At 63.3% G+C, this 113,860-nt stretch carries 103 protein-coding genes, 2 tRNA genes and 1 pseudogene (1 of these 106 running past the window's edge); 54 read left to right on the forward strand and 52 right to left on the reverse strand.

All coding sequences use genetic code 11. From position 1 onward, the window contains the following. Positions 1-228: pseudogene (locus KMZ29_RS03795) on the reverse strand (IS4 family transposase) (its annotated part extends 885 nt beyond the left edge of the window); the annotation flags it as partial. Positions 229-398: 170 nt separating this feature from the next. On the opposite strand from KMZ29_RS03795, the gene pdeM reads away from it, so the two are divergent. Next, complete coding sequence (pdeM, locus tag KMZ29_RS03800) at positions 399-1,094, forward strand: ligase-associated DNA damage response endonuclease PdeM (RefSeq protein ID WP_215622516.1); 696 nt, start codon at positions 399-401, stop codon at positions 1,092-1,094. Between the two features lie 103 nt (positions 1,095-1,197). Here the strand turns inward: pdeM and KMZ29_RS03805 are convergent, their stop codons facing one another. The 5 genes from KMZ29_RS03805 to KMZ29_RS03825 all read right to left on the reverse strand — a co-directional run bounded on the left by KMZ29_RS03805 (position 1,198) and on the right by KMZ29_RS03825 (position 9,638). Next, positions 1,198-2,340 carry an SGNH/GDSL hydrolase family protein gene (locus KMZ29_RS03805; RefSeq protein ID WP_215622517.1) on the reverse strand — a complete coding sequence of 381 codons (1,143 nt, stop codon included), beginning with the start codon at positions 2,338-2,340 and terminating at the stop codon, positions 1,198-1,200. A gap of 133 nt (positions 2,341-2,473) precedes the next feature. Continuing rightward, positions 2,474-4,954: a patatin-like protein gene (locus KMZ29_RS03810; RefSeq protein ID WP_215622518.1), complete on the reverse strand. Its 2,481-nt coding sequence runs from the start codon at positions 4,952-4,954 to the stop codon at positions 2,474-2,476. 331 nt (positions 4,955-5,285) lie between these two features. Further along, the gene (locus KMZ29_RS03815) at positions 5,286-7,106 is read right to left on the reverse strand and encodes a caspase family protein (protein WP_215622519.1); all 1,821 of its coding nucleotides are present in this window, start codon (positions 7,104-7,106) and stop codon (positions 5,286-5,288) included. 379 nt (positions 7,107-7,485) lie between these two features. Beyond that, complete coding sequence (locus KMZ29_RS03820) at positions 7,486-8,196, reverse strand: polysaccharide deacetylase family protein (protein ID WP_215622520.1); 711 nt, start codon at positions 8,194-8,196, stop codon at positions 7,486-7,488. A 254-nt stretch (positions 8,197-8,450) separates the two neighbouring features. Beyond that, on the reverse strand, positions 8,451-9,638 hold the full coding sequence (locus KMZ29_RS03825) for a helix-turn-helix domain-containing protein (protein ID WP_215622521.1): 1,188 nt from the start codon (positions 9,636-9,638) through the stop codon (positions 8,451-8,453). A 160-nt stretch (positions 9,639-9,798) separates the two neighbouring features. On the opposite strand from KMZ29_RS03825, the gene KMZ29_RS03830 reads away from it, so the two are divergent. Next, positions 9,799-11,385, forward strand: coding sequence for a tetratricopeptide repeat protein (locus tag KMZ29_RS03830; RefSeq protein WP_215622522.1), 1,587 nt, complete (start codon positions 9,799-9,801; stop codon positions 11,383-11,385). A gap of 1,122 nt (positions 11,386-12,507) precedes the next feature. Here KMZ29_RS03830 and KMZ29_RS03835 read toward each other — a convergent pair. The 5 genes from KMZ29_RS03835 to KMZ29_RS03855 all read right to left on the reverse strand — a co-directional run bounded on the left by KMZ29_RS03835 (position 12,508) and on the right by KMZ29_RS03855 (position 19,906). Then, a protein-coding gene (locus KMZ29_RS03835) for an IS630 family transposase (RefSeq protein ID WP_215622523.1) occupies positions 12,508-13,574 on the reverse strand; the annotation gives its coding sequence in 2 pieces (ribosomal slippage) (positions 12,508-13,079 and positions 13,079-13,574; 1,068 coding nt in all). A 243-nt stretch (positions 13,575-13,817) separates the two neighbouring features. After that, complete coding sequence (locus KMZ29_RS03840; RefSeq protein ID WP_215622524.1) at positions 13,818-14,609, reverse strand: TIGR02186 family protein; 792 nt, start codon at positions 14,607-14,609, stop codon at positions 13,818-13,820. Next, positions 14,606-15,532 carry a sulfite exporter TauE/SafE family protein gene (locus KMZ29_RS03845; RefSeq protein ID WP_215622525.1) on the reverse strand — a complete coding sequence of 309 codons (927 nt, stop codon included), beginning with the start codon at positions 15,530-15,532 and terminating at the stop codon, positions 14,606-14,608. The genes KMZ29_RS03840 and KMZ29_RS03845 overlap by 4 nt, the downstream gene beginning before the upstream one ends. Positions 15,533-15,724: 192 nt before the next feature. After that, a complete protein-coding gene (locus KMZ29_RS03850) occupies positions 15,725-19,042 on the reverse strand; it encodes a tetratricopeptide repeat protein (RefSeq protein ID WP_215622526.1) in 3,318 nt (1,105 codons plus the stop codon). 273 nt (positions 19,043-19,315) lie between these two features. Next, positions 19,316-19,906, reverse strand: a complete 591-nt coding sequence (locus KMZ29_RS03855) for a PadR family transcriptional regulator (RefSeq protein ID WP_215622527.1) — start codon at positions 19,904-19,906, stop codon at positions 19,316-19,318. Positions 19,907-20,107: 201 nt separating this feature from the next. Between KMZ29_RS03855 and KMZ29_RS03860 the strand changes: the two genes are divergently transcribed. From KMZ29_RS03860 to KMZ29_RS03875, 4 genes are all read left to right on the forward strand, one after another. Next, positions 20,108-20,494 (forward strand): nuclear transport factor 2 family protein, encoded by a 387-nt coding sequence (locus KMZ29_RS03860; RefSeq protein ID WP_215604752.1) that lies wholly within the window; start codon positions 20,108-20,110, stop codon positions 20,492-20,494. Positions 20,495-20,639: 145 nt separating this feature from the next. Then, positions 20,640-22,430 (forward strand): acyl-CoA dehydrogenase C-terminal domain-containing protein, encoded by a 1,791-nt coding sequence (locus KMZ29_RS03865; protein WP_215622528.1) that lies wholly within the window; start codon positions 20,640-20,642, stop codon positions 22,428-22,430. Positions 22,431-22,516: 86 nt separating this feature from the next. Further along, complete coding sequence (locus KMZ29_RS03870; RefSeq protein WP_215622529.1) at positions 22,517-23,725, forward strand: acetyl-CoA C-acetyltransferase; 1,209 nt, start codon at positions 22,517-22,519, stop codon at positions 23,723-23,725. A gap of 157 nt (positions 23,726-23,882) precedes the next feature. Beyond that, the gene (locus tag KMZ29_RS03875) at positions 23,883-26,105 is read left to right on the forward strand and encodes a 3-hydroxyacyl-CoA dehydrogenase NAD-binding domain-containing protein (RefSeq protein ID WP_215622530.1); all 2,223 of its coding nucleotides are present in this window, start codon (positions 23,883-23,885) and stop codon (positions 26,103-26,105) included. Positions 26,106-26,280: 175 nt separating this feature from the next. Here the strand turns inward: KMZ29_RS03875 and gstA are convergent, their stop codons facing one another. Further along, positions 26,281-26,895, reverse strand: coding sequence for a glutathione transferase GstA (gene gstA / locus KMZ29_RS03880; RefSeq protein ID WP_215622531.1), 615 nt, complete (start codon positions 26,893-26,895; stop codon positions 26,281-26,283). Positions 26,896-27,024: 129 nt separating this feature from the next. Here gstA and KMZ29_RS03885 point away from each other — a divergent pair, with 129 nt between their 5' ends. From KMZ29_RS03885 to KMZ29_RS03895, 3 genes are all read left to right on the forward strand, one after another. Continuing rightward, positions 27,025-27,513 carry a MarR family winged helix-turn-helix transcriptional regulator gene (locus KMZ29_RS03885; RefSeq protein ID WP_215614572.1) on the forward strand — a complete coding sequence of 163 codons (489 nt, stop codon included), beginning with the start codon at positions 27,025-27,027 and terminating at the stop codon, positions 27,511-27,513. Positions 27,514-27,609: 96 nt separating this feature from the next. Then, positions 27,610-28,980 carry a glutamate--cysteine ligase gene (locus KMZ29_RS03890; protein WP_215622532.1) on the forward strand — a complete coding sequence of 457 codons (1,371 nt, stop codon included), beginning with the start codon at positions 27,610-27,612 and terminating at the stop codon, positions 28,978-28,980. Between the two features lie 100 nt (positions 28,981-29,080). Further along, complete coding sequence (locus KMZ29_RS03895; protein ID WP_215622533.1) at positions 29,081-29,635, forward strand: PAN domain-containing protein; 555 nt, start codon at positions 29,081-29,083, stop codon at positions 29,633-29,635. A gap of 37 nt (positions 29,636-29,672) precedes the next feature. Here the strand turns inward: KMZ29_RS03895 and KMZ29_RS03900 are convergent, their stop codons facing one another. From KMZ29_RS03900 to tldD, 3 genes are all read right to left on the reverse strand, one after another. Further along, positions 29,673-30,245, reverse strand: a complete 573-nt coding sequence (locus tag KMZ29_RS03900; protein WP_215622534.1) for a nucleotidyltransferase family protein — start codon at positions 30,243-30,245, stop codon at positions 29,673-29,675. 129 nt (positions 30,246-30,374) lie between these two features. After that, the gene (gene lepB, locus KMZ29_RS03905; RefSeq protein WP_215622535.1) at positions 30,375-31,145 is read right to left on the reverse strand and encodes a signal peptidase I; all 771 of its coding nucleotides are present in this window, start codon (positions 31,143-31,145) and stop codon (positions 30,375-30,377) included. Further along, positions 31,145-32,569 carry a metalloprotease TldD gene (gene tldD / locus KMZ29_RS03910; RefSeq protein WP_215622536.1) on the reverse strand — a complete coding sequence of 475 codons (1,425 nt, stop codon included), beginning with the start codon at positions 32,567-32,569 and terminating at the stop codon, positions 31,145-31,147. Before tldD ends, lepB begins: the two co-directional genes overlap by 1 nt. Positions 32,570-32,863: 294 nt before the next feature. Between tldD and KMZ29_RS03915 the strand changes: the two genes are divergently transcribed. Next, positions 32,864-34,492, forward strand: a complete 1,629-nt coding sequence (locus KMZ29_RS03915) for a carboxylesterase/lipase family protein (RefSeq protein WP_249779820.1) — start codon at positions 32,864-32,866, stop codon at positions 34,490-34,492. Positions 34,493-34,501: 9 nt separating this feature from the next. Here the strand turns inward: KMZ29_RS03915 and KMZ29_RS03920 are convergent, their stop codons facing one another. After that, positions 34,502-35,062 carry an invasion associated locus B family protein gene (locus KMZ29_RS03920; RefSeq protein ID WP_215622537.1) on the reverse strand — a complete coding sequence of 187 codons (561 nt, stop codon included), beginning with the start codon at positions 35,060-35,062 and terminating at the stop codon, positions 34,502-34,504. Between the two features lie 442 nt (positions 35,063-35,504). On the opposite strand from KMZ29_RS03920, the gene coxB reads away from it, so the two are divergent. From coxB to KMZ29_RS03980, 12 genes are all read left to right on the forward strand, one after another. Further along, complete coding sequence (gene coxB / locus KMZ29_RS03925) at positions 35,505-36,344, forward strand: cytochrome c oxidase subunit II (RefSeq protein WP_215622538.1); 840 nt, start codon at positions 35,505-35,507, stop codon at positions 36,342-36,344. Between the two features lie 83 nt (positions 36,345-36,427). Continuing rightward, a complete protein-coding gene (gene ctaD, locus KMZ29_RS03930; protein WP_215622539.1) occupies positions 36,428-38,059 on the forward strand; it encodes a cytochrome c oxidase subunit I in 1,632 nt (543 codons plus the stop codon). Positions 38,060-38,116: 57 nt separating this feature from the next. Then, a complete protein-coding gene (locus tag KMZ29_RS03935; RefSeq protein WP_215622540.1) occupies positions 38,117-39,055 on the forward strand; it encodes a heme o synthase in 939 nt (312 codons plus the stop codon). A gap of 18 nt (positions 39,056-39,073) precedes the next feature. Further along, positions 39,074-39,238, forward strand: a complete 165-nt coding sequence (locus KMZ29_RS03940; RefSeq protein WP_215622541.1) for a cytochrome c oxidase system small membrane protein — start codon at positions 39,074-39,076, stop codon at positions 39,236-39,238. A gap of 23 nt (positions 39,239-39,261) precedes the next feature. Continuing rightward, the gene (locus tag KMZ29_RS03945) at positions 39,262-39,900 is read left to right on the forward strand and encodes a cytochrome c oxidase assembly protein (RefSeq protein WP_215624131.1); all 639 of its coding nucleotides are present in this window, start codon (positions 39,262-39,264) and stop codon (positions 39,898-39,900) included. Between the two features lie 92 nt (positions 39,901-39,992). Beyond that, positions 39,993-40,850, forward strand: coding sequence for a cytochrome c oxidase subunit 3 (locus KMZ29_RS03950; RefSeq protein ID WP_215622542.1), 858 nt, complete (start codon positions 39,993-39,995; stop codon positions 40,848-40,850). Positions 40,851-40,925: 75 nt separating this feature from the next. Next, positions 40,926-41,315 (forward strand): DUF983 domain-containing protein, encoded by a 390-nt coding sequence (locus KMZ29_RS03955; protein ID WP_215614586.1) that lies wholly within the window; start codon positions 40,926-40,928, stop codon positions 41,313-41,315. Then, the gene (locus tag KMZ29_RS03960) at positions 41,312-42,079 is read left to right on the forward strand and encodes an SURF1 family protein (protein WP_215622543.1); all 768 of its coding nucleotides are present in this window, start codon (positions 41,312-41,314) and stop codon (positions 42,077-42,079) included. Before KMZ29_RS03955 ends, KMZ29_RS03960 begins: the two co-directional genes overlap by 4 nt. Positions 42,080-42,344: 265 nt before the next feature. Then, positions 42,345-43,763 carry a threonine synthase gene (thrC, locus tag KMZ29_RS03965; protein WP_215622544.1) on the forward strand — a complete coding sequence of 473 codons (1,419 nt, stop codon included), beginning with the start codon at positions 42,345-42,347 and terminating at the stop codon, positions 43,761-43,763. After that, the gene (locus KMZ29_RS03970; RefSeq protein WP_215622545.1) at positions 43,760-45,049 is read left to right on the forward strand and encodes a M16 family metallopeptidase; all 1,290 of its coding nucleotides are present in this window, start codon (positions 43,760-43,762) and stop codon (positions 45,047-45,049) included. Before thrC ends, KMZ29_RS03970 begins: the two co-directional genes overlap by 4 nt. 53 nt (positions 45,050-45,102) lie before the next feature. Then, positions 45,103-45,690, forward strand: coding sequence for a GNAT family N-acetyltransferase (locus tag KMZ29_RS03975; protein ID WP_215622546.1), 588 nt, complete (start codon positions 45,103-45,105; stop codon positions 45,688-45,690). A 200-nt stretch (positions 45,691-45,890) separates the two neighbouring features. Beyond that, positions 45,891-46,559 carry a hypothetical protein gene (locus KMZ29_RS03980; protein ID WP_249779821.1) on the forward strand — a complete coding sequence of 223 codons (669 nt, stop codon included), beginning with the start codon at positions 45,891-45,893 and terminating at the stop codon, positions 46,557-46,559. 150 nt (positions 46,560-46,709) lie between these two features. On the opposite strand, the gene KMZ29_RS03985 is transcribed toward KMZ29_RS03980, so the two are convergent. From KMZ29_RS03985 to KMZ29_RS04005, 5 genes are all read right to left on the reverse strand, one after another. Further along, a complete protein-coding gene (locus KMZ29_RS03985; RefSeq protein WP_215622547.1) occupies positions 46,710-47,195 on the reverse strand; it encodes a F0F1 ATP synthase subunit B family protein in 486 nt (161 codons plus the stop codon). A 5-nt stretch (positions 47,196-47,200) separates the two neighbouring features. Further along, positions 47,201-47,758, reverse strand: coding sequence for a F0F1 ATP synthase subunit B family protein (locus KMZ29_RS03990; RefSeq protein ID WP_215622548.1), 558 nt, complete (start codon positions 47,756-47,758; stop codon positions 47,201-47,203). Positions 47,759-47,823: 65 nt separating this feature from the next. After that, positions 47,824-48,051: a F0F1 ATP synthase subunit C gene (locus KMZ29_RS03995; protein ID WP_009796340.1), complete on the reverse strand. Its 228-nt coding sequence runs from the start codon at positions 48,049-48,051 to the stop codon at positions 47,824-47,826. Between the two features lie 39 nt (positions 48,052-48,090). Then, entirely contained in the window at positions 48,091-48,837 is a 747-nt protein-coding gene (locus KMZ29_RS04000) for a F0F1 ATP synthase subunit A (protein WP_215622549.1), read from the reverse strand. A 76-nt stretch (positions 48,838-48,913) separates the two neighbouring features. Then, positions 48,914-49,291 carry an AtpZ/AtpI family protein gene (locus KMZ29_RS04005; protein WP_215622550.1) on the reverse strand — a complete coding sequence of 126 codons (378 nt, stop codon included), beginning with the start codon at positions 49,289-49,291 and terminating at the stop codon, positions 48,914-48,916. A gap of 266 nt (positions 49,292-49,557) precedes the next feature. Between KMZ29_RS04005 and KMZ29_RS04010 the strand changes: the two genes are divergently transcribed. The 3 genes from KMZ29_RS04010 to KMZ29_RS04020 are packed head-to-tail and all read left to right on the forward strand — an operon-like array spanning position 49,558 to position 51,292. After that, entirely contained in the window at positions 49,558-50,181 is a 624-nt protein-coding gene (locus KMZ29_RS04010; protein ID WP_215622551.1) for a 2-hydroxychromene-2-carboxylate isomerase, read from the forward strand. A 50-nt stretch (positions 50,182-50,231) separates the two neighbouring features. Then, a complete protein-coding gene (locus KMZ29_RS04015; protein ID WP_215622552.1) occupies positions 50,232-50,774 on the forward strand; it encodes a hypothetical protein in 543 nt (180 codons plus the stop codon). Positions 50,775-50,821: 47 nt separating this feature from the next. Continuing rightward, positions 50,822-51,292, forward strand: coding sequence for a secondary thiamine-phosphate synthase enzyme YjbQ (locus tag KMZ29_RS04020; RefSeq protein WP_215622553.1), 471 nt, complete (start codon positions 50,822-50,824; stop codon positions 51,290-51,292). A 90-nt stretch (positions 51,293-51,382) separates the two neighbouring features. On the opposite strand, the gene KMZ29_RS04025 is transcribed toward KMZ29_RS04020, so the two are convergent. The 6 genes from KMZ29_RS04025 to KMZ29_RS04050 form a co-directional block, all read right to left on the reverse strand. Next, a complete protein-coding gene (locus tag KMZ29_RS04025; protein ID WP_215622554.1) occupies positions 51,383-53,047 on the reverse strand; it encodes an MFS transporter in 1,665 nt (554 codons plus the stop codon). Positions 53,048-53,387: 340 nt separating this feature from the next. After that, on the reverse strand, positions 53,388-53,756 hold the full coding sequence (locus tag KMZ29_RS04030; RefSeq protein ID WP_215622555.1) for a hypothetical protein: 369 nt from the start codon (positions 53,754-53,756) through the stop codon (positions 53,388-53,390). A gap of 82 nt (positions 53,757-53,838) precedes the next feature. Next, entirely contained in the window at positions 53,839-54,162 is a 324-nt protein-coding gene (locus KMZ29_RS04035) for a hypothetical protein (RefSeq protein ID WP_215614600.1), read from the reverse strand. Further along, a complete protein-coding gene (locus KMZ29_RS04040; protein ID WP_215622556.1) occupies positions 54,159-54,479 on the reverse strand; it encodes a hypothetical protein in 321 nt (106 codons plus the stop codon). The genes KMZ29_RS04035 and KMZ29_RS04040 overlap by 4 nt, the downstream gene beginning before the upstream one ends. 169 nt (positions 54,480-54,648) lie before the next feature. Then, a complete protein-coding gene (locus KMZ29_RS04045; RefSeq protein WP_215622557.1) occupies positions 54,649-56,628 on the reverse strand; it encodes a sodium:solute symporter family protein in 1,980 nt (659 codons plus the stop codon). Between the two features lie 14 nt (positions 56,629-56,642). Continuing rightward, positions 56,643-56,921 carry a DUF4212 domain-containing protein gene (locus KMZ29_RS04050; RefSeq protein ID WP_215616185.1) on the reverse strand — a complete coding sequence of 93 codons (279 nt, stop codon included), beginning with the start codon at positions 56,919-56,921 and terminating at the stop codon, positions 56,643-56,645. Positions 56,922-57,217: 296 nt separating this feature from the next. Between KMZ29_RS04050 and KMZ29_RS04055 the strand changes: the two genes are divergently transcribed. The 3 genes from KMZ29_RS04055 (at position 57,218) to KMZ29_RS04065 (ending at position 60,898) form a co-directional block, all read left to right on the forward strand. Then, positions 57,218-57,841 carry a hypothetical protein gene (locus KMZ29_RS04055; RefSeq protein WP_215622558.1) on the forward strand — a complete coding sequence of 208 codons (624 nt, stop codon included), beginning with the start codon at positions 57,218-57,220 and terminating at the stop codon, positions 57,839-57,841. Positions 57,842-57,883: 42 nt separating this feature from the next. Next, entirely contained in the window at positions 57,884-60,016 is a 2,133-nt protein-coding gene (locus tag KMZ29_RS04060) for a DUF294 nucleotidyltransferase-like domain-containing protein (RefSeq protein WP_215622559.1), read from the forward strand. A gap of 204 nt (positions 60,017-60,220) precedes the next feature. Then, positions 60,221-60,898, forward strand: a complete 678-nt coding sequence (locus tag KMZ29_RS04065; RefSeq protein ID WP_215622560.1) for a response regulator — start codon at positions 60,221-60,223, stop codon at positions 60,896-60,898. A gap of 12 nt (positions 60,899-60,910) precedes the next feature. On the opposite strand, the gene KMZ29_RS04070 is transcribed toward KMZ29_RS04065, so the two are convergent. From KMZ29_RS04070 to KMZ29_RS26940, 10 genes are all read right to left on the reverse strand, one after another. Next, complete coding sequence (locus tag KMZ29_RS04070) at positions 60,911-64,420, reverse strand: PAS domain-containing hybrid sensor histidine kinase/response regulator (RefSeq protein WP_215622561.1); 3,510 nt, start codon at positions 64,418-64,420, stop codon at positions 60,911-60,913. A gap of 128 nt (positions 64,421-64,548) precedes the next feature. Then, positions 64,549-65,778, reverse strand: coding sequence for a 5-aminolevulinate synthase (gene hemA, locus KMZ29_RS04075; RefSeq protein WP_215622562.1), 1,230 nt, complete (start codon positions 65,776-65,778; stop codon positions 64,549-64,551). A gap of 192 nt (positions 65,779-65,970) precedes the next feature. After that, a complete protein-coding gene (locus KMZ29_RS04080) occupies positions 65,971-67,032 on the reverse strand; it encodes an MBL fold metallo-hydrolase (protein ID WP_215622563.1) in 1,062 nt (353 codons plus the stop codon). A 193-nt stretch (positions 67,033-67,225) separates the two neighbouring features. Beyond that, positions 67,226-69,373: a methyl-accepting chemotaxis protein gene (locus KMZ29_RS04085; RefSeq protein ID WP_215622564.1), complete on the reverse strand. Its 2,148-nt coding sequence runs from the start codon at positions 69,371-69,373 to the stop codon at positions 67,226-67,228. 178 nt (positions 69,374-69,551) lie between these two features. Continuing rightward, the gene (locus KMZ29_RS04090; RefSeq protein ID WP_215622565.1) at positions 69,552-70,271 is read right to left on the reverse strand and encodes an outer membrane protein; all 720 of its coding nucleotides are present in this window, start codon (positions 70,269-70,271) and stop codon (positions 69,552-69,554) included. 211 nt (positions 70,272-70,482) lie between these two features. Continuing rightward, on the reverse strand, positions 70,483-71,217 hold the full coding sequence (locus tag KMZ29_RS04095; protein WP_215622566.1) for an outer membrane protein: 735 nt from the start codon (positions 71,215-71,217) through the stop codon (positions 70,483-70,485). A 238-nt stretch (positions 71,218-71,455) separates the two neighbouring features. Then, on the reverse strand, positions 71,456-71,767 hold the full coding sequence (locus KMZ29_RS04100) for a hypothetical protein (protein WP_215622567.1): 312 nt from the start codon (positions 71,765-71,767) through the stop codon (positions 71,456-71,458). Positions 71,768-71,907: 140 nt separating this feature from the next. Further along, positions 71,908-72,255: a hypothetical protein gene (locus KMZ29_RS04105; protein WP_215622568.1), complete on the reverse strand. Its 348-nt coding sequence runs from the start codon at positions 72,253-72,255 to the stop codon at positions 71,908-71,910. A 121-nt stretch (positions 72,256-72,376) separates the two neighbouring features. Continuing rightward, positions 72,377-72,451 (reverse strand) — tRNA-Thr (locus KMZ29_RS04110). 119 nt (positions 72,452-72,570) lie between these two features. Continuing rightward, entirely contained in the window at positions 72,571-72,693 is a 123-nt protein-coding gene (locus KMZ29_RS26940) for a hypothetical protein (RefSeq protein WP_369810072.1), read from the reverse strand. 145 nt (positions 72,694-72,838) lie between these two features. Between KMZ29_RS26940 and KMZ29_RS04115 the strand changes: the two genes are divergently transcribed. From KMZ29_RS04115 to KMZ29_RS04160, 10 genes are all read left to right on the forward strand, one after another. Next, positions 72,839-73,033 carry a hypothetical protein gene (locus tag KMZ29_RS04115; RefSeq protein ID WP_215622569.1) on the forward strand — a complete coding sequence of 65 codons (195 nt, stop codon included), beginning with the start codon at positions 72,839-72,841 and terminating at the stop codon, positions 73,031-73,033. Positions 73,034-73,221: 188 nt separating this feature from the next. Beyond that, on the forward strand, positions 73,222-74,511 hold the full coding sequence (gene murA / locus KMZ29_RS04120) for a UDP-N-acetylglucosamine 1-carboxyvinyltransferase (RefSeq protein ID WP_215622570.1): 1,290 nt from the start codon (positions 73,222-73,224) through the stop codon (positions 74,509-74,511). A gap of 19 nt (positions 74,512-74,530) precedes the next feature. After that, complete coding sequence (locus KMZ29_RS04125) at positions 74,531-74,986, forward strand: DUF2948 family protein (protein ID WP_215622571.1); 456 nt, start codon at positions 74,531-74,533, stop codon at positions 74,984-74,986. A gap of 190 nt (positions 74,987-75,176) precedes the next feature. Further along, positions 75,177-76,217 (forward strand): IS110 family RNA-guided transposase, encoded by a 1,041-nt coding sequence (locus tag KMZ29_RS04130; protein ID WP_215621526.1) that lies wholly within the window; start codon positions 75,177-75,179, stop codon positions 76,215-76,217. 390 nt (positions 76,218-76,607) lie between these two features. Further along, positions 76,608-77,903: a histidinol dehydrogenase gene (gene hisD, locus KMZ29_RS04135; protein WP_215622572.1), complete on the forward strand. Its 1,296-nt coding sequence runs from the start codon at positions 76,608-76,610 to the stop codon at positions 77,901-77,903. Next, positions 77,900-78,394 carry a UPF0262 family protein gene (locus KMZ29_RS04140; protein WP_215622573.1) on the forward strand — a complete coding sequence of 165 codons (495 nt, stop codon included), beginning with the start codon at positions 77,900-77,902 and terminating at the stop codon, positions 78,392-78,394. The genes hisD and KMZ29_RS04140 overlap by 4 nt, the downstream gene beginning before the upstream one ends. A 70-nt stretch (positions 78,395-78,464) precedes the next feature. Then, positions 78,465-78,932, forward strand: coding sequence for an arsenate-mycothiol transferase ArsC (locus tag KMZ29_RS04145; protein WP_215622574.1), 468 nt, complete (start codon positions 78,465-78,467; stop codon positions 78,930-78,932). Positions 78,933-79,139: 207 nt separating this feature from the next. Then, on the forward strand, positions 79,140-79,763 hold the full coding sequence (locus tag KMZ29_RS04150; RefSeq protein ID WP_215622575.1) for a Maf-like protein: 624 nt from the start codon (positions 79,140-79,142) through the stop codon (positions 79,761-79,763). Then, positions 79,753-79,947, forward strand: coding sequence for a DNA gyrase inhibitor YacG (gene yacG, locus KMZ29_RS04155; RefSeq protein ID WP_215604811.1), 195 nt, complete (start codon positions 79,753-79,755; stop codon positions 79,945-79,947). The genes KMZ29_RS04150 and yacG overlap by 11 nt, the downstream gene beginning before the upstream one ends. A 253-nt stretch (positions 79,948-80,200) precedes the next feature. Beyond that, a tRNA-Phe gene (locus KMZ29_RS04160) sits at positions 80,201-80,276 on the forward strand. Between the two features lie 67 nt (positions 80,277-80,343). Here KMZ29_RS04160 and KMZ29_RS04165 read toward each other — a convergent pair. Continuing rightward, a complete protein-coding gene (locus tag KMZ29_RS04165; protein WP_215622576.1) occupies positions 80,344-81,489 on the reverse strand; it encodes a DUF2336 domain-containing protein in 1,146 nt (381 codons plus the stop codon). A gap of 544 nt (positions 81,490-82,033) precedes the next feature. On the opposite strand from KMZ29_RS04165, the gene KMZ29_RS04170 reads away from it, so the two are divergent. Then, on the forward strand, positions 82,034-82,462 hold the full coding sequence (locus KMZ29_RS04170; protein ID WP_215622577.1) for a Rieske (2Fe-2S) protein: 429 nt from the start codon (positions 82,034-82,036) through the stop codon (positions 82,460-82,462). A 113-nt stretch (positions 82,463-82,575) separates the two neighbouring features. Beyond that, entirely contained in the window at positions 82,576-83,115 is a 540-nt protein-coding gene (locus KMZ29_RS04175) for a hypothetical protein (protein WP_215622578.1), read from the forward strand. A gap of 198 nt (positions 83,116-83,313) precedes the next feature. On the opposite strand, the gene KMZ29_RS04180 is transcribed toward KMZ29_RS04175, so the two are convergent. The 6 genes from KMZ29_RS04180 to KMZ29_RS04205 form a co-directional block, all read right to left on the reverse strand. Further along, positions 83,314-85,347, reverse strand: coding sequence for a putative bifunctional diguanylate cyclase/phosphodiesterase (locus KMZ29_RS04180; protein ID WP_369810073.1), 2,034 nt, complete (start codon positions 85,345-85,347; stop codon positions 83,314-83,316). 589 nt (positions 85,348-85,936) lie between these two features. Beyond that, on the reverse strand, positions 85,937-86,680 hold the full coding sequence (locus KMZ29_RS04185; protein ID WP_215624133.1) for a CoA transferase: 744 nt from the start codon (positions 86,678-86,680) through the stop codon (positions 85,937-85,939). Between the two features lie 5 nt (positions 86,681-86,685). Continuing rightward, positions 86,686-87,498, reverse strand: coding sequence for a CoA transferase subunit A (locus KMZ29_RS04190; RefSeq protein WP_215622580.1), 813 nt, complete (start codon positions 87,496-87,498; stop codon positions 86,686-86,688). A 152-nt stretch (positions 87,499-87,650) separates the two neighbouring features. Next, positions 87,651-89,537 (reverse strand): TRAP transporter large permease, encoded by a 1,887-nt coding sequence (locus tag KMZ29_RS04195; protein WP_215622581.1) that lies wholly within the window; start codon positions 89,535-89,537, stop codon positions 87,651-87,653. Next, a complete protein-coding gene (locus KMZ29_RS04200) occupies positions 89,534-90,202 on the reverse strand; it encodes a TRAP transporter small permease subunit (RefSeq protein ID WP_215622582.1) in 669 nt (222 codons plus the stop codon). Before KMZ29_RS04200 ends, KMZ29_RS04195 begins: the two co-directional genes overlap by 4 nt. 112 nt (positions 90,203-90,314) lie before the next feature. Then, complete coding sequence (locus tag KMZ29_RS04205) at positions 90,315-91,451, reverse strand: TRAP transporter substrate-binding protein (RefSeq protein ID WP_215622583.1); 1,137 nt, start codon at positions 91,449-91,451, stop codon at positions 90,315-90,317. Between the two features lie 391 nt (positions 91,452-91,842). Here KMZ29_RS04205 and KMZ29_RS04210 point away from each other — a divergent pair, with 391 nt between their 5' ends. Continuing rightward, a complete protein-coding gene (locus KMZ29_RS04210) occupies positions 91,843-92,301 on the forward strand; it encodes a thioesterase family protein (protein ID WP_215622584.1) in 459 nt (152 codons plus the stop codon). Between the two features lie 123 nt (positions 92,302-92,424). On the opposite strand, the gene KMZ29_RS04215 is transcribed toward KMZ29_RS04210, so the two are convergent. The 4 genes from KMZ29_RS04215 to KMZ29_RS04230 form a co-directional block, all read right to left on the reverse strand. Then, complete coding sequence (locus KMZ29_RS04215; RefSeq protein WP_215622585.1) at positions 92,425-93,300, reverse strand: hypothetical protein; 876 nt, start codon at positions 93,298-93,300, stop codon at positions 92,425-92,427. 308 nt (positions 93,301-93,608) lie between these two features. Next, a complete protein-coding gene (locus KMZ29_RS04220; protein WP_215622586.1) occupies positions 93,609-94,697 on the reverse strand; it encodes a hypothetical protein in 1,089 nt (362 codons plus the stop codon). Between the two features lie 95 nt (positions 94,698-94,792). Continuing rightward, positions 94,793-95,815 carry an aldo/keto reductase gene (locus tag KMZ29_RS04225; protein ID WP_215622587.1) on the reverse strand — a complete coding sequence of 341 codons (1,023 nt, stop codon included), beginning with the start codon at positions 95,813-95,815 and terminating at the stop codon, positions 94,793-94,795. Positions 95,816-95,956: 141 nt separating this feature from the next. Continuing rightward, positions 95,957-96,382 (reverse strand): PaaI family thioesterase, encoded by a 426-nt coding sequence (locus tag KMZ29_RS04230; RefSeq protein ID WP_215622588.1) that lies wholly within the window; start codon positions 96,380-96,382, stop codon positions 95,957-95,959. 79 nt (positions 96,383-96,461) lie between these two features. Between KMZ29_RS04230 and KMZ29_RS04235 the strand changes: the two genes are divergently transcribed. The 3 genes from KMZ29_RS04235 (at position 96,462) to KMZ29_RS04245 (ending at position 99,581) form a co-directional block, all read left to right on the forward strand. Beyond that, on the forward strand, positions 96,462-97,091 hold the full coding sequence (locus KMZ29_RS04235; protein ID WP_215622589.1) for an NUDIX hydrolase: 630 nt from the start codon (positions 96,462-96,464) through the stop codon (positions 97,089-97,091). Positions 97,092-97,344: 253 nt separating this feature from the next. Continuing rightward, positions 97,345-98,322 (forward strand): Bug family tripartite tricarboxylate transporter substrate binding protein, encoded by a 978-nt coding sequence (locus KMZ29_RS04240; protein WP_215622590.1) that lies wholly within the window; start codon positions 97,345-97,347, stop codon positions 98,320-98,322. A 59-nt stretch (positions 98,323-98,381) separates the two neighbouring features. Next, positions 98,382-99,581, forward strand: coding sequence for a hypothetical protein (locus tag KMZ29_RS04245; RefSeq protein ID WP_215622591.1), 1,200 nt, complete (start codon positions 98,382-98,384; stop codon positions 99,579-99,581). 143 nt (positions 99,582-99,724) lie between these two features. Here KMZ29_RS04245 and KMZ29_RS04250 read toward each other — a convergent pair whose 3' ends face one another. Beyond that, entirely contained in the window at positions 99,725-100,048 is a 324-nt protein-coding gene (locus KMZ29_RS04250; protein ID WP_215622592.1) for a hypothetical protein, read from the reverse strand. Between the two features lie 201 nt (positions 100,049-100,249). Here KMZ29_RS04250 and KMZ29_RS04255 point away from each other — a divergent pair, with 201 nt between their 5' ends. After that, positions 100,250-100,729, forward strand: coding sequence for a hypothetical protein (locus KMZ29_RS04255; protein ID WP_215622593.1), 480 nt, complete (start codon positions 100,250-100,252; stop codon positions 100,727-100,729). Between the two features lie 165 nt (positions 100,730-100,894). On the opposite strand, the gene KMZ29_RS04260 is transcribed toward KMZ29_RS04255, so the two are convergent. Both KMZ29_RS04260 and KMZ29_RS04265 read right to left on the reverse strand, forming a co-directional pair. Continuing rightward, positions 100,895-101,869 carry a TAXI family TRAP transporter solute-binding subunit gene (locus tag KMZ29_RS04260; protein WP_215622594.1) on the reverse strand — a complete coding sequence of 325 codons (975 nt, stop codon included), beginning with the start codon at positions 101,867-101,869 and terminating at the stop codon, positions 100,895-100,897. A gap of 18 nt (positions 101,870-101,887) precedes the next feature. Further along, a complete protein-coding gene (locus tag KMZ29_RS04265) occupies positions 101,888-103,927 on the reverse strand; it encodes a TRAP transporter permease (RefSeq protein ID WP_215622595.1) in 2,040 nt (679 codons plus the stop codon). A 231-nt stretch (positions 103,928-104,158) separates the two neighbouring features. On the opposite strand from KMZ29_RS04265, the gene KMZ29_RS04270 reads away from it, so the two are divergent. The 4 genes from KMZ29_RS04270 (at position 104,159) to KMZ29_RS04285 (ending at position 108,689) form a co-directional block, all read left to right on the forward strand. Beyond that, entirely contained in the window at positions 104,159-105,106 is a 948-nt protein-coding gene (locus tag KMZ29_RS04270; protein ID WP_215622596.1) for a TAXI family TRAP transporter solute-binding subunit, read from the forward strand. Positions 105,107-105,304: 198 nt separating this feature from the next. Continuing rightward, positions 105,305-107,413 (forward strand): TRAP transporter permease, encoded by a 2,109-nt coding sequence (locus KMZ29_RS04275; protein ID WP_215622597.1) that lies wholly within the window; start codon positions 105,305-105,307, stop codon positions 107,411-107,413. Next, positions 107,374-107,784, forward strand: coding sequence for a DUF1850 domain-containing protein (locus KMZ29_RS04280; protein ID WP_215622598.1), 411 nt, complete (start codon positions 107,374-107,376; stop codon positions 107,782-107,784). Before KMZ29_RS04275 ends, KMZ29_RS04280 begins: the two co-directional genes overlap by 40 nt. Positions 107,785-107,885: 101 nt before the next feature. Continuing rightward, entirely contained in the window at positions 107,886-108,689 is an 804-nt protein-coding gene (locus KMZ29_RS04285) for an SDR family NAD(P)-dependent oxidoreductase (protein ID WP_215622599.1), read from the forward strand. 128 nt (positions 108,690-108,817) lie between these two features. On the opposite strand, the gene KMZ29_RS04290 is transcribed toward KMZ29_RS04285, so the two are convergent. Further along, positions 108,818-109,588 (reverse strand): hypothetical protein, encoded by a 771-nt coding sequence (locus tag KMZ29_RS04290; protein ID WP_215622600.1) that lies wholly within the window; start codon positions 109,586-109,588, stop codon positions 108,818-108,820. 183 nt (positions 109,589-109,771) lie between these two features. Here KMZ29_RS04290 and KMZ29_RS04295 point away from each other — a divergent pair, with 183 nt between their 5' ends. The 5 genes from KMZ29_RS04295 (at position 109,772) to KMZ29_RS04315 (ending at position 113,804) form a co-directional block, all read left to right on the forward strand. Then, on the forward strand, positions 109,772-110,548 hold the full coding sequence (locus tag KMZ29_RS04295) for a lysozyme inhibitor LprI family protein (protein ID WP_215622601.1): 777 nt from the start codon (positions 109,772-109,774) through the stop codon (positions 110,546-110,548). 176 nt (positions 110,549-110,724) lie between these two features. Continuing rightward, complete coding sequence (locus KMZ29_RS04300; RefSeq protein ID WP_215622602.1) at positions 110,725-112,638, forward strand: propionyl-CoA synthetase; 1,914 nt, start codon at positions 110,725-110,727, stop codon at positions 112,636-112,638. A 223-nt stretch (positions 112,639-112,861) separates the two neighbouring features. Next, positions 112,862-113,125, forward strand: a complete 264-nt coding sequence (locus KMZ29_RS04305) for a hypothetical protein (RefSeq protein WP_369810074.1) — start codon at positions 112,862-112,864, stop codon at positions 113,123-113,125. Between the two features lie 72 nt (positions 113,126-113,197). Then, positions 113,198-113,404 (forward strand): DUF6494 family protein, encoded by a 207-nt coding sequence (locus tag KMZ29_RS04310; RefSeq protein ID WP_215622604.1) that lies wholly within the window; start codon positions 113,198-113,200, stop codon positions 113,402-113,404. A gap of 181 nt (positions 113,405-113,585) precedes the next feature. After that, a complete protein-coding gene (locus tag KMZ29_RS04315; protein WP_215622605.1) occupies positions 113,586-113,804 on the forward strand; it encodes an alkylphosphonate utilization protein in 219 nt (72 codons plus the stop codon). Positions 113,805-113,860: the final 56 nt, after the last annotated feature.

Consider the following 113,860-nt stretch of genomic DNA (forward strand, 5'->3'; position numbering starts at 1 on the left):
GCAGCCGCCAAGGTGATAAAGCTTACCGGCGTGGCTTCTCAGGCCGGCTTCGATCTCCCGAAGGCCGCGCGCCCCGCAAAACTGTGCGTACAGCATTGCGATCAGATGCGGACGGCTCTTCGTCACCCGATCGTCCCAATCGGCATTGTGCCGGTCCACAAGACGATCAAACGTCGCCCACGGAATCTGCTTCAGAAGGCAGTGAAAAACGATATTCTGGTGCGGCACGGCGTTGATCCTCTTGCTGTTCAGATGATTCGCAACCAACTGAACCCAAGCAGAATCAATGCCGTGCACTTCATCAAGCAGAAAACGTGCCGGACAGCCGTGGGCTTGTCCCGGCCATCCACGTCTTGGCCTCACAAAGGAAGACGTGGATGCCCGGGACAAGCCCGGGCATGACGAGAACTGCCATCGATATTGTCAGTCGTTCTTCGGTCAGCATCGCCGGCGTGACCCTCGTCGCCGATCTCTCCGGCGCGCTGTTCTGGGAAGAGCAGGGCCTGCTCGTCGTCTCCGACCTGCATCTGGAAAAGGGCTCCAGTTTTGCAACACGCGGCGTGCTGCTGCCGCCCTACGACACCGCCGCGACGCTCGGCCGCCTCGCGGCCGTTATCGCGCGCCATGACCCGCGCATGGTGATTGCGCTCGGCGACAGTTTTCACGACCGCGACGCCCATGACCGGCTGTCCGCAGCCGACCGCGACGCTCTCACGGCAATGCAGGCGCGGCGCGACTGGATCTGGATATCAGGCAATCACGACCCGGCGCTGCCATCCGATCTCGGCGGCGTGGTCGCCCATGAAGTCGCGATCGGGCCGATCGCATTTCGCCACGAACCATCAGGCGCGTCGGGCGAAATCGCCGGCCATCTGCATCCCAAGGCGCGGGTGTCGGCGCGCGGCCGCTCGATGGAGCGGCGCTGTTTTGCCAGCGACGGCGAGCGCGCGGTGATGCCGGCTTTCGGCGCCTATACCGGCGGCCTGAGCATCCGCGACGCGGCGTTCGCGAGGATCTTCCAGAGCCTCGGCTTCATGGCGCATGTGCTCGGCGATAACAGGCTTCACACCATCGCCGCATCGCGCTGCTACTGAGAGAGCGAGCATGCAAGTGCTCGCGGCAAAGGGACGCAGGGCTTCATGCTGAGTTCATCGTATGGAATTTCCAGCTGGGTACTCGCCAGGGAGGATGGCGCGGTCAGTCCCTCGGGTTGACCATGGCCGAAGCCATAAACGCTGCGACCGCAGCGGAGTATTCTTCCAATCCCTTGAAATTGAAATGCATATCGCCGTTTTCCCAATAGAAGTCCTCCGGGTGCGATCCGAATCGCTGCTTCAATGTCGCGGTGGCATTGAAGAAAAGAAAGTCGTTGGCGACGCAAGTTTTTTGCACCGTAGAGCTGACGAGATCGTTCCACACGTGGCCCGCAGCGTCGGGTTTCAAGTGCCGAAGATGCGGGTGAGAGATGAATAGCACCCGGCTCCCGTCCTTGGTGTAATCCTTTAATACCTCAGCCAGCTCCTGCAGATTCTGCCTGAAACTCAAAAGCGCTTCTGAATATTTCTGTTCGAGGTCAGCACCTTGGTCCTGTGAATAGGAAAAGAGAGTGAGGTCCGATCGGTATTTCTCAATTGCCGATGGCAAGCGCACAAAGGTGAGCCAAAGCTTTGCCGCAAACCGCATCAGATACAATGGATGCTTGCGAGCTTCCATCAAGCCAATACTGCATTCGTGTCCAATGGGTGAAACCTTGACGCCGACATTCTGTCCGCGCTCATTGCGGACAATCAGCCGACGATATCGAGCGAAGTCGTCGTATAAATCGGTCTCGTCCACATCCACCACGATATAGTCGGGACGCACGATCGGCAGCAGCTTCTTCGCCTGCGGCACGAAGATAGCCGGGGAATATGAGGTGTATCCGGCATTGTAGGTCTTCAGGCAAACCCCGCGCTCTGTCTTGAAATATTTTGCAACCTGATACGGCAGGGTGTTCTTGTCGTCGAAGCCTTCCATGAATGAATCGCCAAGGAACAGAACCGAAATCGGATTTCGGCACCCCGCCAGCAGTGCCGCATCGTCGATGATCCTGATGCCGTTGGTGTCATAGGATCTCTTGTAGCTGAAGCCAGTCAGATCGCCGTAAATGCACAAGTTCTGGTTTTCCGGTTCCGGCTTGTGGTTCAGGACGTTGGATTCCCAATTCAGATTGATATTCGCCAATTCGAGATCGTACAGCGGACCGAAGTATTGCTGCATCCGCAAGCCGATCTCGAAAATGACGGCCCACGTGATGACCAGCAGCGCCGCCTTTCCGAGGAAGTGAAACCATTCCTTCATTGAATATCTCCAAAAATAACTCCGAGCGGCTCAACATAAGCTCGTTGCAGACTTTCGATTGGCGAACCTCTGTCCGTCAAAGGTGGTCCACCAAAGCTCCAAGCGTCGATAAAGAGCTCCGGCAAGGCATCGGTCATCTCGCAGCTTTGAATGTTTCAGGCTGCTCATCTGCGGTGAGCGCGGCCCGTAGCTCCGCAATCAATTTCTTGCAGGTGGGTAGATGGCGCTCCTCCACATCCAGAATCCGGAGAAATCCTCGTTTCTTCAATGCCGCTATCGCGGCTGGAGACTGCGATTCGGAACCGGCCGCCTCGGAAACGATATCGATAAGACGGTCAATGGCGTGCAAGCGGCCGAGCAGGTAGTCATTCTCGCGGTAGGCGCGCGACAAGAACGCGGCAGATTGACTGAACGCAGTACCCTTTAGCTGAAACGTCCCCAGTCTGTTGATACCGACGGCGTCCTGCGCACTGATACGGTCAATCCGGACCTCGTTGAATTCCCCCGCTTCCCGCCACGGCATCACGGGAAACGTCACAACGTCCCAGAACGGAAACCCGAGATGATTTACAAGCACCTCGTGCCTCGCAAGGGGAGGCCACCCCTCGGTTTCGGAAAGAAGAACGTCAATGTCCGACGTGCTGGCTTTGAGATCGATATCCGAGCCGAGGCGCTCGATGAGCACATCAATCCGATCCCTGTGTCGCGTGGCAAAGGACTGCGCATATTTGCCAATTTGTCCGACGTCAGTCGGAGACGGCCCTACCCGAAAGATGTCCTCGACCAGATTGCGGGTGGTTGCATTGACGGAGGTGGCAGCCTCTCTTTGCTCCAGTGCGTCTGCGCATTCGTAAAACTTGCGTTTCAAGCGGTCGACGCTGGCGGCCTCCAGACCCTCGAACTCTCCTGAACCGAGCATCTGGGAAAGGCGGTTTTGACCTTCGATCAGGAAACGAAGCCTGCGCTTTCGATAACCCACGTCAAACGCAAGTAAAAACGTGATCCACTTCGGGGTGTCAGGGCCTGCGACAGTTTCCGCCTGCAAGGGTCGGCCATCTGCGGGCTCGTAGGTCACGCCGGCCTGGATTGCCCAGGCGTCTATGATTTCTGCAATCGACCGCGCGAAGGGTGATTCCGGACGAACGCCGCGGATCTCCATGATCAGTCGACTGACGAAGTCGCGCACCGAGGCGAGTTTCAGGCGCACATAGGCATCGTATGCGAAACCCGCGTCGCGGGCGGCCTTGATATTTGCCTGCTCGCGCCAGCCGCGAATCTGATCCTCGCTGTTCGGCTCGCGGTCGGTGGTCATGACCCCTGCGACAAGCCGGCGGATATTCGGCCGCGCGCTGTCGACGATCGCCCTGAGCCGACGCACCTGTTCGTTGAAATGACCTATCCAGCTGAGTTCGTCGGTCACGGGTTGGGACAGCGGAATCTCGGACAGCGCACCTTTCAGCGTCGGAAAAAATCCTGGCAGACCGTGATGCACGGCCAGGCCCGCGGGTGTGGGGTTGGGATCAACGTAGACCACCCGTCGATCTACCTCACGATACGCGGCGCGGCCTCGGATGGCGCCGACCGCTTCGCGAAAGGGATGGCTGCTCAAAACGCTGCCATCGATGAACGGAACGGAAGCCGCGTCGACGTTCATTTGCACGTAGTTGTCGAAATTCCGCGCAATGAACTCCGCGCGGCGCGGCCAGGGAATGGAGCGATTCCTGAGAAGTTGATCGACCTCCAGGATGCGCGCTGGCGGAAATGCTCCCGGAATTGATGACGTCGCGCGCGCGGCGAAAGCCAGCGCAGGCGCATTGGCCATTTCGAAATCGCTCTCAATGGCTCCGCTTTGACGCCTCCGGTATCTGAAATGGAGGTGGTGACGGTGTTCGCGCTCATGAATGATCGGAGGATTGTGAATCTGCATGGTTCGCTGGTGACCATTGAAATCAGTCAGGGTCACGAACAAATCGAGCCCTTGGCCGGAAGGAAGCAGAGAAGCCATCTCTCCCCGCGGCGTTCCCATGGCAGCTACCGCGTCGTACATCAGAGCGGTCATCTTCAGGCCATCGAATGGGGGCTCAAACCATCGAGACCGCATGAACAGCGACAGTTTGGAACGCACCTCCAGGTCGCTGATCAGTCCTTTGCCTGTCAGACCGGCGGCCCAGAACAGCGGTCGAAGAATCCACTTGCTCGATATGTGTGCCTTCGCTTCCGATGCCAGTAGCTCGGTGACATCGGCATTCTCAAGCCAGAGGTCGCGGAGCCGACCCATGGGCAGGTCATGACTCAACGCCCGTGCCAGCATGATGCCGTTGATTCCGCCCGCGGAGGCTCCCGCTACGATGTCAACGATGACCCGCAGATCGACTGTCCGGCCGATATCGCGCAGGAGATCGAAATAGATCGCTTCAGTGTCAAATTCGGGATCGGAGCGGTCGCGAACATCGAAGAATGCCGCGGCCGAGCGCTTTTCCCGGTTGATGATGGTATGAAGGGCGCTTGAAGCCCTGACGAGCTTCAGAATCTCCTTGGTGACGCCATGCATATAGATTGCCAGCGAGGCGCCTCCGAAGCAAACGAGCGCTATGCGGAGTTCCTTTTCGCGCAAGACTGTCCCCCTCGGGAAAGGATTTAGCGACGCGCCACAATAACAATATCTTGCATGGATTGCTAAGCGAAAGCGGGAGGACCGCTTCCTGCGACGGCAGGCAGGCGTCGCGCATGCCTCTACACCTGTAGAGCGTTCCGATCACGGCGACGTCAGAACGTCCGCGTCGGGTCATTCGCGTCGATCTTGACGTGTCGGCGGGACGTCCGAGCCGGCGGACGCCCGCTTTGTGCCCAATACGGGAAGTAATCAGGATCCTTCGATCACCTCGTCGACGCGGGCCAGCGGCGGCGGCGGGACATCGCGGCGGATTTCCGATCGGGCAGAAAGCTTAATTGCAAATTTCGGTATTCCCACCGCCAGGTGGACCACCTTGGCCAAGCATTCGATATTCAATCCGGCAGCCCTTGGCGATCGGCCGGCATCCGCCTTGTCCGCAAATAACCTGCCCCGCCGTTGAAGGCTTGGTCGATGTCGCCGGCTCTTGTGCAGTTCGCTGCGGCTTGGTCGGCGGGGCAGTATCACGCTTGACCGACGGTTTCTTCTGTTCACTCTTTTCGCACGTATTGTCGTCGCCAACGTCGTAGCCCGCCGGGCAAGTTATTTTCCTGCAGCGCTCGCCATTGGCCTTGAAACCATGATCGCAAATCAGCGGGCAAACGCGCGTCGTCTTGCTCTTGACGACATCGAGTGCATCGACGCTGGCAACTCTAACTTCCAGTTTCATGCCCGCGTGCTTGTTGAACAGATCGAGCGACCGCTGCGCTGCCGCATTCCAGTTGCCATCTACCGATCCGGTGTTGCAGCCGACTCGCCGCAGTTCGGATTGTAGTGAACGGGGAAGATCGACCGTCGCTTGTTGATCAGATTTATCAGCCGGTGGCGTCAATGCCGCGACCTTTTCTTCCTTGGACTTCTTTTCAGCTGCGGCTTTGGCTTCAGCGGCAGCCTTTGCCTCTTCGGCGGCTTTGGTGCGTTCAGCCTCCTTTTCGGTGGCCTTGGCTATCGCTGCGGCCTTTAACCGTTCTGCTTCTGCAACCTTCGCCTCTTGGGCGTGCTTGGCCAATTCCGCAGCCACGCGGGCGCGTTCAGTCGCTTTGGCCTGCTCGGCGGCCTTGGCCTGTTCGGCGGCTTTCGCGCCTTCGATAGCAAGCCGCGTCTGTTCTTCCTGCGCGGCTTTGGCCTTGTTTGTGGCGTCAACCCGCGCCGCTTCCGCCGCCAATTTATCGCGTTGCGCTTTGGCAAGGGCGGTGAAGAAGCCAGACGGGTATTTTTCGATGAAAGCGTCCCAAACCGGCTTCGTGCCGACTTGAAGCGCGAATTCGTAGTTCCGCTGCATCGGGGTATCTTGATCCACGGGCGCAGCGATGGCTGGGGCTGGCGCGGACGGCACAAGCGTGACATCGTTGCCGCCCAATGATCCGTATACGAACGGCTCCTGTGCGTTGTTCGTGGCCTTCAATACGTCGTCGCGAACGAAACCGAATGCCTTGCGAAGATCGAGGCCGGGCTTGGCAAGATGGGTGACGAGCGCAGCGGCGAACGGACTGTTCTTGCTGTCGCCGTCGGATGCCGTCGAGCCCGCCTTGGCGGCAAAGGCAATCATCGTGTTGGGAGTGGAAGGTTCGACCTTCGCCAGCCCCCGTCCAATCGCTCGGGAACCAACCGTCCGTTTCATTTTCTTGGCAAACGGATTGTCACGGCAAGCGTCAAGGATGACCAGACGAAGTTGCTTGGCAGGCTCGACCGCGAAAAGTACGCGGTCCAAAGCAAAGGTTTCATCAAGAACGTCGGTGTCGGTTTCCAGCGCGGCGTCCACCGGGATTAGATAGTTGGTGCCATCCAGTTCAATGCCGTGCCCGGCATAGTAGATTACTGCCATATCGGCATCGCGTGTCTTGTTGCCAAACTCGCGCAAGGCACGGCGCATTTCGTTGGTATTCAAATCCAGTTTCGAGTCTACGGAGTCGAACCCTGCCTTCCTGAACGTGGCAGCAACCGCTGCCGTATCGTTTGCAGGATTACTGAGCCTCGCGACCTTCTGATAGGCCGAATTGCCGATCACCAATGCAACACGTTTCTCGGCGAATGATGAACCGCATCCGAGCCAAGTCGCAAAAATCAAAAAAGCAATAAACCGAAATGCGCCCATGTATGACCCCGGACGGCAGACTAACAAGTAATGCCGGAATCACAACAATCTCTCTGTGACGTTAGTCACAATAGATATCCGCATCCGGCCTTCGATCAAACCCAAGAACGGGACGCCAAGGCAGCGCGAGCGATGTCCATGCTGTGGCGTGTTATTCACCGGGCGGCTGCGCCTCGGGCTCTGGGAGTTCGGGATATCCGAGTCGGGTCGTGAGCGGAGATCAGGCTCTGGCTGAACCGGGTCCGTTTATCAGCCAAAGCGGATGTTCGGCGCCGGCGGCGGCACGTGCGCTAAGTGCCCAGAGGCGGACATACGTGTTGATATTCAGCCATCGCTGATGTCGCGCCACTCGCTTTGTGCGGTTCGCTGCATTGCGGTCTCAGTGGCTTGTCGCTCGCACCCATTTGGCGACTTCGACGACCGGTGCGACCCAGACTTCGTTCTGAGTGGCCAAATGGTCCAGCAATCCATTGAGGATCGACGGCTCGACAAACAAGTCATGGGTTCCTGATCCTATGCCGTGAAAGACCAATATCAGCCAGTCGCCGCGGTCGCGCGTGAGATGTATCGCATCGGCGAGAGCGGCGAGCGAAAGCCCGTCAGCCTGAAAACAACCAAGGTTCATCATATCGAGGTCGCCGGATACATTCACCGCTTGGTCGGTCCGTCCGCCGCGCGCGGCGACAAAATCAGAATGGATAAGGCCGGAAATGGCCGTCTTGTTGGGCCACCGGCCGAGATGCGTATCGTAACACGTGTAGGCGTAGGTGCGCTCACCGAGACCGTCGATCAGTTTCAGAAATGCATTGGCGACCCGCACTTCCTGTTGGAATCTAATGGGCTCATAGCGCCGCAAATCGAAGGCTTTGTCGAGCCAGGCTCTGTGGGCGGCTTTGCGCCGGCAAGGGTGAAACAAGCTGTGGTTTCCCAGTTCGTGCCCGCGTGCTGCAAGCGCGCGCCAGGGCATCGGGTCGCTGCACGGGGCCGTCGCTATATGGAGATAGAAGGTGCCACGCATTCCTCGCGCTTCGAGAACTGGTCCGGCCAGTTCATGATGGACAGGAAGCGCATCATCGAATGTGATCGACACGGCACATCTGCGTCCCGTCGGCCAGCAAGGCTTTTCCAAGCGGTCCATGAAAACCTCTCAATTGTCGCCCACAGTCTTAGCGCCAATCTCAACTTACAAAGGCGTGGATTCGCGCGGTGAAAGCCGGAGTGATCCGGTTGAACCTGTGGTCCACTCGTGCGCCGCGTTGTACCGCGGGTGCAATCGGCGTCCGGCTTTCCCTATGTGAGCGCTGCTTAACAGATCAACGGCGGTAACAAAGCCGTTCCACAGATCTACGCTAGGGGCAACCCGGCGATTTCCAGGCCATCGCCGAGGCGAGACATAAAGGCTGGCGTGAAGGGCCAAGCGTGTCTGGCTTCCGCGACTGTCAGATCGGGATCCTTCCGCATCAACTGGCGGCCCATTCGGCGGGCCTCTCCCCGCGCTCCCGTCAGCGCAGCTGCGGCCACCGCGATCCTTTGCGCCCAAAAGGATCCCGGACAAGCCTCCACACCGCTCTTTACCCATAGCGCTGCCCGATCATACCGGCCGGCGGCGAAGTGAGCACAGCCCATCCCTATAAAGCTGATGTGTCGCAGCGGTTCGAACGGCATCAGATGAAGAGCGATACTGAGTTCACGGATTGCGGCTTCGCTATCCCCGAAGTAGGCCGACATCCACCCGCGACGTATCCACCCATATGCAAGCCATGGATCGAGCACCAACGCACGCTCGAGCCGCCGGTCGGCTTCTTCGAGCCGATGCGCCAGCACGAGAGCCCCGCTGCTCAGCGTCACCGTCAAGGCATCGTGCGGGGCGAGATGATAGGCCTCGTCAGCGAGCTGGCAGGACCGCTCCCGATCGAGATCGGGAGTCGAACTGAAACGATGGGCCGCTCGCTGCCCCCAACACCAGGCGGCAACCGCCTTCGGCAATCCGTAGGTTGGAGCCAACTCCTGCGGGCGGCCAAGCTCTTCGAGAGCCGCGCTGCATTGTTTTGGTGCGACCGCGAAGGCAAATGGCAGAGCACTCAACGTCAATAGCATGGCCTCATCCATGTCCATGTCAGCGTCGTTCTCCGACGAGCTTCGGACTCGCTGAATGGTCGTCGACGGGAGCTCTCCGAAGGCGTTTCGATACTGGGCTGCAAACCGACCCAACTGGCTGAAGCCACTGCCAAGTGCAACGTCTGTGACTGTGTCCTTCGGACCGGCGCGCAGCAGTTCTTGACGGGCACGCGCAAGCCGCATCCGCCGTACCCAGCCGAGGGGCGTAGTGCCCAGAAACATCCTGAAGTGAGCCTCAAGCGTTCGCGGGCGAACGCCACTGACCTGAGCAAGTAGTTCGAGCTGAATCGGCTCGGACAGATGGCCACGGAGCCAGCCAAGGGCACGCACCAAATCCGCCGGCAACGCCGACGAGGTGTCTAGCGAGTTGGTTGGGTTCGGATGCGCTTCCGAAATTGAGTCAGGCGTCGACATCATCAGGCCTCAACAAAGGAGGGTCCGAGCCACACAATACTCGATCCTCAGCGTTCTCGGCGAGATTTGTATAGCGATGCGGCTAGCGCATAGCCGCCCTTAAGTGATCGGCCTATCTAGGCGACGGTCAGTTGAAATCCGACCGACGGGGAGCTGAATCATGATTAAAACGTCATTCGCCATTGCCGCTGGGCTCGCGGCGGGGATTTCGCTTGCACAACCGGCTTTCGCACAATCGGGCGATGAAAAGCTCGGCACTGTACATTTCGAGACATCCTGCAAACCGGAAGCGCAGAAACTTTTCAACCGCGGAATGCTGTATCAGCACTCATTCTGGTACCGTGCGTCGCAACGAGTTTTCGAGGACGTGCTGAAGGCTGATCCCGAGTGCGGCATCGCTGATTGGGGCATCGCGCTAAGCCTGCTGTGGAATCCCCATGTCCCACCGCCCGCGAAGAACCTCGCCGAAGGCGCCGCCGTGCTGGCGAATGCGAAGGGCATCGTCGTCAAGACCCAGCGCGAGCGCGACTACATCGATGCGCTTGGCGTCATGTACACCGATTACGATAAGCTCGATCACCGCACGCGCATACAGGCCTACGCCAAAGCGATGGAACAGCTAGCGCAGCGCTATCCAAACGACGACGAAGCGCAGATCCACTACGCGCTGGCGCTCAATACCTCGGCTTCGCCGGTCGACAAGACTTATGCCAACCAGCTCAAAGGCGCGGCCATCCTGGAGATAATCGCAAAACGCCAGCCGCGACATCCCGGCGTGGCGCATTATCTGATCCACCTCTACGACTATCCGCCGATCGCCGAGAAGGGCCTCGAGGCCGCCCGGCGCTATGCCAAGATTGCCCCGGCGTCGGCACATGCCCAGCACATGCCGTCACACATTTTCACGCGGGTCGGCTCCTGGAGCGAATCAATCGCGTCAAACGTCGAGGCGGCGCGCGTCGCAAAGGCGGGCAAGGAGAGCAACGATGAACTGCACGCCATGGATTACCTAGTCTATGCCTATCTGCAGCTCGGGCAGGACGATAAGGCCAGGGCCGTCATCGACGATATGACGAAGGTCACCAGCTTCACCGAGACTTTCCTCCCTGGGCCCTATGCACTGGCGGCTTCGCCGGCGCGCTACGCGGTGGAGCGCGGCGACTGGAAGGCCGCGGCTGAGCTTCAGGTTCGTCCCAGCCCGTTGGCTAACGTTCAGGCGATCACGTATTTTGCACGCGCCCTCGGAGCCGCCCGCTCAGGCAATGCGGAAGCCGCCAAGGTTGACATCGCCAAGCTCGCTGAGCTGCGGGACAAGCTGCGCGATACGAAGGACACCTATTGGTCGGAGCAAGTGGACATTCAGCAGCAGGCCGCGACCGCTTGGGTGCTCTATACCGATGGCCAGTACGACGACGCGCTGAAGGCCATGAGCGCCGCCGCCGACGCCGAGGATAGAACCGAGAAGCATCCGGTGACGCCCGGCGTGCTCAAGCCGGCGCGCGAACTTTATGGCGTGATGTTGCTGGAGCGCGGAATGGTGAACGATGCGCTTATTGCCTTTGAAGCGACGTTGAAGAAGGAGCCCAACCGGTTGGGTGCTTATGTGGGCGCAGCGAAGGCCGCCGAAAGGTCCGGTGACAAGACCAAGGCTCGCCATTATTACGAGAAAATCGTGGCGATCACCGATGGCGCGGATACGACCCAGGCCGAGGTCGCTGGCGCACGCGCATATCTGAGGAAACTCTGAGTGACGCGCTGCAATAAGCACGCAAACATCTCGGTGAGAGCATTCCTTCTGCCGATCGTGGTAGGTGCTCTTGCGACTCCGGCTGGCGCTCAATCGCTTCAGCTCGTCGGATATTCAGGTCATCTCGGCGAGTGGGAGTTGACCGCCACCGTCACGGAAAATGCTTCCAGCCGAAAGGAATACGCCGGGCCGATGACGATGAAGCATGTCGGTATATGCAGTCAGGATGGTCGGGAGGAGAGGACCGGTGAAATACACTTGCGCATATCGGCCTCGTGGTCGCGATTGAATGCCACACTCTCGATTGCCGGCGTCGAATGCACCTACAGCGGGACATTGTCGGACTCCTATACTGGCACAATGTACTGCCCCAATCGAGAATCAGTTCCGCTCAAGCTGTGGCTAAAATAGTTATCTGCCAGACTAGCCAACTCCGGCTCTGACGCGGTCTGTATGACTGCTATGGGTCATTCGCGTCGATTTTGGCGTTTCGGCGGGATGTCCGGTGAGAGGGTAATCTCGGAAATGCCGATTGTCCGGTTTTGCGGGTTGAAGACATCGGTCTGGGTCTGGTTCAAGCGCTCAAACCGGAGACTTGAACCATGAAGAGCGGACGTACGGCGCACGAAGCGCTTTACCTGCCTGCAAACTGCAACGGAAAACGACCCGACGGGCAAATCAGCAAGAACCTGTCCAGCCCTTCGCGCAAAAATATTCCGCTTAACACGTCGGGCAAATCACCTTTAGCAATTCGCCCGTCTCACCCGACAAGGGCGGATCGCGAGTCGTCACGAACGCGCGGTGGGATGCGATGGACGCGACAGCGTCGGGCGCGCAAGGGATCGCAGGGCGGGTCTTTCCGTGAGCGATCGGCCGGCGCGCGGACGGACGGCGCTGCTAACTGTCTTCGACGAAACTGGCCGGATCGCACGAGGTCCGGTGAGAGCTTTGGCGAGATAGGCGCGGACGGCGAAGTCGTGTGGTCCTGACGCCCCCAGGCTGGCGTCAAGTCGTGTGGAGATGCATCCGGCTCAACCGGGCCCGCGATGCATCGTCAATCCGCATGGCGACGGTGGCAAAGTGCAAGGCTCACCGAGGAGATCACCTATAATACCAACGGCCCTAATTGCTGACTGTTGCCCATGTTCGGGTTGTGATTGATGCGATGCGCTTTGGATCTTGTTCAAAGAAGTTCCATGCACCGCAGGTTTTATCAACGATATCGTCGTAATCGTCGAAGACGGTGATCGCGAGTTTGTTGCCGCGCAGATATTCCCAGACGTTTTCGATCGGATTGAGTTCAGGAGCGTATGGTGGCAGCCGCACGAGAGTGATGTTGTCGGGGATCGTGAGCGCGGCGGCGATGTGATAGCCGGCGCCATCGAGGACGAGAGCGGCGTGGCTACCTGCCGCCACCTTGCGGCCAATCGCAGTCAGATGCAGCGACATGGTCTCGGCGTTCGCCGCCGGCATGACCAGCCCTGCTGCGACGCGACGTTGCGGACAGGCCGCGCCGAACAGGTAGACCCAGTCGTAGCGTTGGTCGTGCGGCGCGCGGGGCCTCGTTCCACGCTTGGCCCAGACGCGGGTCAGCGTGCCCTGCTGGCCGATCCGGGCCTCATCCTGGAACCAGATTTCGATCGGCTTGCCTTTGGCACGGTCGGGGATTTGCGCCGTGACTGTCGCGGCGAATTTTTTTTAAACGTCTCCTGGGCTTCTTCGTCAGCCTGTGGGTGGCGGGGCCTTACCGACAGTTTGCGGTAGCCGAGCTTGGCCAGAACCTTCCCGATCGAACGCTCGTGGAGCGCAACACCGAAGCGCCGCTGCAATTCGTCGCGCAGATCGACCCGCCGCCAACGCACTACCCCGTGCACCGCAGGGTCGGGGCCGGCCTCGACAAGCTCGGCCAATTCGGCCTGCTGCCGCGCCGTGAGTTTTGATCCGGGACCTGGCGACTTGAGATTGCGAAGCCCGGCCAGTCCCGCGGCGTTGTAACGGTGCACCCAGTCCCGCAAGGTCTGACGGTCCATACCGCAGGTTTCGGCCGCCGTTTTGCGGTCCAGGCCATCGAGAACCAGCGCAAGCGCAAGTATCCGACGCGCCGCGGCACTATTCTTCTCCCCGCTCGCCGCCTTGCGAAGCTCCGAAGCCGTCAGATCAAGTCGGGTGATCGATACCGCCGCTCCCATCGAGGCCGCTCCTCTCAAAAGCAAGCATCGAGTCAGAGTTTCACTGATTTGGGAATCCCAAATGAGTCAAAGTTTCGGGCCGTTGGTATCAGCCGTCATTGCGAGGAGCGGTAGCGACGACGCAATCCATGCTTCAACAACCGGAGAGATGGATTGCTTCGCTTGCGCTCGCAATGACGACACGAGGAGAGCCGGGTGCTGCGCCGTGTTCGCCTGCTCCGCGGCCGGCCGCGCCGAAGCAGCCTAATCCTTCCGGAACACGATCGACGCCATCCAGCCGGTCATGATCGCCATCAAGGCCGTCACCAGCCCGTAGATGAAGCCGTTCTGTCGCGCGGTGGTGGCGACGAATTGCTCGAAGCCGACCTTGACGATTTCGAACGCGGTTTCGGTCTTGGTCACCAGGGCGCCGTCGGAGAACAGCTTGATCTCGACGTCATAGGTTCCGATCGGCACTTCGCCCGGCAGCGGAATGCTGGTGCGGAACAGCGTCGGTGTCAGGAACGTCACTGCCGAGGTCGCCTCGCGGTAAAGGCCGCGTTCGGAGCGCAGCCGCACGAAGGCAGAGCGGAACGGATCGTTAGGCACGACGTCGGCGTAGTCGGTGCCGACGCGCTGGGTCAGCAGCACGTTGTTGAGGCCGAGCTGCTGCCGCCGCTGGACTTCGGGCGAAGCGATGGCGTCGAACGGCCGGTTGGAAAACAGCGCCAGATAGGTCGGCACTTTCAGGAATTGCCGGTAGTCGGTGTTGATCCAGATGCCGAATTTGCGTTCCTTGCGGCGCGTCACCATGTCGGCGCGCGGACCGGAGACGGTCACGACCAGGTCGTAACTGGTGCGGGTCGCGGGCGTGGATGGGTCTTTTTCGACCGAACCGAACAGCACCAGTTCTTCACCGGAATAGTTCGGCGTCACGGTGACGCGGTGGTTCGAGACAGATGCGATCAGCCGTTCCGCGCGCGCAGGCGCGACATTGACCGCCGCGCTCACAACCAGCGCGAGTCCAGCCGCCGCGAGTGAGGTGCGCGCGATCATCCGGTGCCTCCGGTTTCGCGGATGGTGAAGAGGTCGTCGGGGCGGATCGCCAGTTCGATCGCGAAGCGGATGCCGACCGCCAGAATCAGCAGGCCGAGCAGCAGCCGCAGCTGCTCGCCGCGGATCTTCTGGCCGGCGCGGGCGCCGAACTGCGCGCCGGTCACGCCGCCGACCATCAGGATCAGCGCCAGCACCGCATCGACCAGATGGTTGGTGACCGCGTGCAGCATGGTGGCGAACACCATGGTGACCAGCGTCAGCACCATCGAGGTGCCGATCACGGTCGAGGTCGGCACGCGCAACAGATAGATCATGATCGGGATCAGGATGAAGCCGCCGCCGATGCCCATCACCGCGCCGATGAATCCGATGACCAGGCCGACGACGATGACGGGGATCACCGACAGATAGATCTTGGAGCGCTTGAAGCGCATCTTCAGCGGCAGTCCGTGGATCCAGCCGTGGCTGCCCGAGCGCCGCGCCAGCGGCACCACGCCGCGCCTCGCCCGCATGATGGCGCGGATGCCTTCCCAGAACATCAGGCCGCCGACGGTGCTCAGCAGGATGACGTAGGACAGCGCGATCATCAGGTCGAGCTGGCCGAGCGAGCGCAGCAGCGTGAAGGTCCAGACCCCCAGCGCGGTGCCGATGGTGCCGCCGCAGAGCAGCACCAGCGCCAGCGCCGGATCGATGGCGCGGCGCCGCCAGTAGGTCAGGGCGCCCGAAAACGACGAGGCGGCGATATGGCTGGCGACGGAAGCGACCGCGACCGCGGGCGCGATGCCGACGAAGATCAACAGCGGCGTCATCAGAAACCCGCCGCCGATCCCGAACATGCCGGACACGAAGCCGACCGCCGCGCCCATCGCCAGGATGAGGAAGACGTTGACCGGAATGTCGGCGATCGGGAGGTAGAGCTGCACGCGCGATTTCTTCGGAATGTAGCCGCGAGGCCGGCCGATAACCGCCCACGGCATGGTTTGTTGGGGGCGCGGAGAACGACCGCGTCCCTGCATAACCGAAATCGACCGGGGGAGGGACTAAAGAATCCGCGGCAGGGCGGCTTTTTTGCCCCAAGGCGCCTTCGGATTTTCCGATGTGGTGAAAAACCGGGATTAACGGGAGGCGCGCTTGGTCGAAACCGGCTTCGCCGCGGGCTTCGCGGTGGTGGCCTGCACCGGGCCTGAGTCCCATCCGCCGGCCGGGGCCGCCACATGGATGGCGTCGTCGGGCTGGGGCTCCGGCGTGAAGGTCTGGATCGCGAGCCTGGCCGCGGCCAGCGACTGGGCGTCGAGCCGCTTGGCGATATCGTCGCGCTTGCGGACGGAATCCTCATCGCCCTGCGCCGCCGCCAGGCTGAACCATTTGAAGGATTCGGCGAGGTTCTGTTCGACGCCGATGCCGCGGGCATAGAGGATGCCGAGGTTGAACTGGCTGTCGGCGACGCCGCGGTCGGCCGCCTTGCGGAACCATTGAGCCGCGTTCTTGTAGCTGGCGCCCTTGCCGCCGCCGTCGGCGTCGAGCACGGCCAGATTGTGCATCGCCTTGGCGTTGCCGCGCTCGGCGGCCTGCATGTAATAGCGCCGCGCGATATCGACGTCCTTCTTCACGCTGAGGCCCTTTTCGTAGAGGGTCCCGAGCCGGAAGATCGCCGGCACCACGCCGGCCTGCGCCGCGCGGTCATACCATTTCGCGGCCTCGTCGAAATTCGCCGCCACGCCTTTGCCTTCGGCGAAGCGCAGGCCGATCTCGTAGGCCGCGGTCGGATCGCCCTTCAGCGCCGCGGTGCGCAGCACCGGTCCGCCGATCGCCTCGGGCAGCCGCTCGGTCGGCGGCACCTGCACTTGCAGGAGTTTGCGGCTGGCGGGCGCGGCCGGCTGGGCCGGAATGGCGCCGGTGATATCGGCTGAAGATACCGGCGAGGCGATAGGTATCGCCGCCGCCTGCGGGATGGCGACCGAGGCAGTGCCGTCGGGGGCGCTGGGCCCGGAGTTGTTGAACGATTGCCGGCCGATCGGCTTCGGCGAGGTCATCGAGGGCATGGCGGGCGCCGGCATCGCCGGCTTGGCGCCGTCATCCGCTGGCGCCTGGAGCGAAGGCGCCGGCTCGTTCGAGCTCTCCATCGCCGGCATCGGCGGGACGGTGCCGCTGTCGAGCAGCGTCATCGCCATCTTGAAGGTGCCGAGCACGATGACGACCACGCTCGCGCCGACCAGCAGCGAGCGGATCTTGGAGGTGATGGTCGAAGGCTCCTTGGCCTTGTTGCCGGCGGCGCCCTTCAGCGGGCCGCGCGCGGCGGACTTGTCGGCGGGCTGGGCGGCCGCGGCGGCCTGTGCGGCGCGCCGCGCGGCGGCAATGAAGCTGGAGGTGCTGACATGCTCGCGCGGGCCGGCAGGCGGAATTTCGCTGATCGCACTTTCGGAAGCGGCAATGCGCTCCGATGGCGTCGCCGCCCGCCCGGTCGGCCGGGTGCCGGGTTCGAGCGGATGATCGGGCGGCAGATCCGGCGCGAGCGCGGGGCGTGGCGGCTGCGCCGTATGCGGCTCGAGGATTTCGCTGATGGCGCGGGGCGCCACCGGCATGACAGGCGGCGCCGGCGGCTGCACGGCCTGGAATTCCCGCGGGGCGGTGGCGAAATGCTCCTGCGCGGCCGGGTTGGGCAATTCAGGCTTCGGCTGCGGCGGCATCGCCATGCGAGGTGCGACGGCCTGGTGCGGCGCCGGCATCTGCGGCTGCGGCGCAACCGGCTGCGCGCGGGCCGTGCGCAGGTCGCCCTCGATCATGGCCAGCCGGTCGACCACATGGCCGAGCGTGTTGTGGACGGCTTCGAGCGAATCCTGGGTGTGGCGGTCGGTTTCGGACTGGCTGAAACGGATGTCCGACAGTTCGCGCTTGACCGCATCGATCAGGCCGCTGTCGACGGGCTGCGGCGCGCCGACGTTGCGGCTGCTGTTCTCGGCCAGCGCGGCGAAGTTCGCGTGCTGGGTTTCGAGATGACTCAGGATGTCCTGCAGTGCGTGCTCGACCCGGCCGAGATCGACGCTGGGGCGTTGATCGGCGGAGGCTTCGAGGCGCTCGAGCAGATAGGACACGCGCTGTTCGAGATGGGCGAAGGCGGAGGCGTTGTCGCTGCCGACCGGCATGCGGTCGATGCGGTCGGACAACGCCCGCAGCGCGCTCTCGAGATGTTCGGTACTTTCGCTGGCAGCCGGCCGCTCGCGGCTTTCCAGCGTCGAGGTCAGCGCGGCGATGCGCTGTTCGAGGATCGCGAAGGAATCGCTGTTGCCTTCGCTGCGCGCGAGCTGGTCGACCTTCGACGACAGCATGTGCACGTCGTCGGAAAGCCGAGCCAGCGCGTCGTTGGAGGCGACGTTGGAGACGATGGCGCGAAGCGCGGCGATGGCGCCTTCGAGCTGCTGAACGGTGGAGGGGTCGTCATTGGCGCGCAGGATCAGGTCGAGCTTGGCGCCGAGATTGCGAATCGCCTCGTCGTAGCCGGCCAGTTGCTCGGCCGGCGTCAGCGAGCGCAGCACTTCGCGGATTTCGCCGAGCGCGCGTTCGATGCCGGCCAGCGCCTGGCCATCGGTGCTGCTCTGGCGGGTGTCGTCGATGCGGCGGGACAGCGAGCGGATTTCGTTCTCGATCGATTCGATCGCCCGCCGCGGCATCGCCTCGGTGATAGCGTGGCGGATTTCGGCGAGTTCGCTGCGGAACGCGGCGATCGATTGTTCGATGCCGTCGGGCCGCTGCAGCGCTTCGATCTGGCTGGTGATCTTGAACAGATGCCGCTCGAGCGAAGAAAAATCCGGGCCCGCCGGCGCGGCCGGGGGCATCGGGGGTGCCACAGGCATTGCGGGCGCCATCGCAGGTGTGTTGGAAGGCGCGCTGCGCGGCGGCAGCGGTCGCGGCGCGGGAGCATCGAGTTCGTTCTGGCGCGCCGCGATCTCCGCGATCGCAAAATCCATCGAGGCCGGGCTGAGTGGCGGCGAGGGGCGATAGACCTGGGCGGCTGCGCGCTCGACCATTTCGGCCTGGCGCTGCTTGTCCTGGATCTGGGCCTGTCTCGGCGCGGGGTTCGAGATCTGCGACAGCCGCGCGTCGAGACGCGAGATCGCGTCGTTCAGCTGCCTTGCGACGGCGGGCTCGGCGCGCGGAGCCTCGCCACGGGGTGCCTCGGGGCGCGGGCGCGAAATCTGCTCGATCTGCCGGGTGATCGAATCCAGTCGCTGATGGATGTCGTCGACGGCGCGGGTCTCGCGATAAGCTGGCTGCGGTTGATCGTGGGGGCTGCGGAAATTGGGTGGGGCGGAATCGCCGATGGTGGAATTCAGCCAGTCATTCAACGACATGCCGGCGCGGCGCGCAGCGGCCTCGGCCCTCTCGCGGACGGATGGATCGATGCCTTCAACACTCCACGATACGCGCGAATTCATGCTCTCGTCCGGTTCCGACTCCGGCGCGATACCTGCGCCTTCAGCCTCCCCGCGCGTCCCGAAAGAGAGTCAATCGAACTTCGCGCAGGTCGTCTGCCTCAGAACTCGACTTTTTCGCGTTACGGTAAATAACGGGTTAAGGAATGAGCCGGCCGGTCCGGAAAGTTAGCAGGCCAGTGAAATAGACCGGGCCGCGAGCCGCCGAAGCCGCCTGAGGTTGGAACCTTGACGATGATCCGACCGGGCGTCGCCGCAGCCGTCAGGACGCGACGATCATCCCTTGATGCCGCGCCGGCTGCCGCCGATCGGCGTGACGCTGCCTGGCTTCGCGCTCGCCGCCGGCAGGGTATCGAGCGCCTCTTCGCACCACTCCGCCACGGCGCGCTCGTAGCGAACGCCCATGCGAAGTCCGAGCAGCTTGCCGACATCTCCCGGTGGTGCGGTGCCGTCAGGGAAGCGCTTGTTGAGGATGCGCTCGTAGCGAGCGAAACGATCTCGGTGGTATTCCAGCCGCGCCATGAGGTCGGCGCGCAACGGCTCGATGTCGACACTGTCGAGCGCGTAGAGCCGCACCAGGAGATCGTCCTTGATCGAAGCCGGACTGCTCGGCCGCGCGCCCCAGTGCCGCAGCGCGGCTCGGCCTTCGGGCGTCAAGGTGTAGACGAGCTTGTTGGGCTTGCCCGACTGCACGACCTCGCGGCCCTGAATGTGGCCGCGGTCGCGCAGCTTGGTGAGCTCGCGATAGATCTGCTGGTGGTTGGCTTTCCAGAAGAAACCGAGCGAATTGTCGAAGGTCTTGGCGAGCTCGTAGCCCGTCATCGGATGTTCCGTGAGGCATGCAAGGATTGCGTCGCCGAGTGCCACTACGCCAACCCTCCATCCCTGACCGTCTCCAGATGTTGACAATATGCATAAAGGTGCATATGCGTCAACGCGCATAAGGACTGATTTCGGCGAAAACCCGCCGGATCGGATCAGGCACCCCGCCGGTCGCAGAATCGGTGGAGCGCCCCAAGGTCGAGTCCCTCGCGATCGCTGCGCCTTTGACCGAACAGGAGACGTCCGATGAGCATGATCGGCCTCGACAAGTGGTACGGCTACCTGAAGTCCCACGACCGCGCGGCGCTGTGGGATCTGCTCCACCCCGATGCGGTGTTCGAAAGCCCCGTCGTGCATACGCCGCAGCGCGGGCGCGACATCACCTTCAAATATCTGTCGGGCGCGGAAAAGGTGTTGGGCGGTCCGGGCTTCGCCTATGTCGGCGAATGGCGCAGCGCCAACGGCGCGGTCCTCGAATTCGAAAAAGAGATCGAGGGCATCAGGATCAACGGCGTCGACATCATCACCTTTGCCGACGATGGCCGGATCACCCATTTCAAGGTGATGGTGCGCCCGCTCAAGGCGGTCAACCTTCTGCACCGGCTGATGGGGGAGCAACTGGCGAGCCAGTGACCCCCGTCGCAACGTCGCAGCCGCGACCCTGATAGTAGCTCCCTATGAACTTCGGAACCGGGTAAGGTTCTTTCTGGAACTCAACGATTGCTGCGCTGCACGATCTCCCTTAAAGGGAGCCCGCCAGCCAGTCTGGAGAACGCGAATGCCGATCTACAAAGCTCCCGTGGAAGACGTCTCGTTTCTGCTCAACGACGTGTTCCAGATCGACCGTTACGACAATCTTCCGGGCTTCAGCGATGCCTCCGCCGATGTGCGGGAGGCGATCCTGGGCGAGGCCGCGAAACTGGCCGAAGAAGTGCTGCAGCCGCTCAACCGCACGGGCGATCTCGAGGGCTGCACCCGCCACGACGACGGCCGGGTGTCCACACCGAAAGGCTTCAAGGAAGCGTTCAAGCAGGTCGCCGAAGGCGGCTGGCTGGGCCTGTCCGCGCCGGCGGAATATGGCGGGCAGGGGCTGCCGGTCACGCTGAGCCAGGTCGTCACCGAATTCCTGAGTTCGGCCAACATGGCGTTTTCGATGTATGGCGGCCTGACCATGGGCGCCGCCGCGGCGCTGCTGGTGCACGGCAAGCCCGAGCAGAAGAAGATGTTCCTGCCGAAGATGGTAGCGGGCGAGTGGACCGGCACCATGAACCTCACCGAGCCGCAATGCGGCACGGATCTCGGCCTGTTGCGCACCAAGGCCGTCAAGCAGGCCGACGGCAGCTACAAGATCACGGGCACCAAGATTTTCATCTCCTCCGGCGAGCACGATCTCGCCGACAACATCATCCACCTGGTGCTGGCGCGAATCGAAGGGGCCCCGGCGGGCATCAAGGGCGTGTCGCTGTTCGTGGTGCCGAAGATCCTGGTCAATGCCGACGGCTCGCTCGGCGCTCGCAACGGCGTCACCTGCGGCTCGATCGAGCACAAGATGGGCATTCACGGCAATTCCACCTGCGTGATGAATTACGACGGCGCCACCGGCTGGCTGATCGGCGAGGAAAACAAGGGCATGCAGGGCATGTTCGTGATGATGAACGAGGCGCGGCTCGGCGTCGCGGTGCAGGGGCTGGCGCAATCCGAAGTCGCCTACCAGAACGCGGCGGCCTACGCCCGCGATCGGCTGCAGGGCCGCGCCCTGTCGGGCGCCAAGGCGCCGGACAAGCCGGCCGACCCGATCATCGTGCATCCCGACGTGCGCCGTACGCTATTGACCATCCGCGCCTTCAACGAGGCGGCACGCGCGATGGTGGTGTGGACCGCTCTGAAGAGCGACGTCGCCCACCGCTCCAGCGATCCCAAGGATCGCCAGGAGGCCGACGATCATATGGGACTGATGACGCCGATCATGAAAGGGGTCATGACCGACGTCGGATTTTCCAACGCGGTGCTGGCGCAGCAGATGTACGGCGGCCACGGTTATATCGCCGAGCACGGCATGGAGCAGTTCGTGCGCGATGCCCGCATCGCCATGCTTTACGAGGGCGCCAACGGCATTCAGGCGCTCGACCTCGTCGGCCGCAAGCTGCCGCGCGACGGCGGCCGCGCCGTGATGGCCTTCTTCGGCGAAGTCGCCGGCTTCGCCAAAGAGCACGGCGCTGACGAGGCCATGAAGCCCTTTGTCGCGCCGCTCGGCACCGCGCTCGGCCATCTGCAACAGGCCACCACTTGGCTGATGCAGAATGCGATGATGAAGCCCGACAATGCCGGCGCCGCCGCCACCGACTACATGCAATTGTTCGGCCTCGTCACCTTCGCCTATATGTGGGCGCGGATGGCGAAGGTGACGCAGGACAAGATTGCGGGCAGCGGCGCCACGCCCTATCTGACCACCAAGCTCGTCACCGGCCGCTTCTTCATGGAGAGGATGCTGCCGGAAACCGCGCTGCATCTTGCGCGCATCCAGACCGGATGCGCGACCACCATGGAATTGGCGGCGGAAGCGTTCTGACCGAAAGAATCTTCCGCGGTCCCTGATCGATCCGCGACAACTTCCAATTCTTCTATATATTATGATCCTCATACAAGGAGGGCGTCATGCCTGAGGCCTATATCTACGATCATGTTCGCACGCCGCGCGGCCGCGGCAAGCCCGATGGCGCGCTGCATGAGGTGACTGCGCTGGCGCTGGCGACGGCGCCGCTGAAGGCCCTCAAGGAACGCAATAACCTCAAGAAAGACGTCGTCGACGACGTCATACTGGGTTGCGTCGATCCGGTCGGCGAGGCGGGTTCGGATATCGCGCGCTTCGCGGCGCTGAAGTCCGGTCTCGGTGAAGCCGTTCCCGGCATCCAGATCAGCCGGTTCTGCGCCTCGGGCCTCGATGCCGTGAATTTCGCGGCCGCCCAGATCATGAGCGGCCAGCATGAACTCACCATCGGCGGCGGCGCCGAATCGATGAGCCGCGTCGGCATCGGCGCCTCCGGCGGCGCCTGGCCGATGGACCCGTCGATGGCGGTGCCGGCCTACTTCATGCCGCAGGGCGTGTCGGCCGATCTGATTGCCACCAAGTACGGATTCTCGCGCGACGACGTCGACGCCTATGCGGTGCAGAGCCAGCAGCGCGCGGCGAAGGCCTGGGAGGAAGGTCGCTTCAAGAAATCGGTGGTGCCGGTCAAGGACATCAACGGCCTCACCATCCTCGACAAGGACGAACATATGCGCCCGACCACGACGATGCAGTCGCTCGGTCAACTGCAGCCGTCATTCGTGGCGATGGGACAGATGGGTGGCTTCGATGCGGTGGCGATCCAGTCGCATCCGGAAATCGAGCGCATCAATTACGTCCACCACGCCGGCAATTCGTCGGGAATCGTCGATGGCGCCGGCGCCGTCCTGCTCGGCAGCAAGGAAGCTGGCGCAAAGCACGGCCTGAAGGCGCGCGCGAAAATCCGCGCCTTCGCCAATATCGGCTCGGAGCCGGCGATGATGCTGACCGGTCCGGTCGACGTTACCGAAAAGTTGTTCGAACGCTCGGGCATGAAGAAATCGGACATCGATCTCTTTGAGCTTAACGAAGCCTTCGCCTCGGTGGTGCTGCGCTACATGCAGGCCTTCGACATCGACAGTTCCAAGATCAACGTCAATGGCGGCGCGATCGCGCTCGGCCATCCGCTCGGTGCCACCGGAGCGATGATCCTCGGCACCGTGCTCGATGAGCTCGAGCGCACCAACAAGTCGACCGCCCTGGTGACGTTGTGCATCGGCGGCGGCATGGGCACCGCGACCATCATCGAGCGGGTGTGATTCATGTAGGGTGGGCAAAGCGAAGCGTGCCCACCAGAATCCACGTCGATTAGCAATGGTGGGCACGGCGCGAAGCGCGCCTTTGCCCACCCACCGATCAGAGACCAGAGACAACCGCCGCGCCTACAGGGGCTGTCGGCATCGAGGGAGCAACCACATGGCCTTCAAGAATTTCAAGGTAGAGACCGACGCCGACGGCATCGTGCTGGTGACATGGGACACCCCGGGCCGTTCGATGAACGTGCTCGACGAAACCTCGGTTGTCGAACTCGAGGAGATCGTGAAGCAGACCTCGGCCGACGTCGCGGTGAAGGGCGTCGTCATCACCTCGGGCAAGGAAGCGCTGTGCGCCGGCGCCGACCTGTCGATGCTCGAGGGCATGAGCCAGCAGTATGCCGGGATGCTGAAAAGCAAAGGCGAGGTCGCGGCCAACCAGATGCTGTTCGACCAGAGCCGCCGGTTTTCGCAGGTGTTTCGCAATATCGAGACCTCCGGCAAGCCGTGGGTCGCCGCGATCAACGGGCTGGCGCTCGGCGGCGGCTTCGAACTGACGCTGTCCTGCCACTACCGCGTTGCCGCCGAAAATCCCAAGACCCGCCTCGGACTGCCCGAAGTCAAGGTCGGCCTGTTCCCCGGCGCCGGCGGCACCCAGCGCGTGCCGCGCATCGTGTCGCCGCAGGATGCGATGCAGCTGCTGCTGAAGGGCGAGGCGATCAATCTCGCCAGGGCCAAGGCGCTGAACCTGATCCACGCCATCGTTCCCGCCGGCGAGATGATCAAGGCGGCCAAGGACTGGATCAAGGGCGGCGGCAAGGCGGTCGCGCCCTGGGATGAGAAGGGCTTCAAGCTGCCCGGCGGCCCGGTCTACTCCAAGATGGGCATGCAGATGTTCCCGGCCGGCAACGCGATCTACCGCCGCGAGACCTTTGACAATTATCCGGCGGCGCGCGCCATCATGAGCTGCGTCTATGAAGGCCTGCAGTTGCCGATCGACGCGGCATTGCGCGTCGAATCCCGCTACTTCACCCAGGTCCTGCGCAGCAACGAAGCCGCGGCAATGATCCGCAGCCTGTTCCTGTCGATGCAGGAATTGAACAAGGGGGCGCGGCGTCCGCAGAACGTGCCGCCGACCAAGGTCAAGAAGCTCGCCGTGATCGGCGCGGGCTTCATGGGCGCCAGCGTCGGCTACGTCTCGGCCCGCGCCGGCATCGACGTGGTGCTGATCGACCGCGACCAGGAGAGCGCCGACAAGGGCAAGGGTCATGCCAAGGCCGTGATCGACGACCTGATCAAGAAGGGCCGCGCCAAGGAGAGCGACCGCGACGCCATCCTCGGCCGCATCAGCGCCACCGCCGACTACAATGTGCTGAAGGATTGCGATCTCATCATCGAGGCGGTGTTCGAGGACAGGAAAGTAAAGGCGGAAACCTATGCCAAGGCGCAGCCGCTGCTGAAATCCGACGCGATCTTCGCCTCCAACACCTCGACGCTCCCGATCAATTCGCTGGCGGAAGAGTTCAAGGACCAGGGCAAGTTCATCGGCATTCACTTCTTCTCGCCGGTCGAGAAGATGATGCTGGTGGAAATCATCGTCGGCAAGAACACGGGCGACGTCGCGCTCGCGACCGCGCTGGATTACGTGCGCGTGATCGGCAAGACCCCGATCGTGGTCAACGACAGCCGAGGCTTCTTCGCCAACCGCTGCGTGCTGCGCTTCACCGCCGAAGGCCTGGAAATGCTGATGGAAGGCGTGCCGCCGGCGATGATCGAGAACACCGCCAAGATGGCCGGCATGCCGGTCGGGCCGCTGTCGCTGTCAGACGAAGTGGCGCTCGATCTCGTGCTCAAGATCATGAAGGCGACCGAAGCCGATCTCGGCGCTAATGCCATTGACCAGAGCCAGAAGAAGCTCTTGGTCGAGATGGTCGAAAAGCAGGGCCGCTTCGGCCGCAAGAACGGCAAGGGCTTTTACGATTATCCCGAAAAGGGCAAGGGCCAGAAGAGCCTGTGGACCGAGCTTGGCGGCCTGCAGCCGAAGCATCTCGATCCCGATACCCTCGACATCGAGGAATTGAAGCAGCGTTTCCTGGTGGTGCAGGCGGTGGAAGCCGCGCGCACCGTCGAGGATCACGTCATTACCGACATGCGCGAGGCCGATGTCGGCTCGATCCTCGGCTTCGGCTTCGCGCCGTTCACCGGCGGCACGCTGTCCTATATCGACTTCATGGGCACCAAGAAGTTCGTCGAACTGTGCCACAAGCTGGAAGCCAAATACGGCTCGCGCTTCACGCCGCCGAAACTGCTGGTCGAGATGGCGGCCAAGGGCGAGACCTTCTACGGCCGCTTCCCGCCGAAGAAGCTGGCGGAGAAGGCGGCGTAAGATTGACTCGTCGTTCCGGGATGGTGCGTTAGCACCAGACCTCAGGTGTGCAATTGCGCACCGGGGAATCTCGAGATTCCGGGTTCGATGCTTCGCATCGCCCCGGAATGACGGAAAACAAAAAAAGGGCCGGATCGTCGATCCGGCCCTTCGCTTTATCGCTATCTGCTAACCCTTACGCCGCCTTCATCAGGCCTTCCTTGGTGAGGGCTTCCTGCACCTTCGGGCGCGCTGCAACGCGGGCCTTGTAGGCGAGCAGGTTCGGCATCGCGGAGAGGTCGAACTTCATCCGGTCGGCCCAGGACAGCATGGTGAACAGATAGCCATCGGCGACGGTGAACTGCTTGCCCATCAGGTAGTCGTGGCCGGCAAGCACGCCGTCGAGGTACTTGAACTTGCCCATCACGCGGTCCTTGAAGAACGCCTTGGCGTCGTCGGCCAGCACCGGTGAGAACATCGGGCCGAAATTCTTGTGCAGTTCGGTGCCGACGAAGTTGAGCCACTCCAGAAGCTTGTAGCGTTCGGCGCTGTCGCGGGCGGGCGCGAGGCTCTTGGCCGAAACCTTGTCGGCGATCATCTGCACGATGACCGGGCCTTCGGTCACCAGATCGCCGTTGTCGAGCGCGAGCGCCGGGACCTGGCCCTTCGGGTTGATCTTCAGGTAGTCGTCGCCGTTCTCGAGCTTCTTGGCGCGCAGATCGACCTTGACCAGGTCGTAGGGAATACCTGCTTCCAGCAGCGCGATATGGGGGGAGAGCGAGCAGGCGCCGGGCGAATAATACAGTTTCATCGGAATTTTCCTTCCCTGGAAGTATTGGCTATGCGAGACCGGCTGATTAAATGCATCTGCATGAATAGTCAAGATTGATGCAGCTGCATTTATTGCGCTACACTCTGCGCTGACGCTATGGACCGGGCCATGAAACGCAAACCATCGACCGAGGCGACCGCCGCCTGGATCCGCCTGATGCGGGTCCAGAGCCGGGTGCTCGACGCCGTCGAGCAGGATTTGAAGAAGGCCGGCTTTCCGCCGCTGGCCTGGTACGACGCGTTGCTCGAACTGTCGCGCGCGCCGTCGGGCGAGATGCGCCCGGTCGAGCTGGAAAAGCAGATGCTGATACCGCAATACTCGACCTCGCGGCTGATCGACCGGCTGGTGGACGAGGGCCTGGCTGCGCGGCGCGAATGCAAGATCGACAAGCGCGGCCAGTTCGTCGAGATCACCGAGGCCGGGCGCGAACTGCAGAAGAAAATGTGGAGCGCCTATTCGGCCGCGATCGAAAAATACGTCGGCTCGAAATTGTCCGATACGGATGCCGCCAAGCTCTGCGGTCTGCTCGACCGGCTGGGCTGCTCCTGCGGCGAGGCGCAGGCGCTCGCCGCGAGAGATGGCGCGCCCGCCCGATGATATCATTTTCACCTCAAGCATTCCCGGACCGGTCGGTCCGCGGATGCCCCCGACACCGCGCGCATTCGATCGAAGCGCCTTTCATCCGGAATCTTTATGGCGCGTGATCAGATCGATATGACGCCGCTGCAATCGCGCGACGAATTGGTTGCGTGGTTGTCGGCGGGCGTGAAGCCAAGTTCCGAGTTCCGGATCGGGACCGAGCACGAGAAGACCCCGTTCACGCTCGAGGGCCATCATCCCGTGCCTTACGAAGGCGCGCACGGCATCGGCGCTCTCCTGGAGGGCATGCAGCTATTGCTCGGCTGGGAACCGATCATGGAACGCGGCAACATCATCGGCCTGTATGATGTCACCGGCGGCGGCGCGATTTCGCTGGAGCCCGGCGGGCAGTTCGAATTGTCCGGCGCGCCGGTCGAGACCGTGCACCAGACCCAGTCCGAATTGATGGCGCATCTGGCGCAGGTGCGCGAGATCGCAGCCCCCCTCGGCATCGGTTTTCTCGGGCTCGGCATGACGCCGTCATGGTCGCGGGCGCAGATCCCCATGATGCCCAAGGGCCGCTACAAGATCATGACCAACTACATGCCGAAGGTCGGTCAGTACGGCCTCGACATGATGTACCGGACCTGCACGGTGCAGACCAATCTCGACTTCTCCTCGGAAGCCGACATGGTCAAGAAGCTGCGCGTTTCGGTCGCGCTGCAGCCGGTCGCCACCGCTTTGTTCGCCAATTCGCCGTTCACCGAGGGCAAGCCCAACGGATACCTGTCGTTCCGCTCGGAGATCTGGCGCGATACCGACAATGCGCGCGCGGGCATGATCCCGTGGGCGTTCGAGGACGGCATGGGGTTCGAACGCTGGGTCGACTATGCGCTCGACGTTCCCATGTATTTCGTCAAGCGCGGCGACGACTATATCGACGTCTCCGGCTCGTCGTTCCGCGACTTCTTCGACGGCAGGAATTCCGCGTTTCCCGGCGAGCGGCCGACGCTGTCGGACTGGGCCAACCACCTGTCGACGATCTTCCCCGAGGTGCGGCTGAAGCGATACCTGGAGATGCGAGGCGCCGACGGCGTGCCGTGGGGACGGCTGCCGGCGCTGCCGGCGTTTTGGGTCGGCCTGCTGTACGACGACACCAGTCTCGATGCCGCCTGGGACCTGGTGAAGCACTGGAACGCCGCAGAGCGTCAGGCGCTGCGCGACGACGTTCCGCGTTTCGGCTTCAAGGCGAGAATCAAGGATCGCTATCTGTTCGAGATCGCCAAGGAATGCCTGACGCTGGCGCATGCCGGCCTGAGGCGGCGCGGCCGCATCGATCATCTCGGCCGCGACGAAAGCCGTCATCTCGAGCCACTGGACCAGATCATCGACTCCGGACAGGTTCCCGCCGAGGAGATGCTGGCGAAATTCCACGGTCCCTGGCACGGCTCGGTGGAACCGGCCTATGACGAATACGCTTTCTAGGACAAACTGTTGAAGAGCGTTCATCCACCGTACAGGTTGATGGCGTTCAAATAGGCAGCCGCATAACTTGCGGATCAAGTCTGGTCGGAAGCGTCAGCATATGGGGACAGGTCGCCTGCTCAGGGCGTGTATGGCTACGCTCGCCCTCCTGGCGGCCGTTGTTGCTACGTGTCCGGCGCAGGCGCAGGCCAATTTCGACCGCCCGGGCGGCGATTACCTGAGCTCGCCGGTCCCCTCCGGCGATCCAGCGGATTGCGCCCTGGTCTGTGAGCGCGACCGGCGCTGCCGGTCATGGAGCTTCAACTATCCGACCGATGTCGCCGGCGGCGCGGTGTGCTGGCTGAAGAGCAATGTGCCGGCGCGCGTCCGGGACAATTGCTGTGTCTCCGGCGTGCGCGGCGCCGGCGTGGTCGAGCCGCGCAACGACGCCGTCGAAACCTCGATCGACCGGTTCGGCGGTGACTACCGCAATTTCGACCTGAAAGGCGGCGACGGCGAAGACGCCTGCAAGGCGGCCTGCACCGGCGACAACAAGTGCCGGGCCTGGACCTACGCCCGGCCGGGCTATGCCGGCAGGGCCGCGCACTGCTTCCTGAAAAAAGACATCAAGCCGCCGCGGCGCAAGGCCGGATTTATCTCGGGCGTGGTGCGGTAGGTCCGTCGTCCCAGGCTACGTGGCACCGCCGCGTCGCCTACGCTGCATCCGCCAGAAGCACCGTGATCTCCGGCCAAAGTCTCTTCCAGCGCGCGGCCTTCGCCTCATAGTTGGCTTTCGAGAAGTTGAGTCCGGGATTCGGCCGCACGATCATGCCGGCGATGTCGTCGAAGCCGTCGGGTGCATAGATGTCGTGACCGTCCTGCGTGCGGCGAATTCCCACCTTCGTATTCTTGGTCAGGAAGCGGTCGATGCCTTCTATCGAAGACGCCAGCGCCGGGTAGGGCAGGCCGTGCTTCTGCGGATACCAGAGATGGACCCGCGCCTGATTGCGCACTTCGACCTTGACGCCGAGGTTTGCGAATTGGCTCTGCAATTGCCGGATCACGGCATCCTCAGCCTGCCACGAGGTGTCGGGATCGAAATAAAAGACGTCATAGTCGCTGATGCCGTAATCGGGCGCGCGGTTGGTCAGCCCATTCCAGACGGTCTGCACCAGGCATCCGGCGACGATCCACGCATCAGGCAGCCGCAGATGGAATAGCTGATCCGATATCGCGGTATTGACCGGATTGCGAAGCGCGGCGGCGAGGAAGTCGGATTGGTTCATGGGCTGAGCGCTCGGTCTCTCACTCGTCATGCCCGGGCTTGACCCGGGCATCCACGTCTTCCTCTCCGAGAAGCCTGCAAAGACATGGATGGCCGGGTCAAGCCCGGCCATGACGAAACAAATTGAGGCTCAATGCACCGCGGTGAAAAACCGCGCGACGCGGAAGCCCGACAGCCAGGTCCAGACCGGCTGGCCGCGGATGCCGAGGTCCCAGGAGCCGACCACGGCGTCGGCGCGACCGACCAGATTGTCGAGCGGTAGCAAGCCGACGCCGCCGTCGCGCACGGCCACGCGGCTGTCGGCGGAATTGTCTCTGTTATCGCCGAGCACGAACAGTTTTCCCGGCGGCACCGTCACCTCGGGCGTGTTGTCGAGCCGGCCGTTGTCGCGCATCTTGAAGATCGCGTGGCTGACGCCGCCGGGCAGGGTCTCGATATAGCGATAGGCCGGTTCGCCACCGCCGGCATCGTCCTCGGATCGGCCGATGCCGTCCGGCTTCAACTCGGCCGCATAATCGTTGATGAAGAGCTGGCCCTGCCGCAGCTGGATGCGATCGCCGGGCAAGCCTACCACGCGCTTGACCCAGGCCTGCGAGCGGTCACCCGGCCAGCGGAACACCACGACGTCGCCGCGCTTCGGCGTGCCTGCGAACACACGGCCGGTCTCCGGCAGGTTGATCTGGATCGGCAGCGAGGCGGCGCCGTAGCCATAAGGGAATTTCGACGCCAGCAGCGCATCGCCGATCAACAGCGTCGGCTCCATCGAGCCTGACGGCACATAAAACGGCTCGGCGAGCGCGCCCTTGGCGACGAACACGACCATCACGATCGCCGCGAGCTGGACGGCCTGGGCGCGCCAGCCGGCCGCCTTCGGCGTGACCGATTGCCTGTTGATGCTCACTAGCCGGTGCCTCCGACCGTGATTCGCTCCATCCGCAGCGTCGGCTGGCCAACGCCGACCGGCACGCCCTGGCCGTTCTTGCCGCAGGTGCCGATGCCGGAATCCAGCGCCAGATCGTTGCCGACCATGGTGATGCGATGCAGGTCGGTCGGCCCGTTGCCGATCAGCATCGCGCCCTTCAGGGGCGCGCCGACCTTGCCGTTTTCGATTTTATAGGCCTCGGTGCACTGGAACACATATTTGCCCGAGGTGATGTCGACCTGGCCGCCGCCGAAATTGGCGGCGTAAACGCCGTTCTTGACCGAGGCGATGATCTCGGCCGGATCGCGATCGCCCGCCAGCATGTAGGTATTGGTCATGCGCGGCATCGGCACATGGGCATAGCCCTGGCGGCGGCCGTTGCCGGTCGGCTTCATGTTCATCAGCCGGGCGTTCTGGCGGTCCTGCATGTAGCCGACCAGGATGCCGTCCTCGATCAGCACGGTGCGGCTGGTCGGCGTGCCCTCGTCGTCGATCGACAGCGAGCCGCGCCGCGAGGCAATGGTGCCGTCATCGACCACGGTGACGCCCTTGGCAGCGACCTGCTGGCCCATCAGGCCGGCGAACGCCGACGTCTGCTTGCGGTTGAAGTCGCCCTCGAGCCCGTGGCCGACCGCTTCGTGCAGCATCACGCCGGGCCAGCCGGCGCCCAGCACCACGTCCATTTCACCGGCAGGTGCCGGCACCGATTCGAGATTGACCACGGCCTCGCGGATCGCACCGTCGGCGGCCTCGCGCCAGGCCTTGGTCTCGATGAAGCGGGCATAGCCCTCGCGGCCGCCATAGCCCTTGCTGCCGCTTTCCTGGCGGTCGCCTTGCCCAGCGACGACGGAAATATTGACGCGCACCAGCGGGCGGATGTCGCGATAGCTCTCGCCGTCGGGACGGAGGATTTCCACCACCTGCCAGGTCGCGCCCAAGCTGACCGTCACCTGCCGCACCCGCGGATCCCGGTCGCGGACATAGGCGTCGATCTCGGCCAGCAGTTTCACCTTGGATTCGAAGCCCGGCGCATCCAGCGGATTTTCGTCGCCATAGAGCCGCACATTGGTGTGGGCCGGGGCGGCGGCGAAATTGCCGCTATAGCCGCCGCGCACGGCATGAACCGCGTCCGCGGCGCGGATCAGCGCCGGCAGCGAGACGTCGGAGGAATGGGCATAGCCGACCGCATCGTCCTTCACGGCGCGCAAGCCGAAACCCTGCGAGGTGTCATAGGTGGCCTGTTTCAGCCGGCCATTGTCGAACATCAGCGCTTCGGTCTGGCTGTATTCCAGGAACATCTCGCCGTCGTCGGCCCCCGCCAACCCGCGGGCGACCTGATGGCGCACCTGGTCGCGGTCGAGATTGGCGCGGTCGAGCAGAGAGGTCGTGGGAGGATTGGTCATGCAGGCTCCGATGCAAATTTCTTTTCCTGTCGTCCCCGCGCGCGCCTGGGGCGGGACGACGTTGACTGAAGATAGGTACTATAGCGGCAAATGGGGAGGGTCTGTGACGCGGAGGGTTGGCCCTCACGGCAACTTGTCACACCCTCTCGCCGATCCCGTCCAAACTGTGGGAGACATTGTCGAGTTCGATGCAGCCTGCCTTCCTTCACGGAATGTTTATTCCGGCGGCCTAATCAGTTCCCTTAATGCCGGCGCCACTGGTGCCGCTTCGTCCAAGAGGACAGGGGGGATCATTTGCGCGAGATAATTTCGATCAGCCGGCTTCAGGCGATTGCCGCCGCTTCCTTGATGCTGTGCGGAGCCGTGTCGCCTCTGCAGGCCGCTCCGACATCGGCGGATCCCGTGGTGGTCGTGACAGACAAGGGCGCGGTACGCGGCGCCATCCGCAATGGCGTGCGCGAGTTCAAGGGCATCCCTTACGCCAAGCCGCCCGTCGGCGAGTTGCGATGGAGCATGCCCGAACCGGCGGCAGCATGGAGCGGCACGCTGGATGCCACGAAGTACAAGAGCTCCTGTCCGCAGGCCGAACGCTACGGCATTCCCGAATCGAGCGACAACGAAGATTGCCTCCATCTCAATGTCACGGTACCCAATTCGAAGACTTGGCGTGGCCGCAAGCGCGCGGTGATTGTCTGGATTCATGGCGGCGCATTCGTCGGCGGCTCAAGCGCGCTGTATCCGCTGGACACGCTGGCGAAGTCCGGCGACGTCATCGTGGTGTCGATGAATTACCGGCTCGGGGTCTTCGGGTTCACGGCGCATCCGGCTTTCGAGGCCGGTCACAATGGCGGATATGGCCTGGAGGATCAGCGCGCGGCGCTGCGCTGGGTGAAGCAGAACATCGCCGCCTTCGGCGGCGATCCGGAAAACGTCACGGTGGCCGGCGAATCAGCGGGCGCGGCCGGCGTGTGCATGCACATTCTGGCGCCGGACGAGACCGCGGGCCTGTTCCAGAAGGCGATCGTCCAGAGCGCCGGCTGCGCCACGCCGCTGCCGACCGTCGAGCAAGGCAGCAAGACCGGGCAGAAGATCGCAGCATTGGTGGGCTGCAGCGATGACGCGGTCGCGCTGACGTGTCTTCGCGGCAAACCGGTCAAGGAGCTGCTTGCCGCCGCCGCGACCGTGGCGGGCTCCAGCATCGTCACCTTCCTGCCCGTGACCGGCACCAAGACCGTGCCGCTGCCGGGGGCGCAGGCTCTCAAGGCCGGAAAATTCGTCAAGGTACCGATGATCATGGGCGGCACTCGCGACGAACTCAGGCTTTACGTCGCCTATGCCGTCCAGGGCGGCCAGTCGATCACCAAGGACAATTATTCCGCGCTCCTGAAGGACACCTACGGCAAGAATGCCGACAGCGTGGTCAAGAGGTATCCGCTGCGCAGCTATTCATCCGCCCCGTCGGCCCTTGGCACGGTCTGGTCCGACTTCCGCTCCGATGTCGGGATCAACAACTGCATCTATCTCGAAACGTCCAAGCTGATCAGGAAGTCGGCTCCTGTCTACGCCTTCGTGTTCGGCGACCGCGACGCGCCGCCGGTCACCAAGGATCCGGGCTTCGAGATGGGGGCGGTTCATTCCTCGGAATTGCCCTATCAATTCCCGCATTTCGACAACACGACCAGGATCGCCGGGCCGGATTTGAAGCCGGCCTCGCAGAAACTGGCCGACCGGATGGTGGCCTACTGGACCAGCTTTGCAAAAACCGGAAAGCCAAGGGCGCCCCGATCTCCGGCCTGGCATCCGTTCAGGGCCGACTTCATGGTGATGAATCTCGCTCCGAGGAAGCTTGGTTACTTCAACGCGAGCAACGCCCATAACTGCAAATTCTGGAAGACGCTCTATCCGGAGGTGCTCACGCAGTGAGCACGGGCGTTATGGCAACTTGTCGTAGCCCTCGCCGATCCCGTTCAAGCTGAGCGGGAATCCGATGCCCTCTTCCGGGGTCTCGAAGATAATGAAGGTTGCTGTCTTGGCGGTGCGGAGCTGGCCGAGCAGCTTGTCGTCCATCACCACTTCGGCGACGCAGCCGTTGGGCAGGCAGCGGACAAATCCGGCGCGGCCGACGTCGACATTGTCGAGTTTCAGGCCGAGGCCGGAGGGCAGCAGCACCCCGAGCGGCGCCACCACCCGCATCAGCTTGCTCTTCTGGTCGGCGGTTTTCAGCACGATCACGGTGAGGCCGGCATTGGAGCGGTCTTCCGCCACCACGCTCTGGATCAGGGCGCATTGCTCGCCTTGGGCACCCGGCGGGGTGTCGCAGCGGATCTGCCAGTCGCCATGGACCGAGCGCACCGCGCCTTGCGCGCTGGCGGCCGCAGTCAGGCCGAGCAGAAGTGCGGCGGCGAGGCCTGCGGCGCCCAGCCCGCTGAAGGCGGCCGGAAATATATTGCCGAAGCGTGCCGCGCTTCTCGCCCTGTGTTTCGAAAGCCCCATCCGGGTCAATCCCTTGTTTCCCTTAAGGCTCGGTCCGAGCCATGGACTGATACGGCAATGACGGCGCCTTGAAGGCGATCTTCGAGGCCTCTGCGCCGGGACAGGCCGCTCCGAGGCCGGCGAATCAGGTTCCTGTGGAGCATCTCGTCTGTGCCTACATCGGGTAATCCGGCTGTCAAGCGCCGTCGGGGTACAAAAATGGGACTTTGGCCTGACTTCACGGGAAAATGCGACGTCGTCAGAATCGCTGGTGATGCCTCGCAACTGCATTGCGAGAGGCTGAGAATTATGGTTTGAGAGGCTGGATTTCGACGCGTTCTAGCGATCTGGCCCCGGTACTTCTAAAGTACCTCCCAAGGCCGTTTGTCAGGGGGCGGATCGTGCAGCATTTCCCGCCATCCGGCGGAATGCTTTGGGGATTTATCAAGGGAGCGCGAGCGGCATGAAGATGTCGAAGGGCCAGATTGGCCGGCGGTTGCTGGGATTAACGGTGGCAGGCGTTTCGCTGGCGGCCGGCGGGGCGGCATTCGCCGAATTGGGTCAGCCCGTGCCGTGGGAAGTCACGCTGCAGGAATCGGCCACGCCGGTGATGGACAATATCACCTGGTTCCATAACTTCCTGTTCTGGCTCATCACCATCATCACGCTGTTCGTTCTGGCGCTGCTGATCATCGTCGTCGTGAAGTTCAACGCCAAGGCCAATCCGGTCCCCTCGAAGACCACTCACAACACCCTGATCGAAGTGGCGTGGACGCTGATTCCGGTGCTGATCCTGGTCGGCATCGCGGTGCCGTCGTTCCGGCTGTTGTTCCAGCAGCTCGACATTCCGAAGGCCGATCTGACCGTCAAGGTCACCGGCAAGCAGTGGTACTGGAGCTACGCCTATCCCGATAACGGCAAGTTCGAATTCGATTCGCTGCTGGCCCAGGACAAGAAGCCCCGGTTGCTCGGCGTCGACAACGAGATGGTCGTGCCGGTGAACAAGGTGATCCGGATCCAGACCACGGGCGCCGACGTCATCCATGCCTTCGCGGTGCCGGCCTTCGGCATCAAGATCGACTCGATCCCCGGCCGTCTCAACGAGACCTGGTTCAAGGCCACCAAGGTCGGCATGTTCTACGGCCAGTGTTCCGAGCTGTGCGGCAAGGATCACGCCTTCATGCCGATCGCTGTGCGGGTGGTGAGCGATCAGGAATTCGCGGCCTGGGTTGAGACCGCGAAGAAGAAGTTTGCGACCAACCCGGCGAATTCGTTCGCTTCAGTGGGCGCGGCGGCGCAGTAGGCTTTCGAGCTTCAGGCGCCGGTAACGGGACAAGGGCGACGGGACCGCGAGGTCCGCAAAGGACTGCAAGGCAGGATTTGAAAATGGCAACAGCAACACCGGCTCATCACGATCACGCCCAGGGACACGCGCATGACGATCACGCGCACGACCATCCGACCGGATGGCGGCGTTTCGTCTATTCGACCAACCACAAGGACATCGGCACGATGTACCTGGTGTTCGCGATCGTCGCGGGCGTGATCGGCGGATTGATGTCGATCATGATGCGCATCGAGCTGATGTATCCCGGCATCCAGCTCTTCCACGAGAGCCACACCTTCAACGTTTTCGTCACCGCTCACGGCCTGATCATGGTGTTTTTCATGATCATGCCGGCCTTCATCGGCGGGTTCGGCAACTGGATGGTGCCGCTGATGATCGGCGCGCCGGACATGGCGTTCCCGCGCATGAACAACATCTCGTTCTGGCTGCTGCCCGCCTCGCTCGCGCTGCTCGTGATCTCCACCTTCGTCGAGGGCGAGCCGGGCGGCAACGGCGTCGGCGCGGGCTGGACCGTGTACGCGCCGCTGTCGACTTCGGGCCATCCGGGGCCGGCGGTGGATTTCGCGATCCTGTCGCTGCATCTGGCCGGCGCCTCGTCGATCCTCGGCGCCATCAATTTCATCACTACGATCTTCAACATGCGCGCGCCGGGCATGACCCTGCACAAGATGCCGCTGTTTGTGTGGTCGATCCTGGTGACGGTGTTCCTGCTGCTGCTGTCGCTGCCGGTGCTCGCCGGCGCCATCACCATGCTGCTCACCGACCGCAATTTCGGCACCACCTTCTTCTCCGCCGAGGGTGGCGGCGACCCCGTGCTGTTCCAGCATCTGTTCTGGTTCTTCGGCCATCCCGAAGTCTACATCCTGATCCTGCCGGGTTTCGGCGTGATCAGCCAGATCATCTCGACCTTTTCGAAGAAGCCGGTGTTCGGCTATCTCGGCATGGCCTATGCGATGGTCGCAATCGGCGGCATCGGCTTCGTGGTGTGGGCGCATCACATGTACACCGTCGGCATGTCCTCGGCGACGCAGGCCTATTTCCTCGCCGCCACCATGGTGATCGCGGTGCCGACCGGCGTGAAGATCTTCTCGTGGATCGCCACGATGTGGGGCGGCTCGATCGAGTTCAGGACCCCGATGCTGTGGGCGATCGGTTTCATCTTCCTGTTCACGGTCGGTGGCGTCACCGGCGTCGTGCTGTCGAATGCCGGCGTCGACCGCGCGCTGCACGAAACCTATTATGTGGTGGCGCATTTCCACTACACGATGTCGCTCGGCGCGACCTTCGGCATCTTCGCCGCCTGGTACTACTGGTTCCCGAAAATGTTCGGCTACATGTATTCGGAGACCATCGGCAAGCTGCACTTCTGGGTCACCTTCATCGGCGTCAACCTGGTGTTCTTCCCGCAGCACTTCCTCGGTCTTTCCGGCATGCCGCGACGCTACATCGACTATCCCGACGCGTTCGCCGGCTGGAATCTGGTGTCCTCGGTTGGCTCCTTCATCTCCGGCTTCGGTGTGCTGATCTTCATCTACGGCGTGGTGCTGGCGTTCATGCGCAAGGAAAAGGCTGCGGACAATCCGTGGGGGGTGGGCGCCACCACGCTGGAATGGACGCTGCCGTCGCCGCCGCCGTTCCATCAGTTCGAAACGCTGCCGCGCGTGCAGTAATGAAGGAAAGCGCGGCGCGTCGATCGCGCCGCGTCTGTTAGGGAAGCGAGACCAGTCTTGTCGGTTGTTGATCACAACGCCATCGAACTATCGCCTCGGATTTCGGAGGCCGATGTCGCCGACTACATCGCGCTGCTGAAGCCGCGGGTGATGTCGCTGGTGATCTTCACCGCGCTGGTTGGCCTGATGATCGCGCCCGGCCATGTGCACCCGGTGCTGGCTTTCACCTCGATCCTTTGCATCGCGGTCGGCGCCGGTGCCTCCGGCGCGCTGAACATGGCCTATGAGGCTGACATCGACGCCAAGATGTCGCGCACCGCCAACCGGCCGATCCCGCGCGGGCGCGTCACGCAGGCTGAGGCGACGGCGTTCGGCATGACGCTGGCGTTCTTCTCGGTGATGACGCTCGGCATCCTGGTCAACTGGTTCGCCGGCGCGTTGCTGGCGTTCACGATCTTCTTCTACGTCGTGATCTACACCATGGCGCTGAAGCGCTGGACTGCGCAGAACATCGTGATCGGCGGCGCCGCCGGCGCGCTGCCGCCCGTGGTGGCGTGGGCGGCGGCGACCGGCTCGCTGTCGATGGAGCCGCTGCTGCTGTTCCTGATCATCTTCTTCTGGACCCCGCCGCATTTCTGGGCGCTGGCGCTGTTTCGCAGCGACGACTATGCCCGCGCCGGCATCCCGATGCTGCCCGTGGTCGCCGGGCCCGACGCGACCCGGCTGCAGATCCTGCTTTACACTATCGTGCTGGTCGCGGTCGCGTTCGCGCCGTGGCCGCTCGGTTACTTCGACGCGGTCTATGGCGTGACCTCGCTGGTACTCGGCGCCGGCATGCTGGCGCTCGCGGTCAACGTCTACCGTCACCGCACCGGAAGCCGGGCACTGCGCGCCACCCGAAAGCTTTTCGCATTCTCGATTTTCTATCTGTTCGCGCTGTTCGCGACCTTGCTGCTCGAGGTCGTCGTCCATGCCGTCGCGCCGTCGATCTGGTAGGGGGCGCATGGCGAGGCGATGGATAACAAAGAAAAGCCGGATGGAATCGTCCTCACCGAGGCACAGAAGAAGAGCCGCCGTCAACGTTCGATCGCCATCGCGCTGGCGCTCGGCGTCCTCGTCGTTCTGTTTTTCGCGGTCACCATGGTCAAGGGGACCGGCGTTCTAGTGCGGCCGACGTAATCGACATGGAGACCAAACCGACGATGCCGCAGGCGCCGACCACGAACCACGAGGCGAATCCGCGCCGGGTAGCGCTGCGCGGCCTTGGCCGCGACGCGGCAGTGGCTGCGGTCTGCGGCCTGGTCGTGGTGCTGATGGTCGGTGCGGCCTACGCTGCGGTGCCGTTCTACAACTGGTTCTGCCGCACCACCGGCTACAACGGCACCACCCAGGTCGCGACCTCGGCGCCGGCGGGCGCGCCGCTGACGCGCAAGATCGCGGTGCGCTTCGACGCCAATGTCGGGGCCGGGCTGCCGTGGAAGTTCGAGCCGGAGCAGACCGAGATCGAGGTCAGGATCGGCGAAGTCGTCACGGTGTTCTATACCGTGACCAATCAATCGGCCCGGACAACAACCGGGCAGGCCGCCTATAATGTGGCGCCGCTGACGGTCGGGGCGTATTTCCAGAAGCTCAACTGTTTCTGCTTTACCGATCAGACCATGGCTCCGGGCGAGAAGCGCGAGATGCCGGTGGTGTTCTACGTCGATCCGGCGCTTGCCGCGGACAGCGAGAACGACGGCTTGGGCACCATCACCCTGTCCTATACCTTCTACCCCGTGCGCGAACCGACGCCGAAGCCGCTGGCGGCGAGCGAACTGGATAAACGCAAGGGCAACCTCTGATCGCCGGAGTCCCCAGCAATGAGGATCCCGGGATTTGATTTTTGAGACGAATGCGTGCCGAATGGCACCGCACCGCTAACGGAGAGACCGCAATGGCTACGGCGCACGTCAAGCACCACGACTACCACCTCGTCGATCCGAGCCCGTGGCCGGTCGTCGGCTCGGTATCGGCCTTCATCATGGCCGTCGGCGCGGTCACCTGGATGCATCATATGTTCGCCGCCGCCCCGATCGTTTTCGGCGTCGGCACCATCGGCGTGCTCTACACCATGGTGAGCTGGTGGGCGGATGTGATCCGCGAAGCCCAGTACAAGGGCGATCACACCCGCGTGGTGCAAATCAGCCATCGCTACGGCATGATCCTGTTCATCGCTTCCGAAGTGATGTTCTTCGTCGCCTGGTTCTGGGCGTTCTTCAACTCGGCGCTGTTCCCCGGCGATCCCGTTCACGCCACCCGCGAGGCGCTGTTCGGCGGTGTGTGGCCGCCCAAGGGCATCGAGACCTTCGATCCCTGGCATCTGCCGTTGTTGAATACGCTGATCCTGCTGACATCGGGCACCACGGTCACCTGGGCGCATCACGCGCTGCTGGAGAACGACCGCCAGGGCCTGAAATACGGCCTGATCCTGACGATCCTGCTCGGGGCGGCCTTCACCTGCGTGCAGGCCTATGAATACGCCCACGCTGCGTTCTCGTTTGCCGGCAACATCTACGGCGCGACCTTCTTCATGGCGACCGGCTTCCACGGCTTCCACGTGCTGGTCGGCACCATCTTCCTGATCGTCTGCCTGATTCGCGCCTATGCCGGGCATTTCACGCCGAAGCAGCATCTCGGCTTCGAATTCGCCGCCTGGTATTGGCATTTCGTCGACGTGGTGTGGTTGTTCCTGTTCATCTGCGTCTATGTCTGGGGTGGCGGCGCGGAATCCATGGCCCACGCCGCGCACTGATCCGTAAGCCAATATGCTACAAGGGGGCGGCCGCGGGGCCGCCCTTTTGCTATCCGAATGACGAAAGACCAGAGCATGCCCGACGAGACCTTGCCCACGCTGGCGCAGAGCGCGATGCGCGGCCTTGCCTGCAAATGTCCGCGCTGCGGCAAGGGCAAACTGTATGCCGGGTTCCTCAATCTGCGGCCGAACTGCGAGGCCTGCGGGCTCAACTATGCCTTCATCGACGCCGGCGACGGGCCGGCGATTTTCATCATCATGATCGCCGGCGCCATCGTCGTCGGCTGCGCTTTGATCGTGGAAGTGAAATACCAGCCGCCGTTCTGGCTGCACGCCGTGCTTTGGCTGCCGTTGATTCTCGCAACCACGCTGCTGCCGCTGCGCGCGATGAAATCGCTGCTGATCGCGCTGCAGTTTCATCACAAGGCGGCGCCGGGCCGGCTGATCGACCGCGAGCCGAAATGACCGGGATGACTGCGCCACGGCGCAATGTCGCGGGACTGGGTGTTTTCACGCTCGCGGTGGTGGCGCTGCTTGTCGGCCTCGGACTGTGGCAGCTGCAGCGCCGGGTCGAAAAGCACGCCTTGATCGCGGCCCTGACCGAACGTCTGGCTGCCGCAACTGTGGCGCTGCCGCAGCCTTCGCAATGGAATACGCTGACGCCGGAGCGGGATGAATTCCGCCGCGTCCGTTTCTCGGCGACCTATCAGCCCCGTCCGGATGCGATGGTCTACAGTTCCGGCTCGTCGGTGCGCGACGACGTCACCGGCCCCGGCACCTGGGCTTTCCTGCCCGCGAGCCTGCCGACCGGCGAGACCGTCGTGATCAATGCCGGCTTCGTGCAGAACACGATGCAGGATCGCGCCCAGCAGGATCGCGCGGTGACGCGGCTGGTCACGGGCGTGCAGGTCACGCTGACCGGTTACATCCGTTTTCCGGAAACCGCGGGCGCGCTGACGCCGCCGGAGAATCCCGCCAAGCGGCTGTGGTTTACCCGGGATCATCTGGCGATGGCGCGCTCGCTCGGCTGGGCTGAGGGGGGCAGGCCGATCGCACCGTTCTACATCGACCTGGAAGCGCCGGCGCCGGAGAGCGGCATCCCAAAACCCGGACCGCTCACGGTCCATCTCAAGGACGACCACCTGTACTATGCCATCACCTGGTTCGGACTGGCGGGCGCGGTGGCGTTCGCTTTCGCCGCGTGGCTGCGCGCGCAACGGCGGACCTAGATCGGTCCGCGACGTCGGCCTTCCGTAATGCGAGCGCGGAAATCGAGCTTGCGGCCTTCCTGGCGAAATACCCGGGATGACGGGGTTGCGCGCTACCATCGCAGGTGCCGGTCCTGATCCGGCGCGCGATGCGCAGGGAGCGGAAAGAAGCGGTTTCCACTTGAGCTGAAAACGCTTTATGGTGCCGCTCGATTTCGCCGCAGGCGGGATAAATTATCAATTAGAATCAAAGGTTTGACGGAAGGTCGGGCTTTTGGAGGGTGGTTTGACGCGGTACATTTCGACGCGGGGGGAAGCCCCCACGCTAGGTTTCTGCGATGTGATGCTGACCGGGCTCGCCCGTGACGGCGGCCTCTACGTGCCCGAAACATGGCCGCAGCTTTCGCCGGAAACCATCGCCGCCTTCTTCGGCCGGCCCTATTGGGAAGTCGCGGTCGAGGTGATCCGCCCCTTCATCGGCGGCGAGATCTCCGATGCCGATCTCGGGCGCATGGCGAACGAGGCCTACGCCACGTTCCGCCATCCCGCCGTGGTGCCGCTCGACCAGATCGGTCCCAATCAATTCCTGCTGGAGCTGTTTCACGGGCCGACGCTCGCGTTCAAGGACGTGGCGATGCAGCTGATCTCGCGGCTGATGGATCACGTGCTCGCCAAACGCGCCCAGCGCACCACCATCGTGGTCGCGACCTCGGGCGATACCGGCGGCGCCGCGGTCGATGCCTTCGCTGGTGCCGACAATGTCGATCTGGTCGTGCTGTTTCCGCACGGCCGCATCTCCGACGTGCAGCGGCGGATGATGACGACGGCGGGTGCCAGCAACGTTCATGCGCTCGCCATCGAAGGCACCTTCGACGATTGCCAGGCGATCGTGAAGGGGCTGTTCAATCATCACAGCTTTCGCGATTCCGTCGCGCTGTCGGGCGTCAACTCCATCAACTGGGCGCGGATCGTCGCGCAGGCGGTGTATTATTTCACCTCGGCGGTCGCGCTCGGAGCGCCGGCGCGGACGGTGGATTTCACCGTGCCGACCGGGAATTTCGGCGACATCTTTGCCGGCTACGTCGCCAAGCGGATGGGCTTACCCGTCCGCTGGCTGCGCATCGCCGCCAACATCAACGATATCCTGCCGCGCACGCTCAAGACCGGCATCTATGAAGTGCGCGAGGTCCATGCGTCGGCCTCGCCGTCGATGGACATCCAGGTCTCCTCGAATTTCGAACGGTTGTTGTTCGAGGCGAGCGGCCGCGATGCGGCCAGTGTGCGCCGGCTGATGGCGTCGCTGAAGCAGTCCGGACGTTTCGTGCTGCCCGATGCGACCCTGGCGGCGATCCGCGAGGAATTCGATGCCGGCCGCGCCGACGAAACCGAAACCGCGGCCGCGATCCGTGCCGCCTGGCGCGAGGCCGGCGATCTCGTCGATCCGCATACCGCAGTGGCGCTGGCAGTGGCGGATCGCGACACCCCGGATTCGAAGATTCCCAACATCGTGCTGTCGACCGCGCACGCGGCGAAGTTCCCCGACGCGGTGGAAGCTGCTTGCGGCGTGCGGCCGGAACTGCCGGCCTGGCTCGAGGGTTTGATGACCAAGCCTGAGCACATCACGGTCATGAAGAACGACCAGGTCGAGGTCGAGCGGTTCGTGCTGTCGGTCAGCCGTGCCGCGAAGCAAGGAGTTGCCGGATGAGCGTCGACGTCACCAAGCTTCCCTCCGGCCTCACGGTGATTACCGACACCATGCCGCATCTGGAAACCGCGGCGCTCGGGGTATGGGCCGGTGTCGGCGGGCGCGACGAAAAGCCGAACGAGCACGGCATTTCGCATCTCCTGGAACACATGGCCTTCAAGGGCACCACTCGGCGCAGCTCGCGGGAGATCGTCGAGGAAATCGAGGCGGTCGGCGGCGATCTCAACGCCGGTACCTCGACCGAGACCACGGCCTATTACGCCCGCGTGATGAAGGCCGACGTGCCGCTGGCGCTGGACGTGCTCTCCGACATTCTCGCCAATCCGTCTTTCGTGCCGGATGAACTCGAGCGCGAAAAGAGCGTCATCGTGCAGGAGATCGGCGCCGCGCAGGATACGCCCGACGACGTGGTGTTCGAACATCTCAACGAGCTGTGTTTCCCGGATCAGCCGATGGGCCGCTCGCTATTGGGAACGGCAAAGACCCTGAAGGGTTTCAATCGCGATACGCTGCGCGGCTACCTTTCGACGCATTATCGCGCTCCGGACATGGTGGTGGCGGCCGCCGGCGCGGTCGATCACAAGCGGGTGGTGGAGGAAGTGACGCAGCGCTTCGCCAGCTTCGAAGGCCCGGCCGCACCCAGGCCGCAAGCCGCGATGTTCGGCAAGGGCGGCTCCCGCGTGGTGCATCGCGACCTCGAGCAGGCGCACCTGACGCTGGCGCTCGAGGGGGTGCCGCAGACCGATCTGTCGCTGTTCTCGCTGCAGGTGTTCACCAACACGCTGGGCGGCGGGATGTCGTCGCGGCTGTTCCAGGAAGTGCGCGAAAAGCGCGGGCTGTGCTATTCGATCTACACCTTCCATGCGCCCTATGCCGATACCGGCTTCTTCGGGCTCTACACCGGCACCGACCCGGGCGATGCGCCCGAGATGATGGAAGTGATCGTCGACGTCATCAACGATGCCGTCGAGACGCTGACCGAAGCCGAGATCGCGCGCGCCAAGGCGCAGATGAAGGCGGGGCTGTTGATGGCGCTGGAAAGCTGCTCCTCGCGCGCCGAACAGCTGGCCCGCCACGTTCTGGCCTATGGCCGCCCGCTGACGGTGGAAGAGCTGGTGGCCCGAATCGACGCGGTCAGCATGGAATCGACGCGCAACGCCGCCCGCGCCCTGCTGTCGCGCAGCCGGCCGGCGGTGGTGGCACTCGGCAGCGGCAGGGGTCTGGACACGGCGGTGGGTTTTGCGGAAGGATTGACCCGGTCGAAGGCCAAGGCGCTGCTGCATTAGCCCGTTGTTTTGACGCTTGCGGCGTCGGGGTTCGGGCAGGGGAGTTTTGAGGCATGGCCCTGTTTCGTTTGCCATCCAGCGGACCGCCCGCGCTCGCCCCGCGCGGCCATGGCCTGTTGCTCCGCGCGCCGCAAATGTCCGATTTCCCGCAATGGGCGCAGCTGCGCGAATCAAGCCGGGCCTACCTGACCCCGTGGGAGCCGATCTGGCCGTCCGACGACCTGACCCGCTCCGGCTTCCGGCGAAGGTTGCGCCGCTATGCCGAAGACATTGCGGCCGACCGTTCCTATCCCTTCATCGTGTTCCGGGAGTCCGACGGCGCCATGATCGGCGGCGTGACGCTGGCGAATGTGCGGCGCGGCATCGTGCAGGCCGGCACCATCGGCTACTGGGTCGGAGAACCCCATGCCCATCGCGGCTATATGACGGCGGCGCTGCGGGTGCTGTTGCCGTCGCTGTTCGGCGAGCTCAATCTGCATCGCGTCGAGGCCGCCTGCATTCCCTCCAATGCGCCGTCGATCCGGGTGCTGGAGAAATGCGGCTTCACCCGCGAAGGACTGGCGCGACGCTATCTCTGCATCAACGGTGTCTGGCAGGACCACCTTCTGTTCGGCCTGCTGCATGAGGATTTTCGCGGCTAATCCCGGTTCATGCGCCTTTTGGGCGCCTTTGGTTCGCCGCCATTGCCCTGCTATAAGGCGGAGCGTTTTCGAGCGAAGTGGCTGCCGGTTCGCGTCAGGAAGACGCGACAGAAATAGAGACTGGAGCCGCGGTTCTGATCCGGTCAGGACCGAGGCTCGGGGACGAAGGTCAGAACGCGGAATATGCCAGGGGACGTCGCATGGAGGATAAGCCTGTGATCATGACGGCCGCGCGGCCGGGCAGGTCTCGCCGGACCGCGATCGTGGCTGCGATCTCATTCGCAATGGGCTGCAACATGCTCGCCTCGCCGGCATCGTCGCAGTCGCTCACCGATCGCTTCAAGAGCCTGTTCGGCGGCAAGTCGGAGGAGGCCCCCGCCGGGGGAGCCCTGCCGAAAGCAGATGAAGCCCCGAGCGACCTCTTCTGTCCCCCGGTCAGCATTCGCGCCGGCGCTTCCACCTATCAGGTCGCCGCGCCGGGCAAGCAGCCGGTAGGCAATGACCTGCGCTTCCAGGCGACCATCACCCGCACCGCGCGCGATTGCACCTATAACAGCGGCGAGATCACTGCACGGATCGGCATTCAGGGCCGCGTCATCGCCGGTCCGGCCGGGGCGCCGGCCAGCGTCGAAATCCCGCTGCGTGTGGCGGTGGTGCAGTCCGGCGTGCAGGAAAAGACGATCGTCACCAAGGCCTACCGGACCTCGGTATCGATGTCCGAGGACGGCAGCGTGCCGTTCACTCTGGTTGCCGAGGATATCGTGTATCCGGCGCCGTCGGGCGCGGTCGGCGACACCTACGTATTCTATATCGGCTTCGATCCGCAGGCCTTGAAGCCGGAGCCGAAGCCGCGAGCGAAGAAGAAGTAGGCGTCTTGTTGTTGCCCGGTGCATGACGCATCCAGGGGCGTCATTCCCCGCGCATGCGGGGCATCCAGTACGCCGGGCGGGGTGGGGATAGCCAACAAAAAAGCCGGCGCGATCATCTCGCGCCGGCTTTTTTGTTGCGACTGAAACCCGTCAGTTCAGCTTGGCCTTAACTTCGGCGATGCCCTTGGCCAAGAGATCGTCGGCGACCTGGCCCTTGACCGACTGCGACAGGATGGTGGAAGCCGCCGTCACCGCGGCGTTGGCCGCCGCGGCACGAACATCGGCGACCGCCTGGGCTTCGGCAAGCGCGATCTTGCCCTCGGCGGTCTTGGTGCGCCGGGCGACGAAATCTTCCATCTTGGTCTTGGCCTCGGCCGCGATGCGTTCGGCTTCGGCCTTGGCGGAAGCGATAATCTCCTGCGCCTCGCCTTCCGCCTTGGCATGACGGGCCTTGTATTCCGCCAGCAGCTTGGCGGCCTCGTCCTTGAGCCGGCGGGCGTCGTCGAGCTCGGCCTTGATGCGCTCGCTGCGATGATCGAGCGCCTTCAGCACCGTGCGGTGGACGCCCAAATAGGCGAACAACGCCATCAGGATGATGAAGGCTATGGCGACCCAGGTTTCCGGTTCGGCGAACATCAAACTTATCCCTTCAAGGACGCGTCGACGGCTGATTCCACGGCCTTGCCGTCGGGCATCACGCCGGTCAGCCGCTGCACGATCGCGGCGGCCGCATCGGCGGCAATGCCGCGGACGTTGCTCATCGCGGTCTCGCGGGTCGAGGCGATGGTCTTTTCAGCCTCGGCGAGCTTGACCGACAGCTTGTCTTCCAGCGCCTTGCGCTCGGCTTCCGATGCCGCGTTCAGCTTCTCGCGGGTCTCGGCGCTGATCGCCTGGGCGCGCGAACGGGCCGAGGCCAGTTCGGTTTCATAGGCCTTCAGGGCGCTGTCGGATTCGTCCTTCAGCTTTTGCGCGGCGGCCAGATCGCCCTCGATCGCCTTCTGACGGTCCTCGATCGTCTTGCCGACACGCGGCAAAGCGATACGCGAGACAATCAGATACAGCGCGACGAATGCGATCGCCAGCGACACCAGTTGCGAAGCAAAGGTGTCCTTCTGGAACGGCGGAAACGGGGCCTTGTGGCCGCCATCTGCCGCCGTGTGGGCCGTCGCGCCCTTTGCGTTGCCATGACTCTCAGCCACGGGCTTCTCCTCGTTGGACGATCGAGGTCCCGAACCGGGACCTCATCGGCCAGATCGGTGATGAATCAGAGCGCGAACAGCAGCAACAGCGCGATCAGCAGCGAGAAGATGCCGAGCGCTTCGGTCACGGCGAAGCCGAAAATCAGGTTGCCGAACTGGCCCTGGGCTGCGGATGGATTGCGCACCGCAGCGGCGAGATAGTTGCCGAAGATGATGCCCACGCCAGCGCCTGCGCCACCCATGCCAATGCAGGCAATACCAGCGCCAATGTACTTCGCGGCAATCGGATCCATGAAACGAACTCCTTCTTGAGGTTTGGTAGTGAGGCCGGATCAGTGGCCCGGATGGATAGCATCGTTGAGATAGATGCAGGTGAGGATGGTGAAGACGTAGGCCTGAAGGAACGCGACCAGCAGCTCAAGCGCGGTCAGCGCGATGGTCAGCCCGAGCGGCAATACCGCGCCGGCCCAGCCGACGATGCCCAGGGCGCCGAGCATGCCGACGAAGCTCGCGAACACCTTCAGCGCGATGTGGCCTGCCAGCATGTTCGCGAAAAGTCGTACCGAATGCGAAACGGGCTTCAGGAAGAACGAAATGACTTCGATCAGCACCACCAGCGGCAGAATGTAGATCGGAACGCCCGACGGCACGAACAGCTTGAAGAATTTCAGGCCGTTTTTGTAAAAGCCGTAAAACAGCACGATGAAGAACACCAGCAGCGCCAGCGCTGCGGTGACGATCAGGTGGCTTGAAACCGTGAACGTGTAGGGAATGATTCCGATCAGGTTCGAGACCGCGATGAACATGAACAGCGAGAACACCAGCGGGAAGAACTTCATGCCTTCCGAGCCGGCGGTGCTTCTGATGGTGCTCGCCACGAATTCGTAGCTTATTTCGGCCACCGACTGGAAACGGCCCGGGACCAACTGCCGGCCGGCGCCGATCATCAGCAGCGAGATCACCGCCACCGAAAGAAACATGTAGGCCGACGAATTGGTGAACGCGATTTCCTGTCCGCCAAGGTGGCCGATGGTGAACAGCTTGGTGATCTGGAACTGATGGATTGGATCGGCGGCCATTCGTTTCTCAGTCTATCGGTTTCGCGATCTCTCGCGGGTCGTGTCGGACGTTCAGATGCGCTTCGCAATGCCCGCGTCAGAGCCGTTCAGACTGCTTCGCCATCACGCCTGCCGCCCGCATCACATTGATCACGCCGGCGGTAAAGCCAAGCAGCAAGAATACAATGAGGCCCCAGGGCGAAGTCGACAGCAAGCGATCGAAACCCCAGCCGAGAGCCGCTCCGACAAGAACACCGGCAACCAGTTCGGAGGAGAGGCGAAGCCCCATAGCCATGGCGGATGCCTTGGCTTGAGCCGCGTCCTGCTCGTTTCCGGACTGGTCCGTCCCGATCTTTCGGCTGCCCCGAACTTCGGACAACCGCTGATCCAGACTTCCGAGCCTTGCGGAAAGCGCGGCTTCGTCGGACGATTTCTCGCGACTTCCATTTCCCTTGTCGTTCGTGCCTTCAGCCATGCTGTGGAGCTCAAACGATGCTGTGGAAATAACGCCCCGTCACCCTCAAAAGCCGCGCGGACCATACTTACCGCGTCTGATCAAGTCAAGATTGCGTCGTAACCAGTTAGTGCGTTGATTTATTTGATCTTATTCCACGGAGCGGGAATGCGGCGCCATGCCGCCATCGCAGTGCAGCAGCACGCTTTGTGCGACGACCGAACTTGCACGCCAAAGCCGGGTCTGTTGGGATGACCAGCCGATATCCCTATCCCGCCGGAGCCCGCATGCAGCGTCAGGTCGACTATTATTTTTCGTTCCAGTCCCCGTGGGCCTATATCGGCCACAAGGCGTTCCTTGAGGTCGCAAGTACCTACAATCTCAAGATAAATTACAAGCCGGTGGTGCTGGTCGATCTGTTCTCGGAGACCGGCGGCCTGCCGCTGATGAAGCGTCATCCGGTGCGGCAGCGCTACCGGATGGTCGAGTTGCAGCGCTGGCGCGACAAGCGCGGACTGAATTTCCATCTGCAGCCGGCGAACTGGCCATTCAATGCGCGGCTGGCCGACGGCGTGGTGATCGCGGCGATCGAGGCCGGCCTCGACCCCGAGCCGTTCATGCGGCGGGCTTTCGCGGCGGTGTGGGAAGACCAGCTCAATCTGACCGACCCTGCTACCCTGGTCAGGCTGGCGGACGAATCGGGGCTTCCCGGCAAGCAACTGGTCGAGCGTTCCGGATCGGACGAGATCAGTGCGGCCTATGAGCAGAATCGCCAGGATGCGCTGGCGGCCGATGTGTTCGGATCGCCGGTCTACGTGCTCGACGGCGAGGTGTTCTGGGGACAGGACCGGATCGAATTGCTCGCCGACGCGTTGAAATCCGGTCGCGCGCCCTATAGGTCGCAGGTGTAGGCTTGAAGCGCGGGACCGGGACGGCCTATCGGTTTGAGGCGGAGCGACCCATGAGCAAAGCGACATCGCCCTCGAAATTCTCCACAACAATTATGGCCGCGGCGCTGGTTTTTTCCGTTGGCGGCACCGGTGCCGGGTTCGCGCAATCGATGCCGGACACCGAGAATGGCCGCTACGTGCTGTCGCCGGTCGCCGATGGCGTGCTCAGGCTCGATACCCGGACCGGCGCCGTTTCGATCTGCACCAATGGCGGTGCGGGCTGGGCCTGCTACGCCGTGCCTGACGAACGCGCCGCGCTGGACGCGGAAATCGGCCGGCTGCAGGCCGACAATGAAAGGCTGAAGGCAGAGCTGGCGGCGCGCGAGCCTGTCGTCAGCGGCAAGATCGAAGAAGCCTTGCCCAAGGAAATCTTGCCCAAGTCCGATTCACTTAAGAAGCCCGAGCCGAAGGTGGCCGAGGGCGAACGCAAGATCGAGATTCCACTGCCGAGCGACCGCGACATGGACCGCGTGTTTTCATTTCTCGAGCGGGCGTGGAAGCGGCTGATCGAGATGGCCAACCGGGTGCAGAAAGACGTCAGCGGCAAGATTTGAAGGCGGCGCTCGTTCCGTTCGCCGGGACGACATGTGGGGAGATCATCATGACGTCGCCCAAATCGCTGTCCCGCTCCGCGCCATCCACCGTCAGCGCCACCACCATCGTCTCATCGCTGCTGACGGTTCAAACCTCGGGACCCGGCTTCGTCGATCTCACCGCCGAGGTGAAAAAATTCGTCAGCGAGGTCGATGCGAAAGAAGGCGCGGTGATGCTGTTCATCCGCCATACCTCGGCGTCGCTGACGATCCAGGAAAATGCCGATCCGTCGGTGCTGGATGATTTGACGACGGTGCTTGACCGGCTCGCGCCCGAGCACGCCGGATGGACCCACGACACCGAAGGCCCCGACGACATGCCGGCGCATATCAAGACCATGCTGACGGCGACCTCGCTGCATGTTCCAGTCCTCAAGGGCCGGCTGGCGCTGGGAACCTGGCAGGCGATCTACCTGATCGAGCATCGCAGCGATCCGCACCGCCGCGAGGTCGTGCTGCAGTTTGTGGGCGCGATCTAGGTCCATGCTCAAAACAAAGCCGGCCGCGGAGCGATCCGCGGCCGGCCTGTTGCGTGCATCCTGCGGCTGCTGCCGCCGGACCAAATCAGGCTATCTGGTGATATCGACGTCCTTGGTTTCCGGCATCAGGAAGAAGCCGACGACCGCGGTGATCGATGCGAAGATGATCGGATACCACAGGCCCGCATAGATATCGCCGGTCGAGGCCACGATCGCGAACGAGGTCGCGGGCAATAGTCCGCCGAACCAGCCGTTGCCGATGTGATAGGGCAGCGACATCGAGGTGTAGCGGATCTTGGTCGGGAACAGTTCGACCAGCAACGCCGCGATCGGCCCGTACACCATGGTGACGTAGACCACCAGGATGAACAGCAGTCCGATAATCGCCGCAACCTGCGGACGGAAGATGTCGAACGGGTTCGACATCTTCACGACGCCCGTCGCACCCGCCTTCGGATAGCCCGCGGCCTGCACCGCCGCCAGTACCTGCGGATTGCTGGTCTTTGCGTCGGTGTAGGGCACTTCCTTGCCATTGACCGTGATCTTCACACCCGAGCCTGCGGGGCCATATGTGGTCGAATACTTGACCGACGACTGGGCCAGGAAGGCGCGAGCGGTGTCGCAGGGTGCCGTGAACACGCGGGTGCCGACCGGGTTGAACAGATCGCCGCAGCCTGCCTTGTCGGCGACGACTTCCACCTTGGTCGCCTCGATCGCCTTTTCCAGCGCCGGGTTGGCGTTGGAAGAGATCATCCGGAAGATCGGGAAGAAGGTCAGCGCCGCGATCAGGCAGCCGGCAAGGATGATCGGCTTGCGGCCGATCTTGTCCGACAGCCAACCGAACACGATGAAGAACCCGGTGCCGAACACCAGCGACCACGCGATCAACAGGTTGGCGGTGTAGCCGTCGACCTTCAGGATCGATTGCAGGAAGAACAGTGCGTAGAACTGGCCGGTGTACCAGACCACGCCCTGACCCATGGTGCCGCCGATCAGCGCCAGGATAACGATCTTGGCGTTGCTCCAGTCGGCGAAGGCCTCGGTCAGCGGGGCCTTGGAGCCCTTACCTTCTTCCTTCATCTTCTGGAAGATCGGCGATTCGTTGAGGCGCAACCGGATCCAGACCGAAACCCCGAGCAGGAGGATCGACACCAGGAACGGAATACGCCAGCCCCAGGCGGCGAATTCGGCTTCGCCGATTGTCGTACGGGTAAACAGGATCACCAGCAGCGACAGGAACAGGCCGAGCGTGGCCGTGGTCTGAATGAACGAGGTGTAGTAGCCGCGTTTGCCGTGCGGCGAATGCTCGGCCACGTAGGTGGCGGCTCCGCCATACTCGCCGCCGAGTGCGAGGCCCTGCGCCAGGCGTAGCGCGATCAGGATGACCGGCGCCGCAAAGCCGATCGTTGCCGCGTTGGGCAACAGGCCGACGATGAAGGTCGACAGACCCATGATCAGGATGGTGACGAGGAAGGTATATTTGCGTCCGACGATGTCGCCGACGCGGCCGAACACGATGGCGCCGAACGGGCGCACCAGGAAGCCGGCGGCGAAGGCAAGCAGCGCGAAGATGTCGCGGGTTGCCGGCGGATAGGCCGAGAAGAACTGCGCGCCGATGATGCCGGCGAGCGATCCGTAGAGGTAGAAGTCGTACCATTCGAAAACGGTACCGAGCGATGAAGCGAGAATGACGAAACGTTCGTCCTTCGTCATGCCTCCCGTTCGGACTTTTTCGGTAACTGCCATTGTGGACATTTTCGATCACTCCCGATTTTTTCTTGAATCACGCACATGTGCGTTGCGTCAGATCGACGCGTAGTTGGGAGCCTCCTACATGCTCGGGAAGCATGCCCCAATAGTACTTTCGGCTGGCATCGATTCGCCGTGCGTGCGATCGGCTTGTCAGGCGCGGCAGCGCGCTCGCGTGATTTCACCTGCTCAATCGGCGAGTAGTGCTGATTCTATCGGGAGAAAATGACCTTCGCGTTCGACGTCAGGGCCTTTGAAAAGGTCCCTGCCCACCGTCGCATTCATCCAATCAATTAAACCAAAGTCGGGACCTTGCTGCATGCGGGACTGCCGGTGCAGTCTCGAACTAAAGTCCAATGACGGAGAAGAACAATGCAATCGTCCACATCACAATGGAGATGACCGCGGTCCAGCGCGCGAACAGCAAATAGGTCTCGCGCATGACCGTTGAAATCGTCCGCTGCGCAAAGGCCTGGGGCGGACGGTTTTCCTTGGGAAGATAAAGCCACATCTCGGTCCGGCGGTGATCCTTGGTCCGGGCTTCATAGGCTTTCAGCACCAGAACAAGCGTCATCACCATGCTCAGGAATCCTCCCGCCTGAAAGGCGGAGCGCGGAAGGAAGGACAGGCCGATCATGACGCAGAAGATGGCAAGCGATGCGAACCCGCACGCACGCAGCACCGTTTCATAGGCAATACGGCGCATCTCTTCCATGAGTTGCCAACCCGCCGTTCGGAAGCACGTGAGGCCCAGCGTAGCGCCAAGGTCTCGCGCCCTCAACCTCGGGGCCGTCCGGCTAGAGGCCGATCTTGAGAAAATTGCCGGCCGCGGGCAACGTCAGAATCGCGGTTCCGGCAAGCCAGATCCAGAGCGAGACATTGTTAGATTCCGAGGCGCCGGTGACCCGCTCGTAGATTGCCGCCGGAATCCCGCCCAGAATCACAGTGGCGGTCGAGACCATCAACGAAGCGAGCATCAGCGTCAGCGACAGGCTTCCAAACAGCAGCGGGCCGGCGAGTATCTGGACGTACAGCAGCGCGAAAATCAGCCAGAGCTGGTTGAATATGCCGTTGATCATTCCGAAAAACGCAATTCCGATGAAATAGAAATTGCGGTTCATGATGCGGCTCCGCCGAGCCGGGGGGCGAGGTTCAACAACAGCAATGTGTAGTGGAGCGCGACGCGCAGCCAGAACAGCCAGACGAATCCGAACAGCCAAAGCACCACCGGAGGAGCCGCCTTTGGCGTTGCAATCGCGATCAGCGTGATGACGGGATCGGTGACCCGGCAAAAGAAGCGCCAGATGTAATTCGGCGAGTCCGCGTCGACCATCAGGCCGAGCAGGACGCGGCCGAGCATCGTGTACATCAACGCCGCCAGAATGAAATTCGGCAGGTGGAAGTACCAATAGGGAGCCAGTGACGTTGCAAAGTCCAAAGTTCGATTCTCCTACCGGGCTTCAGCAATCGACGAACCGGGACGCGTGACGAGATCACGATCCCAACAATGGCAAGCGGCGACTTTCCCGGCAAGTGCGGATGCGAGGTCGTGGAAAAGAAAACGGGGCCCCGAAAGGCCCCGTTTGCCGAGATGTGTCGCAGTGCTCTCAGGTGGTCTTCTCTTCGAGCACCGTCCTGCCCCGCGGCTTGCGGATATCGTCGACGTAGGCCTGCATCTCCTTCGAAGGCTCCTTGCCCAGCTTGCTGACGATGTAGATGACAGCAAAGCCCAACGGAGTTCCCAACAATCCGCAAGCGATATTGTTGAGGTCGAACCAGCCGACCTTGTTGGCCAGCGGATGCGCCAGTGTCGGGAAGCTCTCCATGGCGTTGGGCAACGCCATGGCCTTGGCGACATCGGCCAGCGGCGCTCCCGTCAGCGGGTTGAGCAGCGAGGTCATGCCGAAATACTTCACACCGGCGCCCGGGAAGTAGCGGGATGTCACGAGGTAGAACAAGCAGAGTCCGAAGCCGGCAATGATGCCGCAGACCGCGCCTGTCGCCGTCGTGCGCTTCCACCAGACGCCCATCACGAGCGCCGGGAAGTTGCCGGCCATCGCCAGCGAGAACGCCCAGCCGACCATGGCCAGGATATCGCCGGGTTTGGTTGCGGCAGTCGCGGCTGCGATCACGGCAACGACGACCAGAAGACCGCGCGCCACGGTGAGCCGGCGCATGGTCGGGGCGTTGGGGTCGATCATCTTGTAGTAGACGTCGTGCGACAGCGCGTTGGCGATGGCGAGCAGCAGCCCGTCAGCGGTGGACAGCGCGGCGGCGAGGCCGCCGGCGGCGACCAGACCCGAGATCACGTACGGAAGTCCCGCGATCTCCGGGGTGGAGAGCACGATCACGTCGGTGTTGATCACGAAGTCCTGCAGCCTGACGACACCGGGATGACCGGCGATCGCCTTGCAGGCGGCGACGATCGCATCGATGCTGCCGGCGTTCTTGCCGCAGATCTGGATCAGGCCGAGTTCGCCCCAATTGAAGATCCACGGTTTGAGCGCGCTGACATTGGCGCCGATGATGTTGGTGTAAACCTCCAGCTTCGAGAACGCCGCGTAGGCCGGCGCCGAGAAGTACAAGAGGAAGATGAACAACAGCGACCACGCCACCGACTGACGTGCCTCACGCACCGACGGGGTGGTGAAGTAGCGCATCAGGATATGCGGCAACGAAGCGGTGCCGACCATCATGCACATGATGATCGCAAAGAAGTTCAGCGGGCTGTAGTTGATGAACGGCGAGATGTGCGGCTTGAGGCCTGCCACGGTCGCAAGCCCGGTCGCCAGCATCTGCTGTTCCCGTGCCGTGATATCAGCAATCGCCTGTCCATAAGTGAGTTCCGGAATCGGAAATCCGTACTTCTTGGTGGAAAGGATAACGATCGGGGTCAGATAAGCGATGATCAGCACGACGTATTGCGCGATCTGCGTCCAGGTCACCGCCCGCATGCCGCCCAGCATCGCGCAGAGCAGAATGCCGACCAGGCCCGCAAACACCGCCACCTCGAACTGCATCCCGAGGAATCGCGAGGCGATAATGCCGGTGCCGTAAATCTGCGCCGTCACATAGGTGAAGGAACAGGCGACCAGCACGATGACGCCGAGCGCGCGCGCGAAGTTGCCGCCGTAGCGGAACGACAGGAAGTCAGGCACGGTGTATGCGCCGAACTTGCGCAGGTAGGGTCCGATCAGGATCGACACCAGCACAAATCCGCCGGTCCATCCGAGCACCCATGCGATGCCGTCGTAGCCGAGCAGGAACAGGGTGCCGGCCATGCCGACGAACGACGCCGCCGACATCCAGTCGGCGCCGGTCGCCATGCCGTTGTAGAAAGCCGGGACGCGCCGTCCGGCGACGTAATACTCCGAGACTTCAGCGGTTCGCGTCATCACGCCGATGATGGCGTAGACCGCGAGCGTGAAGAACACGAACAGGTAACCGAGGATCTTGTTCGGAACGCCAATCTGCTCGAGAATCGCAAGCAGAATGATGAACCCGATGAAGCCGCCGGTATAGGTACCGTACATCTTGCCCAGATTCTTGATGAAGTCCGAGCTGCTGGCAGAGCTTTGTGTAGCCATGGTTTCTTCCTCCCTCAATCTTCCTCGGCAAAGCCGAATTCGCGGTCAATCTTGTCCTGCTGTTTTGCGAACATGAACAGCATGACCACGAACACAATGAGCGAGCCTTGCGCGGCCATGTAGAAGCCGAGCGGGAAGTTGAGAATCGGAATCGTGATCTTGTTGAGGGGGTTCACGAACATGTGGATGATGAAGCCGAAGAAGAACCAGACACCGAGATGCGCAAACATCAGGCGCGACGTCTTGCGCCAGTGGGCTTCTTCCTTCTCTTTCATGCTTGTAGAGTCAGCCATGGGTTGCAAATCCTCCCTCAAAGCGCCGGTCAAATACGCCGGCATTGAATGATCGAGGGGAATGCAAATCCCTTCAGTGCGGCGTCCCCCCTTGCCGCTGTTCCAACCGGTCTTTGCCGGTTTGGAATTAATCAAGGCTAACACTACAATTGTCAGGCCTTTATTAGACTTTTGGTGGGGTGAAGATTGCTGCAGTTGCTAACTGCGATGCAGCGTTGAGAGCTTTGAAGCTGGCAGGCAACAGATAGGCTAAGCTGACAGGGTAACCCGGGTCGATCACGCAGGAAGAGATCGCGATGAAGCTGTTCGAAAAGTTGTTTCGTCCCCGTCCGCCGATTCGCGACCGGGAGGCGCTGGCGGACTTCATCAATGCGCAATCGGCCTTCATCGTGCAAAAGGGGATCTACGAATATTCGCGCGCGCGTGCGGGTCACTACGCCAAGGTTCTGTTTGCCGAGGAGGGATTTGCGCAATCCGTCGAGCACGCGCGCTGGCAGGCCTTTCCGCTGGGCCTCTCGATGGTAGGCGAAATGGTCAATGGGGCGCTGACTTCCCAAGCCGACGGGATGCAGCGCCGCGAAATACTCGACCAGCTGATTATCGTGGTTCTCTCGGTTTTCGACCGCTATCCGGTTCCTCCATCGATCGGAGAAGAAGCCTGGCGTGCAGCGCGCAGCGACCTGGCGCATCGGCTCGATCTGGCCGGCGGGCACGCGCCCAAGCGCGTGATGGACATTCCAGATCCGCTGGCGGAAGCCTATTTCGCGATGATGCCGATCCACGAAAAGCTGCGCGGGCGGGATTACCAGACGACCCGGAATTATCTCCGTGTCAGCCTCTGCAACATCTACGATGAATTGATCGCGCGCATGGACAAGATGGCCCTGGAACGGGCATTGACCGCGGGTGCCGCGGCATAATTCTTTCGATCACGCGGATGCGGCTGCCGGCAGGGAGGGGCGATGGACAGGACGAGTGGTGGCGCCCCGCTTTTGTCGCTCGACGCCGTTGTCATCGATAGCGAAACCACCGGGCTCGATCCGCGCAAGGCGCGGGTGATCGAGCTTGCCGGCGTGCGACTGTCCGGCGGCAAGCTTGCCGGCGACAACTCGTTTTGTCGATTGCTGCGGCCAGCCGGCGAACCGATTCCCGCCGAGACGACGCGCATTCATGGCATCGACGATGCCATGGTCGCGGGATCGCCGCTGTTTGCGGACGTCTGGCCGGATTTCAAGGCGTTTCTCGGTAAGGCCGTGGTGATCGGGCATACGGTCGGGTTCGACCTTGCCGTGCTGAAGCGCGAATGCGATCTCGCCGGTCTGGCTTGGAAGCGTCCACGCACGCTCGACACGCGGCTCTTGGCGCAGATCGCCGCGCCGGAACTGGCCGGCTATACGCTGGAGACGCTCGCCACCTGGCTGGGTGTCGAGGCTGCCGAGCGGCATTCCGCCCTCGGCGACGCGAAGACGACCGCGCGGGTGTTTCTGGCGCTGGTGCCGAAGCTGCGCAACCACGGTATCCGCACCATCGCCGAAGCCGAACGGGCCTGCCTCGCGCTGACGTCCGTACTCGACGACCAGATGCGGATCGGCTGGATCGATGCCGTCGAGGCTCCGGCGCGTGCCGATGCGGAACGAACCCTGGAACGCTTCGACAGCTACGCCTATCGGCATCGCAATCGCGACATCATGCGGACGCCTCCGGTCTTCGTGGAAGCCGGCATTTCGGTTCACGACGCCCTCGCGCGGCTGGCGAGAGCGAAAATATCGTCGGTTTTCGTGCGGCCGCATGCCGGTTCCGGCGGCGTCAAGGCGGCGGAGGCAGGCATTGTCACGGAACGCGATCTGCTGCGCGCGGTCGCCCGGCACGGCGCCGCCGCGCTCGACTTGCCGGTCGGGCAGATCATGAGCCGGCCGCTCGCAGCGGTATCAGCGGATGCTTTCGTCTATCGCGCAATCGGCCATATGAGCCGTCTCAAGACCCGCCATCTCGGCGTCGTCGACGAAGCCGGCCACGTGGTCGGCGCGATGTCCGCGCGAGACCTACTGCGGCTGCGCGCCGGGGAGGCCATATCGCTCGGCGACGAGATCGACGATGCGGCGGACGCGCACGCCCTGGCGATCGCCTGGGCCAAGCTGCCGCGGGTTGCGCAATCGCTGCTGGCGGAGGGGCTGTCCGGCCGCGACATTGCGGAAGTGATTTCCCGCGAACTCGGCGCGCTCACCGGGCAGGCCGCGGTGATCGCCGAGCGGATCATGCGGGAGCGTGGCGAAGGCGCGCCCCCGTGCGGCTATGCCATGGTCGTGCTCGGATCCGCCGGACGCGGCGAAAGCCTGCTGGCGATGGACCAGGACAATGCCATCATTTTCGAACAAGGCGAGCCGGACGGCGACGAGGATCGCTGGTTCGCGGCGCTCGGGGCCCACGTCGCCGATATCCTGCACGAGGTCGGCGTGCCCTATTGCAAGGGCGGCGTGATGGCGAAAAACGCGGCCTGGCGCGGCTCGGTCGCAACGTGGCGAAATCGTATCGACCACTGGATCATGCGCTCCAGTCCCGGCGATCTGCTGTCGGTCGATATTTTCTTCGACCTGCGGGCCGTCCACGGCGACGGCAGCCTCGCCGTCACCGTGAGGCAGGCGGCGTTCGATGCGGCCGAGGGCCAGGCCGCGTTCGCCAAGCTCCTGGTCGAGGACATCCGCACGCCTTCCAGCCTGAAATTCTTCGGCGGTATCCGCACTGTGGGTGGCCGCATCAACCTCAAGATGGCCGGACTGTTCGGCCTCGTCGCCGCGGCCCGCGCCATCGCGATCCGCCATCATGTGATGGACCGGTCGACACCGGCGCGATTGGGTCGCGTCAAGGAACTCGTTCACGTCAGCGAGACCGACCTCGATGCGCTGGGCGAGGCCCAGGGCGTGTTTCTGGATCTTATCGCGTCGCAACAGGTCGAGGATATCGCCCACGGGACACCGCCCTCCAACGCCGTCGCGGTGAAGCGGTTATCAGTCCGCGACCGTGATCGATTGCGCGTCGCGCTTGAAGCGGTCGCGGCCATCGATGATCTGACCCGCGATCTCCTGTTCAAGGATTGAGGCGGGCTCACCCGGCGCCCAATCGCCCGTTTTTGCGCTGCACAATGCCCCAGCCGTTCCCAGCCCGATTAACTGCCTTGGCCCATGCCGGGAATGTTGCCTTGCAAGAAGCTTCCTGTCAGTGGACAATCACTTTGAAAAACTCGCTTGGCAGGCCTTCTACAAAGCGGTCAAGGGTTTGCCGCAACGCTTCGCCGGAAATCAATGACTGCTCCTGCCAGCACCCACCTCGTCATCGCCGATGATCATCCGCTGTTTCGCGACGCCCTGCGACAGGCGGTCGCAAGCGTCGTGGCCTCGGCGAAGGTCGACGAAGCCGGCACCTTCGACGAACTGACCGCGCTGCTCGAGCAGGATTCCGATGTCGATCTGGTGCTGCTCGATCTGACGATGCCGGGGATCTCGGGCTTCTCCGGCCTGATTTACCTGCGCGCGCAATATCCGGCGATCCCCGTGGTGATCGTCTCCGCCAGCGACGATGCCGGTACGATCCGCCGCTCGCTGGATTTCGGCGCTTCCGGCTTCATTCCCAAGCGGTTCGGAATCGAGACGCTGCGCGACGCGATCAAGAAGGTCATGGACGGCGATGTCTGGATACCGCCGGACACCGATCTCTCATCCACCGCCGACCCCGACATGACGCGCCTGCGCGACCGGCTGGTGACGCTGACCCCGCAGCAGGTGAGGGTGCTGATGATGCTGTCGGAAGGGTTGCTCAACAAGCAGATTGCCTATGAGCTCGGCGTGTCGGAGGCGACCATCAAGGCGCATGTGTCGGCGATCCTGCAAAAGCTGGGCGTCGAGAGCCGCACCCAGGCCGTGATCGCCGCGGCGAAAATTTCCGGCGGCCAGTGGCGGCAGGGTACGTCGTCACCGCAGTGAAACAGGTCAGCGCTACTCCGCGGCCACCATCTGCTGGGTGCGCCACTGACCGAGCAGCGCCCGCAGCGATGCCGGCTTGACCGGCTTGTTGAGCACCGCAATTTTTTCCTCCCGCGCCGCAGCCTGCACATGCGGACTGCGATCGGCGGTGATCAGGATCGCCGGAATGTTCTCGCCGAACCGGCGGCGGATTTCCCGGATCGCGGCGACGCCGTTGCCGCGGTCGAGGTGATAATCGACCAGAAGGCCGGTGACCCTTCTGCCGGAGGCCTCGATCGCTTCGATCGCGGCATCGGGGTCGGCGACCGCGATCACCTCGGCGTCCCAGGCCGTGAGCAGCGTCTTCATGCCGTCCAGGATCGCGGGATCGTTCTCGATGCAAACGATCAGCGAGCCGCTCATCGGCGTCCGCGAAAGCGGCGTCGCGCTGGTGACCGCCGCGGTGTGATTGACGGCGCTGGCAATCGGCACCGTCACCGAAAAGCACGAACCGCCGCCGGCATTGGAGTCGAGCGCGAGGCCGTGGTTGAGCACGCGTGCCAGGCGCTCGACGATCGATAGCCCGAGCCCGAGGCCGCGTGCGATCCGCGCGCCCTGTTCAAGCCGGTGAAACTCCTTGAAGATCTCGCCGCGTTTGACGAAGGGAATGCCGACGCCGGTGTCATAGACGGCGATCTGCAGCGACTGGCCGTGACGCCGGCAGCCGACCAGCACGCGTCCGCGCGGCGTATATTTGATGGCGTTGGAGATCAGGTTCTGCAGCAGCCGGCGCAGCATCAGGCGATCGGATTCCACCGGCAGCGAACACGGCATGAAGGTCAGCTTCAGCGCCTTGGCCCTGGCAATCGGCGCAAACTCGATCTCGAGCGAACGCATCATGTCGCCGATCTTGAAGCTTGAGATCGACGGCGTCATGGCGCCGGCGTCGAGCCGCGAAATGTCCAGTAGCGCGCCCAGGATCTCCTCGATCGCCTCCAGCGAATCGTCGATGTTTTCCACCAGCCGGGAATCCTCGCCGCCGTTCTGGCGTTCCACCAGGCTCGTCACGTAGAGCCGCGCCGCATTGAGGGGCTGCAGGATGTCGTGGCTCGCCGCCGCCAGGAAGCGGGTCTTCGAGATGTTGGCGTCCTCGGCGGTGCTTTTCGCCAGCGCCAGTTCCGAATTCAGCCGGGTGAGTTCCTCGGTGCGATCCCGCACGCGTTTTTCCAGGGTCGCATTGGCGCGTTCCAGCGCTTCGGCCGCTTCGAAGGAGGGGGTGACGTCGGAAAAGGTGATGACCAGCCCGCCGCCGGGCATCCGGTTGGAGCGCACCTCGATCACCATGTGACGATCCGGCAGCCGTTCCAGGTAGGACTCGCCTTCGGTGGTATAGGCGGCCAGGCGCTTCTCCACGAGAGCCTCGTCGTAGCCGGAATCCGGGGAACTGATCGATCCCATGAATTCGAGGATTTCCCGCAAGGGAATTCCGATCTGCACGAGGTGCAGCGGTAACCCGAGGATTTCGCCGAACTGCCGGTTGGAACAGATCAGCTGCAGCTCGGCGTCGAACACCGCGATGCCCTGCCGCACGTGGTTGAGCGCGGTCTGCAGGATCTCGCGGTTGAAATGCAGCGCGGCGTGAGAATCGTCGAGCAGCTTGAGCGCGGCCTTGGCGGAGACGGTGCGCTTGCGCAACAGCAGCGACATCACCAGCCGCGAGGAGGCCGCCCCGATCGACGAAGCGATCAGATGCTCGGCATGCTGCAGCAATTCGAAGTCGGCCGTCGCGGCCGGATCGAGAATCGTGTTGCGGGCGACGGCGAAGGCCTCGAACGAATGGCGGGCGCGCTCGGGGCCGAGATACTGCGCCACCGTGCTCTGGATGTCCTGCACGGTCACGGTGGTGCGCCAGCGCCGGAACGTCGGCGTCATCGGCGCCAGCGCGTTAGGCGCAAACAGGTCCGCCTGCAGCCGCTCGATCGAGGACGGCTGGCGCGCCAGCGACAGCACGACATAGGCCAACAGGTTGAGCGAGAGCGACCACAATACGCCGTGCAGCAGCGGCGGCAGATCGGCGCCGAACAAGGCCCGCGGACGCAACGCCTCGATGCCGAACGGACCGTGCTGCAGCAGCAGCATTCCGGCGGTATTGCCTTCCAGGAAGCTCGGAAGGAACAGCGTGTAGGTCCAGACCGCTGCGCCGACCAGCATGCCCCCCATGGCGCCCCGCGCGGTGGCGCGGCGCCAGAACAGCCCGCCGAAAAACGACGGTGCAAGCTGTGCGACCGCCGCAAAGGACAACAGGCCGATCGCCGCCAGCTGGGCGTTACCCAGCGCGCGATAGTAGAGATAGGCCATCACCATGATGGCGAAAATCGCAAGGCGGCGGACCCTGAGCAGGAAGTCGCCGAAGTCCTTGCGGCCCGCACGCGACTCCGGGCTTCGCTGCAGCACCAGCGGCACCACGATATCGTTCGAGACCATGATCGAAAGCGCGACGCATTCCACGATCACCATGGCGGTCGCCGCCGACAGGCCTCCGATGAAGACGATGACGCTGAGCAGGGGAGAATTCGCCTTCATAGGCAACGCCAGCACGTACATGTCGCTGTCGACCGCGCCGAACGGGAAGGTCACAAGTCCGGCGATCGCGATTGGAATCACGAACAGGTTGATGGCGACCAGATACAGCGGGAACAACCAGCGCGCCCGGCCGACCTCGGCGTCGCTGGAATTCTCGACCACGCTGACGTGAAACTGCCGCGGCAGCAGCATGATCGCGAAGAACGACAGCAACGTCATGGTTGCGAAATTGCCGATCGAGGGTGTGTACTCGATGGCCCGCACCGCTTCCGGGCTCTTCATCGCGCGTTCGATCAATTCCACCGGGCCGAACATCCAGAATGTGACGAAGGCGCCGGCGGCGATAAACGCCACCAGCTTGACGATGGATTCGGTGGCGACCGCCAGCATCAGGCCGTGCTGGTGCTCGGTCGCGTCGGTCTGGCGGGTGCCGAACAGCACCGCAAATACCGCCATCGCCAGCGTCACGATCAGGGCGATATCGCCGATCAGCGGCATCGAGGAGAAGATCTGGTCTTCGCTCAGGATCGTTCCGAGCGAGGACGCCACGGCCTTGAGCTGCAGCGCGATGTAGGGCACCGAGCCGACGATTGCGATGGCTGCGACGGTGGCGGCGACCGCCTGGCTCTTGCCATAGCGCGCGGCGATGAAATCGGCGATCGAGGTGATGTTCTGCGATTTCGCCAGCTTGATGACGCGGCGCAGCAGCGGCGTGCCGAGCGCGATCATCAGCACCGGGCCGATGTAGATCGCGAGAAAATCGACGCTGGTGCGGGTGGCGAATCCGACCGAGCCGAAGAACGTCCAGGACGTGCAGTAGATTGCCAGCGACAACGGATAGATCAGCGCGCTGGCGCGGCCGCGCTGGGTCGGCGAGAGGCGGTCGCCGTAGCTGGCGACGAGGAACAGGAAGCCGATATAGCCGAACGCGGCTGCGATCACGCCCCAGTCATGCAGCATCGCTGCTTATCTCCCTCACGATCGCGGCGCCGCCGCCGGCGGCAGCCGTCGCGGCAGGCACTATAAACGGATTGAGCCGGCAGCGCATCGCGCCACCGGCCCAAATTTCCGATTTTGGCGGGCCGGCGTTACTCGGCCGCCAGCGATTTCTCGTTGAGCGGCAGGCCGAGACGTTCCCAGACCTGCAGCAGTGCCTCGGCGAGCTGATCGATCAGGCCGTCGTCGTGATAGGGCGAGGGGGTGATCCGCAGCCGCTCGCTGCCCTTGGCGACGGTGGGGTAGTTGATCGGCTGGATGTAGATGCCGTGCTCTTCCAGCAGGATGTCGCAGGCCTGCTTGCACTTTTCGGGATCGCCGACGAACAGCGGCACGATATGGGTGTCGCTCGACATCACAGGCAGGCCGGCAGCTGTGAGGATCGCCTTGACGCGGGCGGCTCGGTCCTGGTGGCGCTCGCGCTCCCAGTTCGAGGTCTTCAGATGCCGGATCGCAGCGGTGGCCGCCGAACAGATCGCCGGCGGCAGCGCGGTGGTGAAGATGAAGCCGGGGGCGTAGGACCGGACGGCGTCGATGATGTCGGCCTTGCCCGCGATATAGCCGCCGAGGCAGCCGAACGCCTTGGCGAGCGTTCCTTCGAGGACATCGATCCGGTGCATGACGCCGTCGCGCTCGGCGATGCCGCCGCCGCGCGGGCCGTACATGCCGACCGCATGCACCTCGTCGACATAAGTCATCGCGCCATAGCGCTCGGCGAGATCGCAGATCTTGGCGAGGGGGGCGACGTCGCCGTCCATCGAATACAGGCTCTCGCAGGCGATCAGCTTCGGCCGGTCGGGACCGGCGGCGCGCAGCAATTCTTCCAGATGCGCCATGTCGTTGTGGCGGAAGATCTGGCGCTCGCAGCCGGCCTGGCGGACACCCTCGATCATCGAATTGTGGTTGAGCGCATCCGACAGGATCAGGCAGTTCGGAATGAGTTTGGCGAGCGTCGAGATGCCGGTCTGGTTCGAGACGTAGCCCGAGGTGAACAGCAGCGCGGCTTCCTTGCCATGCAGGTCGGCCAGTTCGGCCTCGAGCTGCACCAGCGGATGATGGGTGCCGGCGATGTTGCGGGTGCCGCCGGCGCCGGTGCCGACCCGGGTGGCGGTCTCGACCATGGCGCCGACCACCTTCGGGTGCTGGCCCATGCCGAGATAATCATTCGAACACCAGATCACGACGTTGCGCGGCCCGTTCGGGGAATGCCATACCGCGTGCGGGAACCGGCCCGCGATCCGCTCGAGGTCGGCGAAAATCCGGTAGCGCCGTTCGTCATGCAGGCGGCTGAGGGCGGTGCTGAAGAATTTGCTGTAATCCATTGCAAAACCTGGAACGGAAGCCAAAGCCGGGACGGCGCAGCCCTTTTTAGAGCGTTTCCAGGTTTGCTGTCGAGCCGAATCGGGCCTTCAGCCGCTCAACGGGTAGGGGCCGGGTTGCTTCCAGCGCGGACCAAAACTTGATCCTGATCAACGCGCTGAGCGCGTTCTGCTGTCGTCGGTTAGCAGCGGAAGTCAGGTCGTCCTGAAACGGAGCACGCCGTCGGTCACCTCGGCCGTCAACCGGCCCTCGACCAGCATGTAATTGACATGGGCGATCAGTTCGCCGGCGGCAAAGCCCATCTGGTGCACATCGAGCACGTGCTTGTGGAACACCACCGGCACCAGTTCCTTCGAGGTCTGCGGGGTTTCCCGGCAGGCGTCGGCGATCAGCCCGCAACGCTCCTCGTGATGATCGGCCAGCTGCTTGATCCGGGTCTTCAAGCCGTAAAACGGCACGCCGTGGCCGGGCAGCACCAGCACGTCATAGGGCAGCGTGGTGGTCAGGCTCGCCAGCGAGGCCAGATATTCGCCGAGCGAATTCTGGTCGGGCTCCACCGCCCAGACGCTGACATTGGGAGAAATCTTGCTCAGCACCTGATCGGCCGACAGGAACAGCTTGTCGGCGGCGCAATACAGCATCACCTGGTCGAGCGCATGGCCGCCGCCGGTGATGACCTTGAAGCGCCTGGTCCCGATGGAAACCTCGTCGCCATGCGAGATGCGGCGATAGGACGGCGGCAGGGTGGACACCCGCTTCAGGTAATCCTGGCCGCGGCCGAGCAGCTTGTCGGTCAGGTTCTCGTCCATGCCGTGACGGCGGAAGAACAGCCGCTGCGCGTTGCGGCGCTCCTCGGTGCCGCGGTTCTGGTGATAGACCGACTGCAGATATTCCACCTGCGACATCTCGAGCGGACAGTTGAAGCGCTCGACGATCCACCCCGCGAGCCCGACATGGTCGGGATGCGAATGGGTCACGATCAGCCTTGTGACTTTCACGTGGCTGAGCGGGCCCTCGAACAAGGCGGTCCAGGCAGCGATGGTTTCCTCGTTGCCGAAACCGGAATCCACCATCGCCCAGCCGTCACCGTCGGCGAGCAGGTAGATGTTCACGTGGTTGAGGCGGAACGGCAGCTTGAGCCGGACCCACAATACCCCGGGCCTCACCTCGACCACCTGATCGTGGCCGGGATGATTTTCCCAGGGGTAACGCAGCGCCTCGGCCGAGGACTGTACCGTGTCTGTTTTTGAATGCATCGTTTGGGTTTCGCGATTGAGGTTATCGGCTTAACCGCACAAGTGGCGCGGCGCCAGCCGAAAAACAAACGCGAATTCGACGAACCCGGCGAACGCGGGCCCTAAGACCGCAAAATCCGGCGCCGACCATGCGCCGGACGCGGAGGCCGCAGCCTGCTGCGCATGGCGAAGGCATCCTTCGCCGGAAGACCGCTCAGGCCGCCCGGATGTTTCCGAGGAACGCGTCGATTTCCGAACGCAGCATGTCGGCCTCGCGGCGCAACGCTGCGGACGCGCCCAGCACTTCGCTGGCGGCGGCTCCGGCCTCGGCGGACGCGGTGGAGACGCCGACGATGTTGCTGGAAACCTCGGATGTGCCGCCGGCGGCGTGCTGAATGTTGCGGGCGATCTCGCGCGTCGCGGCACCCTGCTGTTCGACCGCCGCCGCGATCGCGGTGGTCACCTCGTTGATCTCGCTGATCGTCGTGGAGATGTTGCGGATGGCGCCGACCGCGGAAGTCGTCACCGTCTGCATGCTGGCGATCTGCTGACGGATTTCGTCGGTCGCCTTCGCGGTCTGGTTGGCGAGGCTCTTCACCTCGGAAGCGACCACGGCAAATCCCCGGCCGGCTTCGCCGGCGCGCGCGGCCTCGATGGTGGCGTTGAGCGCCAGCAGATTTGTCTGCGAAGCGATGGTCTGGATCAGGTCGACCACGACGCTGATGCGGCCGGCGTTGTCGGCAAGACCCTGCATGGTGGCGTCGGTTGTGCCGGCATCATCGACCGCCTTGCGGGCGATTTGCGTCGAAACGATCACCTGGCGGCTGATTTCGGAGATCGATGACGACAATTCCTCGGTGCCCGCGGAGACCGTCTGCACGTTGACCGAGGTTTCCTCGGCGGCGGATGCCACCGCGCTCACCAGCGCGCTGGATTGATCGGCGGTCGCCGACATGCTCTGCGCCGTGGTCTGCATGGAATTGGCCGAGGTCTGCAGGGCGTCGAGCGCGGTGCGGACGGTGGCCTCGAATTCGACGATCCGGGCCTCCATGCGCGAGGTGCGCTCGGCCTTGGCGGCGCGGTCCTTGTCCTGATCGGCGGAGAGCGCGCGGGCCTCGATCATGCTCTCGCGGAACACCTGCAGCGAATTGGCCATCGCGGCGATCTCGTCGTGCTGCTTCGAGCGATAGATTTCGGTCTCCAGATCGCCATCGGACAACAGCTGCATCGAGCGCTGCAGATCGCGGATCCGGCGCAGGATGTTGCGGCCGACATAGAGCCAGACGAACAGAACCGATCCGATCAGGGTCGCGGCGCCGAGTGCAACCATCGCCATGGTCGCCAGCGAGATCTCTTTGCGCGCTTGCCCGGTCGCGGCGTCGGTCTCGCTCCGCACGCCGTCGACGAGTTGCTGCACGCTGATGCCGAGGCCGACATTGAGCTTGCGGGTTTCATCGAGAACGGTCTGGCCGTAATCGGTGGCGTCCAGTTCCTTCTGGCGGATCTTGAAGACGCCGGTCTTGCCCTCGCCCAGCGCCATCAGGCCCGAAGCCGCAGTGTGAAGCGCCGTGGTCGCGGAGCTCTTGGGCAGCAGATCGAGCGTCTTTTTGACGCGCTGCTGCGCGGTGCGGAATTCCTTGTCGATTGCTTCCAGCGTGTCGCTGCTGTCGGACGACAGCGCGGATATCATGTTGAATGCCATGAGATTGCCACCGGCGACGACATCGCCGATCTGGTCGACGACTTGCTCCGCCTTGGTGGCTTCATCCTGGTTGAAATCGGCGGCGCCGAAGATGCCGGAGAGCTGGGTTTGGGCACCGATCATCGCGGGAGCGGCGGCCTTGACGAAAGCGGCCTGGGCCGCGCGCACGGTGCCGTAGAGTTTTTCGTGCTGGGCGCCGGCCTCCAGGCGCTCGCGCGCCGCATTGCCGAGGCTCTGGATGGTCTCGTCGATGTTCTTGATGGTCTCGGCGAGGGCTTCGACCACCGCCTTGTCGGCGCCGAGCTGGGTGATCTCGCCGAGCTTGGCCAGCGTGACCGCCTGGGTTTCCTTCATCTTATTCGAGCGCTCTTTGAGCATATCCTCGTTCGAGGAGGCCAGCAGCGCCGGTCCCTGGCTGGCCAGGGTTGCGCTCTGGGCGGAAAGTTGCAGGCTGGCCGCAAGACGGGGAATGTCCTTGCTGCTCAAGTCGACCATTGCCTTGCCGAGATGGTCCAGCACCATGCCGGCGCCGGCGCTGATGACGATGGCCATGGCGGCGATCACCGCGAAGGCGGCAAACAGGCTGCCCCTGACCCCCCATCGTGGACGCAGCAAGCCGAACAATCTGCCGAACCTAGGAATCGTGAATCGAATCGCCATGCCGTGCCCGCCCGCTACCTTGGGATGAATCCTCGGCCGGCAGTATCGCGATACCAGGTTAATAACTCGCGATGATTTGGGGGGCGGCGGGATTTTTGCGCACAGGCAAACAACGGCCGGCTCACGAATATTCCGCAATCCGGCATTTCCGCTGCGCTTGGTTGCCGGTCGGTGAAGATCAGTATCGCGCAGCCACCGGGCTCGCCCAGTTGAAGCGATAGTTCAGGCCCGCCTTCAGGGTGTGTTCGTCATTGCTGAATGTGCCGAACGGCACCAGCGCGGCCGGGGCGACGAACCGGCTGCGGCCGAAATCGTAATATTGATACTCGGCCTTGGCCGACCAGTTCGGCGTGAACAGATATTCGACGCCGGCGCCGACGGCGTAGCCGTTGCGGTGATTGCGATCGAGCGTGAAGGTGACCGGCGCGCCGCCGAACGTCAGGGTTTCGCGGTTGTCGGAATAGGCGTAGCCGCCCTTGGCATAGAACAGCGCCGGGCCCCAGGAGTAGCCGATGCGGCCGGTGATGGAGCCTAGTCCGCGCTGGTTGTTGCTGTAGACGAAGCCTGCGGGGAAGATCGTGCCGATCTGGTTGCTGCCGAGCCAGCTGTACTGGCCTTCGATGCCGGCGACAAAGCTGCCGGCGAACTGAAAGTCGGCGCCGGCCTGCACGCCGCCGAGGAATCGGGCGTCGTAGTTGCTCAGCGCCAGGCCGTTGAAACTGTTGTCGCCGATGAAAGCGCCGCCGGCGTGACCGCCGACATAGATGCCGGTCCAGTTGTAGATCGGCGCCGCATAGGCCGGCGCCTTGCCGTAAGGGCGGGCGCCGAGATCGGCGGCAACGGCTGGCATGCTCGCGCCGACAACGATGAGGGCGACGAGAGCGGGAACGCGCTTCATGGATGGGTCTCCAACGGATTCTGACGGGGCCGGGTGCCGGCGCCGTCGATGATGCCGCGGAGTTAGAGGGCATTTGAATAAAATGCGGTGACTTGCCGGGTCGAAGCGAACCGTACCGGGGGAACAACCGCTGCCGTGCTTAATGGAGTCCTAACGAAAAAAGGCCGGCGTGAAGCCGGCCTTTCGTTTCAGGTTGCGTGCGCGAAGCTACTCAGTACTTCGCGACCACCGGGCCGCCCAGGTTGAAGCGATAGTTGATGCCGGCCTTGAAGGTATGCTCGTCGTTGCGGGTGCTGCCGAAGCCGGTCAGCACGGCCGGCGTCACGAAGTTGGTCTTGCCGAAGTCGTAGTACTGATACTCGATCTTGCCCGACCAGTTCTGCGCGAACATGTATTCCAGGCCGGCGCCGACGGTGTAGCCGTCGTGATGGCTGCTGTTCAAAGCGAACGCCTGCGGCACGCCGCCGAGCGTCAAAGACTCCGTGTAGTCGGAGTAGGCATAGCCGCCCTTGACGTAGAGCAGGCCCGGACCCCAGGTGTAGCCGAGGCGGCCGGTCACCGAGCCGAGGCCGCGCTGGTCGTGGGTGTAGGCGTAACCGGCGCCGGCGCCCGTAAAGGTAACGCCGTTGTTGTTGCCGCCGAGCCAGCTGTACTGACCTTCGATACCAACCACCCAGTTCGGAGCGAACTGGTAGTCGGCGCCGGCCTGCAAACCGCCGAGGAAGCGGCCGTCATTGCCGCTGTTGGTGGTGCCGGCGAAGCCGTTGTCGCCGCTGAACGCGCCGCCGATGTGACCGCCGATGTAGAAGCCGGTCCAGTTGTAGATCGGCGCATAGGCCGACGGAGCCTTGGTGTAGGCGGTGCGGGGGCCGAGATCGGCTGCAAGTGCTGGCACGGTCGCGCCGAGAGCGACGAGGGCCACAGTAGCGAGCAGAAACTTCTTCATCAGTTCTAGTCTCCAGAGAGTCATTTTTGATTTTCAGATGAACCGCGAGGGCGGCGTCGTCCATGGGCAGCGCAGTTAGACTGTTTTTGAATAAAATGCTGTCACCCATCGGTCACACCGGATGAGTTACTAACCTGCTGGGGAACAACAATTTTCTGTGATTAATGGCGCCTTAATGAAAGCTAAAAGAAGCCTTAATTGCGGGCGGTATCCGAAAGCTGGAAATAGCGCGCGGCGTTCAGGCTTTTTTCAGCGCCTGATGCAGTTGCGCGACCGCGTCCGCGAGCTGGTCGCGATGCAGGATGTCGTCTTTCGGAATCTTTCCGACGGTCGCGGCGAGCTCGCCGAGAATGCCGGCGAGCAGGCCGAAGGAGATGTGCATGTGGATCGATTTGCGGACGTCTTCGGAGCCGGGCCGCTCCAGCACCAGCGCAAAGCCGGTCGGGTCGAGATGTGCCTCGAATCGCGACGAGTGTTCGAAGGTCCCGACATAGAATTTATCCGGATATTCGAGTGCGATCTCAGCCTTGTCTGGAACGGGTCTTGTCATGGGTAGCCCTTGGCCATTGTCGAACGGCATTCTGGCAGGAGCTGCGACCGCCGCTTTGCGCCAGGTCAGAAAGGCATGCGAGCCTTGGCAGGCTTGATTGGCAGGCTTGGCGGCCGCCACCCGGCGCACATAATTTGTGTCTAGCAGGGCCAGAGCGCCTTGATCGCGGCGCCTATTCCGGCTCTTGTCGGCTTGCCGTGAATTTCCTTGTGTTGCGCCAGCCAGCCGACAATCGACTTCGTCGCAACGTCATTGTTCTTGCTGCGGATCGTACAAACATGCGGTTTGCTCTCCGCCAGATGTTCGATGTCCACCGAAATGATGATGGTCCGGCAATCTCCGAAATGGTCGGTGCAGTAGGCAACGAAGTCCGCGGTCTTCTTCGGCGTTCTGGCGAGGACTTCGCTGACCTTCTCCGCCCGGACGACGGACCCGGAGAAGGTAATCGATATCATCGCAGCAAGGACAAGTCGCAACGGCTTAGCCATCGATCGAATCCTTTGTCTGAAATGGACACCCTAGGACTGACGCAAGCGCCGGCATGGTCCGGAATGTGCGGAGCTCAGCCGGAATTGACCAGAGAAGCATAGCGACTTGATACGAAAAAACTGGTGCTGCCAGACAGGATTGAACTGTCGACCTCTCCATTACCAATGGAGTGCTCTACCACTGAGCTACGGCAGCATGCCCCGGATTAGGAGAATCGGCCAAAAGGCCCCTACAGAGCGGGCCGATCCTTGCCACAAGGCCCCCGCCTGCGCAAGCGCGGGAGGGGGCTATCAGACCCTCAAAAACGGCCGAAATCAGTGGGGAGCGCCCGCGGCGGCCTTCAACTCGGCCAGTTGCGGGCCGATCCGGTTCCCAATTTCCTCTGCCAGCGCCTGTAGCGCCTTGAGCGGGCGGACCATGACCTCGAATTCGACCATTTCGCCCGCCTCGTTGAATGTGACGAGGTCGATGCCCCTGAGTTGCCATTTGCCGATATTGGCGGAAAATTCCAGCGCGGCGTCATGGGGGCCGGTCTATTCTCCGGCGCTTGCGCTTTGCGAGAAGTATTCGAACAGGTCCACGATGAAGGATGACAAGGACAAAGGCGAGGGCCAGCCGGCGAAGAATTCGCGGGCTGACCGGCTGAAGCTGGCGCTGCGTGAAAATCTCAGGCGGCGCAAGTCGCAGGCGAGGGGACGCGGCGAGGTGACGGCCGTCCCTCGCGATGACGCCGGCGCCTTCCTACATGACGGGCTCGGAAAAAAGCCGGGCGAATAGCTGCTGCTCTTGCGCGGATATATTTTTTCGACCGCGCGCGGTGTCATCGGGCCGGCCAGAGGCCGGATCCGGTGGCCTCGCCCCGGAATGACCGTGCAACCCCATCAAATAGCCGCAAATTCCAGCCCTTTTGCCATCGGGGCCTCATTCGCCCTATACTTTATGCATAGCAAAAATCGGGGCGGGCTATGGATCGCATTCGCATTGTCGGCGGCAGCAAGCTCAATGGCACGATTCCGATTTCGGGCGCAAAGAATGCCGCATTGCCGTTGATGATCGCGGGGCTTTTGACCGAGGAGACGCTGATCCTCGACAACGTGCCGCGGTTGGCCGACGTCGCCCAACTGCAGCGCATTCTCGGCAATCACGGCGTCGACATCACCTCGGTGGGCAAGCGGCCCGGCGACCATGCATACCAGGGCCAGACCCTGCATATTTCGGCGGCCAACATCATCGACACGACAGCGCCTTACGAGCTGGTGTCAAAGATGCGCGCCAGCTTCTGGGTGATCGCGCCGCTCTTGGCGCGGATGCATGAGGCCAAGGTGTCGCTGCCCGGCGGCTGCGCCATCGGCACCCGGCCGGTCGATCTGTTGATCATGGCGCTGCAGAAGCTCGGCGCCGAGATCGCCATCGACGGCGGCTATGTGATCGCGAAGGCGCCCGGCGGCCTGACGGGTGCTGCAATCGACTTTCCCAAGGTGACGGTGAGTGGCACCCATGTCGCTGTCATGGCGGCGACATTGGCAAGAGGCACCACGGTCATCACCAACGCCGCCTGCGAGCCGGAAATCCTCGATGTCGCCGATTGCCTGAACGCCATGGGCGCGCGCGTCTCCGGCGCCGGCACGCCGCGCATCGTGATCGAAGGCGTGGCGAAACTGCACGGCGCGCGGCATACCGTGCTGCCCGACCGGATCGAGACCGGCACCTATGCGATCGCGGTGGCGATGACCGGCGGCGACGTGCAGCTGGCCGGCGCGCGGCCGGAGCTGTTGCAGTCGGCGCTCGACGTGCTGACCCAGGCCGGCGCCGTCGTCACCCCCAACAATGAAGGCATCCGCGTGGTCAGAAACGGCGCCGGCCTCCAGCCGGTGACGGTGTCGACGGCGCCGTTCCCCGGCTTTCCGACCGACCTGCAGGCGCAGCTGATGGCGCTGATGGCCTGTGCCGGGGGGGCCTCGCAGATCACCGAGACGATTTTCGAAAACCGTTTCATGCATGTGCAGGAACTGGCCCGGTTCGGCGCGCGGATTTCGTTGGACGGCGAAATCGCCACCATCGACGGCATTGCCAGGCTGCGCGGCGCGCCTGTCATGGCGACCGACCTGCGGGCGTCGGTGTCGCTGGTCATCGCAGGACTGGCCGCCGAAGGCGAAACCATGGTCAACCGCGTCTATCATCTCGACCGCGGCTTCGAGCGGCTCGAGGAAAAGCTCTCGGCCTGCGGCGCTTCGATCGAGCGCATCAGCGATTGAGTTGTTTGAGGTGCAATCGGTGACAGCCCAGCTCAAAATGATCGCGCTCGATGCCGACGACCTCGCCGTCATTTCCGCGCATGTGCAGGATGCCCGCGTGCAGGCCGCCGACATCATCTGGCGGCAGGGCGAAAAGCGTCTGGTGATCGGCATGAACCGGCTGGACTGGGAGCAGACGCTGGCGGGCGAGACCTCGCCGCGCCGCCTGATCGCGGCGCTGCGCTTCGACCGGGTATTGGCCTGCAGGTCGCGCAATATCGATCTGCAGGCGCCGCAAGCGCCCCTCGAGCTGCTCGGCATCGAGTTTCATCCCGGCGAAGCCCCAGGCGGCAGCGCGGTCCTTTTGTTCAGTCAGGGCGGGGCGCTGCGGCTCGACGTCGAATGCCTCGAATGCGAGCTCACCGACCTCGGCGCCGACGATTCCGGAGCAGGCGGTCTCGGCGAAGGCGCCGCGCCGTCGGGGCAGGGGGCGTGAGCACGCGACACGCATCCATCGTCGTCCCGGCGAACGCCGGGACCCATAGCCACTCATGCCAGCCGTTAATGGGATTGCCGCCCCGGTTCGTCGCCCCACAGACGCTGGTGGCTGATGGGGTGGACGGCCCCCTACGGCATCAGTTGTGCCAGAATGAGGTTGTTGCAAATCTCAGACAAAGGAGCCGTCCGTGGAACAGATTATCCGAATTGGCATGGATACGTCGAAGCATATTTTCCAGCTGCATGGGGTTGATGCGACCGAACGGCCGGTGTTGCGCAGGCGGCTCGGCCGGGCGCAAATGGTGGCATTTTTTACCAAGCAGCCGCCGACCGTGATCGGGATCGAGGCCTGCGGTGCGGCGCATTATTGGGCGCGCGAGCTTGGCAAGCTCGGCCACGAGGTGAAGCTGATCGCGCCGCAACACGTGAAGCCTTACGTCAGGCGGAACAAGAACGACGGGCGAGATGCCGAGGGGCTGTGTGAAGCGATGGGCCGACCGACGATGCGGTTTGTGCCAGTGAAGACGGCCGAGCAGCAGGCAGCTTTGATGCTGGCAGGTCTCCGCGAGCAGATGGTCGCCCGTCGCACCCAGCTCAGCAATATGATCCGGGGCTATGCGGCAGAGTTCGGCCTTGCGGTGGCCAAGGGCCTCGACAAGATCGAACCGCTTTTAGCTGGCATCGCGCAAGATGACAGCGTGCCGGCGCTGGCGCGCGAGTCGTTTGCGGTCCAGGGCCGCGAGTACGCGCAGTTGCAGGGAGAGTTGAAGGCAATCGAAGCCAGGCTGAGGGCCTGGCACCGCGGCAATGCCGATAGCCGGCGCTTGGCGAAGATTCCAGGAGTCGGGCCGATCGGCGCCACGGCGCTGGTGATGAAGACGCCTGATCCGCGTGCCTTCTCCTCGGGCCGGCATTTTGCGGCCTGGCTCGGACTGACCCCGAAAGACCACTCCACTGCCGGCAAAACCCGGCTCGGCAAGATCACCCGTGCCGGCGATGAGAGGTTGCGCAGCGTGCTGGTGGCAGGAGCGACCGCCGTGATTCAGCAGGCGAAGTACGGCCGTGGCCATCCATCGCCCTGGCTGATCGCTTTGCTCAAGCGCAAGCCGCCAAAACTCGCGGCGGTGGCGCTCGCCAACAAGATTGCCCGCATCGCCTGGAAACTGATGGTTACGGGGGATAATTACGACGGCGCGCGGATGTCTGAGGCATCGGCGTCAGCCGCCTAAGAGATCAGCCGGTAAGTTCGTCTTATCGGCTGAGCCGGAGCTGCAAGAGGAGCAGATGGTAGGATCGATCGATCCGAGGTGCGAGACAATCCGTGGGACCCATTGGCCCAAGACAGGTCGTGTGGTTGTTTGGAACTCGCGTCGCGGAAGCCATCTTGGCCAGCGGTCCAAGCGACCGCACCAACAGGCCGGACATATGGATGCAAGCGATCCGATCAGACCTCAAAAAACTCTTGTGGCACGGGGGCCGTCCACATATGGGTCCCGGCTCGCGCTTCGCTTGGCCGGGACGACGAAGATTTTGCTACCAAGCAAAGGGTTGACGGCGATTGGCCGTCGCGCCATTGAGCAACGGGCCTGTCAATAACGCCCCCGCCGGAAAGCCGTCCCATGCCCATTCGTCTCGACCGAAACAGCGCCGATTTCGCCAGGCAATTCGCGGGCTTCCTTGGCGCCAAGCGCGAGGTATCGGCCGATATCGAGGCCGCGACCCGCGCCATCGTTGACGACGTGGCCGCGCGCGGCGACACGGCGCTGGTCGAGGCGACGCGCAAGTTCGACCGGCTCGAGCTGGACGCCTCCGGCCTGCGGGTGACACCAGGCGAAATCGACGCGGCGATCAAGGCCTGCGACGCCGGGACGCTGGAGGCGCTCGCCTTCGCCGGCGACCGCATCGAGCTGTTTCACCGCCGGCAATTGCCCAAGGACGAGCGCTTCACCGATGCGCTCGGCGTCGAACTCGGCTGGCGCTGGAGCGCCATCGACGCGGTCGGGCTCTACGTGCCGGGCGGCACCGCGGCCTATCCGTCCTCGGTGCTGATGAATGCGGTGCCGGCCAGGGTCGCAGGCGTCGCCCGCGTGGTGATGGTGGTGCCGTCGCCGGACGGCAAGCTCGACCCGCTGGTGCTGGCGGCGGCCCATCTCGGCGGCGTCTCCGAAATCTACCGCGTCGGCGGCGCGCAGGCGGTGGCCGCGCTCGCTTACGGCACCGCGACCATCGCGCCGGTGGCGAAGATCGTCGGCCCCGGCAACGCCTATGTCGCCGCCGCCAAGCGGCTGGTGTTCGGCAAGGTCGGCATCGACATGATCGCCGGCCCTTCCGAAGTCCTCATCATCGCCGATGAGTCAGGCAATGCCGGCTGGATCGCGGCCGATCTGCTGGCGCAGGCCGAGCACGACGTCAACGCGCAGTCGATCCTGATCACCGATTCGAAGGCGCTGGCCGATGACGTCGGGCGCGCGGTCGAATCGCAACTCGCAACGCTGCCGCGGGCCGATATTGCGCGGGCCTCCTGGGACCAGTTCGGCGCCATTATCCTGGTGAAAAGCCTCGAGCAAGCCGTGCCGCTGGCGAACGCCATCGCCGCCGAGCACCTGGAGATCATGACATCGGATCCGGAGGCGCTGTCGGCGCAAATCCGCAATGCCGGCGCGATCTTCCTCGGGCCCCACACCCCCGAGGCGATCGGCGATTATGTCGGCGGCTCCAACCATGTGCTGCCGACCGCGCGTTCGGCGCGGTTCTCGTCCGGCCTCGGCGTACTTGACTTCATGAAGCGAACGTCGATCCTGAAATGCGGGCCGGACCAGCTGCGGGCGCTGGGACCGGCGGCGATGACGCTGGGCAAGGCCGAAGGCCTCGATGCCCATGCGCGCTCGGTGGGATTGCGCCTCAATCTGTCATGACCAGACCGCCGCCAGACGAGGATTCAAACAATCGCATCGTCGCGGTGACGCTCGATGAGGAATCGATCGGGCGTTCCGGTCCCGATGTCGAGCACGAGCGCGCGATTGCGATCTACGACCTGATCGAAAAGAACCTGTTCGCGCCGGAAGGCGCGGGCGGCGGGCCGTTTACGCTGCATATCGGCATCACCGGCAACCGGCTGATGTTCGACATCCGCCGCGAGGACGGCACGCCCGTGGTGGCGCATCTGTTGTCGCTGACGCCGTTCCGGCGCATCGTGAAGGACTACTTCATGATCTGCGACAGCTATTACCAGGCGATCCGCACCGCGACGCCGGACAAGATCGAGGCCATCGACATGGGCCGCCGCGGCATTCACGACGAAGGCTCGCGCACCCTGCAGGAGCGCTTGAATGGCAAGGTGCGGATCGATTTCGAAACCGCCCGCCGGCTGTTTACGCTGATCACCGTTTTGCACTGGAAGGGATAGGGCATGATCCCGAAAAGTGGGTACCGGTCTTTCGAAGAGGTCATGCCCAAAATAAAAGAAACTTAAGCGCGTGGAGGCGCCTTCGCGCGTGCGCACTCCGCAGGCCGTGCTGTTCGCATGCGGCCTCAACAGCGTGCGTTCGCCGATGGCCGCCAGCCTGTTGCAGCAGATGTTTCCGCAGGCGCTTTACGTCAGATCCGCCGGCGTCCGGAAAGGCGAACTCGATCCGTTCGCGGTCGCCGTGATGGCGGAACTGGGCCAGGACATTTCCGGCCACAAGCCGATGACGTTCGAGGAACTCGACGACTGGGAAGGGCTCAATTTCGACCTCATCATCACGCTGTCGCCGGAAGCCCATCACAAGGCGCTGGAACTGACCCGCACGATGGCGGCCGACGTCGAATACTGGCCGACCTCGGATCCGACCGGCGCCGAGGGCAATCGCGAGCAGAAACTGCAGGCCTATCGCGAGGTCTGCGACACCCTGCTGTTGCGCATCCGCAAGCGGTTTTCCAGGGCCGGCGCGGCGAGCGAGTGATTGTCGGATAGCGAATGTCGAACGGGAACATTTGTCATTCCGGGATGGTCCGAAGGACCAGACCCGGAATCTCGAGATTCCGGGTTCGCGTCTTTGACGCGCCCCGGAATGACGTCATTTCGAACCGCCTTAGCCGGTTGTCTCACCGGACACCTTCCGATAGGTTCCGCGCGCATCCTCCCCGCCCTCCCGCCGACGAAAATCCGCATGCTAGGCCGCCCCAAACTCGTTCTTGCTTCCGGTTCGCCGCGACGGCTCGCTCTGCTCAACCAGGCCGGCATCGAGCCCGATGCGCTGCGCCCGGCCGACATCGACGAGACCCCGAAACGCGGCGAGCTGCCGCGCGCCTGCGCCAATCGGCTGGCCCGCGCCAAGGCCGACGCCGCGCTCAAATCGGTGCAGCTCGACGACGAATTGCGCGGCGCCTTCATCATCGCCGCCGACACCGTGGTCGCGGTCGGCCGCCGCATCCTGCCCAAGGCCAACCTGGTCGACGAGGCCTCGCAATGCCTGCGGCTGTTGTCGGGGCGCAATCACCACGTCTACACCGCGATCTGCCTGGTGACGCCGAAGGAGAGCTTTCGCCAGCGCCTGATCGAAACCCGCGTGCGCTTCAAGCGCCTGTCCGAGGATGATATCCAGGCCTATATCGGCTCCGGCGAATGGCGCGGCAAGGCCGGCGGCTACGCCGTGCAGGGCATCGCCGGATCGTTCGTGGTCAAGATGGTCGGCTCCTACACCAACGTCGTCGGCCTGCCGCTGTACGAGACGGTGACGCTGCTCGGCGGCGAGGGTTTCCCGATCCGATTCGGCTGGCTGAATGCCGTCTGAGCCACCCAAAGGGGCCGCCCCCGGCAAGGCGGGCGCCAGGAAGTGCCCGATCTGCGGCAAGCCGGCCACGGACGCCTCCAAGCCGTTCTGTTCCGAGCGCTGCCGGGACGTCGACCTGAACCGCTGGCTGTCCGGCTCCTACGTCGTTCCGGGCAAGCCGGAAGCCGACGAGGACGCCGAATAGTCAAATATCGAAAACAACCCCATGCAAAGTAAGGGTGGTGCCGGCAGGAGACTTGCTGGAACGGCCGGCAGCGCATTTGCCGTCACTTTCGTTCCGTCGAGGTGACCAGAGGCAAAATAAGCCCGATTTCCCAGCAGTTTGACTGATGATACGAAGCCGGGCCGCGCCCGGCGTAGCCGAAGGCGAAGCCGGGTGGACAGGGCCGCCCGGCCTGACTATAAACCGGCGCTCCCGGGCCTCGGCTCGCGGCAGTGCCCAGGTAGCTCAGTTGGTAGAGCATGCGACTGAAAATCGCAGTGTCGGTGGTTCGATCCCGCCCCTGGGCACCATTTCCTGCACGCTCCTTCCGCCCGCGGGCGGTTTGAGACGGCCGCTGCGCCGGCGGTGCCCACGAATCTATCCCATGACAGCTGCTGCGTTCGCGGACGCCCTCGGGACGACGGGCGGGCTCGCGATGCTGCGCCCGTTGCGACGCTCATGATGGAATTCAAGCACGCGTTTTGCCGTCCGGGTCTCGAGCCGCTCGAAGTCTTCGCGCACCCGGGCAAGATCCTTTTCAGACATCCTGCGGTCCGCCGCCGTCATCAGCAAGAGAGCCTTGACCGTAGCCCAGGAGCAGCCGGCGGCTTTTGCGATGACCTGCACCACGCCGGGGTTTTCATTGAGGATCGCCCGTTCAGCCATCTCGATAGGACAGCAGGCGAGAACCGACAGCGCCATTGCCGCTTGTTCGAAGTTTTGCGCGCGCGCGGCCGCATGAACATTGCCTTCGCCGAGTTCATGCCAGTTCTGCAGCCGCTTTACCCTCGACCTGGCTCTGGCGTGATCCGGCGACCTGTTGCGAATCTCCAGATTGATGTCGTCGATCACCTCTGTCACCGCGTCCTGCACGGCATCGGCAAATTGCGGGTTTGCCGCCAGCATCCTGGCGCGGACTGAAGCAGAGGCGGTTTCAAGAAGCTTCAGGAAGTGATGCCTTGGAATGTCATGTCGCATTCCAACCTGCAGCGCGAGCTGGGAATCATCGCCGGCCCGTGCGACGAGCTCGCGAAAGCTGCCATCCGAAAAGCGGGCGCCGGCGTTCTTCGCAACCGTATGGACCACGATGGGCTCGCCGCGCTCGATCAGTATTTCGGTGATCACTTCGCTGATCGTTCGACGATGCGCGATGGCCTGAAGATGACCCTGGCCCTGGGTACGGGCGTTGGCGACGAGGTCGCAGTCGCTGAGTGCCGTCGACTGGCTGAGAACCGGAGCCGCCACAGCGACGGCTTCGTCGAAGGCAAACGCGCGAACCAGCGTCGCCGGCGCATCCGGGATGGTTGCGATGTGGCGTGCGAGCCTGACCCGGGTCTCCAGCTCGATGACCGCAACAAGGGCTTTGAATACCTCGTCAAACAGCTCGATCTGCTTCTTCGAATGACGACCGGACCCGGCGACGAATAGATTGGCGATGCGCGTGAGTGCCCTTAACTGCCTCTTCGTCAGTCCGGAGACCGTTGTGTCCTGAATTTCATTAATCAGAGAGGAGAACATTGTCATGGCTATCGTCTCGTCAGACTTCTTCGCGGTTGAGGGGGGAGACAGGAGGATCACAATCACATGCTAGCGTCCGAGCATGAAAATAACTGGTCTCAGTTCCCTCGTAGATAATTCAAATTGTTGCGACTTCGAAAACGCCTTCTGCCCGTAGCCTCGCCTGCGCTGGAAGTGTCTAGGTCGCCCGGCCGGCAGAGCATGCGGCTGAAAATAGCAGTGTCGGTGGTTCGATCCCGTTCCCTGGCGGGTTTTGGCCGGAAGGCGACAAGCCGCCGCTGACATTGCGGGTAAGGGTAAACTGGAACACGGCCGGCGCCCCTTCAACGAAGCGCAAATCCAATTTCGTCGACACCCGATTGTGCTTCTTGCGCGGCGTCAGGCGGCAATCCAGTCTTGGAGCTGCCCGCGGCGACGGGCGGCGGCCGCTGCCGCTGTTGGATTGTCCAGGATACGACAATTCCCGGTAGCACGGATCTTGCAGTATCTGGAATTGTATCGGCTTCCACACTTCGGGAGCGCCTTACGTTGTTCGAAAGAGGTGCGGCAGATGGACGAGCTGTTTGCGATATGCTCGACCTACGAGGTCGATGATGGCGGTGCGCGAGGCTTCGTGCTGGCGCGGCCGGACGAGACCGGGACCAGCAAGCCCTGGCCGATCCTCGTCACCCGCAAGGCCAATAATTTCTACGGCTTCGAAAATGCCTGCCCGCATCAGGGCTCGCGACTGGATACGGTCCCGGGGGAATTCCTCGATGAGGACGGCAATTTCATCACCTGCGGAAAACATCATGCCCAGTTCGATCTCGACACCGGCCGCTGCTTCATCGGCCCCTGTCAGGGAAAGACACTGACGCTGATCAAGCTGGTGATCGATGACGGCGACGTGTGCCTGACCGGTGTCGAACTGGCCGAAGAGGACGGGCTCGACATCGCCGAGCCGGACGAGATGCCGGAGGTCATGATCACGGGCGATTGATCCGGGCCGGACCGACCGATCCCGGCGCCGCGGCCAAGCCGGTTCTGATCCGCCGATGCGAAAGACGGCCGATATCACACGACCCGCTTCCATCTCCAACAAGGACCATGATCATGACAGCCATTGCCGACACGCCCTTCGCCAAGCTCGACGGCGAAGGCCGGCTTCTGAAGCCGATCTTGAATGCCGATACTCATGTTGCCGGCCGGTTCGGCTATCGCGGCGAAATTTCCTATGACGGTCCGGAGACCCTCCTGAAGGAAGTGTTCTCGATATCCGAAAGCGGTAAGCCGGCTATCGGCTTCCTGGCCGGATCGATCAAGGAATACGAAACCCTGCCCAAGCTGGTTGAGACTCTCGGGACGGCGCTCAATGGCGACGGCAAATACTTCATCTATATTGCCGATCTGCCGCGGGGAAACCGGTTCCATATCCGGTTTGGCGACGTCAACATCCTCGCCATCTCCATCGACGAAACGACCGTCTACAATGAATTGATCGACACTTTCTATGTCGACAAGGTCAAGCTCAAGAAGTTCGATACCTCCGCCAAGCTCGATGCGCTGGCCGATGTCGGCCTGCAATATTCCTCTCCGTCGGATTATGCCGAGATTTCCTACGAAGACGGATTGAAGCGGAAAAATGCCGCGTGACGCCGGCGAAGCGTCTCAGGCGTGGCCGGGTCTGCGTTGTGGACGTGCACCACGGTCACATGCGGAATGTTGCGATCAAACCGGCGCTCCCGGGCCGTGGCTCGCGGCAGTGCCCAGGTAGCTCGCCATCGGGGTTCTATGGCATGAGGCCATCTCGCGACGGACGTTATCCCTTCGGACAATCCCCCTCCAGGCCGGTCACGCGGCGGAAGTCGTCAATTCCCGGCATACGCTCGAGGCGGGGTAGTCAGCCGCCATGTCGATCAGGATATCCGACAGGATAAGGGCCGCGGCATCGACCCGCGGCATGGGTCTACCGAACAGATAGCCCTGATAATAGTCGCAGTTCAAATTGCGGAAGAAATTCGCCTGCTCCGGCGTTTCGATGCCTTCGACCGTGACTTTCATGTTCAGATTTCGTCCCAATTTCACGATCATGTTGAGAACGGGGACGTTTGCATTTTCAGTGCCGAGGACGCCGGCGACAAATGACTTGTCGATCTTGAATTTGTCGAACGGAAGCTTCGAAAGATTCCCGAGGCTGGAATGACCGGTGCCGAAATCATCCATCACGATCGTCGCCCCGACCCGTTTGAGTTCGGCAAGCTGTTCCACGACCGACTCGTTTGCCTCCAGCAACAAGCCCTCCGTTATCTCGAGCTCCAGCCTGCCGGCCTCCAGACCGCTCTCGACAATAGCGTCACGGACGATCACCCCGATCGGGACGGCGCCAAAGAACTGCGCGGGCGACAGGTTGACTGCAATCGTTAGATGCGCGGGCCAGGTCGCGGCGACGTGGCATGCGTGGTGAACAACCCAGGCGCCGATCTGGTTGATGACGCCGATTTCTTCCGCCAAGGGCACGAAGTCAGTGGGCGAAATGAATCCGCCTTCTCCGTCCGGCAGTCGCAAGAGCGCTTCAAAGCCGGCGAGTCTCGAGTTGTTGTCGACCAGCGGCTGGAAGAACATCTCGAATTCACAGGCATCGATCGCTTGTCGGATTCGAAGTTCGATTTGCCGTTTCTGGTTCAGTTCATGGCGCATGGACGGCGAAAACAGCACATAGCGCCGGCGTCCGTCATCCTTTGCCCGGTAGAGCGCAATGTCGGCATTTTCAAGTAGCTGGCTCGGCGACGAACTGTCGGTAGCGACATGAGCCGTTCCGACGCTCGCGGAAATCGTCAGTAGATTGCGCTGAAGCTGGAATGGTATGGCCATTGACGCAACAATTCGCGCCGCCATCGAATTGACGTCCGCCGGCTTACGAACCTGCATCTGGGCCAGAGCGAACTCATCGCCCCCGAGCCGGCACAGAATGTCCCCACCGCTCAGCAAAGTCCGCAACCGCTTGGCTGCCGCACAGATCAATTCATCGCCGACCTTGTGCCCAAGCCTGTCATTGATTTCCTTGAAGCGGTCGAGATCGATGTAGTGGAGTGCAACGAGGCGCTGCCCGTCTTTGGTGGCGAAGGCCTTGCCAAGTTCCGAAAGGAACGCGTTGCGATTCAGCGTCCCGGTCATGGTGTCGTGGTGGGCCAGGTATTGAAGGCGCCGCACCGCTTGCAACTTTTCCTGATTATAGCGTCTGAACAGCGCCGTACCCGCAAACAAAATGGCGATGACGATCAGGGTCGGAAAGGCTATCGCCAGCGTGATCATCCTGCCTTTTTCCTCCGCCGAGGCAAGATATGGCTCAATGACCTTGGTCACTTCCATCACGGCGCGGACATCCCCCAATTTCCAGTTCTTCTTCGGGGAGTCTGCCTGCGTATTGTGACACGACACGCATGTATCGCTTGCCATGCGATCCGACACGGCGACGCGCAGCACGCGCCTTCCGTTATGTACTTCCTCCCTCGAGAAGACCGCCGAGGGATCCGCCTGAAACGCCTGCCAGGCGTTTCGCTGAAAATCGTCCATGACGCGTCCGGCGCGATGGGGCCAGGGATAAGGACTCACTAGCGAGAGCGTGGTATCCTTCTCGCGCAGCAGTTCCGAAATGTCCTGAACGAAGGTTGCCGGCAGCGGTATGGCGTTTGGATCGGAGCGTGGTCGTGACTCGGCGCCAGCGCGTGGGAGGCCAGCGCCTTCGCCACCACCTGGCGGGTGTAGTAGCCTCGCGTGATCTTGATCTGATCGGCAATCTCGATGTTTCCGCGATAGGCCGACTCGATTGCTGCCGACTTCATCGCCTGGGGAAGAAAAAAGCACATGGCCGCCAGGCCGGAACACAGCACGGCCGCGACAGAGGCAGCGATAACAAGCTCGAGACGAACGCTGTTTCGCCAGTATGAGAGTATTTTTCGCCCCAACATCTTTGTCCCACCCGTCTGAGTCGGGGCGAACCTAATGTCCTGCACTTAAATGCCGGGTAAGAAAAACGGTTAAGGCGAGGTTTGCGGCTATGCCTGCCAGGTGCGCCCGGGGAAAGTGACGGAGCCCGAATTCGCAGGCAGTGACAAAAGGCCCGCCATCGAGTGAGCGTTCGCATGGCCTTGCGCCGGAATGAGTCGTGAATCTCCCGGCCCGTATAAATACGGGATTGGTCGCGTGTGGTTCTTTACCGTTGCGCTTTGAGGCGGATGCTTACAAGCTCAGGACGTCAGGAACGCCCCCGATGTCTTCTTTGCGGAGGAGAGCTTGGTCTCGAATCCGTGCCGGCTCGGTAACTCACACTGAGAGAGCGGTTCGACTGCCTTGCAAGTTCGGAAGTGGACCGGCCCGAAAAGGTCTGGATGCGGGCGTAGTAGAAAATTCATCATTCGCCTTCCGTCCGATTCTTCCACCGAACATCTCGCATCCAGCGATCGCGACTCCCGGACTACGCCGCTTCCATCATCGCGCGCGCGAAGGCGGGGTAGGTCTCGGACAGCTCGCCCATGATTCGTCCCCGCAGCAGCGCCAGTGTTTCGGCATCGGGAGCGGCGGTGGTGGGAACGATCTGCGGCTCGCGGTAGTCGAAGCCGGTATTGGCGCGGATGTCGGCAGGCGAATAACCCGGATGCACCGAGCGCAGGGAAAAGCCGCCGCGGGCGCGGTCGAAATCGAATAACGCCATGTTGGTGAGGAGCGCGTGCGGCCCGCCGCGGCGCGCCACTTCAGGCGTCGAGGCCGCCGCGCTGACGAAGTCGACCGCGGGGACGAAGACGCGCCGCGAGTGTTCCTCGCGGAACAGGATGACGCGTGGGATCAGGTGATAGAGATAGGCCGAGCCGAACGATCCCGGCCATCGCACGCCGGTTTTCGGGTACTCGCCGGTGCCGACCAGGTTGATGTTGCCGCTTCCGTCGATCTGTCCGCCGCCGAGGAAGAAGGCGTCGACGCGGCCCTGCGCCGCGCAGTCGAACAACTCCACGCCGCCGTTGGTGAAGAAATTATGCTGTTGCGATCCCAGGATCGAAATCCGGACCGGCGGCTTGCCGTCACGCTCGTTGCGCGCGCGCAGCAGCATGGCGCCGGCAGCCGGAATCGGCGACGAGGCGCCGACCGCGACGTGGCGGATACCGTCGAGCAGATCGGCGATGGTGGCAATCAGGATTTCCCGGCGTTCGCGCTCGTTTGCCATGGCGGTCACGCCACCTGCCTGCGGCGGCCGAGGAAACCGGAGAGATAGGCGCGAAAGCCTTCCTCGGTCCGCGCCATCGCGGCGTAGCGCGCGACTTCCGCGTCGTCGCCGGGATATTCGTCCCACAGCGGCAGCGGCCAGGCGCCGCGCTCGGCGACCGCAATCCGGTCGACATAAAGCGAGGGCAGCACGCCCGCGGCCGAGTCTTCCGTTGCCAATAGACTGCGGTCGACGATGCGCTCCACCGTGACCAAGGTCCGTTTGGCGGCATAGGCCATCGCCGCCAGTTCGCGGTGGCGGCCGATCCGGATATTGCCGGCGCGATCGGCCTCGGGAGCGTGAAACAGCGCGATGTCGGGCGCAATGGCCGGCACCACCACGACCTTGCCGGCCTCGCCGACGGGGCTGTCGATCACCTTCCAGTCCGGCCGCACCCGCAGCAGATCGCTGCCGACGATGCCGGCGATCGGCATGAAGGGCACGCCTTTCTGGGCGGCCAGCAGGCCGGCAAAGATCGCGGGGCAGGTCGAATCGCGCAAGCTGAACGCGCCGTCGCGGACGGCGGCGCCGAACCGCGGTGCGGCGCCGGCCTCGCCCAGCGAAACCGCGCTGGTCTCCAGCGCGCCCACCATCCCGGCGCCGATCAGCAGATCGGCCTGCATGCCGCTGATCGGCACGCAGACGATACGGAGGTCCGTGGTGCCGGCCTCGATCAGCGCTGCGGTCGCCGCCATCGACACGCCCTCGACGGGGATCGCGATCGACTGGCCCGGTCTGACGAGTTCGGCCAGCGCTTCGAGCGAAACGATCTCTGCCATGGGAGGTTCCTTGGGCTGTTCCTCAGCTGTCTGCGTTTTCCGTCATGATATCCATTTCCGGTTCATGCGAAAGCCGCACGCGGCGAGGGGCGGCGATGCGGCGATCGCATCGCTTGCCGCCTTTCGGGATATGCGAGTGCCGAGGCGTCCGCTCAACCGCCGTACAGATAATTCGGCAGCCACAGCGTCAGGCCCGGCCAGATGTACATGAAGATCATGCAGACGATGACGATCAGCATGTAGGGCATCATGCCGGCGAAGATCTGGTTGAGGGTGACGTGCTTCGGCGCCACGCCCTTCAGGTAGAACGCCGACATCGCCACCGGCGGCGACAGGAACGCCGCCTGCAGGTTCACGAACACCAAGACGCCCCACAGGATCGGGTCGATGTTGAAGTGCTTCAGCATCGGCAGGAAGATCGGCACGAAGATCACGATGATCTCGGTCCATTCCAGCGGCCATCCCAGGATGAAGATGATCGCCTGCGACAGGATCATGAACTGGACCGGCGTCATGTTGAGCGACAGCACCCAGGTCTCCAGGAGCGCCTGGCCGCCGAGGATCGCAAACACCGCGGAGAACAGCGCCGAGCCCACGAACAGCCAGCACACCATCGAGGTGGTCTTGGCGGTGAGGAACACCGCTTCCTTGGTGCGCTTCCAGTCCAGCGTGCGGGCCTGGAACGCGAGCAGGAAGGCGCCGGCGGCGCCGACCGCGGCGGATTCCGTCGCCGTGGTGATGCCGAGCAGGATTACCGCCAGCACGATCACCGTCAAAATGCCGAGCGGCATCACCGAGGAGATCAACAACCGCAGCACCTCGAACTGTTCGGCCTCCATGATCCAGTAGTAATAGAGCAATAGCAGGCCGAAGATGCCGCAGATGAACGCGAAGTAGATGTAGAACTCCGGCGCTGGCCCGGCCTCCGAGGGCGCGGCCGTGATCTTGCCGCGGAGTTCGGCGCTGCCCATCTGCTGCAGCGCTTCCGGCTCCTCCTTGGTCGCGGCTCCGGCTTTGTGGCCGGCGCCGAGTTCCTCGAGCTTTTCTTCCGCAGGCTGCGTGCTCGCGCCGGCGCCGAGCTGCTGGGGCGCGGTTTCCAGGCGCTGCTGGGTGGTCGCCGCGACCGGCGTCGGGAGGTCCGGCTGCTGGTGGATCACGACATACCACCATGCCGCCCCCAGCGTGGCCAGCGTCAGCACCAGCGGGATCAGCGCGTAGCCGAGATTTTTCAGCAGCATCGGGTAGCCGATGCGGGCGCCGTCGGCGGTGATGCTCATGGCCCTGGCCGGCGACAGCACGGCGGCGAACAGCGCCGGCAGCATCTTGCGCGAATAGGCCTGCTGCAACTCGGCGACCCATGGCCGGACCGGAACCCGGGTCTCGCTCTCGGGCAGCTTTGGCGCGATCTTCGGGTTCAGCAGCGCCCAGCCGATGACGTAGACGAGATAGAGGAGCGCCAGGAAGAAGCCCGGAAACATCGCCGCGGCGTAGAGCTTGACCACCGACTGCCCGGCGACCGCGGCATAGACGATGATCATCACCGAGGGCGGAATCAGGATTCCGAGCGTGCCGCCGGCGGTGATGACGCCGGCAGCGAGCCTCACGTCATATCCGGCCTTCAGCATCGGATTGAAGGCGATCACGCCCATCAGCACCACGACGGCGCCGACCAGGCCCGAGGCGATGCCCCAGAAGGTGCAGACGATCAGGGTCGCGACCGCGAGCGAAGCCGGCACGCGACGGAAGGCGAGCTGGATCGAATAGAACATCTTGTCGACCAGCGCGCCGCGCTCCATGACGTAGCCCATCAGCACGAACAGCGGAATCGAGATCAGGACGTCGTTGGTCATCGCGCCGTAGGTGCGCTGGACCATCAGGTCGAAGATATGATTGTCGGCCCAGGCCTCGCCGCCGCGGTAATAGGCGAAGAAGCCGAAGAACATGCCAAGGCCCATCAGCGTGAACGCGGTCGGGAAACCCATCACGATGACGACCACGATTAAGCCGAGCATCAGGAGCCCGAGTGCCGGATCGCTCATTTCAAAAGGTCTCCGCCCATGCCGCGCTGCCGCGCGCTCTCCTCAATGTCCTGCGCGTGCTCGATCGCGGCCCTGCGCGTCTCCTCATCGACATGTTCGGAGAGCGCCAGCTGCTCCTCGACCACGTCGATTTCGCTGACGTCCTTGAGCCGGCTCGGCCACACCCCGGTCTTCAGGCAGACGATGCTGCGCACGATTTCGGCCGCGCCCTGCAGCAGCAAGAGCGCCCCCGCCAGGGGAATCATGAATTTGAAATGGTAGACCGGCGGTCCTTCCGCGGTGACGTTGGAATGCTCGTTGATCCGCCATGAGTCCGAGGCGTAGTCCCAGCCGGCGTATAGCAGCGCCGCGATGCCGGGCAGGAAGAACACGATGTAGAGCACGAGATCGAGCCCGGCCTGGGTGCGCGGCCGCATCGAACTGTAGAGAAAGTCGCCGCGGACATGGGCGTTCTGCGCCAGTGTGTAGGCGCCGCCGATCATGAACAGGGTGCCGTACAGCATGTTGGAGGCGTCGAAGATCCACGCCGTCGGCATATTGAGAATATAGCGCTTGAAGACCTCGGCGCAAACCAGGGCCATCAGCCCGACGATCAGCCAGGCCGCGGCCTTGCCGGTCCAGGTGCTGATGCCGTCGATCGTGTGCAGGAAGCGCTGCGCGTTCATGGGATGTCTTGCCGCAGGTTCGAGTGTTTTCGGTACCGTCATCATGACAATACAACGCATCACCCGGGCATTGGCTAGCCCGGATGACGCGTCGCCGGTACGGACTATACCGTCAGGTCTTCTTCTTGGCGTTCGGCCCGAAGTAGTGGTTGTAGGCCATACGGCGGTTCACCACCGTATCCTGCTCCCACTGGGTCGCACGCTTGGCGAACGCCAGCTGGGAGGCGACGATTTCCTTGAACAGCGGATTTTCCGCCGACTTCTTCTCCACGACCGCGTCGTAGATCTCCAGCTGCTTCTGCAGGATCGCGTCCGGCGTCTTGTAGAATTTGACCTTATCCTTGGTCTGCAGTTCCTCGTAGTCCTTGGAATAGCGATCGATCGCCTTCCAGGCCATGTCCTGACCAGCCGCCTCGGTGGCGTTGGCGATGATCGCTTTCATCTTTTCGGGCAGGGCGTCGTATTTGGTCTTGTTGAACATGATCTCGAACTGCTCGGCGTTCTGGTGGTAGCTCTGCAGCATGCAGACCTTGGAAACGTCCGCGAAGCCGAGAATGCGGTCCGAGGTGGCGTTGTTGAACTCGGCGGCATCGAGCAGGCCGCGGTCCATCGCCGAGACGATTTCGCCGCCGGGCAACGCGTTCACCGCGGCGCCCATGCCGGTGAACACGTCGATCGAGATGCCGACCGTGCGGAACTTGACGCCCTTGAGGTCGTCCGCCTTGGTGACCGGTTTCTTGAACCAGCCGAGCGGCTGGGTCGGCATCGGCCCGTAGGGAAACGAGACGACGTTGGCGCCGATCGAGGCGTACAGCTTCGCGAGCAGTTCCTTGCCGCCGCCATATTTGTGCCAGGCGAGCAGCATGTTGGCGTCCATCGCATAGCCCGGGCCGGAGCCCCACAGCGCCAGCGCGGTCTGCTTGCCGTAGTGATAGACCAGCACGCCGTGGCCGCCGTCGAGGGTGCCCTTCGACACCGCGTCGAGCAGGCCGAAAGCGGGCACGACCGCGCCTGCGGGAAGCACCTCGATCTTGAGGTCGCCGCCGGTCATGTCGTTGACCTTCTTGGCGTAGTCCAGCGCGTATTCGTGGAAGATGTCCTTGGCCGGCCAGGTGCTCTGCCAGCGCATGCTGATCGGGCCCTGCGCGCTGACAATGGTTGGCGCCGTGACCGTTGCGGCGGCGCCCGCGGCGGCCGTTTTCAGAAAGCGGCGGCGGCTGGAAGTGGTGTCCTTCTTGGAGGTCGTCATGGTTTTCTCCCCGTTTTGACGGCGATCCCGGAAGGATACGCCCTTTATTTATTGGCAGCGAGACAAAGACTTACGCGGGGGTTTGGCAAGAAGGTTCGAAACGATGCGACGCTTCGACGCGGCCCACGGTCAGTAGTTGACAACCCATCTCTGAATTTATTCCCGCTGTTGCGCACTTTAGTTGCCGGCCGGCAAAAATCAATCGAGCCCTGGATTACCTTTTGGTTCGACGCCGCTGCTTATTGCGCCGCACGCGTTGATCTTGCGAAGCAGTCGCAGCAAGTGCTGCAGCACCCCGGTGCCGTCGCGCCATTCGGCTGGTGCGCCGGCGGGGAATCAGCGCTATCTCGGGCGTCGGAGGCCGAAGGGGTCTTCGGTCGGGATGATCGAGATGGGCAGCCGGCGGGAAGTCGAGAGCATCGAGGCGGTGATCCACCGCATGTTCGAGGAGATGATCCCGTTCAACCGCGTGATCGGTCTTAGGATCGATTCACTCGACCCCAAGGCGCCGCGGCTGCGGTTCGACATGCGGCCGGAGCTGGTCGGCAACCCGGTGCGCCAGATCCTGCATGGCGGTGTCATCTCGGCGACCCTGGACGTGGTCGGCGGCCTCGCCATTGCGCTGGCCTCGATCGCCGAAAAGGGCGTCGCGGCGACGGCGAAGCAGTTTCCCAATGTCGGCACCATCGACCTGCGCGTCGATTACCTGCGGCCGGGGCGCGGCCAGTATTTCGTCGCCACCGGCCGTGTCGTCAGGCTCGGCGGCCGCGTCGCGGTGGTGCACATGGAACTCGTCAACGACGCCGAAGAGCAGATCGCGACCGGCTCGGCGGCCTACATCATCGGCTGACCCCGGCGCTCGCCGGGCTGCGCCCGATCATTTCAGCGGGTAGCCGAAGATCGATCGGGCGCCGGGCCGGCGGCGCCTCGCGAAGCAGGGCTCGATCCCGTGCCAGGGCGGAATCGGCCGGCGTCACTTCATCGCGATCTTTCCCGTAGCCACGTTCAGGATCGATCCGTCCTGAAGATTGATCCGGTAGATTTCCCGCAAGACGTTTCCGGCAAATCCCAATTCCACGATCGAAACGCTCTTCAACGATGTGGCAATTCCATTGGGCAGGATCTGGTTGAACTCGGCGGCCGTCTGATTCCAGTACTTCTGCAACTCCGGGGTAAACTTCGCATTGCTGTAAACCAGCGTGTTATGCGGATTGTACGACCGCAGTTCCTTGCCATCCTTGATGACGTTGACGCCGCTGACGCCGACGGTTTTCACCAGCTCTTTTGCTGCATCGCTCATGTTGGCGTAGACCGGCCCGGTGCAGCGCGGCAGCGGGCCGTCACGCAGCGGGGTCAGTGCGGCGGTAGCCGCGGTGTTGAATGCCATCATGTTCTCGAAGCTCTCGCCTTCCTTGACGATACCAAGGTCGAGCCACCATGGCTGACCGGCGCCCTTGGCGGCTTCCGTGGTATAGAAATTCTTCAGGGTGACATTGAGAACCGGCGGCAGCTTCGGCAGCGCTTTGAGCATTTTTTCCGGCGTGGCCGGGTCTGCACTGTGGATATGCACCACTGTCACATGCGGGATGTTGTGATTCTGCGCTTCGGTGTCGAGTTTCGCGTTCAGAAGTTTTTCCCGCAGCAGGCCCTTGACCGTCGCGTCGAGGGTCTCGTTCACTTCCTTCGGGAGGGTGTAGACGAGGCCGAAGGTTCGCTGATGCGGACGAAAGGCGGCGCCCGAAAGCGCGCTGTTGTCGATCGCGACGTCCGCCGATGCCACGGGCGAAAACAGCGCCGATGCTCCTGCAACAAGCGCTGCTGCAATATGATTGGTCAGTCTCGAGGCCATGCCGCTTTCCTTATTGTCAGCGATAGGAAAATTCGATCGAGATCGCTCGTGTCCGCGTCGGGAGGTGCGATCGTCACGCTGCAAACTATGCATCCGGAATGTGACAGCTGTGTTGCGGATGCGGGCCCGTTGCGCTCGGTCGGGAGAACGGAAAAATCCGGCGATGCCGGAAAGAAGACCTGCGATGGTGCGTAACCCAGGCATAGCCCGGGATTGCGCGTGGAATCGCTTTCCATGAGAGGAGCACTATAGCGCTCCATGGCGGGGCTCGCCGGGGATATTGTTATTCAGGCGATGCGGCCCTTGCCTTACGGGCCGACGGCCACCAGAGCGGCCTTTCTGAAATCCTTGTTCTTCTCTTCGCGCAGCGGGTTCCTGGCTTCTGCAATCCGCAAATTCGCAACCACCGAGAACAGCACGAAGCCGCCCTTCTTGCGCGGCAGTACGAAATACTCGGAGATGCTGGCGTGCTCGGAATCCTCGCACGAGGACATGCCCCTGAATACCACGTCGCTGTCGACCAGTTCGCTGTTGCGGGCCGATGCGAACTTGCCCTTGCAGGCTCGCGCATCGTTGGCGACAACGCCAGAGGCCACGTCGAGGCCCTTCACGCCCGCTTGCGCCGGAATGATTCTCACAAAGCCGATCGCGTCGTCCGACCGCCAGGCTGCGCCGTTGTTGACCAGCGTGGCCGGCGTTTCCGCCCGGCTGAGCACGCGCGGGTTATTGAGCGAGGCCTTCAGGATGAAGTTGGACGCAAACTCCATGGCCTCGAGCTGAAGCTCGGGCGTGGACGGACCCGAGGCGGGCGTGAGGCTGCCGCCGGTTTGCGGTGGAGCGGCGCGGGCCGCTGCGGCCGGCGCCCGCTGCGGCAGGACGAAATCCTTGGCGCCGGCGATACCGTCGCGGTTCACGGTCACGACACAGTTGACCAGTGCCGGAAGCAGGATGCTGGTCTTGTCGAGATTGAACTGGAACAGGTTGCCCTCGGCGAACGCGCTCATCGTCGTCGAAGCCCTGAATTGCTTGATCAGATCGGACGTGTCGGGCATGTCGACGCTGACGGCATGGGTGGAAATAACCCGGCCGTCGACGTTGAACGGGGCGCGGCCATCGAAGGTGAGAACGATGGGGAAGGTCGAGCCCGGTTTGAGCGACCAGTTGCTGTGTGAAAAACCGAGGTTCCAGGTGACGTTGGCGCTCACCATTACGATGACGGTGATGCCGCTCTTGTAGGGCGCCGATGCGACGCATCCGCTGAACGCGCCGGTCTGGTCGTTGGTGAATGCCCCGCCGCTCCAGTTGCCGATCTTGACGGAGCCGTAGGGTCCACGCGCCGGGACCGATGACGACGAAAGCACCAACAGTGCGATTGCGCCGAAAGCCTTGAGAAACATCCACCTGCCCCTGCCGTTCCGGAAGATATTGATTCCGCAACCTTCGCGTGCAGGCAAGGGCTATTTCGGGCATTTTCTCAGCATATCTGGTGCACTCAGCCCGGCGTCGCTCCCGTCCGCGCCCGCCGCCCCTCGATCGGATAGGCCGGATCGTTGAACCCCGGCGTCGAGGGATGGCCGCTCGTGACCAGCCGGTCGATCAGCGCCTCGTCCTCGGCGGTGAAGCGATAGTCGAGCGCGCGGATGTAATCGTCCCATTGCTCCTCGGTGCGGGGACCGGCGATCACGGCGCTGACGAAGGACGAGTTCAGCACCCATGACACCGCGAATTGTCCGGCGGTGATGCCTCTCGCTTCGGCATGCCGTTTGATTTCCTGCGCCAGCTGCAGCGATTCCGGCCGCCATTCGGTCTGCATCATGCGCTTGTCGTTGCGCCCCGCGCGGGTGTCCTTGCCGGGCGCGGCATTGGGCGCGTATTTGCCGGTCAGCACGCCGCGCGCCAGCGGGCTGTAGGGCACGATGCCGAGGCCGTAATAATGGCAGGCCGGGAAATGCTCGACCTCGGGCATGCGGTTCATCGCGTTGTAATAGGGCTGGCTGACCACCGGGCGGTCGATGCCGAGATCGTCGCAGATGTTGCAGATCTCGGCGACCCGCCAGGCGCGATAATTCGAGAGGCCGAAATAGCGCACCTTGCCCTGCCGGATCAGCTCGCCGATCGCGCGCACGGTCTCTTGCAGCGGTGTCGAATGGTCTTCCTTGTGCAGGTAATAGATGTCGATGTAGTCGGTGCCGAGCCGCTGCAGGCTTTCGTCCGCCGCCTGCAGCACCCAGCGCCGCGACAGCCCGCCGCGGTTGGGATCGTCGCCCATGGAATTGGCGAGCTTGGTCGCGAGGATCCAGTTGTGCCGGCTGTTGGAAATGGCGCGGCCGACCACCTGCTCCGAACCGCCCTTCGAATAGGCGTCCGCGGTATCGATGAAGTTGACGCCGGCCTCGCGCGCTTTCGCCACGATCCGCACCGAGGTGGCCTCGTCGGTCGGGCCGCCGAACATCATGGTGCCCAGGCAGATCGGCGAAATCTTCAGGCCGCTGCGGCCGAGAGGGCGGTATTGCATGGGGTACTTCCTCTGAGTGTCATTCCGGGTCTGGTCCTTCGGACCATCCCGGAATGACGGAGCCTGTTAGTTGCTTCGCGGAATTTATCATCGGGCGCGCATTCGCGCGACCCGTTGGCTCGCAATGACGAAAACCCAACCCTACGTCTCGTTCTTCAATATCTTAAACACGCCGCTGGCCATGGCGATACAGCGTTTGTCGACCGTCACCTCGGTGGTGATGAAGATCAAACTGCGGGTGGAGCGCACCACATGCGGCTTCGATATCAGGATCTCGCCGATCTTGCCGGCCTCGACGAAATGGGTGTCGAGCTGCACGGTGGCGAGCGTCGGCTTGCCGGAGACGTAGCGTGCCGTCATGCCGCAGGTGCGGTCGGCGAACGTCATGATCACCCCGCCCTGCACCAGGCCGCGGCGGTTGTGGTGCTTGTCCTGCGTGGCGAGCGCGTATTCGTGCCCGCCGTCGACCACGCGCTGCCACAGCGGTCCGATCAGATGCAGGAAGCCGGAGGTTTCGACGACGGTCCAGCCGTCCGATTTGAGTTTTGCGGCTGTCTTGTCAGTCATGTCGTTCCGTCCGGTCTCTGCGGGCATTCATGTCTTGCAGGTCATTTCATCAAACGCGGACGTGTTGTAGTCAAGCTGGATGAGCAGGCCATTCGACGATGCCACAAGGCGGAATATCGCAGAGCGCTGCGCGGCGTTCGTGCGCTTGCCGGAGGCCGAGCCCGTGCCGGCGCTGAAGCGGGCTGCGGTCGCCGTCGCGCTCACCGGCGCCGATGCGTCCGGCGGAACGGCTGTTCTGTTGACCCTGCGCGCCTCGGGCCTGCGCGCCCACAGCAATCAATGGGCGCTGCCGGGCGGACGTTGCGACGCGGGCGAGACGCCGGCGGAGGCTGCGCTGCGCGAGCTGCACGAGGAGCTCGGCCTTGAACTCGGCGCCGGCGACGTGCTCGGCCTATTAGACGATTATCCGACCCGGTCCGGCTATCTCATTACGCCGGTCGTGGTGTGGGCGGCGTCCGGCGCGGCGATCTCGCCGAACCCCGATGAGGTCGCTTCGGTGCATCGCATTGCGCTGGCCGATATCGAGCACCAAGACGCCTTCAGCTTCACCACGATTCCGGAGAGCACGCGGCGCGTGATCCGGTTTCACCACGAAGGCGACTTCATCCACGCGCCGACGGCGGCCTTGATCTACCAGTTCCGCGAAGTGCTGGCAGGGCGGGACACCCGCGTCGCCGAGCTGGAACAGCCGGTGTTCGCCTGGAAGTGACTTCGTCATTCCGGGGCGATGCGAAGCATCGAACCCGGAATCTCGAGATTCCGGGTCTGGTGCTAACGCACCATCCCGGAATGACGAAGAGTGGATTGCTTCGTCGCGGAGCCTGTCATCGGGCGCGCATTTGCGCGACCCGTTGGCTCCTCGCAATGACGGCGGAGAGTGTGTGCAAGCCGGGTTGCGAACATCGGTTCTTTCGGCGACGATGCGGCCAACAACAAGAATAGTCCCGGGGAGTTCGCTCAACATGTCGATCTGGAACAAATCGCTTTGCGCCGCCGCTGCGTTCGGCCTGGCTGCGACTTTCAACCTTGCCCACGCCCAGACTTTTCCGAACCGCGTCATCACGCTGGTGATCCCGTTTGCGCCCGGCGGCTCGACGTCGATCGTCGGCCGCGTGATCGCCGACAAGATGAGCGAAATCCTCGGCGAAAAGGTCGTGGTCGATAACCGCCCCGGCGCCGGCGGCACCGTCGGCACCAAGGCAGTGGCCAAGAGCGATCCCGACGGCTACACGATTGCACTGGGATATACCGGCACGCTGGCGATCGGACCGTCGCTGTACAAGAACGCGGGCTACGATCCGCGCAAGGATTTCGCGCCGATCGGCCTGATCGGCAACGCGCCCAATTCGCTGGTGGTGCATCCCTCGTTTCCCGCGAAGTCGGTCGCCGAGCTGATCGCCTATGCCAAGGCCAATCCCGGCAAGGTCAATTTCGGCTCCGCCGGCGCCGGCACGGTCAGCCACATCACCGGCGAATATTTCGCCGCCTCCGCCGGAATCAAGCTGATCCACATCCCCTACAAGGGAACCGGTCCGGCGCTGACCGACCTGTTGGGCGGACATATCCCGATGGCGTTCGCGCCGATCCCGGCCTCGCACGCCAACATCTCGGCGGGAAAGTTGCGGGCGCTGGCGGTGACCAGCGCGACGCGCTCCAGCCTGCTGCCGGAGGTGCCGACCATTGCCGAATCCGGCCTGCCCGGGTTCGACGCGTCGCTGTATTACGGCCTGGTGGCGCCGGCCGGCACGCCGCGGCCCGTGATCGACAAGCTCAATGCGGCCCTGCAGGCCGCGCTCGCCTCCGCCGACGTGAAGAAGCAATTGGGGCTGGACGGCACCGAGATCACGCCGGGCACGCCGGAAGACTATGCGGCCTTCATCGACAAGGACGAAAAGAAGTGGGCCGGCCTCGTCAAGGCCAGCGGCGTCGCGCAGGAGTGAGGCAGGCGATCGCACCGTTTCGGGGCTGACTTCAACGGCCGGCTTGCTAAACAGGCGACATGCGACCTCATGCGATTCGTCTCTGCCTCGGGTTCCCCGTGCTCGCGCTGCTCTTGATGGCGCCGCCGGCCGGCGCGATCGACGCGCCCGCGCTGCCGCCCGCCACGGCCGGCGCGATGGCGCAGGCAGTGTCGCCGCAGGCGATCGCGGAGTACCGCCGCAAGCTTAGGGAATATCAGGAGGCGCGCGCCGCGTTCGAGCAGGAGGCCGGCGCCTATTGGAGTTCGATCTACGAAAAGCGAAAAGGCCGCAACGCCAAGCGGCGCGGGCGCCAGGCCATCGCGCTTGATGATTACGTCCTGACCCAGCCGCCGCGCTACACCGGGCCGAAACGGCCGGTGAACCCGGAGGGCGAACCGGAAGTGCCGCCGCGCGAGCGCAAGCCCATTCCGGTCGTCGCCGATTTCCTGAAGGCCGCCGCCGAGCATTTCCAGTTCGCGCCGCAGCGGCCCGCCAGCGAGGCCGAGTTCAAGCGCGTCTATGCCCGCACGGCCCTGGCGTCGGGGCTGACGCGCGAGCAGGCGGTGCGGGTCTATTCGTTCGAGACCGGCGGCAACGGCCATCACGACATGCAGTCGGGGTTGAGCGCCTCGCGGCCGGGCTCGCGCGCGATCTCGACCGCGATCGGCTACAATCAGCTGCTCACCACCAACAGCGTCGAGCTGCTCGCCGAGCAGGGACATGAATTCATCAAGGCGCTGACGGAAAAGGCCGCCCGGCTGTCAGGCCCGGCGCGCAAGGCGATAGATCACAAGATTGCGGTGCTGAAGCGGATGGTGGCGTTTTCACGCACGGTGCCGGACGAATGGGCGGCGCATGAGAAGCTCGCCAATACGCCGCAGGGCTGGGCGGTCCATGCCATGGTGCTGGACATCGACGTCGGCCCGCTGCTGCAGACCCACAAGCTGCTGACATCCGTGCTGTTCGCGCGCGCCAAGGGCCATACCAAGCCGCTCACCGCCGCCGAACTGGAGATGATGAACCTCACCGGCGACGGCACCGGGCTCGACATGGTGACGATGCCGCAGGCCATGCGCGAGCAGGTGCCGACCTCGAATTTCTTCCAGCGCGGCGGCTACGAGCGCAACCCGGTCGCGATCCGCCACAACACGGTAGCGAAACTGCTGGCGATCACGGACGAGCGGATGGATTCCAACAGCGGCAAGCCGGGCGCCAAGCAACTGGCGGCGTCGTTTTAGCTGGCTGTCGTCCCGGCGAACGCCGGGACCCATACGCCGTGTCCCGTCATTCAGGCAGGGCGTTAGACGCCTTCCCCAAATTACTGGCGCCGCGGATTATGGGTCCCGGCGTTCGCCGGGACGACGGGAGTTGAGAGCCGCCCTCACTCCGCTCCGAACATGAACTTGCCGTCGCCCTCGAGATAGGGACCGGTCCGCATATAGAGCTGTCCGTTCTGGCCGATGAAGAACAACGTGCCCTTCGGCACCTTCTTCGCGCCCTTCAGCAGCATGCCCGCATTGTTGGTGCCCATCTTGTAGGAAAGCGTCTTGCCGTCCTTGCCATAGCCGTAGCCCATGTCCGGCTTCAGCTCCCAAGGGGTCGGCGCCGCGGCTTGCGCAAATGCGGATGTGGACGGCGCGGCAAGCGCCGCGGCCACTACGAGCGCAGCCGCCATCAAAACGGTCTTCGTCGAAAATCTCGTCATCCTGCATTCTCCCCGCGACCGGTTCGAAAAAGCCCGGCCTCATTTTTGAACAAACCACGAACGTCATTTGGCCGTCAACGCGCCCGTTCGCCGCATCAGGCCTCCATCAGACTTTGTGATTTCCCGCTTCCGGCTTCGCGACTATGTTCCGGGTTCAGTCTAGAACCAGTCTTTCTCAAATAGGTCATAGGGATGATTCGGATGAACCACGTCACGAAGATTTGCCTGGGCGCAGCGCTGTCATTTGTGACGCTGGTTCCCGTGGCGCATGCCGATGAATTCAAGCTCTCGAGCAACCAGAGAATTTCCTGCAGCCGGGGCCTCAGCCCCGGCAAGCTCAGTACCGCGACCTGCAAATCGTACGCCTATCTCTTCAACGTCAAGACATCGGAATACTTCCGCTGCCAGATGAGCCTGGCGCTGACGCGGGACAACAAGGAAGTGATCAACGTGCAGACCGACGGCGGCTGCACCAAGAAGGTCCGTATCTTCGACACCGACTCCAGTTATTCGTTCGACGCCGCCGAGACCGAGCCGCCGAACACCAATACGTTCTTCGGCCCGGGCGGCTACGCGGTGTGGGCCAGCGACAACACCACGCGGAAGATCCGCGGCTGCATCATCATCGCGTCCGGCCTCGGCTCCGACGTTTCGAAATGCCTCGACATGACGTCCGAGTGAGAGGCCGGACGGTTCCTCCGATTCGTCTTCCGTCATGGCCGGGCTTCGTCCCGGCCATCTACGTATTCCTTGGCCGCAGCCGCGTGATGCCCCCACAAAAAAGCCAGGCGGCGCGTCAAGCGCCGCCTGGCGGAATGGATGGCGGGAAAGGCCGGCGAGGGGTGCCTAGCCGCCGATGCCCTTTTCCTTGAAGTACTTCAGCGCGCCGGGATGGAACGGGATCGGCGAACGCTCCTGCACCTGGTTGTCGAGCGAGAAGCTCAGGGCTTCCTTGTGCACGGCGACGATGTCGGCCTTCTTCTCCACCAGCGTCTTGACGATGGCGTAGGCGTCGTCATTGCTCATCTTGTCGCCGGTCACGATCAGATTCCAGACCTCGGTAATGGCGTTGTCCTTGTCGAGGCCCGGATACGAGCCGGCCTTGATCTTGCTGGCGGTATAGAGCTTGCCGTATTTGGCGTTCATCTTCTCGGCCGTGTCGCTGTGGTCGATCAGCTTCAATTTCATGCCGGGCGTTGCCGCGAGGTCGGTCACCGCCGCGGTAGGAATGCCGCCGACCCAGAAGAAGGCGTCGATCTTGCGATCCTTGACGGCATTGACGGATTCGGCGACGCCGAGCCGTTCGCGCTTCATGTCCTTGTCCTTGTCGAGGCCGGCAGCCTCGATGACGCGAAACGCCATCACTTCGGTGGCGCTGCCCGGCGATCCCGTGGAGACGCGCTTGCCCTTGAGGTCGGCCATCTTTTCAATGCCGGTGCCTTCGACCGTCACCACGTGCATACGGTTCGGATAGACCACGAGCAGCGCTTGCAGCGGCACCTTGCCGCTCTTGAACTTGTCCTGGCCCTGCAGGGCATCGAGTGCGGCATCGGCCATCGTGAACGCCATCTCGCTCTGACCCGACGCGATCAGCTTGAGATTGTCGACCGAGCCGCCGGTGACCTCCGCGGTGGCCTGCACGTTCGGCAGGTTCTTCGACAGCACGTTGGCGACGGCGCCGCCGAGCGGATAATAGACGCCGCCGGTGCCGCCGGTGCCGATCGACATGGTCTTCTGCTGGGCATGAACCATTCCGGCGAGTGCCAGCCCCGCCGTGAGGGTGACAGCCAGTATCGCTGCGGTCTTTCTTGCTCTTGTCATCGTAAGTTCACTCCCTGATTAAATCGTAAGGGCCGGTCGTTTTGGCGCCGGCGTCCTGAACTGCCACAGCAGTACGCCGAGGCCGATGATCAGCCCCGGCACGTAGGTGTAGCTGATGTCGCGTCCGATGACCGATTCGATGATTGCCTCGATCAGGCTCGGAAACACCAGCAGCAGCCCCGATAGCAGAAGCAGGCCGCGTTCGGTCGGCGTATTTTGTCGCAAGCCCCAGTTCTGGGCAACCGCGGCGAGCGCCACCAGCCCCAATGTTGTCTTGATCGTGATCTCGAGCACGTCGACCCATGATCCGCCCTTCGGGATCGCGAGCAAGAGGCCGACGCCCTGCGGATCGAGCACGAACACGAACGGCACCAGGAACGCCGGCAGCGTGTATTTCCACGACTGCAGCGTGGTGCGGTAGGGATCGCCGCCAGTGATGGCGGCGGCTGCGAACGGCGACAGCGCCGTCGGCGGCGACACCTCCGACAGCACGGCGTAATAGAAGATGAACATGTGGGCGGCGTAATCGGGCACGCCGAGCTTGATCAGCGCGGGTGCGGCGATCACGGCGCAGATGATGTAGGACGCGGTCACCGGCACCGCGAGACCGATGATCCACACGATCAGCGCGGTATAGATCGCGGTCAGCAGCAGGCTGCCGCCGGCATAGGCGATCACGATCGACGAGAATTTGAGCCCGAGGCCGGTCAGGGTCACGACACCGACGACGATGCCGGCGCAGGCGCAGGTGGTGGCGGCGTTCAGCGCGCCGATCGAGCCGTCGGCGAGCGCCTTCACCAGTCGCTTCGGCACCAGCGCCGTCTCCCTGCGCAGGAAACTCAGCGCGAAGGTGACCGCCGTGGCGTAAAACACCGACAGCGTCGGCGAGTAGCCGATCACCATGAACACCACCACGGCGATCAGCGAGATGAAATGGAAGCCGTAACGCTTCGTCATCTGGCCGAGCGTCATGTCGGGAACGAAGGTGACATCCTTGGCGCCGAACTTGCGGGCGTCCAGTTCGACCATGATCAATAGCGACAGGTAATAGAGACAGGTCGGAATCGTCGCCATCCAGATCACGTCGAGGTAGCTGATCTTGAGGAACTCGGCGATCAGGAAGGCGGCCGCGCCCAGCACCGGCGGCGACAGGATGGCGCCGAGCCCGCCGGCCGCCAGCAATCCGCCGGCGGCGTTCTTCTCGAAGCCGGCCTTGGCCAGCATCGGATAGGCCACGGTGCCGATCATCACGGTGGTGGCGACGCCGGATCCCGACGGTCCGCCCAACAGGAACGACGACAGCACCACGGTACGCCCGGCGCTGTTCGGCTTGCCGCCCATCAGCGCCAGCGAGAAATCGATGAAGAACTTGCCGGCGCCGGATTGCTGCAGGAACGCGCCGTAGATCGTGAACAGGATGATCAGCGTCGCCGACACGTCGACTGCGACGCCGAAAATGCCTTCCAGGGTGATGAAGAGGTGACCGACCAGCCGCGGCAGGTCGTAGCCGCGATGCGTCCACGGCGCCGGCAGATGCGGGCCGAGCATCGCATAGGCAATGAACAGTAGCGACACCACGGGCATGATCGCCCCGGTGGTGCGGCGGGTCGCCTCCAGCAGCAGGATGATGAACACGATGCCGATGATGACGTCCCAGCGGTCGGGCATGGTGGCGCGGTCGGTAAAGTCCTCGCCGCCCCACAGCGCGTAGGCGATGGTCAGGACCGCGAAGATGCCGGGCACCACATCCCACCAGCGCACCCGGTTGCGAAACCGCGTCGCCAGCGGAAACAGCAGGAAGCTCAGCACCAGCGTGAAGGCGACGTGGGTGTAGCGCAGTTCCTGGGTCGGAACGATCGCGTAGGCGGCGTAGAGGTGGAACAGGCTCATGACCACGGCGATGGCGGTCGAGATCCACCCGGCCCAGCCCATCAGCCGGTTGGCTGCGCCCTCTTCGGCCTCGATGAACGACTCGGCCTTGTGCAGGGCCTCTTCGGAAACGGCGACGACGTCGTCATTGGGCGATGTCTTGCCCGGTGTCGGATTGTCTGCGGCCATGCTTCCCCCGGAACGCCTTCTTTCATGGCCGAGCCTGGCTGGCCGCGTCTTCGATCGCGCCGCATTGATCCCGGTTTTCGTCAACCGTGGCAAGAGCTTCCGCGAGGCAACTTTGGAATTATTGAGACTCGCGCGAAATAGCCGCCGCGAACCGCATTTTGGCAACAAGCCGGGTTGACCCGGGGCGCGCGTCCGTCCACTTTCCCGGCCATTCGGGGGAGAACATCGATTATGAAGTCGAAGCTCATTGCGGCCGCTGTTGCCTTCGCGGCGACCCTGTCGGCCCCGGCCGCCCATGCCCAGCAATTCATCAATGTGCTGACCGGCGGCACCTCGGGCGTATATTATCCGCTCGGCGTCGCCATCGGAAAAATCTACGGCGACAAGATTCCCGGTGTGAAGACCCAGGTGCAGGCCACCAAGGCGTCGGTGGAGAATCTGGTGCTGCTGCAGCAGGGCCGCGGCGAGATCGCGTTTACGCTCGGCGATTCGCTGAAGGCCGCATGGGATGGCGACGCGGAGGCCGGCTTCAAGTCCAAGCTCGACAAGCTGCGCACCATCGGGGCGATCTATCCGAACTATATCCAGATCGTCGCCACCGCCGACAGCGGCATCAAAACGCTGGCCGACCTCAAGGGCAAGAGCCTCTCGGTCGGCGCGCCCAAATCGGGCACCGAGCTCAATTCGCGCGCCATCCTCGGCGCCGCCGGGATGAGCTACAAGGATATGGGCAAGATCGAATACCTGCCGTTCGCGGAATCCGTCGACCTGATGAAGAACCGGCAGTTGAGTGCAACGCTGCAATCGGCCGGTCTCGGGGTAGCCTCTCTGAAGGATCTCTCGACCTCGACCGAGATCACCGTGGTGTCGGTTCCCAGGGCGGTGGTCGACAAGATCGGCCCGCCGTTCGTCGCCGTGAACATTCCCGCCAATACCTATAACGGCCAGGACAAGGACGTCCCGACCGCGGCCGTGATCAACTATCTGGTGACCAGCTCCGCCGTCTCCGACGATCTCGCCTATCAGATGACCAAACTGGTTTTCGAGTCGTTGCCGGAACTGGCGAATGCGCACGCGGCCGGCAAGGAGATCAAGCTTGCGACCGCGGCAGCCGGCAGTCCGGTGCCGCTGCATCCGGGCGCGGTCCGCTATTACAAGGAAAAGGGCCTGATCAAGTAGGCTGCTTCAATTGGTCGTCATGACCGGGCAAAAGCGCGAAGCGCTTTCTTTGTGCAGATATCCCGGCCATCCATCTTTCTTCGAGTAAGTTCTCGAGTGAATTTCATTTTTGATGGATGGCCGGGTCAAGCCCGGCCATGACGTGTTAGGCGGTGCGCCAGCAATGGCGCATGACGACTTGGGCGTGGGGAACGCAACATGCTGCAGGCTGAGGGCGCCGGGAAGCCGGTCAAGGTCGCATTCGACAATTTCGAGCACGGGATTCCCGAGGGCTTCGGTCCGCGCGGCTGGGGACGCCTCGCCTATGCCATCGGCATCGCCTTTGCGGTGTTCCAGCTTTACGTCGCCGCCTTCAGTTATCTGCCGAGCCAGGTGGTGCGCGGCGTTCATGTCGGCTTCCTGCTGCTCCTGACCTTCGGTCTGATCGCCAATTTCACCGCCAGAAGCGATCTCGGCCGCGCCGCCGGCTGGCTGACCGGCGCCGCCGGGTTTCTCTGCGGGCTCTACCAGTGGATCTTCTACGCCGACCTGATCGCGCGCGACGGCGATCCGACGCGGCTCGATCTCGCGGTCGGCACGCTGCTGGCGGTCCTGATTTTCGAGGGCGCGCGGCGGCTGATGGGGCTGGCGCTGCCTTTGATGTGCAGCGCCTCTCTGCTCTACTGGTTCTTCGGCCAGTATCTGCCCGCGCCGTTCAACCATCGCGGCTATGATTTCGACCAGGTCATTACGCACCTGTCCTACGGCACCGAAGGGTTTTACGGCGTCCCGATCTACGTTTCGGCGACCTACATCTTCCTGTTCATCCTGTTCGGCTCGTTCCTCGAGCGGGCCGGCATGATCCAGCTGTTCACCGACGTCTCGCTCGGCCTGTTCGGCGGCACCCGCGGCGGGCCGGCCAAGGTCGCGGTGTTCGCCTCGGGCATGATGGGCACGATCTCCGGCTCCGGCGTCGCCAATGTCGTCACCGTCGGCCAGTTCACGATCCCGCTGATGATCAGGTTCGGCTATCGCCGCGCCTTTGCCGCCGGTGTCGAGGCCACCGCCTCGATGGGCGGACAGATCATGCCGCCGGTGATGGGCGCCGTCGCCTTCATCATGGCGGAGACGCTCGGCGTCGAATATTCCGTCATCGTCAGGGCCGCGGTGATTCCGGCAGTGCTCTATTTCGCTTCCGCGTTCTGGATGGTGCATCTCGAGGCCGGCAAGCACGGCCTCGTCGGCATGAACAAATCGGAAATCCCGAGTGCCTGGAAGGCGCTGGTGGCGCGCTGGTACCTGGTGCTGCCGCTGGCGGCGCTGGTCTACATGCTGTTCGAGGGTTTCACGCCGCTCTATGCCGGCAGCATGGGGCTGGCGCTGACGGTGGCGCTGATTCTCGGCGCCAGCATCACGCTCGGTTTCTCCAGCAACGCGCTGCGCTATGTGTTCTGGATCGGGCTCTCGCTGGTGGTAGGCGCGGCGTCGCGCGACGGCCTCGAGATCATTCCGATCGCCGGCGTCGTCGGCGCACTGGTGCTTGTCACCTCGTTTGCACGCGGCGGCCGGGCGACGCTGCGGGCCTGCCGGGATTCGCTCGCCGACAGCGCCAAATCGGCACTCACCGTCGGCATGGCCTGCGCCATCGTCGGCACCATCATCGGCATGATGACACAGACCGGCGTCGGCGCCATCTTCGGCGGCTGGATCATCGGCCTCGGCGCCAAGAGCCTGTTCCTCGCGCTGGTCATGACGATGTTGCTGTCGATCCTGCTCGGCACCGGCATCCCGACCATTCCGACCTACATCATCACCGCGGCTCTCGCAGCACCTGCATTGGCCAAACTCGGCGTGCCCTTGATCGTCAGCCACATGTTCGCATTCTATTACGGCATCATGGCCGACCTCTCGCCGCCGGTGGCGCTGGCCGCGCTGGCGGCAGCGCCGATCGCCCGGGAAAACCCCGACAAGATCGGCTGGGAGGCGATGCGCATCGCGCTGGCCGGTTATGTCATTCCCTTCATCTTCGTCTATTCGCCGGCGCTGATGCTGCAGGCCGGCGATCCGATGGAAGCCCAGCTCGGCTTCCACGGCGCGGTGGCGCTCGCCACCTTCAAGGCGCTGGTCGCTATCGGCCTGTTCGGCATCGTCGCGATCGGCTTCCTGTTCGCCCGCCTGACGATCGCCGAACGCGTGGTCGCCTCGGTGGCGGCGCTCTGCCTGCTCGGCGAGTTTCCTTTCAGCGATACCATCGGCTTTACGGTGACGCTCGCCATCGTGCTCTGGCAGTGGCGGCAGCGCTCGCGCAGCGCGGTGGCGGCGGCTTGAGCCTCTGCCTCGCCTCGGCCGGTGTCGTCAAGGCGCTGTCGGTAGCGGCTTTCACGCTTGCCTGGACCCACTCCATCGAAAAGGTCGAATGGCAGGAAGACTGGCGCGTCACCCCGCGGGGCCTCGAGCTGACGCAGGCGCGGGTGAAAGGCTCCGGCGCCGGCATGGAGCCGCCGCCGGAAGCGCGGCTGGTCGATGGCTGGTTTCAATGGCAGCCGAAACCCGGCGCCATGCCGCAAGTGGTGCTGGGCAATTCCGGCGCCGCCGGCGAATGGCGGCTGTGCGCGGGCGGCAATTGCCGGACGCTGTCGGAAATCCTCGGGCACCCGGTCGGGGCCAATGTCACGACAATGAAAGCATGTAGTCCGTAGCCGGATTGCGCGGAGTTTATCCTTGGGCACGCCGAAGGCGTGACCCGGGGGCTCCATCCGGTCTACAAGTATCCCAACGAACATCACAAAGGGAGAAGTCGATGGATCGACTCAAGGGCAAGACAGCGATGGTGGTCGGCGCCGGTTCGATCGGGCCGGGCTGGGGCAACGGCAAGGCGACCGCGGTGACCTTTGCGCGCGAGGGCGCACAGGTGTTTTGCGTCGACCGCAACGGCAAGGCGGCGCAGGAAACCGTCGACATCATCACGTCCGAAGGCGGCAAGGCCAGCGCCTTCGCCGCCGACGTGTCGCGTGCCGCCGAAGTCGAGGCGATGGTGGCGGCCTGCCTCAAGGCCTATGGCCGCATCGACGTGCTCGACAACAATGTCGGCATCGCCGAGATGGGAAGCGTGGTCGACGTCTCCGAAGCGGACTGGGACCGCGTGTTCGCGGTCAATCTGAAAAGCGCCTACCTCGCCATGAAGCACGTCATTCCCGTGATGGCGAAGCAGGGCGGCGGCTCGATCATCAACATCTCGTCGATCGCCTCGATCCGCCATACCGGCGTGTCCTACGTCACCTATGCCACCACCAAGGCCGCGATGAATCAGATGACGCGTACCACCGCGGTCGAATTCGCGCCGCAGCGCATCCGGGTCAATGCGATCCTGCCGGGCTTGATGAAGACGCCGATGGTCGAGCACTCCGCCGGGCTGGCCGCCAGTTACGCCAAGGGCGACGTCGAGGCGATGTGGCGCGCCCGCGACGCCCAGGTGCCGATGGGGCACATGGGCGAAGCCTGGGACGTCGCCAACGCCGCGCTATTCCTCGCCTCCGACGAATCGAAATACGTCACCGGCATCGAGCTGGTGGTCGATGGCGGGATCACGCTGAAGCTGAGTTGAGGTCGATTTTTCGATGTCGTCATTCCGGGGCGCGAGTGAAACGAGCGAACCCGGAATCCGGAGGTTGTAAGTGCGAGATTCCGGGTTCGCGCTTTCGCGCGCCCCGGAATGACGGCAGGCTATTCAGCCTACTGCGCCAGCGCCAAAATTCCCCCCGCGAAGGAATGCCACGCCGCTGTCGTGCTGATCGGCCAGTTCAGGAGCTTGATGGCCACCAGCGCAATGCCGCCATAGACGTAGACCGGGTGCGGCCGCCCGCGCGTGCGCCAGTCGAACATCATCGCGGCCACCAGCAGCAGATAGGCGACGAAGGCCGGCGGAATGGTGACCGGGACCGGTGGCGGGCCGAGCGGTCCCGGCGGCGCCAGGAAGGTGAGGAACCAGCGCGCCACCGCGGCGTCCAGCACCGAGATGCCGGCCAGCAGCATCAGCCGCTTGTGGATTTCCGGCCGGCGCGTGGCGGCGATGGCGAGCGTCACGACTACCGCGAAGAACAGGATGCCGCTAAGCGGGACGATCGCAAACGCGATGCCTTCGTTGGTGAGTCCGACTGCGGCGGACCGCTTCATCGCGTTCACCGCCGCCAGGAAACCGAAGATCGTCATCGCGGTCGCCAGCGACACCCCGATCATTCCCATCGTGCGGTGTCGTGCGACCCGCCCGGACGCGGCGAGCCAGGTCTGGAACACAAAATAAAGCGACCAGGCGAAAAACAGCAGGCCGTGAAAATGGATCACCGGCATCGACGGGAACGATCCCGTTGCCAGTGGAAGGAAGTAGGTTGGTGCGAAGCCAAGGAAGGCCACGGCCGTGCACGAAAGTGCCATATAGAAGTAGAAATACTGCGCGGGCGACGATGCGGCGGCGCGCGCGGGATTATGGTCAATCAAAGTTGTCATGCGTCAGGATTCTCCATGTGCGTATTGAGTCTCCGAGACCGGCATATGGTTCAAGAGAAAAGCGGCATCAGGCATATGCCGCCGGGTGTCAATCAACGCTCAATTCCGCCGCAATCCGGTTCGCGGCCACTATTGCCGGGCCCTAGTCTCTCCAATATTGAGGGTTGTTCGCCGGGTAGATCGATGCGATTTCGTCCTGCAGTCCTGATCCGCAACGTGGCCGTTGCATTTGTCCTGTCGGTAGCGCCGCTACATGGTGCCCTCGCGACCGGCACCGGGTCATCGACCGATCTGCAGGCCGACCCCGCGCCCTGCGCCGCCGCGGCGGCGACCAACGACGCCGACAGGATCGTCGCCATTTGCGGCGCGCTGATCGACCACAGCAAGACGGCGAAGACCGATCGCATCAAGGCGCTGATCGCGCGCGCCGGCGCCTATGACCGCAAGGACATGATCGACAGCGCGATCTCCGATTACGATGCGGCGCTGCGGCTCGACCCGGCGCTTGCGGATATCTTCAATATCAGGGGCGAACTCTGGCGCCGGAAGGGCGACCGCCGGCGCGCGCTGGCCGATTTCGCCGCCGCCATCAAGCTGAACCCGGACCACCTGACAGCCAAGGGCAATTACAAGACGCTGGCGCAGGAGCTGGAGCGCCTGGGCGCGCTGATGGCGGTCCATAATAAGCCGAGCTTCAATTGCGCGAACGCCCGGCGTGCGGTCGAGAAGGCGATCTGCGCCAACCCGGAGCTGGCCAATCTCGACCGCGAGATCAACGCCGTGCACACCAAGGTGGTGCGTGAGGCCCGCAACGACAGTCCGCGCGCCGGGAAGGCCTTGCAGCGCGAACAGGACGAGTTCATCGCCCGCCGCAACGCCGCGTTCGGCCAGCCCGGATATGATCTGCGCAAGGCCATGAAGGAGCGGCTGGACCGCCTGCTGGCGATCGAGTCGAACTAGCCGCCGGGCGCGGCCGGTTAGCCGAATGTCGCAGTGTTTATGCCTTGAATTGTCGAGTTATCCCGTGACAATGCCGCGAAGAAAAATGACGGGAATTGATCCCGGTCATGGCCGGGCTCGTCCCGGCCATCCACGTCTTTTATGGACGACGGGTTAAGTCTAGCGGGAGCGACGCCATGAACATCCAGAGCAGCAGCCGGTATCACGAGGTCCATGCCCGCTCGGTCAAGGACCCGGAAGGATTCTGGGCCGAGGCGGCGCGCGAGATCGACTGGATCGAGCCGGCGAAAAAGGTGTACGATCCTTCGACGGGAATCTATGGCCGCTGGTTCGCCGGCGCCATGGTCAACACCTGCTACAATGCGCTCGACCGCCATGTCGCAAGCGGTCGCGCCGACCAGGTGGCGCTGATCCACGATTCGCCGCTGGCGGGCGGCCGCATCACCAAATTAACCTATGCCGAGATGCTGCATGAGGTGAAGACGCTCGCCGCCATCATGCAGGATTTCGGCGTCGCCAAGGGCGATCGCGTCATCCTCTATATGCCGATGGTGCCGGAAGCGGTGGTTGCGATGCTGGCCTGCGCGCGGATCGGCGCGGTGCACAGCGTGGTGTTCGGCGGATTTGCCGCCAAGGAACTTGCAACCCGGATCGAGGATGCCAAGCCGAAGCTGATCTTTTCGGCAAGCTGCGGCCTCGAGCCCGGCCGCATCGTACAATACAAGCCGCTGCTCGACGAAGCCGTCAGGTTGTCCAGCGTCAAGCCCGAGACCTGCATCATCCTGCAGCGGCCGCAGCACGGTTGCGAACTCACCGCCGGCCGCGATCATGACTGGGCGAGCTTGCGCGCCGACGCCATTGCCGCCAAGAAATCGGCCGACTGCGTGCCGGTCAAGGCGACCGATCCGCTCTATATTCTCTATACCTCCGGCACCACAGGCATCCCGAAGGGCGTGGTGCGCGACAATGGCGGACATCTGGTCGCGCTGAAATGGTCAATGTTCAACCTCTACGGCGTCAAGCCCGGCGAGGTCTGGTGGTGCGGCTCCGATATCGGCTGGGTGGTCGGTCACAGCTATATCGTTTACGGGCCGCTGATCCATGGCGCGACCTCGGTCATGTATGAGGGCAAGCCGGTCGGCACGCCCGACGCCGGCGCGTTCTGGCGCGTGATCGCGGAGCACAAGGCGGTGGCGATGTTCACCGCGCCGACCGCGTTCCGTGCCATCCGGAAAGAGGACCCGGAAGGCACGTTCATCCGGCAATACGACCTGTCGAAATTCCGTACCCTGTTTCTCGCCGGCGAGCGCGCCGATCCGCCGACGGTGGAATGGGCGGAGCAGCAATTGAAGGTGCCGGTGATCGACCACTGGTGGCAGACCGAAACCGGCTGGTGCATCGCCGGCAATCCGGTCGGCCTCGGCATGCTGCCGGTGAAGCACGGCTCGCCGACGGTGCCGATGCCGGGCTATCAGGTCGACGTCGTCGATGAGGCGACGAAGCCGGTGCCCGCGGGCACCATGGGCTCGATCGTGATCAGGCTGCCGATGCCGCCGGGTTGCCTGCCGACGCTGTGGCAGCAGGACGAGCGCTTCAAGGAATCCTATCTCAGCGAATTTCCCGGCTACTACAAAACCTCCGACGCCGGCTACAAGGACGAGGACGGCTATGTCTGGGTGATGGGCCGCACCGACGACATCATCAATGTCGCCGGTCACCGGCTCTCCACCGGCGGCATGGAGGAGATTCTCGCCGCCCATCCCGACGTCGCCGAATGCGCGGTGCTCGGCATCAAGGACGCGATCAAGGGCGAGGTGCCCTGCGGCTTCCTGGTGCTGAAGGCCGGCGTGACCCGCAAGCCCGCCGAGATCGAAAAGGAGATCGTGGCACTGGTGCGCGACAAGCTCGGCCCCGTCGCGGCCTTCAAGCTCGCGATCACCGTCGGCCGGCTGCCGAAGACGCGCTCGGGAAAGATCCTGCGCGGCACTATCAAAAAGATCGCCGACGGCGAGGCGTGGGCGATGCCCGCCACCATCGAGGACCCCAAGGTGCTGGACGAGATCGAGGGCGCGCTGAAGGGAAGGGTGTGATTGTCATTCCGGGGCGATGCGAAGCATCGAACCCGGAATCTCGAGATTCCCCGGTGCGCAATTGCGCACCTGCGGTCTGGTGCTAACGCACCATCCCGGAATGACGACCTTCTCGTCATGCCCGGGCTTGACCCGGGCATCCATCATTCTTCAGGAAATGCCTTGTTTTCGATGGATTGCCGGGTCAAGCCCGGCAATGACGATTTGGGATAATGGATTGAACATGCGACGCTCCGCACGAATCTGCCTGGCATTCCTCCTCCTCGCACCCCTGCTCGCGGGCTGCCTGGAGCGGGGACAGCCGACCATGGTCGACAGCGGTCCCGATGACGACGCGTTCTGCCGCGCCAGCCATGCCGTCGGCTCGCCGGAATATGTCGCCTGCCGCAAGGATCGCGACGTCCAGCGCGCCAACGCCAACGCGCGGGCCGACAAGCGGCAGCGCAATCTCGGCGAATACATGCTGAACAATCCCACGCGGCCTTAGATTGCAGCATGATCCGGAAAAGTGGGTACCGGTTTTCCGAAAAGATCATGCTCAAAACAAATGGAGACCATCATGAACGAGGACGTTTTCAACCGCAGCCTGCGCGGATTCCTCAAGAAGGTCGGCATCACCTCGCAGCGCGAGATCGAGAAGGCGGTGCGCGACGCGGTCGCGAGCGGCCGCCTCAAGGGCAGCGAAAAGCTGCCGGCCAAAATGGTGCTCACCCTCGGTGGCGTCAGCTTCACCCACGAGATATCAGGCGAGATCGATCTGGGGTAATTGTTTTCCCTCTCCCCTTGTGGGAGAGGGTGGACGCGATGCGTAGCATCGCGGACGGGTGAGGGGTCTGTGTCCGCAGATGGAGACCCCTCATCCGGCGCGGATTGCATCCGCGCCACCTTCTCCCACAAGGGGAGAAGGAAGAAGACAGCGCTTACGATTTTAAGAAGGACATCACCACATGGACATCAAGGTCAGGGATTCGAACGGCGCGCTGCTCGCCGAGGGCGACAACGTCACGCTGATCAAGGATCTCAAGCTGAAAGGCTCCTCCACGGTGCTGAAGCGCGGCACCATGATCAGGGGCATTCATCTCACCGACAACGCCGACGAGATCGAGGGCCGCACCGACAAGGTCAAGGGCCTGGTGCTGCGCACGGAGTTTTTGAAGAAGGCGTGAGGGTGGGGCCTCGCGAGGTCACACCGGCTGCGCGCAGCGGTGATTCCGGCATTCCA

The sequence above is a fragment of the Bradyrhizobium sediminis genome, assembly GCF_018736085.1.
GTDB classification, from domain to species: domain Bacteria; phylum Pseudomonadota; class Alphaproteobacteria; order Rhizobiales; family Xanthobacteraceae; genus Bradyrhizobium; species Bradyrhizobium sediminis.

Excerpts from the sequence above, each read along its gene's own strand:
- KMZ29_RS03995 (WP_009796340.1), bottom strand. The coding sequence starts at position 48,051 with ATGGATCCGATTGCCGCGAAGTACATTGGCGCTGGTATTGCCTGCATT.
- KMZ29_RS04195 (WP_215622581.1), bottom strand. The coding sequence starts at position 89,537 with ATGAGCGATCCGGCACTCGGGCTCCTGATGCTCGGCTTAATCGTGGTC.
- KMZ29_RS04165 (WP_215622576.1), bottom strand. The coding sequence starts at position 81,489 with ATGACAATGTTCTCCTCTCTGATTAATGAAATTCAGGACACAACGGTC.
- KMZ29_RS04080 (WP_215622563.1), bottom strand. The coding sequence starts at position 67,032 with ATGCATTCAAAAACAGACACGGTACAGTCCTCGGCCGAGGCGCTGCGT.
- KMZ29_RS04205 (WP_215622583.1), bottom strand. The coding sequence starts at position 91,451 with ATGACGACCTCCAAGAAGGACACCACTTCCAGCCGCCGCCGCTTTCTG.
- KMZ29_RS04150 (WP_215622575.1), top strand. The coding sequence starts at position 79,140 with ATGCTAGGCCGCCCCAAACTCGTTCTTGCTTCCGGTTCGCCGCGACGG.
- hemA (WP_215622562.1), bottom strand. The coding sequence starts at position 65,778 with ATGGATTACAGCAAATTCTTCAGCACCGCCCTCAGCCGCCTGCATGAC.
- KMZ29_RS04315 (WP_215622605.1), top strand. The coding sequence starts at position 113,586 with ATGGACATCAAGGTCAGGGATTCGAACGGCGCGCTGCTCGCCGAGGGC.
- KMZ29_RS03945 (WP_215624131.1), top strand. The coding sequence starts at position 39,262 with ATGCCGCAGGCGCCGACCACGAACCACGAGGCGAATCCGCGCCGGGTA.
- KMZ29_RS03870 (WP_215622529.1), top strand. The coding sequence starts at position 22,517 with ATGCCTGAGGCCTATATCTACGATCATGTTCGCACGCCGCGCGGCCGC.
- gstA (WP_215622531.1), bottom strand. The coding sequence starts at position 26,895 with ATGAAACTGTATTATTCGCCCGGCGCCTGCTCGCTCTCCCCCCATATC.
- KMZ29_RS03860 (WP_215604752.1), top strand. The coding sequence starts at position 20,108 with ATGAGCATGATCGGCCTCGACAAGTGGTACGGCTACCTGAAGTCCCAC.
- KMZ29_RS03815 (WP_215622519.1), bottom strand. The coding sequence starts at position 7,106 with ATGGGCGCATTTCGGTTTATTGCTTTTTTGATTTTTGCGACTTGGCTC.
- KMZ29_RS03985 (WP_215622547.1), bottom strand. The coding sequence starts at position 47,195 with ATGTTCGCCGAACCGGAAACCTGGGTCGCCATAGCCTTCATCATCCTG.
- KMZ29_RS04100 (WP_215622567.1), bottom strand. The coding sequence starts at position 71,767 with ATGACAAGACCCGTTCCAGACAAGGCTGAGATCGCACTCGAATATCCG.
- KMZ29_RS04030 (WP_215622555.1), bottom strand. The coding sequence starts at position 53,756 with ATGGAAGAGATGCGCCGTATTGCCTATGAAACGGTGCTGCGTGCGTGC.
- KMZ29_RS04210 (WP_215622584.1), top strand. The coding sequence starts at position 91,843 with ATGGGCAGCCGGCGGGAAGTCGAGAGCATCGAGGCGGTGATCCACCGC.
- KMZ29_RS04225 (WP_215622587.1), bottom strand. The coding sequence starts at position 95,815 with ATGCAATACCGCCCTCTCGGCCGCAGCGGCCTGAAGATTTCGCCGATC.
- KMZ29_RS04250 (WP_215622592.1), bottom strand. The coding sequence starts at position 100,048 with ATGACGAGATTTTCGACGAAGACCGTTTTGATGGCGGCTGCGCTCGTA.
- KMZ29_RS04070 (WP_215622561.1), bottom strand. The coding sequence starts at position 64,420 with ATGCTGCATGACTGGGGCGTGATCGCAGCCGCGTTCGGCTATATCGGC.
- KMZ29_RS04230 (WP_215622588.1), bottom strand. The coding sequence starts at position 96,382 with ATGACTGACAAGACAGCCGCAAAACTCAAATCGGACGGCTGGACCGTC.
- KMZ29_RS03970 (WP_215622545.1), top strand. The coding sequence starts at position 43,760 with ATGAGCGTCGACGTCACCAAGCTTCCCTCCGGCCTCACGGTGATTACC.
- tldD (WP_215622536.1), bottom strand. The coding sequence starts at position 32,569 with ATGACCAATCCTCCCACGACCTCTCTGCTCGACCGCGCCAATCTCGAC.
- KMZ29_RS04245 (WP_215622591.1), top strand. The coding sequence starts at position 98,382 with ATGCGACCTCATGCGATTCGTCTCTGCCTCGGGTTCCCCGTGCTCGCG.
- KMZ29_RS04300 (WP_215622602.1), top strand. The coding sequence starts at position 110,725 with ATGAACATCCAGAGCAGCAGCCGGTATCACGAGGTCCATGCCCGCTCG.
- KMZ29_RS04290 (WP_215622600.1), bottom strand. The coding sequence starts at position 109,588 with ATGACAACTTTGATTGACCATAATCCCGCGCGCGCCGCCGCATCGTCG.
- KMZ29_RS04045 (WP_215622557.1), bottom strand. The coding sequence starts at position 56,628 with ATGGCTACACAAAGCTCTGCCAGCAGCTCGGACTTCATCAAGAATCTG.
- KMZ29_RS03895 (WP_215622533.1), top strand. The coding sequence starts at position 29,081 with ATGGGGACAGGTCGCCTGCTCAGGGCGTGTATGGCTACGCTCGCCCTC.
- KMZ29_RS04215 (WP_215622585.1), bottom strand. The coding sequence starts at position 93,300 with ATGGCCTCGAGACTGACCAATCATATTGCAGCAGCGCTTGTTGCAGGA.
- KMZ29_RS03865 (WP_215622528.1), top strand. The coding sequence starts at position 20,640 with ATGCCGATCTACAAAGCTCCCGTGGAAGACGTCTCGTTTCTGCTCAAC.
- KMZ29_RS04105 (WP_215622568.1), bottom strand. The coding sequence starts at position 72,255 with ATGGCTAAGCCGTTGCGACTTGTCCTTGCTGCGATGATATCGATTACC.
- yacG (WP_215604811.1), top strand. The coding sequence starts at position 79,753 with ATGCCGTCTGAGCCACCCAAAGGGGCCGCCCCCGGCAAGGCGGGCGCC.
- KMZ29_RS03980 (WP_249779821.1), top strand. The coding sequence starts at position 45,891 with ATGGAGGATAAGCCTGTGATCATGACGGCCGCGCGGCCGGGCAGGTCT.
- KMZ29_RS03920 (WP_215622537.1), bottom strand. The coding sequence starts at position 35,062 with ATGGGGCTTTCGAAACACAGGGCGAGAAGCGCGGCACGCTTCGGCAAT.
- KMZ29_RS03850 (WP_215622526.1), bottom strand. The coding sequence starts at position 19,042 with ATGAATTCGCGCGTATCGTGGAGTGTTGAAGGCATCGATCCATCCGTC.
- KMZ29_RS04035 (WP_215614600.1), bottom strand. The coding sequence starts at position 54,162 with ATGAACCGCAATTTCTATTTCATCGGAATTGCGTTTTTCGGAATGATC.
- murA (WP_215622570.1), top strand. The coding sequence starts at position 73,222 with ATGGATCGCATTCGCATTGTCGGCGGCAGCAAGCTCAATGGCACGATT.
- KMZ29_RS03825 (WP_215622521.1), bottom strand. The coding sequence starts at position 9,638 with ATGTCGACGCCTGACTCAATTTCGGAAGCGCATCCGAACCCAACCAAC.
- KMZ29_RS03890 (WP_215622532.1), top strand. The coding sequence starts at position 27,610 with ATGGCGCGTGATCAGATCGATATGACGCCGCTGCAATCGCGCGACGAA.
- KMZ29_RS04285 (WP_215622599.1), top strand. The coding sequence starts at position 107,886 with ATGGATCGACTCAAGGGCAAGACAGCGATGGTGGTCGGCGCCGGTTCG.
- KMZ29_RS04115 (WP_215622569.1), top strand. The coding sequence starts at position 72,839 with ATGAAGGATGACAAGGACAAAGGCGAGGGCCAGCCGGCGAAGAATTCG.
- KMZ29_RS04065 (WP_215622560.1), top strand. The coding sequence starts at position 60,221 with ATGACTGCTCCTGCCAGCACCCACCTCGTCATCGCCGATGATCATCCG.
- ctaD (WP_215622539.1), top strand. The coding sequence starts at position 36,428 with ATGGCAACAGCAACACCGGCTCATCACGATCACGCCCAGGGACACGCG.
- KMZ29_RS03950 (WP_215622542.1), top strand. The coding sequence starts at position 39,993 with ATGGCTACGGCGCACGTCAAGCACCACGACTACCACCTCGTCGATCCG.
- KMZ29_RS03900 (WP_215622534.1), bottom strand. The coding sequence starts at position 30,245 with ATGAACCAATCCGACTTCCTCGCCGCCGCGCTTCGCAATCCGGTCAAT.
- KMZ29_RS03830 (WP_215622522.1), top strand. The coding sequence starts at position 9,799 with ATGATTAAAACGTCATTCGCCATTGCCGCTGGGCTCGCGGCGGGGATT.
- KMZ29_RS26940 (WP_369810072.1), bottom strand. The coding sequence starts at position 72,693 with ATGGTCGAATTCGAGGTCATGGTCCGCCCGCTCAAGGCGCTACAGGCG.
- KMZ29_RS04305 (WP_369810074.1), top strand. The coding sequence starts at position 112,862 with ATGCGACGCTCCGCACGAATCTGCCTGGCATTCCTCCTCCTCGCACCC.
- KMZ29_RS03885 (WP_215614572.1), top strand. The coding sequence starts at position 27,025 with ATGAAACGCAAACCATCGACCGAGGCGACCGCCGCCTGGATCCGCCTG.
- KMZ29_RS03875 (WP_215622530.1), top strand. The coding sequence starts at position 23,883 with ATGGCCTTCAAGAATTTCAAGGTAGAGACCGACGCCGACGGCATCGTG.
- KMZ29_RS04025 (WP_215622554.1), bottom strand. The coding sequence starts at position 53,047 with ATGTCCACAATGGCAGTTACCGAAAAAGTCCGAACGGGAGGCATGACG.
- KMZ29_RS04050 (WP_215616185.1), bottom strand. The coding sequence starts at position 56,921 with ATGGCTGACTCTACAAGCATGAAAGAGAAGGAAGAAGCCCACTGGCGC.
- KMZ29_RS04240 (WP_215622590.1), top strand. The coding sequence starts at position 97,345 with ATGTCGATCTGGAACAAATCGCTTTGCGCCGCCGCTGCGTTCGGCCTG.
- KMZ29_RS04175 (WP_215622578.1), top strand. The coding sequence starts at position 82,576 with ATGACAGCCATTGCCGACACGCCCTTCGCCAAGCTCGACGGCGAAGGC.
- coxB (WP_215622538.1), top strand. The coding sequence starts at position 35,505 with ATGAAGATGTCGAAGGGCCAGATTGGCCGGCGGTTGCTGGGATTAACG.
- KMZ29_RS04060 (WP_215622559.1), top strand. The coding sequence starts at position 57,884 with ATGGACAGGACGAGTGGTGGCGCCCCGCTTTTGTCGCTCGACGCCGTT.
- KMZ29_RS04295 (WP_215622601.1), top strand. The coding sequence starts at position 109,772 with ATGCGATTTCGTCCTGCAGTCCTGATCCGCAACGTGGCCGTTGCATTT.
- KMZ29_RS04170 (WP_215622577.1), top strand. The coding sequence starts at position 82,034 with ATGGACGAGCTGTTTGCGATATGCTCGACCTACGAGGTCGATGATGGC.
- KMZ29_RS03975 (WP_215622546.1), top strand. The coding sequence starts at position 45,103 with ATGGCCCTGTTTCGTTTGCCATCCAGCGGACCGCCCGCGCTCGCCCCG.
- KMZ29_RS04310 (WP_215622604.1), top strand. The coding sequence starts at position 113,198 with ATGAACGAGGACGTTTTCAACCGCAGCCTGCGCGGATTCCTCAAGAAG.
- KMZ29_RS04055 (WP_215622558.1), top strand. The coding sequence starts at position 57,218 with ATGAAGCTGTTCGAAAAGTTGTTTCGTCCCCGTCCGCCGATTCGCGAC.
- KMZ29_RS04220 (WP_215622586.1), bottom strand. The coding sequence starts at position 94,697 with ATGTTTCTCAAGGCTTTCGGCGCAATCGCACTGTTGGTGCTTTCGTCG.
- KMZ29_RS04020 (WP_215622553.1), top strand. The coding sequence starts at position 50,822 with ATGACGTCGCCCAAATCGCTGTCCCGCTCCGCGCCATCCACCGTCAGC.
- KMZ29_RS04090 (WP_215622565.1), bottom strand. The coding sequence starts at position 70,271 with ATGAAGCGCGTTCCCGCTCTCGTCGCCCTCATCGTTGTCGGCGCGAGC.
- KMZ29_RS04200 (WP_215622582.1), bottom strand. The coding sequence starts at position 90,202 with ATGAACGCGCAGCGCTTCCTGCACACGATCGACGGCATCAGCACCTGG.
- KMZ29_RS04005 (WP_215622550.1), bottom strand. The coding sequence starts at position 49,291 with ATGGCTGAAGGCACGAACGACAAGGGAAATGGAAGTCGCGAGAAATCG.
- KMZ29_RS04085 (WP_215622564.1), bottom strand. The coding sequence starts at position 69,373 with ATGGCGATTCGATTCACGATTCCTAGGTTCGGCAGATTGTTCGGCTTG.
- KMZ29_RS04095 (WP_215622566.1), bottom strand. The coding sequence starts at position 71,217 with ATGAAGAAGTTTCTGCTCGCTACTGTGGCCCTCGTCGCTCTCGGCGCG.
- KMZ29_RS03960 (WP_215622543.1), top strand. The coding sequence starts at position 41,312 with ATGACCGGGATGACTGCGCCACGGCGCAATGTCGCGGGACTGGGTGTT.
- KMZ29_RS04265 (WP_215622595.1), bottom strand. The coding sequence starts at position 103,927 with ATGGCCGCAGACAATCCGACACCGGGCAAGACATCGCCCAATGACGAC.
- KMZ29_RS04235 (WP_215622589.1), top strand. The coding sequence starts at position 96,462 with ATGAGCAGGCCATTCGACGATGCCACAAGGCGGAATATCGCAGAGCGC.
- KMZ29_RS04010 (WP_215622551.1), top strand. The coding sequence starts at position 49,558 with ATGCAGCGTCAGGTCGACTATTATTTTTCGTTCCAGTCCCCGTGGGCC.
- KMZ29_RS03840 (WP_215622524.1), bottom strand. The coding sequence starts at position 14,609 with ATGATCGCGCGCACCTCACTCGCGGCGGCTGGACTCGCGCTGGTTGTG.
- pdeM (WP_215622516.1), top strand. The coding sequence starts at position 399 with ATGACGAGAACTGCCATCGATATTGTCAGTCGTTCTTCGGTCAGCATC.
- KMZ29_RS04190 (WP_215622580.1), bottom strand. The coding sequence starts at position 87,498 with ATGGCAGAGATCGTTTCGCTCGAAGCGCTGGCCGAACTCGTCAGACCG.
- KMZ29_RS04255 (WP_215622593.1), top strand. The coding sequence starts at position 100,250 with ATGAACCACGTCACGAAGATTTGCCTGGGCGCAGCGCTGTCATTTGTG.
- KMZ29_RS04185 (WP_215624133.1), bottom strand. The coding sequence starts at position 86,680 with ATGGCAAACGAGCGCGAACGCCGGGAAATCCTGATTGCCACCATCGCC.
- KMZ29_RS03940 (WP_215622541.1), top strand. The coding sequence starts at position 39,074 with ATGGATAACAAAGAAAAGCCGGATGGAATCGTCCTCACCGAGGCACAG.
- KMZ29_RS04015 (WP_215622552.1), top strand. The coding sequence starts at position 50,232 with ATGAGCAAAGCGACATCGCCCTCGAAATTCTCCACAACAATTATGGCC.
- KMZ29_RS03805 (WP_215622517.1), bottom strand. The coding sequence starts at position 2,340 with ATGAAGGAATGGTTTCACTTCCTCGGAAAGGCGGCGCTGCTGGTCATC.
- KMZ29_RS04140 (WP_215622573.1), top strand. The coding sequence starts at position 77,900 with ATGACCAGACCGCCGCCAGACGAGGATTCAAACAATCGCATCGTCGCG.
- hisD (WP_215622572.1), top strand. The coding sequence starts at position 76,608 with ATGCCCATTCGTCTCGACCGAAACAGCGCCGATTTCGCCAGGCAATTC.
- KMZ29_RS03955 (WP_215614586.1), top strand. The coding sequence starts at position 40,926 with ATGCCCGACGAGACCTTGCCCACGCTGGCGCAGAGCGCGATGCGCGGC.
- KMZ29_RS04000 (WP_215622549.1), bottom strand. The coding sequence starts at position 48,837 with ATGGCCGCCGATCCAATCCATCAGTTCCAGATCACCAAGCTGTTCACC.
- KMZ29_RS04275 (WP_215622597.1), top strand. The coding sequence starts at position 105,305 with ATGCTGCAGGCTGAGGGCGCCGGGAAGCCGGTCAAGGTCGCATTCGAC.
- KMZ29_RS04270 (WP_215622596.1), top strand. The coding sequence starts at position 104,159 with ATGAAGTCGAAGCTCATTGCGGCCGCTGTTGCCTTCGCGGCGACCCTG.
- KMZ29_RS04260 (WP_215622594.1), bottom strand. The coding sequence starts at position 101,869 with ATGACAAGAGCAAGAAAGACCGCAGCGATACTGGCTGTCACCCTCACG.